This window comes from Vibrio cyclitrophicus (genome assembly GCA_023206055.1).
Classification (GTDB): Bacteria; Pseudomonadota; Gammaproteobacteria; order Enterobacterales; family Vibrionaceae; genus Vibrio; species Vibrio cyclitrophicus_A.
Map to the genome: position 1 here is coordinate 692,057 of CP065366.1, position 115,343 is coordinate 807,399.

General features: G+C 44.2%; 97 protein-coding genes, 3 tRNA genes, 3 rRNA genes and 1 other annotated feature (2 of these 104 running past the window's edge). Of the genes, 71 read left to right on the plus strand and 32 right to left on the minus strand.

What is annotated here, in order from left to right:
• From lysS to ITG09_03075, 4 genes are all read left to right on the plus strand, one after another.
• On the plus strand, positions 1 to 305 hold the end of the coding sequence (lysS, locus tag ITG09_03060) for a lysine--tRNA ligase (protein UPR52645.1). It extends 1,228 nt beyond the left edge of the window; 305 of the gene's 1,533 nt are visible here — the last part of the coding sequence; its start codon lies off the left edge, out of view; it ends in the stop codon at positions 303 to 305.
• A gap of 273 nt (positions 306 to 578) precedes the next feature.
• Entirely contained in the window at positions 579 to 1,919 is a 1,341-nt protein-coding gene (locus ITG09_03065; GenBank protein UPR52646.1) for a sigma-54-dependent Fis family transcriptional regulator, read from the plus strand.
• Between the two features lie 568 nt (positions 1,920 to 2,487).
• Positions 2,488 to 2,739, plus strand: a complete 252-nt coding sequence (locus tag ITG09_03070; GenBank protein ID UPR52647.1) for a DUF1127 domain-containing protein — start codon at positions 2,488 to 2,490, stop codon at positions 2,737 to 2,739.
• A gap of 192 nt (positions 2,740 to 2,931) precedes the next feature.
• A complete protein-coding gene (locus tag ITG09_03075; protein ID UPR52648.1) occupies positions 2,932 to 3,243 on the plus strand; it encodes a hypothetical protein in 312 nt (103 codons plus the stop codon).
• An 89-nt stretch (positions 3,244 to 3,332) separates the two neighbouring features.
• Here the strand turns inward: ITG09_03075 and mutH are convergent, their stop codons facing one another.
• Positions 3,333 to 4,046: a DNA mismatch repair endonuclease MutH gene (gene mutH, locus ITG09_03080; GenBank protein ID UPR52649.1), complete on the minus strand. Its 714-nt coding sequence runs from the start codon at positions 4,044 to 4,046 to the stop codon at positions 3,333 to 3,335.
• A gap of 567 nt (positions 4,047 to 4,613) precedes the next feature.
• Here mutH and rppH point away from each other — a divergent pair.
• The 5 genes from rppH to ITG09_03105 are packed head-to-tail and all read left to right on the plus strand — an operon-like array spanning position 4,614 to position 9,924.
• On the plus strand, positions 4,614 to 5,132 hold the full coding sequence (gene rppH / locus ITG09_03085) for an RNA pyrophosphohydrolase (protein UPR52650.1): 519 nt from the start codon (positions 4,614 to 4,616) through the stop codon (positions 5,130 to 5,132).
• Positions 5,133 to 5,134: 2 nt separating this feature from the next.
• Complete coding sequence (gene ptsP, locus ITG09_03090; protein UPR52651.1) at positions 5,135 to 7,384, plus strand: phosphoenolpyruvate--protein phosphotransferase; 2,250 nt, start codon at positions 5,135 to 5,137, stop codon at positions 7,382 to 7,384.
• An 8-nt stretch (positions 7,385 to 7,392) separates the two neighbouring features.
• Positions 7,393 to 8,184 carry a sulfite exporter TauE/SafE family protein gene (locus ITG09_03095; protein UPR52652.1) on the plus strand — a complete coding sequence of 264 codons (792 nt, stop codon included), beginning with the start codon at positions 7,393 to 7,395 and terminating at the stop codon, positions 8,182 to 8,184.
• 57 nt (positions 8,185 to 8,241) lie between these two features.
• Positions 8,242 to 9,063: a prolipoprotein diacylglyceryl transferase gene (gene lgt, locus ITG09_03100; GenBank protein UPR52653.1), complete on the plus strand. Its 822-nt coding sequence runs from the start codon at positions 8,242 to 8,244 to the stop codon at positions 9,061 to 9,063.
• Between the two features lie 9 nt (positions 9,064 to 9,072).
• Positions 9,073 to 9,924 carry a thymidylate synthase gene (locus ITG09_03105; GenBank protein UPR52654.1) on the plus strand — a complete coding sequence of 284 codons (852 nt, stop codon included), beginning with the start codon at positions 9,073 to 9,075 and terminating at the stop codon, positions 9,922 to 9,924.
• Between the two features lie 586 nt (positions 9,925 to 10,510).
• Here ITG09_03105 and ITG09_03110 read toward each other — a convergent pair.
• A complete protein-coding gene (locus ITG09_03110; protein ID UPR52655.1) occupies positions 10,511 to 11,656 on the minus strand; it encodes a Na/Pi cotransporter family protein in 1,146 nt (381 codons plus the stop codon).
• Between the two features lie 389 nt (positions 11,657 to 12,045).
• On the opposite strand from ITG09_03110, the gene nhaR reads away from it, so the two are divergent.
• Together nhaR and ITG09_03120 are read left to right on the plus strand one after the other, a co-directional pair.
• On the plus strand, positions 12,046 to 12,936 hold the full coding sequence (gene nhaR, locus ITG09_03115) for a transcriptional activator NhaR (protein ID UPR52656.1): 891 nt from the start codon (positions 12,046 to 12,048) through the stop codon (positions 12,934 to 12,936).
• 100 nt (positions 12,937 to 13,036) lie between these two features.
• Positions 13,037 to 13,330, plus strand: coding sequence for a winged helix-turn-helix transcriptional regulator (locus tag ITG09_03120; GenBank protein UPR52657.1), 294 nt, complete (start codon positions 13,037 to 13,039; stop codon positions 13,328 to 13,330).
• A 264-nt stretch (positions 13,331 to 13,594) separates the two neighbouring features.
• Here ITG09_03120 and rpsT read toward each other — a convergent pair whose 3' ends face one another.
• A complete protein-coding gene (rpsT, locus tag ITG09_03125) occupies positions 13,595 to 13,855 on the minus strand; it encodes a 30S ribosomal protein S20 (protein UPR52658.1) in 261 nt (86 codons plus the stop codon).
• 236 nt (positions 13,856 to 14,091) lie between these two features.
• On the opposite strand from rpsT, the gene murJ reads away from it, so the two are divergent.
• The 6 genes from murJ to ispH all read left to right on the plus strand — a co-directional run bounded on the left by murJ (position 14,092) and on the right by ispH (position 21,997).
• A complete protein-coding gene (gene murJ / locus ITG09_03130) occupies positions 14,092 to 15,669 on the plus strand; it encodes a murein biosynthesis integral membrane protein MurJ (protein ID UPR52659.1) in 1,578 nt (525 codons plus the stop codon).
• A gap of 70 nt (positions 15,670 to 15,739) precedes the next feature.
• A complete protein-coding gene (gene ribF / locus ITG09_03135; protein ID UPR52660.1) occupies positions 15,740 to 16,675 on the plus strand; it encodes a bifunctional riboflavin kinase/FAD synthetase in 936 nt (311 codons plus the stop codon).
• Between the two features lie 63 nt (positions 16,676 to 16,738).
• The gene (gene ileS, locus ITG09_03140) at positions 16,739 to 19,597 is read left to right on the plus strand and encodes an isoleucine--tRNA ligase (protein UPR52661.1); all 2,859 of its coding nucleotides are present in this window, start codon (positions 16,739 to 16,741) and stop codon (positions 19,595 to 19,597) included.
• Positions 19,598 to 19,758: 161 nt separating this feature from the next.
• Entirely contained in the window at positions 19,759 to 20,259 is a 501-nt protein-coding gene (gene lspA, locus ITG09_03145; GenBank protein UPR52662.1) for a signal peptidase II, read from the plus strand.
• Positions 20,260 to 20,453: 194 nt separating this feature from the next.
• Positions 20,454 to 20,885: an FKBP-type peptidyl-prolyl cis-trans isomerase gene (gene fkpB / locus ITG09_03150; protein ID UPR52663.1), complete on the plus strand. Its 432-nt coding sequence runs from the start codon at positions 20,454 to 20,456 to the stop codon at positions 20,883 to 20,885.
• A 155-nt stretch (positions 20,886 to 21,040) separates the two neighbouring features.
• Positions 21,041 to 21,997: a 4-hydroxy-3-methylbut-2-enyl diphosphate reductase gene (ispH, locus tag ITG09_03155; GenBank protein UPR53576.1), complete on the plus strand. Its 957-nt coding sequence runs from the start codon at positions 21,041 to 21,043 to the stop codon at positions 21,995 to 21,997.
• 118 nt (positions 21,998 to 22,115) lie between these two features.
• Here ispH and yehT read toward each other — a convergent pair whose 3' ends face one another.
• From yehT to ITG09_03175, 4 genes are all read right to left on the minus strand, one after another.
• Positions 22,116 to 22,847 carry a two-component system response regulator BtsR gene (gene yehT, locus ITG09_03160; GenBank protein ID UPR52664.1) on the minus strand — a complete coding sequence of 244 codons (732 nt, stop codon included), beginning with the start codon at positions 22,845 to 22,847 and terminating at the stop codon, positions 22,116 to 22,118.
• 105 nt (positions 22,848 to 22,952) lie between these two features.
• On the minus strand, positions 22,953 to 24,623 hold the full coding sequence (locus ITG09_03165) for a sensor histidine kinase (GenBank protein UPR52665.1): 1,671 nt from the start codon (positions 24,621 to 24,623) through the stop codon (positions 22,953 to 22,955).
• A 199-nt stretch (positions 24,624 to 24,822) separates the two neighbouring features.
• Positions 24,823 to 26,145, minus strand: coding sequence for an IS4 family transposase (locus tag ITG09_03170; GenBank protein UPR52666.1), 1,323 nt, complete (start codon positions 26,143 to 26,145; stop codon positions 24,823 to 24,825).
• 212 nt (positions 26,146 to 26,357) lie between these two features.
• On the minus strand, positions 26,358 to 27,851 hold the full coding sequence (locus ITG09_03175; protein ID UPR52667.1) for a carbon starvation protein A: 1,494 nt from the start codon (positions 27,849 to 27,851) through the stop codon (positions 26,358 to 26,360).
• Positions 27,852 to 28,101: 250 nt separating this feature from the next.
• Here ITG09_03175 and ITG09_03180 point away from each other — a divergent pair, with 250 nt between their 5' ends.
• Positions 28,102 to 28,452, plus strand: a complete 351-nt coding sequence (locus ITG09_03180) for a DUF2799 domain-containing protein (protein ID UPR52668.1) — start codon at positions 28,102 to 28,104, stop codon at positions 28,450 to 28,452.
• A gap of 156 nt (positions 28,453 to 28,608) precedes the next feature.
• Here ITG09_03180 and murQ read toward each other — a convergent pair whose 3' ends face one another.
• Positions 28,609 to 29,529, minus strand: coding sequence for an N-acetylmuramic acid 6-phosphate etherase (gene murQ / locus ITG09_03185; GenBank protein ID UPR52669.1), 921 nt, complete (start codon positions 29,527 to 29,529; stop codon positions 28,609 to 28,611).
• 45 nt (positions 29,530 to 29,574) lie between these two features.
• A complete protein-coding gene (locus ITG09_03190) occupies positions 29,575 to 30,690 on the minus strand; it encodes an anhydro-N-acetylmuramic acid kinase (protein ID UPR52670.1) in 1,116 nt (371 codons plus the stop codon).
• A 121-nt stretch (positions 30,691 to 30,811) separates the two neighbouring features.
• On the opposite strand from ITG09_03190, the gene nagZ reads away from it, so the two are divergent.
• From nagZ to tyrA, 3 genes are all read left to right on the plus strand, one after another.
• Positions 30,812 to 31,801, plus strand: a complete 990-nt coding sequence (gene nagZ / locus ITG09_03195; protein ID UPR52671.1) for a beta-N-acetylhexosaminidase — start codon at positions 30,812 to 30,814, stop codon at positions 31,799 to 31,801.
• A gap of 246 nt (positions 31,802 to 32,047) precedes the next feature.
• On the plus strand, positions 32,048 to 33,121 hold the full coding sequence (locus tag ITG09_03200) for a 3-deoxy-7-phosphoheptulonate synthase (GenBank protein UPR52672.1): 1,074 nt from the start codon (positions 32,048 to 32,050) through the stop codon (positions 33,119 to 33,121).
• Positions 33,122 to 33,222: 101 nt separating this feature from the next.
• Positions 33,223 to 34,350 carry a bifunctional chorismate mutase/prephenate dehydrogenase gene (tyrA, locus tag ITG09_03205; GenBank protein ID UPR52673.1) on the plus strand — a complete coding sequence of 376 codons (1,128 nt, stop codon included), beginning with the start codon at positions 33,223 to 33,225 and terminating at the stop codon, positions 34,348 to 34,350.
• A gap of 147 nt (positions 34,351 to 34,497) precedes the next feature.
• Here tyrA and ITG09_03210 read toward each other — a convergent pair whose 3' ends face one another.
• The 3 genes from ITG09_03210 to ettA all read right to left on the minus strand — a co-directional run bounded on the left by ITG09_03210 (position 34,498) and on the right by ettA (position 37,685).
• Positions 34,498 to 35,508, minus strand: coding sequence for a M23 family metallopeptidase (locus ITG09_03210; GenBank protein ID UPR52674.1), 1,011 nt, complete (start codon positions 35,506 to 35,508; stop codon positions 34,498 to 34,500).
• A 50-nt stretch (positions 35,509 to 35,558) separates the two neighbouring features.
• On the minus strand, positions 35,559 to 35,927 hold the full coding sequence (locus tag ITG09_03215) for a PilZ domain-containing protein (GenBank protein ID UPR52675.1): 369 nt from the start codon (positions 35,925 to 35,927) through the stop codon (positions 35,559 to 35,561).
• Between the two features lie 90 nt (positions 35,928 to 36,017).
• On the minus strand, positions 36,018 to 37,685 hold the full coding sequence (gene ettA, locus ITG09_03220; GenBank protein UPR52676.1) for an energy-dependent translational throttle protein EttA: 1,668 nt from the start codon (positions 37,683 to 37,685) through the stop codon (positions 36,018 to 36,020).
• A gap of 263 nt (positions 37,686 to 37,948) precedes the next feature.
• Here ettA and ITG09_03225 point away from each other — a divergent pair, with 263 nt between their 5' ends.
• Both ITG09_03225 and trpR read left to right on the plus strand, forming a co-directional pair.
• Entirely contained in the window at positions 37,949 to 39,898 is a 1,950-nt protein-coding gene (locus ITG09_03225) for a transglycosylase SLT domain-containing protein (protein UPR52677.1), read from the plus strand.
• Positions 39,899 to 40,070: 172 nt separating this feature from the next.
• Entirely contained in the window at positions 40,071 to 40,364 is a 294-nt protein-coding gene (gene trpR, locus ITG09_03230) for a trp operon repressor (GenBank protein ID UPR52678.1), read from the plus strand.
• Positions 40,365 to 40,448: 84 nt separating this feature from the next.
• Here the strand turns inward: trpR and ITG09_03235 are convergent, their stop codons facing one another.
• The 5 genes from ITG09_03235 to raiA all read right to left on the minus strand — a co-directional run bounded on the left by ITG09_03235 (position 40,449) and on the right by raiA (position 46,881).
• Positions 40,449 to 41,771 (minus strand): IS4 family transposase, encoded by a 1,323-nt coding sequence (locus ITG09_03235; GenBank protein ID UPR52679.1) that lies wholly within the window; start codon positions 41,769 to 41,771, stop codon positions 40,449 to 40,451.
• A gap of 149 nt (positions 41,772 to 41,920) precedes the next feature.
• Complete coding sequence (yjjX, locus tag ITG09_03240; protein ID UPR52680.1) at positions 41,921 to 42,442, minus strand: inosine/xanthosine triphosphatase; 522 nt, start codon at positions 42,440 to 42,442, stop codon at positions 41,921 to 41,923.
• Positions 42,405 to 44,783 carry an EAL domain-containing protein gene (locus ITG09_03245; GenBank protein UPR52681.1) on the minus strand — a complete coding sequence of 793 codons (2,379 nt, stop codon included), beginning with the start codon at positions 44,781 to 44,783 and terminating at the stop codon, positions 42,405 to 42,407. The genes yjjX and ITG09_03245 overlap by 38 nt, the downstream gene beginning before the upstream one ends.
• A gap of 342 nt (positions 44,784 to 45,125) precedes the next feature.
• Positions 45,126 to 46,301, minus strand: a complete 1,176-nt coding sequence (pheA, locus tag ITG09_03250) for a prephenate dehydratase (GenBank protein UPR52682.1) — start codon at positions 46,299 to 46,301, stop codon at positions 45,126 to 45,128.
• Positions 46,302 to 46,313: 12 nt separating this feature from the next.
• Positions 46,314 to 46,435, minus strand: a sequence feature (Phe leader region).
• Positions 46,436 to 46,545: 110 nt separating this feature from the next.
• Positions 46,546 to 46,881 (minus strand): ribosome-associated translation inhibitor RaiA, encoded by a 336-nt coding sequence (raiA, locus tag ITG09_03255; GenBank protein UPR52683.1) that lies wholly within the window; start codon positions 46,879 to 46,881, stop codon positions 46,546 to 46,548.
• A 431-nt stretch (positions 46,882 to 47,312) separates the two neighbouring features.
• Between raiA and ITG09_03260 the strand changes: the two genes are divergently transcribed.
• Positions 47,313 to 48,487 (plus strand): IS3 family transposase gene (locus ITG09_03260; protein UPR52684.1). Its coding sequence is split into 2 segments (ribosomal slippage): positions 47,313 to 47,598 and positions 47,598 to 48,487, totalling 1,176 coding nucleotides; the frame shifts between segments, so codons are not numbered across the junction.
• Between the two features lie 139 nt (positions 48,488 to 48,626).
• On the opposite strand, the gene ITG09_03265 is transcribed toward ITG09_03260, so the two are convergent.
• Together ITG09_03265 and ITG09_03270 are read right to left on the minus strand one after the other, a co-directional pair.
• Positions 48,627 to 49,955, minus strand: a complete 1,329-nt coding sequence (locus ITG09_03265) for a lytic transglycosylase F (GenBank protein UPR53577.1) — start codon at positions 49,953 to 49,955, stop codon at positions 48,627 to 48,629.
• Positions 49,956 to 50,190: 235 nt separating this feature from the next.
• Positions 50,191 to 50,919, minus strand: coding sequence for an outer membrane protein assembly factor BamD (locus tag ITG09_03270; protein ID UPR52685.1), 729 nt, complete (start codon positions 50,917 to 50,919; stop codon positions 50,191 to 50,193).
• A 137-nt stretch (positions 50,920 to 51,056) separates the two neighbouring features.
• On the opposite strand from ITG09_03270, the gene rluD reads away from it, so the two are divergent.
• The 11 genes from rluD to ITG09_03325 all read left to right on the plus strand — a co-directional run bounded on the left by rluD (position 51,057) and on the right by ITG09_03325 (position 63,117).
• Positions 51,057 to 52,031 carry a 23S rRNA pseudouridine(1911/1915/1917) synthase RluD gene (rluD, locus tag ITG09_03275; protein ID UPR52686.1) on the plus strand — a complete coding sequence of 325 codons (975 nt, stop codon included), beginning with the start codon at positions 51,057 to 51,059 and terminating at the stop codon, positions 52,029 to 52,031.
• A gap of 8 nt (positions 52,032 to 52,039) precedes the next feature.
• Entirely contained in the window at positions 52,040 to 52,774 is a 735-nt protein-coding gene (gene pgeF, locus ITG09_03280; protein UPR53578.1) for a peptidoglycan editing factor PgeF, read from the plus strand.
• A 142-nt stretch (positions 52,775 to 52,916) separates the two neighbouring features.
• On the plus strand, positions 52,917 to 55,490 hold the full coding sequence (gene clpB, locus ITG09_03285; GenBank protein ID UPR52687.1) for an ATP-dependent chaperone ClpB: 2,574 nt from the start codon (positions 52,917 to 52,919) through the stop codon (positions 55,488 to 55,490).
• Between the two features lie 599 nt (positions 55,491 to 56,089).
• A 16S ribosomal RNA gene (locus tag ITG09_03290) occupies positions 56,090 to 57,641 on the plus strand.
• 78 nt (positions 57,642 to 57,719) lie between these two features.
• Positions 57,720 to 57,795 (plus strand) — tRNA-Ala (locus ITG09_03295).
• A gap of 300 nt (positions 57,796 to 58,095) precedes the next feature.
• A 23S ribosomal RNA gene (locus tag ITG09_03300) occupies positions 58,096 to 60,990 on the plus strand.
• A 133-nt stretch (positions 60,991 to 61,123) separates the two neighbouring features.
• A 5S ribosomal RNA gene (gene rrf, locus ITG09_03305) occupies positions 61,124 to 61,239 on the plus strand.
• Together the 16S, 23S and 5S rRNA genes with 3 tRNA genes alongside form the textbook arrangement of a ribosomal RNA operon.
• Before the next feature lie 81 nt (positions 61,240 to 61,320).
• Positions 61,321 to 61,397, plus strand: a tRNA-Asp gene (locus ITG09_03310).
• 34 nt (positions 61,398 to 61,431) lie between these two features.
• Positions 61,432 to 61,508: transfer RNA gene (locus tag ITG09_03315), tRNA-Trp, on the plus strand.
• Between the two features lie 186 nt (positions 61,509 to 61,694).
• Entirely contained in the window at positions 61,695 to 62,534 is an 840-nt protein-coding gene (gene mepA, locus ITG09_03320) for a penicillin-insensitive murein endopeptidase (GenBank protein UPR53579.1), read from the plus strand.
• A gap of 274 nt (positions 62,535 to 62,808) precedes the next feature.
• Positions 62,809 to 63,117: a hypothetical protein gene (locus ITG09_03325; protein ID UPR52688.1), complete on the plus strand. Its 309-nt coding sequence runs from the start codon at positions 62,809 to 62,811 to the stop codon at positions 63,115 to 63,117.
• 40 nt (positions 63,118 to 63,157) lie between these two features.
• Here ITG09_03325 and ITG09_03330 read toward each other — a convergent pair whose 3' ends face one another.
• The 3 genes from ITG09_03330 to rdgC form a co-directional block, all read right to left on the minus strand.
• The gene (locus ITG09_03330; GenBank protein ID UPR52689.1) at positions 63,158 to 63,412 is read right to left on the minus strand and encodes a YfhL family 4Fe-4S dicluster ferredoxin; all 255 of its coding nucleotides are present in this window, start codon (positions 63,410 to 63,412) and stop codon (positions 63,158 to 63,160) included.
• Between the two features lie 32 nt (positions 63,413 to 63,444).
• Complete coding sequence (locus tag ITG09_03335; protein ID UPR52690.1) at positions 63,445 to 64,863, minus strand: tRNA 5-hydroxyuridine modification protein YegQ; 1,419 nt, start codon at positions 64,861 to 64,863, stop codon at positions 63,445 to 63,447.
• A 206-nt stretch (positions 64,864 to 65,069) separates the two neighbouring features.
• Entirely contained in the window at positions 65,070 to 65,984 is a 915-nt protein-coding gene (rdgC, locus tag ITG09_03340; protein ID UPR52691.1) for a recombination-associated protein RdgC, read from the minus strand.
• 194 nt (positions 65,985 to 66,178) lie between these two features.
• Here rdgC and phoB point away from each other — a divergent pair, with 194 nt between their 5' ends.
• Genes phoB through pstS form a run of 3 tightly spaced genes read left to right on the plus strand, consistent with a single transcriptional unit; the run spans position 66,179 to position 69,174 of the window.
• Positions 66,179 to 66,868, plus strand: coding sequence for a phosphate regulon transcriptional regulator PhoB (phoB, locus tag ITG09_03345; protein UPR52692.1), 690 nt, complete (start codon positions 66,179 to 66,181; stop codon positions 66,866 to 66,868).
• 33 nt (positions 66,869 to 66,901) lie between these two features.
• On the plus strand, positions 66,902 to 68,200 hold the full coding sequence (gene phoR / locus ITG09_03350) for a phosphate regulon sensor histidine kinase PhoR (GenBank protein ID UPR52693.1): 1,299 nt from the start codon (positions 66,902 to 66,904) through the stop codon (positions 68,198 to 68,200).
• Entirely contained in the window at positions 68,197 to 69,174 is a 978-nt protein-coding gene (gene pstS, locus ITG09_03355; GenBank protein ID UPR52694.1) for a phosphate ABC transporter substrate-binding protein PstS family protein, read from the plus strand. Before phoR ends, pstS begins: the two co-directional genes overlap by 4 nt.
• Before the next feature lie 78 nt (positions 69,175 to 69,252).
• On the opposite strand, the gene ppx is transcribed toward pstS, so the two are convergent.
• Both ppx and ppk1 read right to left on the minus strand, forming a co-directional pair.
• Positions 69,253 to 70,764, minus strand: coding sequence for an exopolyphosphatase (gene ppx, locus ITG09_03360; protein ID UPR52695.1), 1,512 nt, complete (start codon positions 70,762 to 70,764; stop codon positions 69,253 to 69,255).
• Positions 70,755 to 72,851, minus strand: a complete 2,097-nt coding sequence (ppk1, locus tag ITG09_03365) for a polyphosphate kinase 1 (GenBank protein UPR52696.1) — start codon at positions 72,849 to 72,851, stop codon at positions 70,755 to 70,757. The genes ppx and ppk1 overlap by 10 nt, the downstream gene beginning before the upstream one ends.
• A 200-nt stretch (positions 72,852 to 73,051) precedes the next feature.
• Between ppk1 and ITG09_03370 the strand changes: the two genes are divergently transcribed.
• The 4 genes from ITG09_03370 (at position 73,052) to phoU (ending at position 78,680) form a co-directional block, all read left to right on the plus strand.
• The gene (locus ITG09_03370) at positions 73,052 to 75,268 is read left to right on the plus strand and encodes an ABC transporter permease subunit (protein UPR52697.1); all 2,217 of its coding nucleotides are present in this window, start codon (positions 73,052 to 73,054) and stop codon (positions 75,266 to 75,268) included.
• 110 nt (positions 75,269 to 75,378) lie between these two features.
• Positions 75,379 to 77,088, plus strand: a complete 1,710-nt coding sequence (pstA, locus tag ITG09_03375) for a phosphate ABC transporter permease PstA (GenBank protein UPR53580.1) — start codon at positions 75,379 to 75,381, stop codon at positions 77,086 to 77,088.
• A complete protein-coding gene (locus ITG09_03380; GenBank protein UPR52698.1) occupies positions 77,089 to 77,907 on the plus strand; it encodes a phosphate ABC transporter ATP-binding protein in 819 nt (272 codons plus the stop codon).
• Between the two features lie 74 nt (positions 77,908 to 77,981).
• Positions 77,982 to 78,680, plus strand: a complete 699-nt coding sequence (gene phoU, locus ITG09_03385) for a phosphate signaling complex protein PhoU (protein UPR52699.1) — start codon at positions 77,982 to 77,984, stop codon at positions 78,678 to 78,680.
• A 9-nt stretch (positions 78,681 to 78,689) separates the two neighbouring features.
• Here the strand turns inward: phoU and ITG09_03390 are convergent, their stop codons facing one another.
• From ITG09_03390 to ITG09_03415, 6 genes are all read right to left on the minus strand, one after another.
• Positions 78,690 to 79,181, minus strand: a complete 492-nt coding sequence (locus ITG09_03390) for a hypothetical protein (GenBank protein ID UPR52700.1) — start codon at positions 79,179 to 79,181, stop codon at positions 78,690 to 78,692.
• A 150-nt stretch (positions 79,182 to 79,331) separates the two neighbouring features.
• Complete coding sequence (locus tag ITG09_03395; GenBank protein ID UPR52701.1) at positions 79,332 to 80,654, minus strand: IS4 family transposase; 1,323 nt, start codon at positions 80,652 to 80,654, stop codon at positions 79,332 to 79,334.
• Between the two features lie 110 nt (positions 80,655 to 80,764).
• The gene (locus tag ITG09_03400; GenBank protein ID UPR52702.1) at positions 80,765 to 81,316 is read right to left on the minus strand and encodes a porin family protein; all 552 of its coding nucleotides are present in this window, start codon (positions 81,314 to 81,316) and stop codon (positions 80,765 to 80,767) included.
• 128 nt (positions 81,317 to 81,444) lie between these two features.
• Complete coding sequence (locus tag ITG09_03405) at positions 81,445 to 82,374, minus strand: LysR family transcriptional regulator (GenBank protein ID UPR52703.1); 930 nt, start codon at positions 82,372 to 82,374, stop codon at positions 81,445 to 81,447.
• Between the two features lie 100 nt (positions 82,375 to 82,474).
• Positions 82,475 to 83,218, minus strand: coding sequence for a copper homeostasis protein CutC (locus ITG09_03410; protein UPR53581.1), 744 nt, complete (start codon positions 83,216 to 83,218; stop codon positions 82,475 to 82,477).
• Between the two features lie 318 nt (positions 83,219 to 83,536).
• Complete coding sequence (locus tag ITG09_03415) at positions 83,537 to 84,145, minus strand: peroxiredoxin C (GenBank protein UPR52704.1); 609 nt, start codon at positions 84,143 to 84,145, stop codon at positions 83,537 to 83,539.
• Between the two features lie 209 nt (positions 84,146 to 84,354).
• Here ITG09_03415 and ITG09_03420 point away from each other — a divergent pair, with 209 nt between their 5' ends.
• Positions 84,355 to 85,260, plus strand: coding sequence for a hydrogen peroxide-inducible genes activator (locus ITG09_03420; protein ID UPR52705.1), 906 nt, complete (start codon positions 84,355 to 84,357; stop codon positions 85,258 to 85,260).
• A 69-nt stretch (positions 85,261 to 85,329) separates the two neighbouring features.
• On the opposite strand, the gene ITG09_03425 is transcribed toward ITG09_03420, so the two are convergent.
• Positions 85,330 to 85,776, minus strand: coding sequence for a CBS domain-containing protein (locus ITG09_03425; GenBank protein UPR52706.1), 447 nt, complete (start codon positions 85,774 to 85,776; stop codon positions 85,330 to 85,332).
• Between the two features lie 334 nt (positions 85,777 to 86,110).
• Between ITG09_03425 and queA the strand changes: the two genes are divergently transcribed.
• The 5 genes from queA to secF all read left to right on the plus strand — a co-directional run bounded on the left by queA (position 86,111) and on the right by secF (position 91,774).
• Positions 86,111 to 87,163 carry a tRNA preQ1(34) S-adenosylmethionine ribosyltransferase-isomerase QueA gene (gene queA, locus ITG09_03430; protein UPR52707.1) on the plus strand — a complete coding sequence of 351 codons (1,053 nt, stop codon included), beginning with the start codon at positions 86,111 to 86,113 and terminating at the stop codon, positions 87,161 to 87,163.
• 195 nt (positions 87,164 to 87,358) lie between these two features.
• On the plus strand, positions 87,359 to 88,495 hold the full coding sequence (gene tgt / locus ITG09_03435; GenBank protein UPR52708.1) for a tRNA guanosine(34) transglycosylase Tgt: 1,137 nt from the start codon (positions 87,359 to 87,361) through the stop codon (positions 88,493 to 88,495).
• A gap of 110 nt (positions 88,496 to 88,605) precedes the next feature.
• Positions 88,606 to 88,935 carry a preprotein translocase subunit YajC gene (gene yajC, locus ITG09_03440; GenBank protein ID UPR52709.1) on the plus strand — a complete coding sequence of 110 codons (330 nt, stop codon included), beginning with the start codon at positions 88,606 to 88,608 and terminating at the stop codon, positions 88,933 to 88,935.
• A gap of 20 nt (positions 88,936 to 88,955) precedes the next feature.
• On the plus strand, positions 88,956 to 90,812 hold the full coding sequence (gene secD / locus ITG09_03445) for a protein translocase subunit SecD (GenBank protein UPR52710.1): 1,857 nt from the start codon (positions 88,956 to 88,958) through the stop codon (positions 90,810 to 90,812).
• A gap of 14 nt (positions 90,813 to 90,826) precedes the next feature.
• Positions 90,827 to 91,774 carry a protein translocase subunit SecF gene (gene secF, locus ITG09_03450; protein ID UPR52711.1) on the plus strand — a complete coding sequence of 316 codons (948 nt, stop codon included), beginning with the start codon at positions 90,827 to 90,829 and terminating at the stop codon, positions 91,772 to 91,774.
• 234 nt (positions 91,775 to 92,008) lie between these two features.
• Here secF and suhB read toward each other — a convergent pair whose 3' ends face one another.
• Positions 92,009 to 92,812, minus strand: coding sequence for an inositol-1-monophosphatase (gene suhB / locus ITG09_03455; protein ID UPR52712.1), 804 nt, complete (start codon positions 92,810 to 92,812; stop codon positions 92,009 to 92,011).
• Between the two features lie 181 nt (positions 92,813 to 92,993).
• On the opposite strand from suhB, the gene trmJ reads away from it, so the two are divergent.
• The 23 genes from trmJ to urtB form a co-directional block, all read left to right on the plus strand.
• Entirely contained in the window at positions 92,994 to 93,722 is a 729-nt protein-coding gene (gene trmJ, locus ITG09_03460; GenBank protein ID UPR52713.1) for a tRNA (cytosine(32)/uridine(32)-2'-O)-methyltransferase TrmJ, read from the plus strand.
• A 116-nt stretch (positions 93,723 to 93,838) separates the two neighbouring features.
• Positions 93,839 to 94,360 carry a Fe-S cluster assembly transcriptional regulator IscR gene (iscR, locus tag ITG09_03465; GenBank protein UPR52714.1) on the plus strand — a complete coding sequence of 174 codons (522 nt, stop codon included), beginning with the start codon at positions 93,839 to 93,841 and terminating at the stop codon, positions 94,358 to 94,360.
• Between the two features lie 27 nt (positions 94,361 to 94,387).
• Positions 94,388 to 95,602, plus strand: a complete 1,215-nt coding sequence (locus tag ITG09_03470) for an IscS subfamily cysteine desulfurase (protein ID UPR52715.1) — start codon at positions 94,388 to 94,390, stop codon at positions 95,600 to 95,602.
• A 33-nt stretch (positions 95,603 to 95,635) separates the two neighbouring features.
• On the plus strand, positions 95,636 to 96,013 hold the full coding sequence (gene iscU, locus ITG09_03475; protein ID UPR52716.1) for a Fe-S cluster assembly scaffold IscU: 378 nt from the start codon (positions 95,636 to 95,638) through the stop codon (positions 96,011 to 96,013).
• A gap of 98 nt (positions 96,014 to 96,111) precedes the next feature.
• Complete coding sequence (iscA, locus tag ITG09_03480) at positions 96,112 to 96,435, plus strand: iron-sulfur cluster assembly protein IscA (protein UPR52717.1); 324 nt, start codon at positions 96,112 to 96,114, stop codon at positions 96,433 to 96,435.
• 80 nt (positions 96,436 to 96,515) lie between these two features.
• Complete coding sequence (hscB, locus tag ITG09_03485; GenBank protein ID UPR52718.1) at positions 96,516 to 97,031, plus strand: co-chaperone HscB; 516 nt, start codon at positions 96,516 to 96,518, stop codon at positions 97,029 to 97,031.
• A gap of 22 nt (positions 97,032 to 97,053) precedes the next feature.
• The gene (gene hscA / locus ITG09_03490; protein ID UPR52719.1) at positions 97,054 to 98,904 is read left to right on the plus strand and encodes a Fe-S protein assembly chaperone HscA; all 1,851 of its coding nucleotides are present in this window, start codon (positions 97,054 to 97,056) and stop codon (positions 98,902 to 98,904) included.
• A gap of 20 nt (positions 98,905 to 98,924) precedes the next feature.
• Positions 98,925 to 99,263 carry an ISC system 2Fe-2S type ferredoxin gene (gene fdx / locus ITG09_03495; GenBank protein ID UPR52720.1) on the plus strand — a complete coding sequence of 113 codons (339 nt, stop codon included), beginning with the start codon at positions 98,925 to 98,927 and terminating at the stop codon, positions 99,261 to 99,263.
• A gap of 134 nt (positions 99,264 to 99,397) precedes the next feature.
• A complete protein-coding gene (gene iscX, locus ITG09_03500) occupies positions 99,398 to 99,598 on the plus strand; it encodes a Fe-S cluster assembly protein IscX (protein UPR52721.1) in 201 nt (66 codons plus the stop codon).
• A 206-nt stretch (positions 99,599 to 99,804) separates the two neighbouring features.
• Positions 99,805 to 101,100 (plus strand): aminopeptidase PepB, encoded by a 1,296-nt coding sequence (gene pepB / locus ITG09_03505; GenBank protein ID UPR52722.1) that lies wholly within the window; start codon positions 99,805 to 99,807, stop codon positions 101,098 to 101,100.
• 107 nt (positions 101,101 to 101,207) lie between these two features.
• Positions 101,208 to 101,642, plus strand: a complete 435-nt coding sequence (gene ndk, locus ITG09_03510; GenBank protein UPR52723.1) for a nucleoside-diphosphate kinase — start codon at positions 101,208 to 101,210, stop codon at positions 101,640 to 101,642.
• 605 nt (positions 101,643 to 102,247) lie between these two features.
• A complete protein-coding gene (gene trmG/rlmN, locus ITG09_03515; GenBank protein ID UPR52724.1) occupies positions 102,248 to 103,390 on the plus strand; it encodes a bifunctional tRNA (adenosine(37)-C2)-methyltransferase TrmG/ribosomal RNA large subunit methyltransferase RlmN in 1,143 nt (380 codons plus the stop codon).
• A 440-nt stretch (positions 103,391 to 103,830) separates the two neighbouring features.
• Positions 103,831 to 104,757 carry a DUF4115 domain-containing protein gene (locus ITG09_03520; protein UPR52725.1) on the plus strand — a complete coding sequence of 309 codons (927 nt, stop codon included), beginning with the start codon at positions 103,831 to 103,833 and terminating at the stop codon, positions 104,755 to 104,757.
• A gap of 7 nt (positions 104,758 to 104,764) precedes the next feature.
• Positions 104,765 to 105,886, plus strand: coding sequence for a flavodoxin-dependent (E)-4-hydroxy-3-methylbut-2-enyl-diphosphate synthase (ispG, locus tag ITG09_03525; protein UPR52726.1), 1,122 nt, complete (start codon positions 104,765 to 104,767; stop codon positions 105,884 to 105,886).
• Positions 105,887 to 105,956: 70 nt separating this feature from the next.
• Positions 105,957 to 107,225 (plus strand): histidine--tRNA ligase, encoded by a 1,269-nt coding sequence (gene hisS, locus ITG09_03530; GenBank protein ID UPR52727.1) that lies wholly within the window; start codon positions 105,957 to 105,959, stop codon positions 107,223 to 107,225.
• 79 nt (positions 107,226 to 107,304) lie between these two features.
• Entirely contained in the window at positions 107,305 to 107,919 is a 615-nt protein-coding gene (locus ITG09_03535; GenBank protein ID UPR52728.1) for a YfgM family protein, read from the plus strand.
• A 10-nt stretch (positions 107,920 to 107,929) separates the two neighbouring features.
• Complete coding sequence (gene bamB / locus ITG09_03540; protein UPR52729.1) at positions 107,930 to 109,090, plus strand: outer membrane protein assembly factor BamB; 1,161 nt, start codon at positions 107,930 to 107,932, stop codon at positions 109,088 to 109,090.
• A 158-nt stretch (positions 109,091 to 109,248) separates the two neighbouring features.
• Complete coding sequence (gene der, locus ITG09_03545) at positions 109,249 to 110,730, plus strand: ribosome biogenesis GTPase Der (protein UPR52730.1); 1,482 nt, start codon at positions 109,249 to 109,251, stop codon at positions 110,728 to 110,730.
• 131 nt (positions 110,731 to 110,861) lie between these two features.
• The gene (locus tag ITG09_03550) at positions 110,862 to 111,764 is read left to right on the plus strand and encodes an alanyl-tRNA editing protein (protein UPR52731.1); all 903 of its coding nucleotides are present in this window, start codon (positions 110,862 to 110,864) and stop codon (positions 111,762 to 111,764) included.
• Positions 111,765 to 112,053: 289 nt separating this feature from the next.
• A complete protein-coding gene (locus ITG09_03555; protein UPR52732.1) occupies positions 112,054 to 113,055 on the plus strand; it encodes a sensor domain-containing diguanylate cyclase in 1,002 nt (333 codons plus the stop codon).
• A 36-nt stretch (positions 113,056 to 113,091) separates the two neighbouring features.
• Positions 113,092 to 113,319, plus strand: coding sequence for a zinc ribbon domain-containing protein (locus tag ITG09_03560; GenBank protein UPR52733.1), 228 nt, complete (start codon positions 113,092 to 113,094; stop codon positions 113,317 to 113,319).
• Between the two features lie 295 nt (positions 113,320 to 113,614).
• A complete protein-coding gene (gene urtA, locus ITG09_03565) occupies positions 113,615 to 114,901 on the plus strand; it encodes an urea ABC transporter substrate-binding protein (GenBank protein ID UPR52734.1) in 1,287 nt (428 codons plus the stop codon).
• A 160-nt stretch (positions 114,902 to 115,061) separates the two neighbouring features.
• Positions 115,062 to 115,343, plus strand: partial view of an urea ABC transporter permease subunit UrtB gene (gene urtB / locus ITG09_03570; GenBank protein ID UPR52735.1) — the 5' portion only. Its footprint extends 1,347 nt past the window's final position; the window shows 282 of its 1,629 coding nt (coding positions 1-282); its start codon is at positions 115,062 to 115,064; the stop codon falls past the right edge of the window.

Genomic DNA, 115,343 nt, shown 5'->3' on the forward strand with positions numbered 1-115,343 from the left:
ACAGCAACCCATTCTTCACAGACCGCTTTGAGTTCTTCATCGGCGGCCGTGAAGTAGCGAACGGTTTCTCTGAGCTTAACGATGCACAAGACCAAGATGAGCGTTTCAAAGCACAAGTTAACGCAAAAGACGCGGGTGATGACGAAGCGATGTACTACGATGCAGACTACATTACTGCACTAGAGCACGGCCTACCGCCAACAGCGGGTCAAGGTATTGGTATCGATCGCCTAGCGATGCTATTTACTAACACGCACACAATCCGTGACGTGATCTTGTTTCCGGCGATGCGTCCTCAAGCGTAATTTTCGCTGACAGGTTGTAACAGTCGATTCAATTTAAAAGCCACCTTAGGGTGGCTTTTTCTGTTTCTAAGTGTCCAAAACCTTGCCTGTACCGCACTCTTGATTCGAAAAATCATTATTTCTGGCATAGTCTTACTATTGAGACAAAAAATCTAAGATAGTCTCACTACTATACGTCTCTGCGCTGAATACGATCTCGCGGCATTTTTGTCGAACGATGAAGCAGTGACTCGTATTAGCCTGATTTAAATAAAAATAGAATAAGGAAGAAGGATGGGAACTCAATTTAAGATGGATTCCTTACCAGGTTCTCTTATCGTCGTTGGTGGTGCGTACGAACCCTGGTTATCTGTATTAGAACAAGTGGGTTGGCAGTGTACCCAGTGTGCAGATTTACGAAAAGCCGATGCATTGATTGCCGACATAGGCCCATGCATTGGTATTGTGGACCTTAGCCATGATGAGTTCAGTCTAAATGGCATTGCAAACTTGGTGAGCAACAATAAGCAGGTTAGATGGCTCGCCTTTATCCGTGAATCGCAATTAAGCTCTGATACGATCTGCCAGTTTATCGTTAACTTCTGTATCGACTTTTTCACGGCGCCAATCCCTGACGCTCAGCTATTGAGTACCATTGGTCACCAGTTGGGTATGCTTAAGCTTGAGCAGAAGGTATGGCCAAACTACGGTATTAACAACAATATGGGCCTGCTGGGCGACTCTGTGGCTGTAAAGCGCTTGAGAGACCAAGTGAAGCGTATTGGTCCGACTGACGTCAGTATCTTAATTTACGGCGAGAGTGGGGCAGGCAAAGAGACGATTGCACGTTCAATTCATCAAAACTCTTCGCGAGCACAGAAACCATTTCTCACGGTGAATTGCCGCGCCTTGTCAGAAATGAGAATTGAAGCCGAAGTGTTTGGTATCTCAGCATCAGCACAACAAGCGACAGCACCATGTATGTTGGAAGAAGCCGATGGCGGAACCATCCTACTCAATGATGTGCTGGCGATGCCACGCAATCAACAATTGAACCTGCTGCGCTTTTTGCAGGAAGGAAAAATTGAAACTGCGAACGGACCAAAATCTGTCGATGTACGTATTCTTGCTGCGAACTCTTCTGATATCGAAAAAGCACTGATTGAAGGTGACTTTAATGAAGAGCTTTATCATTACATTAATGTTCTACGTATTCATGTTCCGAGCCTGAAAGAGCGTGTGAGTGATATTTCGGTACTGGCGAATCATTTTCTGCGTGAGTACTCGAAAGAGTTTAATGCTCAAGCTAAGAGCTTCTCTGACGAAGCGCTTCGATCGATGAATCGTTATCACTGGCCGGGCAATGTCCGTGAACTGATGAACCAAATCAAACGCGTTGTGTTGATGTCGGATTCGGTGATCATTGAGGATCACCAATTGGATTTACCAAAACAGAATGATGAACGCCGAAGCTTGAAGAGTATTAGAGAGCGTTCAGAGCGCGATGCGTTGCTGATTGTTTTGGAATCTTATGGTGGACAGGTTTCGCTGGCAGCTAAAGAGCTCGGCGTATCACGAGCGACGATGTACCGCTTGCTTAATAAACACAGCCTAATCTCTGAGGGCGTGGTTTAGATTCTTTTCGACATGACTTTATTCAGTCACCGTAAATTAAATGCCACGTATCTACGTGGCTTTTTTGTTTCTGAAGGGGTGTCCGTTGTTTTCTAGCTCAGCCCTAAGAGAGATATGCTGTGATTTTATATAATCATAGTGAATATGTTATATGTAAATGAATATGCAACTGACATTTTAGGCGAATGCATTGTTTTAAAAATGTTAACCAATTAGCGGTTGAATAATATACTCACTTGGTTAGACTTTAACCGTGAAAGCAATGGTTTAACAAAGACTTATTTGCTTTTATTATCTCATTTCTTTTTGGATTTTTTAGTTAGTTTGGAGGCGCAAATGAAAGATTTCGATTTTATACAGCATATTTGCGCGTCGTTTGATCCGTGTACTGACATTGCGACTGTTATGTCACAAGCATCAGCCATGGCCGATCGAAACACCCAAGATAAACCTAACTAATAGATCCGTACCCTTATTTGGCTGCGGAAAAATAGCAGCTAAGTGAGAAGCCCTCATACTATCTAACACGCTATTTTTCCTCAGTTGATTCAACAACTGGAGAGTTATTATGCGTCACTCAGTATATTTAAAATTAGCAACAGTCCTTATCCGTGCCGATCTTCGTCGTGAAGAGCGAGAATGGCAAAGAAAAGTTCGTCGTAGTTCATATGATCTACCATGGAACAATCCCCACTTATTGAGAGATATTGGCCTTGAAGCCGATGGTCGACCAATTGGTTTTTCTGAACCTGAAGTCGTCACGATTGAGCGTCGAGTGCGTCACCTTCGTCGTGTCTTAAGTGCGCGAATACCGACGTAATCTGCGGGGTTGATAGCACCTTTCAACCCCTAAGATAAGTCACAGTGATAGTTATGGCGTCGAAAGTGCAAACTTTTGAACTAGAACTGGCCAAAAAAGAGAAGCTTTTGCTTCTCTTTTTTGCTTTTTTAAGCCGTTATCTAGTAAAGGAAAAGAGTTCTACTAAGCTTTATAGAGCAAGGGAGGCCGGCTATGCAAAAGCATCAATTAGACATGTGGTTACATGGAGAGCACAAAGACTCTTATCAAACCCCTAAAGTGTACGTTATTGGTTGTTCTGACATCTCAGAATATCTACTGGCGGTGGAGTACAAACACAAGCTAGAACCGGTAAAGCAAGACGGAGAGCCACTTCACTTTGGATCCTTGGATCAAGTGAAAGAGGAGTTACTCCGGCTCGGCTTTGAAAAGGCGTATCTTCGCTTACACAACGCCTATGATGAGTTTGGTAATGAGCCAAGCCAAAGCTACTGTGATATTGAACTGGCGCTCAAACCTCATTAAAAGAGCGTTTATCGTTAGAGATTGCTTCTAACTACAGACTGCTCTGTAACACACTGATAGTTTTGGCTATCGAGGCTCGATTAAGCGATCTATGCGTAATGTGTTGTCAGCAATTTGTGGGTGAATTGAGTTCGTAGATAGAAACCACGTGGTTTGGTCTTGATAGGTTTTCCACTTGCACCGTAAGCTTCAGTTAACACGCGACTGTTGGCAGCTTTTGGACGTAAATGCAGTGCTTCACCGTGTCTTGCTGTTATCTGTTCAACATTGCCTAACACGATCAACTCCATGAGCTCTTCCCAATCTCTTTTCAAGAGTTCGTCTTCAGCTTGGCTAGGTGTCCATAATAATGGGGATCCTACATGCCTCTCAGCTAGCGGGATCTCTCTTTCTCCCTCGACAGGGATCCACAATACCTTAGACAGCTTGTTTCGAACGTGGCTAGTTTCCCAAGTTATGCCTTGCACGCCCATCAACGGCGCAACACACACAAAGGTGGTCTCAAGTGGCTTGCCAGAATAGCCAATCGGAATGCTTTTTAGCTCGATCCCGAGCTTGGCAAAATCTTGTTCTGGCTTACTACCTGCAGGTGCACCCAAGTGCCATTCCAATAGCTGCCCAACCCAGCCTTTATCACGCTTAAGGTCGTTTGGCATTACCATCTCGGCTTCGTCGGCGAGCTCTTTAAAGGTCATTCCGGCGATAGCATATGCACGCTCTAACAGCTCTTGTTGTGTTTGTGGTTCTGGTTTCATAATAAAAGGCATGATCAAAAAAATGATTTTATCAGAAGTTATCACCAAATGACGACTGGTTAAGAAATGATCTCCTTGCGAGAGAAGGGATCAAACTCAGGGTTATCCACAGGACATAAAGGTAATTAATTGAAATATTAATTTAGTGGATAAATAAACAGGGGTTTATGGTGGATAAAATGCTTGCCAAATGGGGTTCAAAATGAATCTTTCACTTAGTAGTGTGGATAAACATCGGAGTGGTTGATCTTTGACCACGTCAGGTTTCTGAAAGATCTTTTACATTTCCAATGTTATTTAAAACCAAAATGTTATTTTAATTAATTGATTTATATGGATATAAAATTAATCTGATTAATTTGTCGTTTTTGGTGTTGATGAATCTATGGATTAAAAAAACGATTGCGGGTAATTCTTCACATAGTTATTCACAGAAAAGGTGAATAAATGTGGTCTATGTCTCACTATTGTGTGGGTAACTAGAATTTGAGCAAAACTTATCCATATTCCTAGTTATTATTCATAAATATAGCGCTTATCACGTCACTAAGTTTGCTCCGATTGGGGATATGTGGAAAAATCAGAGTAATTAAAAATTTAGATAGAGGTTGGCCAGTGATAGATGGCGATGGTTACCGATTAAATGTTGGTATTGTAATCTGTAACAACCATGGTCAGGTCTTCTGGGCTAAACGATACGGGCAACATTCATGGCAATTCCCTCAAGGGGGAATAGATGAAGGTGAGACTCCGGAACAGGCAATGTACCGCGAGTTGTATGAAGAGGTTGGCCTTACTAAAAAGGATGTAAAGATCGTCGCGACAAGTCGTCATTGGTTACGCTACAAGCTACCCAAACGACTGGTTCGGTGGGATTCTAAACCTGTCTGTATTGGACAAAAACAGAAGTGGTTCCTTTTACGCTTAGATTGCGATGAATCGCATATCAACATGCAGCGTGGAAGTACACCTGAGTTTGATGGTTGGCGTTGGGTGAGTTACTGGTACCCAGTTCGACAAGTTGTTTCTTTCAAGCGAGATGTTTACCGTCGAGCGATGAAAGAGTTCGCATCTTTAGCAATGCCGTTTAAAGAGCGAAAAATAAAAGGAAAGCGCAAATTGCGTAGAGGTTAAGCATGCTCAGTCAACTAAGGGAAATAGTTGAACACGTATCAAGAGTTGAAGATGTGTCGACGGCTCTTGATATTTTGGTTAAAGAGACATGCAGTGCGATGCAGACGGAATGTTGCACCGTGTATTTGGCAAATAATGATATGCAGCGCCTTGAGTTGATGGCAACTCAAGGCCTGATCTTCAAAGGCAACAGCATTCACATTGGTTTTGACGAAGGTTTGGTTGGCCTTGTTAAAAGAAGTGCTGAACCTATCAACCTTGCACAAGCGTCTGCTCACCCTGCTTATAAGTTTTTTCCGGAGTTAGGAGAAAAGGTTTATCACTCTTTTCTCGGTACTCCGATTATCCATCGCAAGCAAGTGCTTGGCGTTTTGGTTATTCAACAGAAGTCCCCGCGTTTATTCAGTGAGATGGAAGAATCCTTCCTTGTCACGCTCTCAGCACAGCTTGCAGTTATTGTGGCGCACGCCCAAACTCAAGGCCATTGGCTGTTAGAACAACAGAAGCTGCCTGCGACTAAAGGTATTGCAGCTTCATCGGGTGTGGCGATTGGTGATTTATGGTGGGATAACACTCAGCCTGAACTCACCGATGTTTATCCGGCTTCGACGCTCAATGTAGAGAGAGAGCATGAGTTGTTGGCGGTTGCTGTTGAAAAGGCTCTCAATGACTTTAAGCGCATGCGCAAGCGCTTAGATAGCGAAATAAACAAAGATGCGTTGGCGATCTTTGATCTGTTTACTCACTTACTCAACGATCCTATGTTGCGTAAGGATCTGAAAAGTCAAATCCAGAAAGGCGATAAAGCTGATTGGGCACTAAGACAAGTTGTTGAAAGTTACTCGAATCGCTTTGCTCGTATGTCTGATGTCTATCTTCGCGAGAGAGCACAAGACATTCGAGAGCTCGGACAAAGGCTGCTGTATTTCCTTCATAACTCCGAGCATGAACTCCGAACATTAGATAAGCCGATTATTCTAGTAGTTCGTGAGTTAACCGCTTCGGTATTAGCGTCGATTCCGAAAGAAAAGCTCTTGGCGGTTATTTCTTTGGAAGGGGCGGCGAACTCGCACGCGGCTATTTTATCTCGTGCGTTAGGCATTCCCTCGGTGATGGGGGTCAATCTCAACCTTGCCCAAGCTAATGGTAAGCAAGCGATTGTCGATGGGTATAGTGGTGAAATCTTTATTGAGCCGACTCAGAGCCTACTGAGCGAATACCAAGGGCTAATTCTAGAAGAGAGTGAACTCTCCTCTATGGTTAACCGAGAATTATACTTACCTGCAAAAACCCAAGATGACCGACAAGTCGAGATCTTGCTTAATGCGGGCTTAAGTGCCGACACCAATATTGCGATCAACCAAGGGGTGGATGGCGTAGGCCTGTATCGAACAGAAATCTCTTTCTTGTTACAACAAAGGTTCCCGTCAGAAGACGAACAGTTCAAGCAGTATCGTTCTGTGTTGGCAAGTTACCCTGAGAAACAAGTGGTGATGCGTACGCTGGATATTGGTGGCGATAAGGCGTTACCTTACTTCCCAATAGAAGAAGACAATCCATTCCTTGGCTGGCGTGGTATTCGTTTTACGCTCGATCATCCCGACATCTTTATTATCCAATTGCGTGCGATGTTACGTGCGAGTTGTGATAGCCAGAACTTGAGTATCTTGTTGCCGATGATCTCTAGCACTCAAGAACTGGATGATACTGTTCAACTCATCGAGCAAGCCTACGATGAAGTGCATCAACTCGACAGTCGAGTTCGTATGCCGCGTATCGGTATCATGATTGAAGTGCCATCAATGCTTTACCTTCTTCCGCTGATTGCGGATAAAGTTGATTTCGTTTCGGTGGGCACCAATGACTTAACTCAATATTTATTGGCGGTTGACCGGAACAATTCCCGCGTCTCTGATGTCTATGAATCCATGCACCCTGCGGTGATCATGGCATTGAAACACATCCATGATACTTGTAAGCAATATCAATTGCCTGTGTGTATATGTGGAGAGCTAGCCGGTGATCCTATGGGCGCATTACTGTTGATTGGGCTAGGGTACGAAACGTTAAGTATGAATACCTCAAATGTCGCTAGAACCAAATATTTGATTCGCCAATCTAACCTGAGCGAATTACAGGATTTAGCAAATAAGGCACTTTCAAAACCGTATGGTCGTGACATCTATAGTATGATGCTCAACTATTTCGAAGAGCGTGAATTTACAGGCTTCATTCGAGCAGGTAAAAAATAGGATTTAACGTGTCATACGAACTCATTGGCTTGTTGGCAGGCCTTGGTGCTGTTGTTGGTGTTTTAGCGGGTTTGCTGGGCATTGGTGGTGGTTTGCTGGTGGTTCCAGCCTTACTTTTTTTGCTTCCTAAAGCGGGTATTCCTCAAGAATTTGCGATGCAGATGGCATTGGCGACTTCGTTATCAACCATTATAGTTACGTCAGGATCGTCTGCGATTAACCACTTAAAATTGGGTAACGTAGAGATATTTGTCGTTAAATGGTTGATGCCAGGTGTAGTGATCGGTGGCTTCCTCGGTTCTTTCGTGGCCGATGTAATTCCAGCTCAATACTTACCAAAAGTCTTTGGTGTGATTGTTTTGGTGTTGGCGTTGCAAATGCTGTTGTCGATTCGCTCCAAGAGCCAAAAATCGATGCCGGGTTCAGCTAAAACCGTATTGTGTGGCGGTGGGATTGGTTTGGTATCAAGCTTAGCGGGCATTGGCGGTGGGTCTTTATCGGTACCTTTCCTTAACCATCACGGTGTGGAAATGCGTAAAGCCGTCGGCTCATCTTCGGTATGCGGTTGTGTTATCGCGATTTCGGGAATGCTAGGTTTCATTTGGCATGGATCGTCTGTCGATGATCTCCCTGTGTATAGCTTAGGTTATGTTTATCTGCCGGCTTTGATCGCAATATCTTGTACTTCAGTCCTAACTACTCGAGTGGGGGCGAAACTGGCCACTCAACTGCCTACCCCTGTGCTGAAGAAATTTTTTGCGGTATTTTTAATGTTTATAGCAGCGACAATGCTGCTGTAGTGTCTTGTCTGTCAGCTGCTGAGCTGACCGTTATTCAATTTAGATAGAGAGCCAAGTATGTCTCAGGGTTTTATCGAATTCCCAAATATCGATCCTGTTCTTATTGAACTAGGACCAATCTCAGTTCGTTGGTACGGTCTAATGTACCTCGTCGGTTTTATGTTTGCTCTTTGGTTGGCAAATCGCCGAGCTGATCAGCCAGGTAGTGGTTGGACTCGTGAGCAAGTATCAGACTTACTGTTCGCTGGCTTTCTAGGTGTGGTTCTTGGTGGTCGTATTGGCTACGTACTGTTCTATAACTTTGACCTTTTCCTAGCAGACCCACTGTACCTATTTAAGGTATGGACTGGCGGTATGTCTTTCCACGGTGGCTTGCTTGGTGTTATTACTGCCATGTTTTGGTATGCCAAAAAGAACGGTCGAACCTTCTTTGGTGTGGCAGACATGATTGCACCATTGGTGCCATTTGGTTTAGGTATGGGACGCTTAGGTAACTTCATGAACAGCGAGCTTTGGGGCCGTGTGACTGATGTGCCATGGGCGATTGTGTTCCCTAACGGTGGTCCACTTCCTCGTCACCCATCTCAGCTTTACGAGATGGCGCTTGAAGGTATCGTGCTGTTCTTCATCTTGAACTGGTTTATCAAAAAGCCGCGTCCTCTTGGTTCTGTATCAGGGTTATTCCTAGCTGGATATGGTACATTCCGCTTCTTAGTAGAATACGTACGTGAACCTGATGCTCACCTAGGTTTGTTCGGTGGATTTATCTCGATGGGACAAATCCTGTCACTGCCAATGGTTATCATCGGTGTGCTGATGATGGTTTGGGCATACAAGCGTGGTCACTACAAAGACGAATTACCACAACAAACGAAGTAAGGAATTGGTGTGAAACAGTATTTAGACCTCTGTCAGCGTATCGTTGATGACGGTATTTGGATTGAAAATGAACGCACGGGCAAGCGCTGCCTAACTGTTATCAATGCTGACCTGAAATATGATGTTGGTAATAACCAGTTCCCTCTAGTAACAACACGCAAGAGCTTCTGGAAAGCGGCGGTTGCTGAACTGCTTGGCTACATCCGTGGTTACGATAATGCTGAAGACTTCCGCAAACTAGGCACTAAAACTTGGGATGCAAACTCTAACCTGAACGAAGCATGGCTGAATAACCCTCACCGCAAGGGTGAAGACGACATGGGCCGTGTTTACGGCGTTCAAGGACGTGCATGGATGAAACCTGATGGCGGTCATATCGACCAACTGAAGAAGATTGTTGATGATCTAACGAACGGTATTGATGACCGTGGCGAGATCTTAAACTTCTACAACCCAGGCGAGTTCCACATGGGTTGTTTGCGTCCGTGTATGTACAGCCACCACTTCTCTCTGCTTGGTGACACTTTGTACCTAAACAGTACTCAGCGCTCTTGTGATGTACCTTTAGGTTTGAACTTCAACATGGTTCAAGTGTATGTGTTCCTCGCTATCATGGCGCAGATCACCGGCAAGAAAGCAGGTGTGGCTTACCACAAGCTTGTTAACGCTCATATCTATGAAGATCAGCTTGCACCAATGCGCGATGTTCAGTTGAAGCGTGAGCCTCTAGCTGGCCCTACATTTCATATCAACCCTGAAATTAAGTCTCTAGAAGATTTAGAAACGTGGGTAACGATGGATGACTTCTGGGTTGAAGGTTACGAATGCCACGAAGCGATTAAGTACCCATTCTCGGTTTAATCTAATTCGCTTTGTTTGATTGAAAGGCTGCCTCTGTGCAGCCTTTTTTGTATCTAAGTTACAGTAACGAGTAATTGAGATTCGAGATACGAAGAGCAGAGAAATCATATGCTGTGTGATGCTTTATGTTACTCGTATACTCTCAACCCATATTGGCTCTTTCTCTTCGATACTCGCTTACTCTCATCTCGGATCTTCTTTCAATTCGTCATTCCCTAGACTGACGAAGGTAGGAGTAGGGAATCTCTGGGTGTTGTGTGTTAGGTAGATTCCCTATCGTGCTTGTTCCTCACTGAAAGGAATGACGGATTTTTAGATGCGAGTAAACGGGATTCGAGATGCGAAGAGCTAAGAGTAGAAGCGAGTAAATGAAATTAGGAATACGAAAAACATATCTAGATTTGAGTCGGCGATATACCAAATACGACTATCACAGTTTGTGTTTTTCGTTATTCGCTTACCATATCTCTAATCTGCTTCTGGCTCTTCGCTACTCGTTCACTCGCATCCCGTATCTGCTGTACAGAAAAGAAAAAGCCCGCAACCTAGGTTGCGGGCTTTGCTATAAGCGATGTTTGTTTTGCTATTAAGCAGTCAGTGCTAACACGCTACCCGGCAGTACAAGGAATACCGCAACAAGGTAACCAGCTACTACAGCTTTGTTCTTCACAGCCATGTCAGAAATGATGTCAGAAGCTTTAACTGGTAGTTCACGTAGGAACGGAATACCAAAGATGAATACCGTTGCCATGATGTTGAACACCAAGTGTACTAGAGCAATCTGTAGTGCGAATACTGCAAACTCACCAGATACTGCTGTAGCTGCAAGTAGAGCGGTAATACATGTACCGATGTTTGCACCCAAAGTGAATGGGTAAACGTCACGTACTTTAAGAACACCTGAACCTACTAGCGGAACCATCAAGCTTGTTGTCGTAGAAGAAGACTGAACAAGGATAGTCACGATAGAGCCAGAAGCGATACCGTGGATAGGGCCACGACCAATTGCGTTCTTTAGAATCTCACGAGCACGACCAACCATTAGGCTCTTCATCAGCTTACCCATTACGGTGATAGCTACGAAGATAGTTGCGATACCTAGAGCGATAAGCATGATGCCGCCTACAGTGTCGCCAAATGTTGATAGAGGTTCTTTAATCGCACTTACTACTGGTTTAGTGATTGGCTTGATGAAGTTAAGACCACCCATGCTCATATCACCTGTTGCTAGCATCGGAGATACCAACCAGTGAGAAATCTTCTCTAGAATACCAAACGCCATCTCTAATGGTAGGAAGATAGCAACGGCTAATAGGTTGAAGAAGTCGTGGATTGTCGCACTTGCGAATGCACGTTTGAATTCTTCTTTACAACGAACGTGACCAAGGCTAACTAGCGTATTAGTTACCGTAGTACCAATGTTAGCACCCATGATCATAGGAATTGCTAGCTCAACAGGTAAACCACCTGCCACAAGGCCAACGATAATTGAAGTAACTGTACTTGATGATTGAATAAGTGCTGTAGCCACTAAACCAATCATTAAGCCTGCAACTGGGTGTGAAGCAAATTCGAAAAGAACCTTTGCTTGCTCGCCTGTTGCCCATTTGAAGCCTGTACCAACCATTGAAACTGAAAGTAATAGTAGGTAAAGCATGAATGCCAAGTTAGCCCAGCGTAGCCAACGAGTTGTGCTCGAGATAGGCGCTGCTGCAGTAGTAGCTTGGTTCATAATGTTTTCTCCATTGGACCGTTTAAGTCTGTGTTTGGTCTGTTTGTTTAATCTGAGCGTGATGTTAGAGAACAAATATTTCAGTAATATTACATTTTGGTTGAGGTAAGACTTTTTTGTGATGATTTGCTCTTTAAATATTAACCCTTGAAATAAAGTGTTATTAAGTGCCTGTTTTTATTGATTTTAAACTTGATTTAGGAACGGTGATATAGATCTTAAAAGTTAGAAAAAAATTGAAAATAATCGCTGAAATATTACATTATGAAATCAGACACTTCGAAAAAACAAGTTGTAAGGATGATCTTTGTTAGGTTTTTCCGAGTTTATTGAGTGGAGGTGTCATATTTGATATAAAAGGGTATCTACTCTTTTATTACGGCACATCTATGTCGCACCTCAACTACAACCATCTGTATTACTTCTGGATGGTTTGCAAGCAAGGCTCTGTTACTAAAGCTGCAGAAGCCCTATTTCTAACACCACAAACGGTAACGGGTCAGATAAAAGCTTTAGAAGAGCGTATGGATGGCAAGTTGACCAAGCGTAATGGCCGCAGTGTTGAGCCTACAGAGCTTGGGCAGCTGGTATTTAAATATGCCGATCGTATGTTTGGCCTGAGTTACGAGATGTTGGATATCGTGAATTACAGCCAGCACTCCAATATTCTGTTTGATGTTGGTGTCGCGGATGCGTTGTCTAAAAGGCTTGTCAGTAAGATACTGATGTCGACGATCCCTGAAGATAACAGTATCCACCTTCGCTGTTTTGAATCGACCCATGAAATGTTACTTGAGCAACTATCTCAACATAAGCTCGATATGATCTTGTCTGACTGTCCGGTGGACTCTAGTCAAAGCCCTGGCTTGTTTAGTAAGAAGCTGGGTGAGAGTGGCATGAGCTTTTTCAGTTCAGGCAAGGTTGAGGGCGTTAACTTTCCTGCAGTATTAGAGCAAAGGAAGCTTTTGATCCCTGGTAGCCGAACCTCAATGGGGCGTAAAGTACTGCAGTGGTTTGATAGACAAGGACTTAAGACAGATATTTTAGGTGAGTTTGATGATGCCGCATTGATGAAGGCTTTTGCTCGTTATCATCATGACGCAATATTCTTAGCTCCTACGCTTTATATGTCTGAAGTTGAAGAAGATACATCACTGCAACTATTAGGCGGTATTGAGGAGTTAAAAGAGGAGTACTACGTCATATTTGCTGAGAGGATGATCCAACATCCAGCAGTAAAAAATGTATGTGACGCAGATTTTAGCAAATTGTTCGAATGAGTTAGTTTGTTAATGAATTGATATCGATTATCATAGCTCCACCGTATGCCGAAAATATTGATAGCCCGTAGTTGGCGTGAAGGTTGTAGGGAGCCAAACTATGAACTTAAAAGAGATGGAGAAGAACTCAGCACAAGCTGTGATTCTACTCAAAGCTATGGCTAACGAGCGTCGCTTACAGATTTTGTGCCTATTACATGGTACTGAACTGTCGGTTGGGGAGTTGTGTGGCAAGTTGGAACTGAGTCAGTCTGCTTTATCTCAACATCTTGCTTGGTTGAGAAGAGATGGTTTGGTCGAAACTCGCAAAGAAGCTCAAACTGTGTATTACACATTGAGTAGTGAAGAAGTAAAAGCGATGATTAACCTACTACATGGTATTTACTGCAAGTAGCTTATTGCTGGTGGGAGGGGAATTTCTTATCAGCGATAGAATGACACAAGGAAGTGTTAGTATTTCACGTTGAACGTTAATGTTTATCTACCTACGCACCAATTTTCTTCTCTATTTGTTTCCCTGATTTATTTATCTGCTTAGCTGTTTATCGGTAAGAAAAATAGGCGGTTAGCACGTAAAATAAAGCGTTACTCAAAATTTAGATATAAAAAAACCGGCCAAGGCCGGTTTTTTTCGTTTTGCGTTGTAATCAAATTTCTATTAAAGAGCTTTGATTGCAGCAGCGAAACGAGACTTATGACGTGCAGCTTTATTCTTATGAATAAGGCCTTTAGTCGCCATACGGTCTAGAAGTGGTGTAACTTCTACAAGAGCAGCAGTTGCAGCTTCTTTATCACCAGCTGCGATAGCTGCGATAGTCTTTTTCATGTAAGTGCGCATCATAGAACGACGGCTAGCATTGTGCTGGCGACGTTTCTCAGCTTGGATAGCGCGCTTCTTAGCAGATTTACTGTTTGCCAAGGGTCTAACTCCCAAAAACTTAGTTCGGTGACAATTTAAGGGCGAGGACTATCCCTCATTAGCGCTTAATTGTCAAATGATTTGTGCAAAAACCAATCGTAGCCAAACAAACTTTGGTATGGAAAGGTCATCGCGGTTAAGATGGCGGGGATTCTAACAGCATTTTTAGACCAATGCTAATAAATATGCTTCTTAGGACAGGATAGTATTTATCCTCGCTTGAAAGTAATCAACCAGTGTCAGAGGTTTGTGTGAGTAAAAGACTATTAAAGTCAGGCCTGATTGTCAGTGCAATGACTTTTGTTTCCCGTGTATTGGGGCTAGTACGTGATGTAGTAGTAGCAAATTTAATGGGAGCAGGAGCGAGTGCCGACGTATTTTTCTTCGCTAATAAAATTCCTAATTTTTTACGTCGACTTTTTGCAGAAGGTGCTTTTTCTCAAGCGTTTGTACCGGTACTAACGGAATATCACGCTGCAGGTGACAAAGATAAGACACGAGATTTAATTGCTAAGGTGTCGGGTACGCTCGGGGTTTTAGTGTCTATAGTGACCGTTATTGGGGTATTGGGCTCCGGTGTGATCACTGCGATGTTTGGTGCCGGTTGGTTTATCGACTGGCTGAATGACGGACCAGCAGCTCCAAAATTTGAACTTGCGAGCTTTATGCTCAAGATTACTTTCCCTTATTTATGGTTTATCACCTTTGTTGCTTTATCTGGTGCGATTCTCAATACATTAGGTAAGTTTGCCGTCTCTTCTTTTACACCTGTGTTCTTGAATGTGATGATCATTGGCGCAGCATGGTTTATCTCTCCTAATTTAGAGCAACCGGAAATTGGATTAGCTATCGGTGTGTTTCTCGGTGGATTAGTCCAATTCCTTTTCCAAATGCCGTTCTTAATAAAAGCGGGTGTGTTGGTTAAACCTAAGTGGGGCTGGAGAGATCCGGGTGTCGTTAAGATCCGCACACTAATGATCCCTGCTCTTTTTGGTGTATCGGTCAGCCAAATCAACTTACTGTTTGATACCTTCATTGCCAGTTTCCTCGCGACAGGCTCTATCAGTTGGTTGTACTACTCAGATCGATTGCTTGAATTTCCACTAGGGTTATTCGGTATCGCGATTGCGACGGTTATTCTTCCGGCTTTATCTCGTAAACACGTAGACGCTCAAGGAGAAGGGTTCGCGCATACCATGGATTGGGGCGTACGCATGGTTTTACTGCTTGGTATTCCTGCTATGTTGGGTCTGATTGTTTTAGCTAAACCAATGTTGATGGTGCTGTTTATGCGTGGTGAGTTTTCTCCCCACGATGTACAACAGGCGTCGATGTCGCTAGTGGCTTATGCATCAGGTCTGCTTAACTTCATGTTGATTAAAGTATTAGCTCCGGGTTATTACTCTCGCCAAGATACCAAAACACCCGTTAAGTACGGCATTATCGCTATGGTTACCAACATGGTGTTCAACGCGATCTTTGCTTACTTCTATGGTTATGTTGGTTTGGCGATTGCGACGGCCTTGTCTGCCTTTGTGAATATGGCCTTACTATATCGAGGTTTACATCTTGCGGGTGTCTATCAATTAACTAAGACAACCTTGTTGTTTAGTGCCAAGTTGTTTGTCTCTGGTGTAGTGATGGTTGCAGCCATTTTATGGCAGTTGGATAATATGCAACAGTGGCTGGAGTGGGGCTTCAGTCAAAGAGCACTGACATTAACAGGCTTGATCGGACTTGGTGGCTTTGTTTATATTGTTTCGGTACTGATTTTAGGTATCCGAGTAAAACATTTAAAAGCAGCGACAGATTAATGCTGATTAGTATATAATCCGTCGGTTTCACACAATAAATGATGCAAATTACAGGTTTTAGCTGATCATAATGGAACTGATCCGAGGTATACATAATATTAAAGCGCAGCATCATGGCTGTGTATTAACCATAGGTAACTTCGATGGTGTTCATTTAGGGCATCAAGAAGTTCTGAGTCAGGTTTCTAATCAAGCTGCAGCATTAGGGCTCCCTTCTGTTGTTATGACGTTTGAGCCGCAACCTATGGAGTTGTTTGCTAAAGGTCGAGCGCCAGCGCGTTTAACTCGTTTACGAGATAAATATGTGCAATTGAGTAAGCTAGATATCAGTCGTTTATTGTGTGTTAATTTTAATCAGTACTTTGCTAGTTTATCCGCGGAAGCATTCATTAAGGATCTTTTGGTTGATAAGCTTGGTGTGAAGTTCTTGGTGGTTGGTGACGATTTTTGCTTTGGTAAAGGTCGCACTGGTAATTTCGCTATGCTCAAAGAGGCAGGCGAGAAGTACGGTTTTGAGGTGGTAAGCACCCAAAGCTATTGCTTAAACCAATTACGAGTAAGCAGTACTGAAATAAGAAACGCATTAGCGGTCGATGACCTGGCTGCAAGTGCTACCATGTTAGGACGTGATTACAGTATTAGTGGTCGAGTGTCCCATGGTCGAAAACTAGGGAGAACTATCGGTTTCCCTACCGCTAATATTCCATTAAAGCGTTGTGTTTCTCCTGTATCGGGAGTGTATGTTGTTGAAGCATTGGATATCGACGGTGTTCCTGTCGGTGGCGTTGCTAATATTGGACAACGACCAACAGTTAATGGGGTAAGGCAGCAATTAGAAGTGCACTTTTTTGACTTTAAAGCCAATTTATATGGTAAACAGTTAGAAGTACGACTTTTGCACAAACTGCGCGACGAGATAAAATTTGAATCGTTCGACGCTTTAAAAAATCAAATAGAATTGGATGCTGAAGCCGCAAGGGTGTGGCTGCTTCAGCTAAAGAATTAGTCGGATGATTCCACCGATTAACATAATGTCTAACTTCGCCCAATATAACGGAATTAAGAATCGATGAGTGATTATAAAGATACCCTGAACTTACCAGAAACAGGGTTCCCAATGCGCGGCAATCTGGCAAATCGTGAACCAGAAATGCTTAAGCGTTGGTACAAAGAAGACCTTTACGGTGAAATCCGTAAGGCAAAGAAAGGCAAAAAATCTTTCGTGCTGCATGACGGCCCTCCATACGCGAACGGCGACATTCACATTGGCCACGCGCTGAACAAGATTCTTAAAGACATTATTATTAAATCTAAGACCCTTTCTGGTTTTGATGCACCGTACATCCCTGGTTGGGACTGTCACGGTCTTCCAATCGAGTTGATGGTTGAGAAGAAGAAAGGTAAGCCTGGTCAGAAGATTTCGGCTGCTGAATTCCGCGAAGAGTGTCGTAAGTACGCTGCGGGCCAAGTTGAAGGTCAGAAAGAGAGCTTCAAACGTCTTGGTATCATGGGCGAGTGGGACAAACCTTACCGCACTATGGATTTCGGCACAGAAGCGAACATCATTCGTTCTCTAGGTAAAATCGCAGACAAAGGTCACCTACTTAAAGGTTTCAAACCTGTTCACTGGTGTACTGACTGTGGTTCTGCTCTGGCTGAAGCTGAAGTTGAATACAAAGATAAAGTTTCTCCATCTATCGATGTGAAATTTTCTGCAGCTGACGAAGCGGCTCTACTAGAGAAGTTTACTCTAGCGGAAGGCCACGCTGGTCAAGGCGAAATCTCTATCGTTATCTGGACCACAACACCATGGACTCTGCCTGCTAACCGCGCAGTTTGTCTACGTGATGATCTTGAATACGTATTGATCCAAGTTGAAGCGAATGGCGAACAGCCTGCTCAACGTATTATTGTTGCTTCTGAACTAGCAAAAGACGTAATGGATCGTGCGGGTATCGAGCGTTTCCATAACCTTGGTTTTGCGACTGGTGCTGATCTTGAGCTTTCTCAGTTCAACCACCCGTTCTACAACTTTACGGTTCCTGCTGTTCTTGGCGATCACGTAACAACTGACTCTGGTACTGGTGTGGTTCATACCGCTCCTGGTCACGGCCAAGAGGATTTCGTGGTTGGTAAGAAGTACAACCTAGAAATCGCTAACCCAGTAGGCTCTAACGGCGTTTACCTGCCAGACACTGAGCTTTTTGCTGGTCAGCATGTATTCAAAGCAAACGATTCTGTTTTAGAAGTTCTAAAAGAGAAAGGTGCATTACTGCATCACCACGCTTACGAGCACAGCTACCCACATTGTTGGAGACACAAAACTCCAATCATCTTCCGTGCAACACCACAATGGTTCATCTCTATGGATCAAGCTGGCCTACGTGCAAAAGCACTAGAGTCAACGAAGAGTGTTGAGTGGATGCCAGAATGGGGTCAAAGCCGTATCGAAGGTATGATCGAAGGTCGCCCTGAGTGGTGTATCTCTCGTCAACGTACTTGGGGTGTGCCAATTGCTCTGTTCGTTCATAAAGAAACATCAGAACTTCACCCAGATAGCCCAGCGCTTATTGAAAAAGTAGCGAAGCTTGTGGAAGAAAAAGGCATTCAAGCTTGGTGGGATGTCGATGCTGCTGAACTGATGGGTGCTGAAGACGCTGACAAGTACGAGAAAGTACTTGATACGCTAGACGTATGGTTCGATTCAGGTGTAACGCACTTCTCTGTTGTGGATTCTCGTGAAGAGTACAACTTCCCGAATGAAGAAAGAACGCACAGTGCTGATCTTTACCTTGAAGGTTCTGACCAACACCGTGGCTGGTTCCAGTCATCTTTGATTTCATCTATCGCGATGAAAGACGAAGCACCATACAAGCAAGTGCTAACGCACGGTTTCGTGGTTGATGGTAACGGCCGTAAGATGTCTAAATCTATCGGTAACGTTGTTGCTCCTAAAGATGTAACGAACAAGCTAGGTGCAGATATTCTACGTCTATGGGTTGCTTCTACGGATTACACTAACGAAGTTGCGGTTTCTGACGAGATCCTTAAGCGTTCTGCTGATGCTTACCGTCGTATTCGTAACACGGCTCGTTTCTTCCTAGCGAACTTGAACGGTTTCAACCCTGAAACGGATCTAGTTCCAGCTGAAGAAATGGTAGCACTTGATCGCTGGGCTGTTGGCCGTGCTCAAGCTGCACAAGAAGAGATCGTTAAAGCATACGGTGAGTACAACACTCACGGTGTAACTCAACGTCTAATGCAGTTCTGTTCTATCGAAATGGGTTCTTTCTACCTAGACGTAATTAAAGACCGTCAGTACACAGCGAAACAGGGCAGCCATGCTCAACGTAGCTGTCAAACGGCGCTTTACTACATCGTAGAAGCTCTAGTTCGTTGGATGGCTCCTATCATGTCGTTCACTGCAGATGAAATCTGGAACGAGATGCCTGGCGAGCGCGACACGTTTGTATTCACTGGCGAGTGGTTCGAAGGCCTATTTGGTCTTGCTGACGACGAAGAGCTAAGCAACGAATTCTGGACTGAAATCCAGTCAGTTCGTGGTGCAGTGAACAAGCTTCTTGAAGATGCTCGTAAAGAGAAAACAATCGGTGGTGCACTGCAGGCTGAAGTGACTCTATACGCTGACGACGCACTAGCGGCTAAAATCAACAAACTAGAAGATGAGCTACGTTTCGTACTTATCACTTCTGCTGCTGTTGTTAAGCCACTTAGCGATAAGTCTGATACAGCTCAAGCAACAGACGTTGAAGGTCTATACGTTGAAGTTGCAGCAACTGAAGCTGAGAAGTGTGACCGTTGCTGGCACCACACTCCAGATGTAGGCACAATTGAAGGTCACGAGAAAATTTGTGGTCGTTGTGTGTCGAACATCGACGGTGAAGGCGAAGTGCGTAAGTTCGCATAACGACTCAGAGAAAGACTGAACTTTTTGTAAAAATCATAGCCCCAGTATCAACTGGGGTTATTTTTAATTATAGGAAATGTGTTTAACCAAGCTGACTTCTCGTATTCATTTTTGATAGTGGATAATGAGATGATTTGAGTGAGTAGATACTAGGAATAGAAATGAGTGAAGTTTCGTTAAAACAATCTGGTGTTCGTTGGTTATGGCTGGCTTTGCTGGTGTTCCTTGCTGATATCGGCATCAAACTCTTTGTCATGGACAACATGGGTTATGGCTGGGCAAACCGTATTGAGGTGTTGCCATTCTTTAACTTTTTGTATGTTCATAACTATGGTGCGGCATTTAGCTTTCTGAGCGATCAGAGCGGCTGGCAGCGTTGGTTGTTTACGGGTATCGCATTTGCGGTAACGGGGATGCTGACATACTGGATGAGCAAACTACCAGCGACAGAAAAGTGGAACAACATCGCTTATGCGATCATCATTGGTGGTGCAGTAGGTAATGTATTTGACCGTGTAGTACACGGCTTTGTTGTAGATTACTTAGATTTCTACTGGGGTACTTACCATTGGCCTGCATTCAACTTGGCTGATATGGGAATCTGTATCGGTGCTGCGATGATCATCTTGGATGGCTTCCGCAAGAAAGATGAAAGCAAATAAGCGACTCAAGCATTAATGAGTATTAAGCAAATCGCTTTGAAATAGATTGCCCTAAAGTCAGTCTATGACTCACAGAATAGAATAGCCCTAAGCGCTGTCGGTTGATTCCGACGGCGCTTTTTTTTATGCTGCAAGTAATATGAGATCGAAGTAAATTGCGTTCTCAAATAATAAAGAAATCTAAGGAAAGTAACGTGGCAGCAATTAAAAATGATTCGGCAGTAACCCTACATTTTACGATTAAAATGAAGGATGGTTCAGTTGCCGATAGTACCGAAAATATGGGTAAACCCGCTAAGTTTGTTATGGGTGATGGTAGTCTAAGCGAAAACTTCGAAGCGTGTTTGCTTGGGCTTGAAGCGGGTACAGAAAAGTCTATTGAACTGAAAGCACAAGATGCGTTTGGTATGCCAAACCCTGATCATATTCACTATATGGATCGTGCTAAGTTTGTTGGCGATTCTGAAGTTGAAGTGGGTACTATCATGGCTTTCTCTGGTCCTGACGGTATGGAAATTCCAGGTATTATTACTGAGATCGCGGGTGATTCAGTGACGGTTGATTTTAATCACCCGTTAGCAGGCCAAGACGTTACGTTTGACGTCAATATCTTAGCGGTGGAATAACTATCTTAGCTGTTAATCACTATATTAACAGTAGAATAACATCGCCTTACAGCTGTGATGTCACCCAGAGCTTCACTGTCTAGGCGCTTCACTGTAGAATGCGAACCTCGCTGACGGCGAACTCTATAGAAACAACCTTAGTACCGCGGTAAATGATGAGCAATGAAATGAAAATAATGTTAGCTAACCCTCGTGGCTTTTGTGCCGGTGTCGACCGTGCGATCAGCATCGTAGAACGCGCACTGGAAATGTATCAGCCACCGATCTATGTTCGCCATGAAGTGGTACACAACCGCTTTGTTGTTGAGGGGCTCAAGCAGCGTGGTGCTATTTTTGTCGAAGAACTGAGTGAAGTGCCAGACGACAACATTGTGATCTTCTCTGCTCACGGTGTCTCTCAAGCGGTTCGTAAAGAAGCGAAAGAGCGTGAACTAACGGTATTTGATGCGACATGCCCATTGGTAACCAAAGTACATATGGAAGTTGCTCGTGCGAGCCGCAAACATATGGAAGTGGTACTGATTGGTCACGCAGGTCACCCTGAAGTGGAAGGCACTATGGGTCAGTACGCTAGCCAAACTGGTGGTATGTACTTGGTTGAAAGACCTGAGGACGTGCAAAACCTAGTGGTGAATGATCCGAGTAACCTGCACTACGTTAGCCAAACTACTCTATCAGTTGATGAAACAGCTGATGTGATTGAAGAGCTACGTCGAGTGTTCCCTGAGATTCAAGGCCCACGCAAAGACGACATCTGTTACGCAACTCAAAACCGTCAAGACGCAGTGCGTGAGATGGCGAATGACGTTGATGTAGTGATTGTTGTTGGTTCTAAGAACTCATCTAACTCGACTCGTCTAAAAGAGCTGGCTGAGAAGCTAGGCACGCCAGGCTACCTAACAGACTGTCCTGAAGACATTCAAACAGAGTGGGTTGAAGGTAAAAAGAAAATCGGTGTAACAGCCGGTGCTTCTGCTCCTGAAGAGCTAGTAAACCAAATCTTAGATCGTATTCGTGAGCTAGGTGCAACCGAAGTTGAAGAGATTCAAGGTCGTGAAGAGAACATGTTCTTCGAAGTACCGAAAGAGCTGCAGATTAAGCAAGTCGACTGATCTCTAGTTATTCATGACAAGATCGATTCGTAAACACTATCGATTTGTAAACAGTAGAAAGCCAACGTTGATACGTTGGCTTTTTTGATCGCGCTTTATGTCCCGTCCTAAAATATGTTTACTGAAGGCCGAGTTGCTCTTTTAAAGTCTTTAAGTAACGACGACTGACAGGCACTTCAAAGCCTGTCAGGGTAATGATCTCCGCTAATCCATTCTCTAGCAGTTTGATCTCTTGGATCGATTTTATGTTGATCAAATATTGTCGATGACAGCGGATCAGATCGGTTTTTTCTTCCAAGATCTTCAGCGTTAACTGTGAGGTCGCGGTTTGCGATGAGCTACGAACATGCACACCACTGATATCTGAATAAGCACATTCGACCGTTTGGCTCGCCATGATCACAATGCGGTTATGACCAATACACGGGATTTGCTCTAAGTGACAGGGAGCAATCGCTGAGATGTTCTGTTCTGGTGCTTTCTGATTTTGTTTGATGACCTTATTCAGGCGACAAACGCTCTTGTTTAATCGACAAGGTTCAACTGGCTTGAGTAGGTAATCAAAAGCATTGTCTTCAAATGCTTGAATCGCATATTGGTCGTAGGCAGTGACGAATACCACGTAAGGCATGGTGTCTGGATCAAGCATGCTTAACAGTTCAATCCCGGTAACCTGCGGCATTTGGATATCCAAATACACCACATCAGGCTTGAGTAGGTTGATTTGTTTTAGCCCTTCAATTGCGTTACTCGCTTGGCCAATGATTTCCACTTCTCCGGTTTCGGTCAGCAGCTCAATCAGCTCTTCGCGAGCAAAAAGCTCATCATCGACAACTAATGCCTTTAACATCCTACAATCTTCATCTTGATTCTATCCCTGCTTGATTCGCGCTTTTCTTTTAAATGTCTGCTTCTAAATTTTTCGAGTTGGAGCTATTCGTCTTCGAAAAAAACATTATTTTAGTATCGGTATGATAAAGCTCATTCGAGTAAATTGCTGTGGTTGAGATTCTATTTTTAGTGCTGAATCTTGTCCAAAGAAATTAGTGAGTCGTTTATCAACAATTTCCATGCCTAATCCAACATGATCTTGAGAAGGCTTCTGATAATTACCTGCGTTGTCTTCAACGGTTAACTTGAATCCACCCTCGAAAGCCTCGCTAGAAATCTTCACCTTACCACCTTCCAACATATTAGATATCCCATGCTTGATGGCGTTTTCTACCAGCGGTTGCAGGGTAAAGCTCGGCAATTGAGATTCATATAACTGCGGGTCGATATCCCATTCCACTTCTAGTCGATCAGTAAAGCGTGCTTTCTCTATAGTCAGGTAAGCGTTGACGTGTGCCAGTTCGTCTTTGAGCTTCACGGTGTTGATGTTCTGCTTTAGGTTGCTTCTAAAGAAGTGAGACAGGTGCTGAATCAATTCTCGAGCTTTATCTGGGTCACGACGAGTTACTGCGCTGATGGTGTTGAGCGCATTGAACAAGAAGTGCGGATTCACTTGAGCGTGCAGCAGTTTGATTTCTGCTTGGGTGAGCAGCGTTTGCTGTTGCTGATAGTTGCTAAATAGGATCTGGCTCGATAATAGCTGAGCGATACCTTCACCCATCGACATGTTGATGGTCGAGAATAGTTTCAATTTTGGCTCATAGAGTTTGATGGTACCGACCACTTCGTTACCCGCGCGGAGTGGAATAATCAGAGCCGAGCCCAATTTACAATCCTGCGACAAGGAGCATTGGTACGGGTTCTCTTTGCCATCAAGGTAGATTATGTCGTTCTGTTCCATCGAAGTGAGCGTGCTTTGTGATGAAATCGGAGTATTTGGAATATGGTGTTCATCACCAATGCCAACGAACGCGAGGATTTTTTCTCGGTCGGTAATCGCTACCGCCCCAACATTGGTTTCTTCGTAAACGATACGCACGATTTTTTGTGCATTATCGGAATTGAACCCGCCATGCAAAATACCTACCGAACGTTCGGCGATGGTTAATGCGCGGCGTGAGAAGGTAGCTGAGTATTTTTCGAAGATGGTTTTCCTGTCTTGGATGATGCTCATGAACAGCGCAGCACCGACTGAGTTAGCAATGATCATTGGCGCCGCAATATCGGAAACCAGAGCATAGGATTGCTCAAATGGTTTCGCGACAGCAAGCAGAATCAGCATCTGAATAATCTCTGCAAACAGGGTTATCGAGAAAACCACCATCGGATTAAACAACTGGCTGGCTTTGTTTTTTCTCACTAAGTAAACGTGTAATAGGCCGCCAATCAAGCCTTCTGCCGTAGTGGAGATAGCACAAGCTAGATCGGTGAATCCACCTAATGAGTAACGATGGATACCGCCAGTAAAACCGACCGCAAAGCCGACAACCGGACCACCAAACAGGCCACCCATGACCGCTCCCATCGCACGTGTGTTAGCAATGGCATCATTGATCTGCAATCCAAAATAGGTGCCCATAATACAGAACAGGGAAAACAGAACGTAGCAGCTTATTTTATGACTTAAGCGCGAAGAGATGCTCAACAAAGGGAGAATCAGTGGAGTCTTACTGAGCATGTAAGCAATCACTAAGTAGACACAGGTTTGTTGCAGCAGAGAGAGAATGAGTTCCATATTTTCACCTATTGAGACGCGTGTTAAGTGTAAAGCTCATTGCGTGGTAACGGTAGCTTTGCTTGCGTTTTCGTTGGTTATATTGCTTGGTTATTGCTTCAGAAAGCTGGAGTATCAAAATTGATGTACGAATGTTGATGTAACTAGGTTGAGATACAGTAAAGCCCATCACGGTGGATTAATGCCGTTCGGATAAGCATTACTGCTTGAACCTAAACGGATATTTGGCTGGAACAAAGAGGACTGAACGTGGAAACGTTCGGTCCTTTCTTTTATCTGGAAGAATGAAGTGACTCAGACTTTCTCTCATCCTTTTAAGTTTGACTGGTAGGGTTCCGTCTGGACTTAAAGCTAACCAACGTAACTGAGCATCTATAAGGTTAATTGCAGCAGTAAAGCTTACCCTAGTTGCTCGAACCCCGGCTTCTGAAGCTATCTTAACCATCTCTAATCGCACTAAGTTATAGGCGAGTAATACGCCCCAAAGCTCTTGCTTCACACCGGCAGAAAAACGACTTCGTAAAGTGACGTGGCTTTGCAGTTGAGTCTGTTTTATTTCACCATAACCCTCTTCAATCTCCCAGCGTTGCCAATAAATACGCAGCAAGCTTTCTAGCGAGTATTTACTAGGGTCTGTAAGTGAAGTAATAAAACCTTTTATCTCACCTTTTGGCTCTTGATATAAGACTAATCTGGCCTCCCAACGTGCGGGTAAATTTGGGTTCTGCCGTTGAGCTTGAGGAGAGATAGGCATTGAAATGAGCATATCGTTCTCAGCATATTTCTCCAACACTTCATAGCGTAGCTTACGTTTTGCAGGCATTAACCAGTGAGCATTTTCCGCACTCTCTTGCCACGACAACAAAAGGTCTGCCGAGAAATAACAACGATCAAATAAGGTCAATGAGTGTGCGGGGATATCATTGAATAGGCGCTTGGCTAGGGTCGTTTCACCGACATGACAACCATCAAAAGCTGCCCCCATAATCATTCGTGTTTCTGTTGACATCAAAGCGACTAAACGAAGTTGAGGGTAAGGTTTCAATTTTTTAGAGATGAACCCAAATTCTTCAGCGTTCTCTGTGGAATCTTGACACCTAAATGTTGTCCCATCGACAGCAAGAACATTAAGCCCTAAGTCTTTGTCTTGTTGAAGGATATCTTCGCGCCAAGCCTTTACCGTTGTGTGAAACAGAGCCGCTAACGGACTCTCATCTAGACGTCGGCGTGAATCAGTTAGGACACTGGGTGCAACACGAGACCAACTATCTTCAGGTTTAGGCTGAAGTGCGATGTCTAATGAACTGCATACCTCTTTGATAGACATGTTGCGTTGCAGTCCCATCCAAATAACTAACCAGACAGCTTGCTGAGCGGGAAGTCGGCGTCGTCTTATGCTCGCTTTATTGGTTTCAAGAAGAGCTTGTTCTATCCACTCAATCTGAATGGCGTCGACGACAGATTCATAATTGTCGGCATCTTCAATGGTCTCGTGTGCCATTGCTAATTCTTGTTCAAGCATAAAAAATCCCCATCAACATTGTTGATGAGGATTATCTTCTAACTGCAGGATCGTTCAAGTCTTCTTAAACGATCGGCATTAATCACGGTGGATGGGCTTTAGTCTTATTTTCCACGAATCACCGAGTGATTACGGGAGCAAGCGAAGTGTGTTTGGCTTGTTCTTTTGTCTTTCTATGAAGACTTGTCTCTTCTTAAAAGAGCTTTCAAGAACTAGGCGGTTTTAGTCACGCCCTTTGCTTCTTTCTCTTCTTGTTCATCAGCTAGGTCGATATCGCCTTTGCCTTTCGAAATTTTGATAACGTAAGCCGCAACACCGAATGCACTCACCACACCAATGATGGTTGAAAGCTGCATTGGTAGACCAAAACCTAGTTGGCTGTTGTTCAGGATGAATGTGATACATACAGACGTCATGAAGATAGCTGGAACCGTTGTTACCCAGTGCAGTTTGTTGTGACGAAGTAGGTAAGCTGAAGCTGTCCATAACATCATTACTGCCGTTGATTGGTTAGCAAAACCGAAGTAGCGCCAGATGATACCGAAATCTACTTGAGTCAGGATGCCACCAAGAACGAACAATGGTAGAGCCATTAGTAGGCGGTTACGCAGAGTTTTCTGTTCCATGTTGAAGTATTCAGCAAGGATAAGACGGCTTGAACGGAACGCAGTGTCACCAGAAGTGATAGGTAGGATAACCACGCCAAGGAAAGCAAGGATACCGCCAAATACACCCAGTAGGCCAAATGAAGCGCTGTATACCACGTTACCTGGGCCGCCGTTTGCAATCGCGTCAGACAAAGACTCAACTGAACCGAAGAATGATAGAGCAAGTGCACACCAGATTAGAGCGATGATGCCTTCACCAATCATTGCACCGTAGAATACGAAGCGACCGTTCTTCTCGTTTTCCATACAACGCGCCATCAAAGGGGACTGAGTTGCGTGGAAGCCAGAAATCGCACCACAAGCGATAGTGATGAATAGAGCTGGCCAAAGTGGTAGGTCATTCGGGTTCATGTTGGTGAACATGTCTTTGATCTCGAAGCCACCCATAATTTGGTGCTCGTCAGATAGACCAATCGCAGTGATTAGGCCAACAGACATAAAGATAAGCAGTGCACCGAACAGTGGGTAGAAGCGGCCAATGATTTTATCGACAGGGACAATCGTTGCGATGATGTAGTAAGCAAAGATGATAACAACCATAGTGCTTGTAGACATTACAAAATCAGTTTGGTCGTTTACTAGGTTGGTGATCATGCCTGCTGGAGCAGAAACGAATACCACACCAACAAGAAGCAGTAGAACAATGGCAAAGATGTTCATAAAGTGTTTTGCGCCATTGCCTAGGTAACGTCCAGTGATGGTTGGAACCGAAGCACCGCCATTACGGATAGATAACATACCTGAGAAGTAGTCGTGTACTGCTCCTGCGAAGATACAACCTAGTACAATCCAAAGCATTGCTGCTGGGCCGTAAAGGGCACCCATGATAGGGCCGAAGATTGGACCGACACCTGCAATGTTAAGCAGCTGAACTAGGTAAACCTTTGGGGTCGACATTGGAACGTAGTCCACGCCGTCTTGCTTGGTATGAGCAGGTGTTTGACGCTTTTCATTGATACCGAAAATTTTCTCGATAAAGGCACCGTAAATAAAGTAGCCACCAATGAGTGCTGCAACACAGGTAAGAAACCACATCATAATTTGTTATCCCTGAATGTATTAATTAAGTCAGGGTGTATATTAAATAAGTCGAAGAGAAGAAACTTCCGCTTCCTGAGTGAGTGGTCGAATAGCAAATTTAGTGGTGCTATGACTGATTGAATGGTTTGTTATTGGACGAAAGTGGCGAAGATTAGACAATGAGTGGACATCGACTGGTGTTCAGCGGAGAATCACAAACAAAGCAATGCTTCGTCAGGAAGTGGCTCTGTAAAAATAAAGGATTGAAATGAAAAAAATAATCGCACTATTCACTGTGGCATTTAGCCTTGCAGGATGCAGCGCTAATGTTCAAGATTTAGCCGCTGAAGGCAATTGGCAAGAGATCGGCTACCGTGATGGCATCAAAGGCCACACTCAGCGTTCGTATTCAGATATGACTGCGCTTGGTGCTGTTGATCAAGCGAGTTACACAGAAGGTTACCACCTAGGTGTGACTGAATATTGTAATCCGAACCATGCTTATCAGATTGGTTTGTCTGGTCAGGTGTATGAAGGCGTGTGTTCTGGTACGGAAGACGCTCAACGTTTCCGTATGGAATGGCAACGCGGCTGGGATGAGTTCTCAAACGACTATTAATCCGGTCTGCGGTTAATTATTGATTTCGTTAAATAAAAAACTCGTTAGCTAAAAAGCATCTAGCTAAATAAAAAACCAGTACCTCGTGTGTACTGGTTTTTTTTGTATAACGTCGAATCAAGAACGCTTAATCAATATGAGAGCCTACCTGTCGGTTTATTGATTATTCTCTACCGCTTTTCTTAGGAAGCCGTCTTGTTGATCAAGCTGAGCCTTGGCCGATTCTAAATCTAGCCCTGTTAGAATCATCAAAATAGATAACTTCACATCGTAATCGGTGGTTTTCAGCGTCGATACTGCCAGTGCTTTATCGCATTCTGTTGCTTGGATAACGATACGAGCAGCACGGGCAACCAACTTTTCATTGGTCGCTTTTACGTCGACCATCAGGTTTTGATAGCTTTTACCGATACGAATCATGCTGGCAGTCGTTAGCATATTAAGTACCAGTTTTTGTGCCGTACCTGACTTGAGTCGTGTTGATCCCGTTAAGGCTTCAGGGCCAACCACTGGGCTTATCGCGATTTGAGCAATTTCGGCAATTGGAGAGCCAGGATTACAAGACAGCGCAACCGTCACTGCGCCAAGTTGATTGGCATAGTTGAGTGCACCAATGACGTAAGGTGTACGGCCACTGGCTGCAATGCCTACCACGACATCATTTTCTGTAAATTGAATCGCTTTTAGGTCTTCAATACCGAGAGTCAGCGAATCTTCCGCTCCCTCTTTGGCTTTTAAAATCGCTTCTGGTCCGCCAGCAATTAAGCCGATAACCATTTTGTCTGAAACACCGAAAGTCGGAGGGCACTCTGAGGCATCTAAAACACCTAGTCGGCCACTTGTGCCAGCGCCCATATAGATCAGTCGGCCACCGTTTTGAAAGGCGTGAGCGATCTTATCAACCGCTTTCGCGATCTGTGGTAATTCGGCTTCGATCGCCAGTGGGACTTGTTTGTCTTGTTGGTTAATCTTTTCAACCACTTCGAGAGAGGTGAGTAGATCAATATCCATAGTGTCAGGGTTTCTCCCCTCCGAAACGAGGTGCGAGAGCGCTGATATGAGAGCGTCGTTACTCATAATGATCCTTAAATGGTGATTCTAAAATGATGGTTCTAAAGTTGTTTAGTCAGCACGATAGAGAACGCCTAGAGAGGCAGCTCTGCTCGCGCCAGTCACTTCCGGTAAATTGCTTGGCAGTTGATGAACATGACGTTGAGCAAGCCACGCAAAGGCCATGGCTTCCATGTAATCGGCGTCAACGCCTTTACTGGTCGTCGACTCAACCTCCCAGCTAGGAAGCAGTTCAGACAGTCTCTTCATCAGCAATGGATTTCTCGTACCACCGCCACACACATACACTGCAGCTTGGTTACCCAAACGATAAGTCTCCACTTCATTGGCTATCGTTAATGCGGTGTATTCACAAAGCGTGCGCTGAACATCTTCTGCTGCAAGGCCTTTAAATTCTGTTAATTGTTGCTCTAGCCACGGTAGATTAAACAGCTCTCTGCCGGTGCTTTTCGGTGGTATTTGAGATAGATAAGATTCGTTCAACAGCTGTTCGAGTAAGGCTTGATTGAGTTGGCCTTTGAGCGCGAACAGTGCATCACGGTCAAATTTCTCGCCCGTGTGTTTATCTACCCAGGCGTCCATCAACATATTGCCCGGGCCAGTATCATAACCAAGCGTTGGCTGATTCGGGCGCAGCACTGAAATATTAGAGATACCACCAATATTCAACACTACTACCGAGCTGTCTTGCGGGTGGAAAATCGTATGGTGGAAGGCAGGGACTAATGGCGCACCTTGTCCGCCTAATGCCATGTCTTTACGCCTGAAATCGGCAACCGTTTGAATCTGTGTTTTAGCGGCAATGATATTGGCGTCACCCAACTGCATAGTAAATGGTGAATCACCGGTTGGCTGGTGGAATACTGTTTGGCCATGGTTACCAATCGCAGTCACGGATGATGCAGGCATATCTGACTTGTTGAGAAGTTGTAGAACCGCATCAGCAAATAGATGACCAAGCTGGTGGTCGAGTTCGCCAATGGCAATCAAATCCGTTTTCTGACCAATACAAACTTCAAGCAGACGGGCTTTGATATCCTTTGGCATAGGGAACTCATCATGAGCGAGTAATGTGATACCAGTGTCTTCTATCGAAACTAAGGCCGTATCAACTCCGTCCATACTCGTTCCCGACATCACACCGATATACAGTTCTTTATGATCCATTCTTAAGCTCTTGCCCTGCATTCTTAAAGTCTTCCACAGATTGTTTTAAAAACATTGTAAAGCAAATTTAAAGAGAATAATCTCGGGAAGTTTATGAAATTAGGTTTAATAAGGAATAAATATGGGACCGTTATGGGTTGATGTTGCAGGCTACGAACTGACAGCTGAAGACAGAGAAATTTTAGAGCACCCAACCGTTGGTGGTCTCATCTTATTTGCTCGAAACTACCACGATAGCAAGCAGTTATCGGCGTTAAACAAAGAGATCCGCAAAGTTGCAAAACGTCCTATTTTAATCGGTGTCGACCAAGAAGGTGGTCGAGTTCAGCGTTTTCGCGACGGTTTTTCAATTATCCCGGCAGCTCAGGAATTTGCGACCAAGAATAATGGCGAACAATTAGCAGAACAAGCGGGTTGGTTGATGGCGGCAGAGTTGATTGCTCATGATATCGATCTGAGCTTTGCGCCTGTTTTAGACAAAGGCCACGACTGTAAAGCGATTGGTAGCCGAGCGTTTGGTGAAAATATTGATACCATCGTTCGCCACAGCAGTGCTTTTATTAAGGGCATGAAATCGGTTGGCATGGCGACAACTGGAAAGCACTTTCCCGGACATGGCGGTGTGATTGCTGATTCACACCTTGAAACACCTTATGACCCAAGAGACGACATCTTTGAAACCGACATGGCGATCTTCAAGGCGCAAATTGAAGCGGGAATTTTGGATGCGATGATGCCAGCACACGTGGTTTTCTCTCATTATGATGATCAGCCAGCAAGCGGCTCTCAGTATTGGTTGCAGAAAGTATTAAGACAGCAACTTGGGTTTAAAGGCTTGGTGTTCTCTGACGATTTAACCATGGAAGGCGCTGCGATTATGGGCGGTCCTGCCGACAGAGCAAAGGCTGCTTTGAATGCAGGGTGCGACATGGTGTTAATGTGTAATAAACGAGATGCACAAATAGAGGCTCTCGATCACTTAGCTACCCAAGAGGTTCCTTTAGCCAACTCATTGCTTAAAAAACACAGCTTTGATTTATCGACTATTCACTCAGACAGCCTATGGAAAGAGGCTTCAGAGCAAATTAAGCGAATGCTAAGCAATGAGTGATAAATAAACACATAATAATTTTAGATAGGGCGATATGACAAATATCGCCTTTTTTGTATGTGTAGAATGAGGTTTAGATCTATTTGATACCCAGGGCGAGCTAAAGTGACAGTGTAAATTAAGATTTACAGTAAATGTTTTTCAATGTTTACACTTGCAATCGTTTTTGTAGCTGTTATTGTGTTTTTAAAGATTGTTAGCCCAAATGGAAATGTTGGGTGTAAAAATAAATATACAGGTTGAGTTATGCAGAAAAGTGAATTAAGCAATGTCAATATCATCGACGAACAGGTACTGATTACTCCTGAGGAGTTAAAAGCAAAACTGCCTTTGAGTGATAATGCTCGTCGTTTCATTCAAGAGTCTCGTCAAACTATCGCAAACATCATTCATAAGAAAGATCATCGCATGCTTGTTGTATGTGGCCCATGCTCTATCCATGATATTGAAGCTGCTAAAGAGTACGCGAAACGTCTAAAAGCACTTTCTGAAGAACTGAGCGATCAACTGTATATTGTAATGCGTGTTTACTTTGAAAAGCCTCGTACTACTGTTGGTTGGAAAGGTTTGATTAATGACCCTCATCTAGATGGTACGTTCGATATTGAGCATGGTCTGCATGTTGGTCGTGAGCTATTGGTTGAACTTGCTGAGATGGAAATTCCACTCGCAACAGAAGCACTAGACCCAATCAGCCCACAATACCTGGCTGACACCTTCAGCTGGGCAGCAATCGGCGCTCGTACGACTGAGTCGCAAACTCACCGTGAGATGGCAAGTGGCCTTTCAATGCCAATCGGCTTCAAAAACGGTACCGATGGCAACCTAGGCACAGCTATTAATGCGATGCAGGCTGCTTCTTCTAGCCACCGCTTCATGGGTATTAGCCGCGAAGGTCAAGTTGCGTTACTTACGACTCAAGGTAACCCAAATGGTCACGTTATTTTACGTGGCGGTAAGCAAACGAACTACGATTCAGTATCAGTACACGAATGTGAACAAGAGCTTGGCAAGTCAGGCCTAGAAGCGGCACTGATGGTTGACTGTAGCCACGCGAACTCTCGCAAAGATTTCCGCCGCCAACCTCTAGTTGCAGAAGATGTGATTCACCAAATTCGTGAAGGCAACAAGTCGATTATCGGCCTTATGATTGAAAGCCATATTAACGAAGGAAACCAATCTTCTGATATACCTCTCAATGAGATGAAATACGGCGTATCTATTACCGACGCGTGTATCAATTGGGAGTCAACTGAGGCACTATTGAAACATGCACATACGGAATTAGTCCCGTTCTTAGAGAACCGCTTGAAAGGTTAGTCAGAGTTTTAAATTTAAGTGCCTCATTTAATGGGGCATTTTAAGATCTGTTACTAGCGAAATCAGCGTTAGTACGGGCTTATAGATTAGTAAGGAATAAAATGGCCGTTGAACTGAACGAATTACGCGACCAAATCGATGCTGTCGATAAACAAATGCTGGATTTACTTGCTCAGCGATTGGCTCTAGTAGAGAAAGTCGGTGAAGTAAAAAGTGAACATGGTTTACCTATTTATGTGCCGGAGCGCGAAGCGGCAATGTTGGCATCTCGTCGTCAAGAAGCCGAAAAGATAGGGGTTCCACCACAGCTAATCGAAGATATTTTGCGTCGTACTATGCGTGAGTCTTATGCCAGTGAAAAAGATTCTGGTTTTAAGTGTCTTAACCCAGAGTTACGTTCAGTGGTTATCGTTGGTGGTAATGGTCAACTTGGCGGTCTGTTCGGCCGTATGTTTAAGCTTTCTGGTTACGAAGTGAAAATCCTTGGCAGCCAAGATTGGGATAGAGCCGATGAGCTCTTAGATAACGCAGGGCTTGTGGTTGTTACTGTTCCAATTCACCTAACAGAAGGTGTGATTGCGAAGCTAGGTAACCTACCAAGCGATTGTATTCTTTGTGATTTAACATCGATTAAGTCAAAACCGCTACAAGCAATGATGAACATGCACCAAGGCCCGGTAGTTGGTTTACACCCAATGTTTGGCCCTGATGTACCAAGCCTAGCGAAACAAGTGATTGTTTACAGTGATGGACGTGGTTCTGAAAACTACCAATGGCTACTGAATCAATTTGGTATCTGGGGTGCGAGCCTATGTCAGATGGATGCTGCTGAGCACGACCACGGTATGACTTTGATTCAAGCACTGCGCCACTTCACCTCGTTTGCTTACGGTTTGCACCTAAGTAAAGAGAATCCAAACATTGACCAGCTTCTTAAGCTAAGCTCGCCAATCTACCGACTTGAGATTGCGATGGTTGGTCGTCTATTTGCTCAAGACCCGAACTTGTACGGTGATATCATTCTTTCTTCGGATGAGAACATTGAGATGATTAGACGTTTCCATAGTCGTTTCGGTGAAGCATTAGAAATCTTGGATGGGAAAGATAAAGCCAAGTTTGTTGATAGCTTTAATCAAGTCAGTGATTGGTTTGGTGATTACTCGCAGCAGTTTTTGCAAGAGAGCCAAAACCTTTTAAAACAAGCACATGACTCGATTCATCGTGGTTAATGCGATTTGAAATCATAAAAAGAGCGACCGATGGTCGCTCTTTTTGTTTGTGCTTAACGCTATGAAAGCATTTGGCCTACAGTAGTCTAAAAGCATTTAGATCATCATAGGCCAAACCAATTGGTCCTAATAACTAATGATTAATAACTAGTTAGTCGTGATGGGCTTTTTGCTCTCTTCACTCGATACCGTGTCGATGGTTGAACTGATATAAGGCACGTTAGTTAGGTTGATCTGCAAGCGAACCACATTATCAATCAGTTGAACCAGAGGGCCCCACTTAACCTTTTTCTCTTTCTCGAACACGTAGTTGAAGTTTTCCGGTGTCCAATCCATCAAGTACTGAGGATTTAGTGATCGACCAAGGAAGCGTACTTCATAATGCAGGTGTGGCCCGGTTGAGTTACCTGAGTTACCACAATTCGCAATAACGTCGCCTTTACTGACGAATTGACCGCTGCGTACTTTGAATTTTTGTAGGTGCGCGTAAGAACTCATGAAGCCGAATGAGTGACGCATGGTTAGGAAGTTACCAAAACCTTTGTTACTCGGACGAACGGTTTCAATAACACCATCTGCAGGTGCTAGGATCTCTTCACCTCGCTTACACGTTAAATCGATACCGGTATGGTTATGGCGTTTACCTGAAATAGGGTTAGTGCGACGACCATAAGACGAAGAGATTCGTTGATAAGTCATTGGGCTGTCGTTTGGAATCAAACGGAACATTGTCGCTCTTACTGCTGAATCGACTGCAGCAGCATCAATGCGATCTTCTAAAGAGACATCGTCTGTAAGCAGTTCTTCATCTGCAAGGCCAAGCACGGATTCAACATCGAAAACACGCTTACCAAGTAATTGAATCGCGCCTTCTTTCTCAGTCAATGTTTGTGACAGCGAGTGGTTTGTTTCTACCTGTTCAGCGTAAAGAAACTCAGTTTGCTCTTTTTCAACAATCAGCGTTTCGATCAACTGCTGTGCATCACCAGCTTGTGATGCCAGCTCTTGCTGACTTTCAAAGTGCATGTAGGTTGCTCCGCCGATCAAGGCTGGAACAGAGAAAAGAGCAGTGGTGCATAAGAGCACGGCTTTTCGGCCGAAGTAAAATGTTTGTTCCCCTTGGCTTGAGGGAATCGTAATGGCAATTTTTTTAGACATGGTTCTGTATTAAGTAAATGCTTCTAATAGAAAAAAGGGTCATGGAGATATTATTCGTCACCTAAATCGGTAAGGTGCTCAATCTCTCTATAAAGCAGTTCATCGTCGCCAACGTTAAGTTCTATAAGACGCTTAAGGTGGCTGATACTATCAATATCTAAATGCTCTATGCGTAAACGCATTGAGGTATTGATGGTAGAGACTATCGTTGCTTCTAACTGAATGTTGATATCGCTGTTTGCGAGCGTAAAGCTGACTTGAACAGGAATATCATGGCTGAGTTGCTGAAATCCATCGCACTGAATGAGTAAACCATGAAGAGATAAGTCTTGTACCGAGCCGGACACATTTACTGGTCCTTGTGATAATTCAGTTGGTACTTGATAAACAACTCGTGAAAATTGACGTCTTTCAATCATAATTTATCTCTCTATATCGATGCGTAACGTGTAAGCCAGATATATCAAAGGCCGCTATTATTGCGGCCTTTGTTCAAAATGCAAGCGAATTTACTTAGCGATACGCTTGTACTTGATACGGTGCGGTTCTGCTGCCTGTGCGCCCAGAGTTTTCTTCAGCCACTCAGTGTACTCAGTATAGTTACCTTCGTAGAAGTTAACTTGACCTTCATCACGGTAGTCTAAGATATGGGTCGCAATACGGTCAAGGAACCAACGGTCATGCGAGATAACCATCGCACAGCCAGGGAACTCAAGCAGTGCTTCTTCAAGTGCACGTAGAGTTTCAACGTCAAGGTCATTGGTCGGTTCATCGAGTAACAATACGTTACCGCCCGCTTTTAGCAGTTTAGCTAGGTGAACACGGTTGCGTTCACCACCAGAAAGCTGACCGATGATTTTCTGTTGGTCGTTGCCTTTGAAGTTGAAGCGAGAGCAGTATGCACGAGCAGGGATTTCGAAGTTGTTGATCTTAATGATATCAGCGCCTTCAGAGATCTCTTGGAATACTGTTTTGGTGTCATCCATGCTGTCACGGAACTGATCAACAGAAGCAAGCTTAACGGTTTCGCCAAGTTCAACTGTGCCAGAGTCTGGCTGTTCTGCGCCGCTTAGCATCTTGAATAGTGTTGATTTACCTGCACCATTGGCACCAACGATACCAACGATAGCGCCTTTAGGCATGCTGAACGATAGGTCGTCGATAAGAACACGATCACCAAATGACTTAGTTAGGTTCTTAACTTCAAGTACCTTGTCACCTAAACGTTCACCTGGTGGGATGAATAGTTCGTTGGTTTCGTTACGCTTCTGGTATTGGCCAGTCGTCATTTCTTCAAAACGAGCCATACGAGCTTTAGATTTAGCCTGACGTCCTTTAGGGTTTTGACGAACCCATTCAAGTTCTTTCTCGATTGTCTTTTGACGTGCGCTTTCGCCTGCTTTTTCTTGCTTAAGACGCTCGTCTTTTTGCTCTAGCCAAGACGTGTAGTTACCTTCCCATGGGATACCTTCACCACGGTCAAGTTCTAGAATCCAGCCAGCAGCGTTGTCTAGGAAGTAACGGTCGTGGGTAATTGCCACAACTGTACCGCTGTAATCAACAAGGAAGTGCTCAAGCCAAGCCACTGATTCTGCATCCAAGTGGTTGGTTGGTTCATCAAGAAGCAGCATGTCTGGCTTCTCTAGAAGTAGACGACAGATCGCAACACGACGACGTTCACCACCTGATAGGAATTCGATTTTCGCATCCCACTCAGGAAGACGAAGTGCATCAGCAGCACGCTCTAGAGCTGTCTCTAGGTTGTGGCCGTCTTTCGCTTGGATAAGTGCTTCAAGCTCGCCTTGCTCTTTAGCAAGAGCATCGAAATCTGCATCTGGTTCAGCGTAAGCTGCGTAAACCGCATCGATACGCTTCAGTGCATCTGCAACATCAGAAACCGCTTCTTCTACGATTTCACGAACCGTTTTTGATTCGTCTAGTACAGGTTCTTGCGGTAGGTAACCGACTTTAAGGCCTTGCTGTGCACGAGCTTCACCATCAATATCAGTATCAATACCAGCCATGATACGTAGTAGGGTAGATTTACCTGAACCATTTAGACCCAAAACACCGATTTTAGCGCCAGGAAAAAAGCTAAGAGAAATGTCTTTAAGAATTTGACGCTTAGGTGGAACAGTTTTGCTCACCCGAGACATGGTATATACGTATTCAGCCATTGCCGATCGATCCTAATTATTGTTCAAAATTGTCTGCTATTTTATACCAATATCCCTAAAGATGTTACTCCTAGGTCAGAAAAGCCATTCTTGAACCAATCCTTACCTATTATTGTCACATTGGTCATTAAAACTATATTTAATGAGCTTCTGAGGCGAAGTGTTAAATATTAATAATATTTACACTCAAACTCTTTACATTTGATGTGATGTCGGGCGTAAATAGACTTCACGTATTCATACACGCACTAAGGAAAGAGCGAATGTTTTTCCGCATTGGTAATACGAAAATTGCTGTGGCTGCATCAGCAATTTTGTCTTCATTTTCACTGGCTCCGATGGCTATGGCTAGCAACGCCTCCGAGCTTGAAATGCAGCGTGATGTTTATGATAAAGCGCAAGAGGTTTTAGACAACCGAGATCTAAAAGCTTACTCGGCGCTACGTAATAAAATTCAAACATACCCTTTAACTCCATACACAGATTATCGCGCCTTTCTAATTGGTTTAGGTGATCGCACTCCTGCTGAGGTCGATGCTTTTATTGAAAAGAACAAGGCACTGCCATTTTCTAATCGAATGCGCGCGCCTTATTTGGATTCATTAGCTTCTCAAAAGCAGTGGCAAACGATCCTTGAATTTCAAACCAAAGAGCCAGTTGGTGAAAAATACCAATGTATCTATTATCGAGCACATTACGAGCAAGGTAATCAAGAACTCGCGTTTAAAGGGGCGAAACAGCTTTGGTTGAGTGGCAGTGGTGTTGATGATGCCTGTGACCCTCTGTTTAAAAGCTGGGATCAAGCTGGTTTAAGAACGGATGAACTCATCCTAGATAGAATGTTATTGGCGTTTGAAGGCCGTAACGGCAAGCTGATGAGTTATCTGATCAAGCAATTGGATCATGATGAATCAATTGCTCAAGCTAAGCAGATGAAGGCGTTGTACAACAAGCCTGAAAACGTACTCGCGTTTGCTAAGAAACACCCTGCGAATGAATTCTATCAAGCTCAAACCGAGTTTGGTTTCGAGAAGTTGGCAAGGAAGTCATCAAGCAGTGCACAAGAGGTGTTTGATGATGTCATCAAAGCTCAGAAATTTTCGAAAGAGAAATCTCAAGAACTTGCTGATTATTTGACGTTCCGTTTGATTAACACCGATTCTGAAGAGTTGATGGCGTGGCGAGACAAAATGCTCGCGAGTTCATCAAAGCAAGTTCTGCTGGAACGACGCGCTCGTTTAGCGATTCAACATGCCGATTGGACGGGGCTGAAAGAGTGGATAGCGCGCTTGGATGACAAACATCAGGCTTCACTCCGTTGGCAATATTGGCAGGGCAGAGCTGAAATCGCGACGGGCGATACTGACAAAGGCAATAAGCGACTATCAGATATCTTGGGTCAGCGTAATTTCTACAGTGTGGCTGCAGCTAAACAGTTAGATGAGCCGGTTCAATACCCAACGTCGACACTTAAATACAATGCTGAAATAGTGAAGCCATTCGATACCTCTTTGGTGCGTATTAGCGAGTTGATTGACCGAGATAAAATTGCGGCAGCAAAGAGTGAATGGCGTTGGTTGTTAACCAATGCTGATAAAAATCAGAAATCAATGCTTGCCGCTCATGCTGCGACACAACGATGGAATCACTTTACCGTAACAGCGAGCATCTCGGCGAAGATGTGGGATAACATAGCCTTACGCTTCCCTGTTGCTCATAAATGGTGGTTCAACTTCTATGCCGAGAAGCACGATATCGATCCTATCACCTTGATATCTTTAGCAAGACAAGAGAGTGCGATGGATTCAGAGGCTCGCTCTCCAGTTGGCGCTCGTGGCATAATGCAAATTATGCCAAAGACGGCGCAATACACGGCGAACAAACATAAGATTAAGTATCAGGGTAGCGATGATCTTTATGATGTCGGCAAGAACATTGAGATTGGTAGCCACTATTTAGATGGTTTGCTTGCTCAATATGACAACAACCGTATTTTTGCTTTTGCCGCTTATAACGCAGGGCCTAGCAGAGTAAAACAGTGGCGTTCACGCAGTGATGAAAAGCTCGATGCCTTTGCATTTATCGAAATGATCCCATTCAAAGAGACTCGCGGTTACGTTCAGAATATCTTGATGTTTGAGACCTACTATCGAGATATCTTGGGTGAGAAAGGGACGTTTTTAGCGCCCTATGAGGCAAAAGCGAAATACTAAGCCTTCGGCATTTGATCCGAAACTAAGTGAGAATAAAGGCTGTGAGTGCGAACCATTTCCACTTACGGCCTTTTTAAATTGGATCGCATCAAGTGTTTCGGTATAAAGTGTTAAACGCTTTCAATCGTTAAGCGACTCTTTAAAGTCAGAATTTAAAAGTAAGTGTAGAGATATGGCATCACAACCTGAATATGATAATTGGCAACAACTGATGGACTTGGTAAAGACGGCTGTCGAAAAAGATCAGCACGAGCTGTTGTTGACCATGATGATGACACCAGACGAGCGAGATGCTCTGGTTGCTCGAATTAATATCTTCTGTGAGCTAATGAAAGGCGATATGTCTCAACGACAGGTGAGTCAAATGCTGGGAGTAGGTGTCGCGACGATAACCAGAGGCTCAAATGAGCTAAAGGCCAAATCTGAACAAGAGAAAGCCGTGATCGCCGACCTATTGCTAAAGTAATAACGGAATTCAGCTATCCTTGGATAGTGAGAATACGAATTCGAAAAAACGCTAACTGAATGTTTAATGCCGTTCGGATAAGCATTACTGCTTGAACCTAAACGGATATTTGGCTGGAACAAAGAGGACTGAACGTGGAAACGTTCGGTCCTTTCTTTTATCCGGAAGAATGAAGTGACTCAGACTTTCTCTCATCCTTTTAAGTTTGACTGGTAGGGTTCCGTCTGGGCTTAAAGCTAGCCAACGTAATTGCGCATCAATAAGGTTAATTGCGGCGGTAAAACTTACCCTAGTTGCTCGAACCCCGGCTTCTGAAGCTATCTTAACCATCTCTAATCGCACTAAGTTATAGGCAAGTAATACGCCCCAAAGCTCTTGCTTCACTCCGGCAGAAAAACGACTTCGTAAAGTGACGTGACTTTGCAGTTGAGTCTGTTTAATTTCACCATAACCTTCTTCTATCTCCCAGCGTTGCCAATAAATACGCAGCAGGCTTTCTAGCGAGTATCTACTAGGGTCTGTAAGTGAAGTAATAAAACCTTTTATCTCACCTTTTGGCTCTTGATATAGGACTAATCTGGCTTCCCAACGTGCGGGTAAATTCGGATTCTGCCGTTGAGCTTGAGGAGAGATAGGCATTGAGATGAGCATGTCGTTCTCAGCATATTTCTCCAACACTTCATAGCGTAGCTTACGTTTTGCAGGCATTAACCAGTGAGCATTTTCCGCACTCTCTTGCCACGACAACAAAAGGTCTGCCGAGAAATAACAACGATCAAATAAGGTCAATGAGTGTGCGGGGATATCATTGAATAGGCGCTTGGCTAGGGTCGTTTCACCGACATGACAACCATCAAAAGCTGCCCCCATAATCATTCGTGTTTCTGTTGACATCAAAGCGACTAAACGAAGTTGAGGGTAAGGTTTCAATTTTTTAGAGATGAACCCAAATTCTTCAGCGTTCTCTGTGGAATCTTGACACCTAAATGTTGTCCCATCGACAGCAAGAACATTAAGCCCTAAGTCTTTGTCTTGTTGAAGGATATCTTCGCGCCAAGCCTTTACCGTTGTGTGAAACAGAGCCGCTAACGGACTCTCATCTAGACGTCGGCGTGAATCAGTTAGGACACTGGGTGCAACACGAGACCAACTATCTTCAGGTTTAGGCTGAAGTGCGATGTCTAATGAACTGCATACCTCTTTGATAGACATGTTGCGTTGCAGTCCCATCCAAATAACTAACCAGACAGCTTGCTGAGCGGGAAGTCGGCGTCGTCTTATGCTCGCTTTATTGGTTTCAAGAAGAGCTTGTTCTATCCACTCAATCTGAATGGCGTCGACGACAGATTCATAATTGTCGGCATCTTCAATGGTCTCGTGTGCCATTGCTAATTCTTGTTCAAGCATAAAAAAAATCCCCATCAACGTTGTTGATGGGGATTATCTGCTAACTGCAAGATCGTTCAAGTCTTCTTAAACGATCGGCATTAAACTGAATGTTAGCGTTTTTTATTTCTGAAGATTGTTCTCTGAACCTTTCTAAGTTTAACGAAGCACTAAATAGGAAAGTGTTCAGGATTCACAAATGGAATCAGCGCTAAGATTAATGCTTGGTGATAGACCGAACTGCGTGACAGTTGGTTATGCGTCAGTAGGCTAATCGCGCCACCTTTCTGCTTGATATTATCGGTACCAAACACTTCGTCCATTACATCCCCTAACTCGTTTGCATGCTCTAACTTTTCAAGCACAGCTGGTGGCAGCATCAGGCTTGCTGAACGAGACTCTCCACGTTGACCATTTGCTTCGATCACCATCCAAGCAAAAGTGACGTTTGTTTCTATTCCCGCTTCTAGACCAACATAGAAGTCGGCATCAGGCTGAGCTTGAGTTGCGTGTTGAACACGATTCACGGCGCCCTGATAGGTTTCATCATTGCTCATCGGTTGATCGGCGACACCACTAGGGACGCTGATGCCTTTGAAATCAAATTCAGTATCAGGAAAAGCAGATAAGAACGCACTTTTAACGGCGTTAATTTTAGCTGGGTTCAGCGATGCGATGATTACAGATTTCATGTGTCGGATTCTTTTTGTTGTCGATTAGATTGAGTTTATGTTGTCGGTACCATTCACTCAACTCTTCTAGTGGCATAGGTTTACCAAAGTAATAGCCTTGCAGCATATCGCACTGTGCCTCCTGTAACCACTGGTGCATACCTTGAGTTTCAATCCCTTCGGCGGTGACTTTTTTCCCCTGAGCATGGCACAATCCGATGACCGGTTTTACGATGTTCTGGTTATTAGTCTCAATTAAGGTATCTAAAAACGCTTTATCCAATTTAATTTTCTGAGTCGGATACTGCACCAGTTGAGTGATCGAGGTGTAACCGGAACCAAAATCATCAATTGCCAGCCGATAACCCATGCATGACAGCTCATTCAGCAATGGAAAGCCTTCTGAATTTGAGTAAAAGGTTTCAGTGATTTCAAAATCGATCAGGCTTGGTGGGATTCGATTTAACTCCTCGTGTTCTTTAATGAAAACCGCAAGGTGAGTAGTTTCAATACCAGCCGAAGATAAGTTGATCGACAATTGAATTGAGTGATCAAATTGAGCCTGAAGTCGATGGAATGAAGCAAACGCATTCTGTATTACCCAGCGGTCGACATGTTCGAATAGCCCGGTTTGTTCGGCAATTGGGATGAACTCATCGGGTGGAACCAAACCAAGTTGCTTCGAATTCCAACGTAATAAAACCTCAACGCCAATTACATCAGTCCCGGTTGAATCCATATAGGGCATGTAAACGAGCCTGAATTCATCATCAAAATTCTTACCTCTAAGCGCCCGTTCAATGTCTGCTTGGCGTTGAATGGCTTTGTCTAAATCCCGTGAATAGTCAGCAAATTGGTTTTTACCTGCACGCTTGGCTTGGTACATCGCGGTATCTGCGTTCGACAGTAGCTTCTCGATTGAGTCACCATCATTAGGGTAGGTCGCAATACCAATACTGACCGTAATCGGAAAGCTTCCTGATTCGGTGACAAAGCCTTTTTGTAGGGGAGTGAGTAAATCATTCGAGAATCGATGCGCGACATTGCCTCGCTGGCTAGGAGCGTTAATGTAGACAACGAACTCGTCACCAGAAAGTCGGGCTGGCATGCAGTGAGCGTCGAACTCCGCTTTATAGTGGCGACAAATATCTGAAATACGCTGAGCAAAAGAGACCAGAATCGAGTCGCCGATTTGATGCCCGTATTTGTCATTCACAAACTTGAAGTTGTCCAAGTCAAAATAGAGAACCCAGGTTTCGGTATTGGAACTCGGTTTTGGCAACGATTGCTGAACGAAGGTTTGAAACTGATGCCTATTGGCTATTTGGGTTAACTGATCATTTTCGGCCAAGAGTTTGGTTTGTTGGTAAGTGTTGTCTAGTTCCTGGTACATGTCATAGAAGCGCTGTGATAGGCGGCCAAGTTCATCACGAGAGCCTAAGCGTTCAATGTTCTTTCGTTGTTTTTTTTCGACTTGCTGTAGCTGTCGATCGAGCCGTGTTATTGGACTAATCACGGTGCGAGACAGAAGCATGAGTAACAGAGCGACAGTCACAAACGCAGATAGTGCAAACGACAAACTCAGCTTGTTCCAAATCGAATCGAGCTTGTTTTCCAATAAGAACTGCGCAGGATCGACCGTGGCGTACAGTTCTGGTGCAAGCTTGACTGAGTGAGTAACATCATTTTCCAAAGAAACTGCTTTGGATGTGAAGAACAAACTGGTTTGGTAGTCGAACTCTATTTGCTTTCTCAGTGCATTAAACTTGTCGAGAGAGACAGATACAACAACAAAGAACACATCATCGAGTTGATTGCTTGGGGTTGGGAAAATCGCTTTTCTATCTACCTTGTCATAGTGAACCAACATCCCTTCGCCTTGGGAGTTTTGAATATAGTTAGTACTCGATGTTGCTAGGGTGTCTTGATAGTGCTGGTCAACGTACTCCAATATCTTACTGTCAATCTGAGTGCGTGAGTTGTTGGTATTATCCGCGTAATAACGCAGTTTTCGATCACCATTAAGAAGTGCTAAACCTGTATAGCTTTCATCGTCATCTTGCAGGAAATGTATGGCTTCTTGAAGGTTACTGACCAGTTCAAGATCGCGAGAAAGATTTTGAACAGTGAGAAAATAACGCTTCACCATATCACTCTGGGTCAAGGTGTAAGAGTAGCTATTGAGAAACGAACGAGATTGGCGAAAGTATCCGGCTAGTTTTTCCATGTTTAGCTGCAGTGCATTATCTTCGCGTTTGATGAAGCTGCTTTTTTGCGTCGAATAAATAATATAGCTAGAAGCCGCGGTACTGATCAGTATCACAGGGGCTATCAGTAGTAAGATTTTAGTACTTAGCTTCATAGTTAATGACAACACTATTTATAAATTAAGCGCATAATTTTATGTTACTTAATGCTTACTCGCTATTAATTACACGTAGTTCGATGATTTCCTGTGAAGGGGGTAAGGTTTTGTCTTTATTGATAAAAAAAGCCACTAATGAGTTTTTGTTAGAAAGGATCAAACAGTGGAGAGAGTAAGCGTGCAGAATGTGCGAAACAAGTGAGTTGTGTTTCAGGCATGCTAGGGTGAGTTTTCTTAGCGAGAGTAGTACTCGACTAGAGGGTGATTTAAGTATTTGGCCTACGGTAGACCAAATACTTATGTTAGCTAAAAGCTGATACTTGAGCTCTTAGCTATTAGCTATGATAACTTAACTTGAGTCGCTTTGATGTTCTCACTTGGGTAGCAACCCAACACTTTAAGGTGGCGAGTAATAGAGGTTAGTTCCGTTATCGCTTGCTGCATATTATCTGAATCCAGATGCGCCTCTAAATCGACATAGAACATCTCTTCCCAAGGGTTACCCATGATAGGACGAGATTCCAGCTTGGTCATGTTGATGCCTAAGCGTTGCAGGATTAGTAGTGTCTCTACCAAAGAACCCGCCTCTTGAGATGTCGACATGATGAGCGTCGTTTTCGCTGGTATTTGAGTCGATACTTCAACAGGCTTACGAGCCACAACGATGAAACGAGTGTGGTTCTCTGTTTGGTTTGCAATGTTGCCTTGGATTGGCTGAAGCCCATAAAGCTTGCCGCTCGAAGCATTACCAATAGCCGCTACGTCATTGCCACCCAACTCTTTAACCTTTTTCATTGCATCAGCGGTGCTTGCGCAAGACTCTAGGCTGACACCTTTAAGGCGGCTCAAGAACTCACTGCATTGTTGATGAGGTTGTGGGTGTGAATAGAGTGTTTTGATGTCTTCTAAACGGATATCACTCTTAGCAACGAGGCAGTGCTCAATCGGTTGAGAAAGTTCGCCAACAATGTATAGAGTCGTATGCTGTAGCAGGTCGTAGACCTCGTTAATTGACCCTGAACTTGTGTTCTCAATAGGTAGGACACCGTAGTCGGCATGGCCAGACTCTACTGTTGATGCGACTTCTTTGAAGTGATTACAGTTCAGCTCAATCAATTCCATATTCTTGCGGCTGAAGTATTCGCGGCTCGCAAGGTGAGAATACGATCCCTTAGAACCTAAGAATGCAACGCGAGCCAATGGTTTACGGCTTTGCGGGTTCGCTAGGTTTTGTAAGTATGACTGCTGTAGTAAAACGGAATCTTCGATGATGGTGTGGAACAGCTTGGTAATGTACTGCGCATCAAGTTCGTATTTATCTTTGCCGTTGTTGATCAGCTTAACTAATAGTTGTTGCTCTCGTACTGCATCACGAACTGGTTTTGATGTCTCTACTTTGCTTTTAGCGACTTCGATACTTAGCTTGCGACGCTCTGAAAGTAACTTCAGGAGTTCGTCGTCTAAATCATTAAGACGAAGGCGGATATCATCCAGTGAAATTGAGCGGTCAGTCATAAATGTGTCCTTATAAAAAAGCCTCCCTAGTGTGGGAGGCTTCTTGTTCGTTTTTGACTTGTTTTTCTAAAACGACTTAGCCTCCGATTTACGGAAGAAAAAAGAAGTCAAAAATAAACAAAGATTGAGTGTGCATAAAAAGTGATTGTTTTATGAATGTTTAAACACAATAAGCAAGCGAGCTACGAGCGTCAAGCAAAAAAATAGCGCCCTGAGGCGCTATTTTTTAATCTGTTCTCTTTCCTTATTCTACTTCAGCTTCTAGCTCTTCGATTTCAGGCTTTTCAGCGCGGCGCGCTTCTGGTTTATGGCGTAGCTTGTTGAGTTGACGCTCTAGTTTTTGTTCTACTTCGTTGATCGCTACGTAGAGGTCGTCATGGATTGATGAAGCAACAAGTTGGCCTTTTGGTACTGTTAGAACCGCTTCAAACTTCTTCTTTTTGTTTGGTTCTTCGCTAAAGCTCGCTTGGCAGCCTATGATGTCTACTTGCCATTTATCCAGCTTTTTAAATTTGCTTTCTATGTGATCACGGATTGCAGAGGTAATGTCGATGTTTTTACCAGTGATGTTCATTTTCATAGAAGTTTTCCTCTGTTGTATCCCTCATGGGTTAACTTCAGATTACGACTTTTAGGAATGAATAATGTGATCTGGATCTTGTTTTGGTCGGGTGGGGTAAGCATTAAAATCAAATGTGATGTTACGCAAGTCTTGATATGTTTTTGGCGGAAAATGCTTGTTATCCTTATGAAAAACGATAACTTGTAGGCAAGGCTTCGCTAAAAATTAAACCAGTTTTTAGGGGCGTCTTACAGCTTATAGAAAGTACTTGATTGAAATACACTCAATAGTGTTTTGTGATAAAGGTCTCGTGATATAGATCACTACGTAAGCTTCTTCAGAATTAGATAAACAAAAGCCGCATAAGTTTGTTATGCGGCTTTTGTGTTTTTAGCCTTACCTGATGTGACCCCATAAAAGTAGACACTTAATACAGAGCATTGAGTGTCATGAAAGTAAAATCACAAAGGCAATATACAGACGAATTTAAACGAGAAGCTGTTCAGCGATCTCTCGATTCTTCTGACACCGTTAAGTCAGTAGCACTATCCTTAGGAATATCGCCGGTGCTACTTTCTAAATGGAGATGCCAAATGACGTCGAAGAAGACTAATAACTCCCTCCCAATACCTAACCACGGTCCCGAAAAATCCGTTGCACAACTGGAGAAAGAGATCCGTCAATTGAAAAAGAAGCTTGAGATGGCAGAGCTGGAGAATGATTTCTTAAAGGAAGCGAAGGCTTTCTTCGACAGCCAAAAAGAATAAGGTTCGAGTATATCCTTAAGAAGGCCAGTGTGAAGTTTCCTGTCATTCGACTATGCAAATGGTTAGGCGTTTCTAAAGCGGGTTATTACAAGTGGCTAACAAGGAAACCATCGAAGCGAGAGACAGACAATGAGTCTTTAAGTCACTACTTGAGGAGAGAAAGCAAAGCTCAGTATTGTATTCCAGGCTATCGAAAGCTTTGGGAAGCAGCAGTCGCTAACGGCTTTATTTGCAATAAGAAGCGAGTACAGAGGCTTCTACAGAATATGGGCTATCGCTCTTGCGCGAGTAAGAGGCGATATGGACGAGCGCCAAGACAAAATGCTCTTATACCAGCCTATAACATTCTTGCCCGTCAATTTAAGGTGGATAAACCCGATCGAGTTTGGGTGTCTGATATAACTCAGGTGCGCTGTACGGATGGCTGGCAATACCTGTGCGTCGTCTTAGATTTGTTTTCACGCAAAGTGATTGGTTGGTCAACAAGTCGCATTAATAACGCAAAGTTAGTGCTAAGAAGCCTGGATAAGGCTTGGGAACAAAGGCAGCCCTTAGGTCACAAGCTTTTGTTTCACTCCGATCAAGGTATACAGTATCGAGCGTTGGAGACGATCCGTTGGCACCGTAAACGAAAGATTAAAGTCAGTATGTCGAGAAAAGGAAACTGTTGGGATAACGCTTGTTCCGAAAGCTTCTTTGCGCAATATAAGAAAGAGTGGGTGAATAACTTAGATCAGCTTTCACGACAAGAAATGACGATGCAGAGTCGCATTTATATCGATACCTATTATAATCCAGTAAGAAGACATGGGACTCTAGGTGGAGTGAGTCCCATGGACTTTGAACTAATCAACTAAACCCCTGTGTCTACTTTTTAGGGGCCATATCAACCTAATACCTAATACCTAATACCTAATACCTAATACCTAATACCTAATACCTAATACCTTTAGCTCTACAGCTCTACAGCTCTACAGCTCTGGAGTTGAGGCGATCCTAATCGTTAGTGTTAAGTAATCTCGTGGTACCGTCCTCTCGGGTGGCATTGATAGTTTGTAATTGTTTATAGATTACGAAGTAACGATTAATGTTGGCAACATAGGTTACGGGTTCTTTACTCACGTATTTGCGAGTGATGATTTCTACGTTTTTAAACCAAATGTTTGGGTTGTAGCCTTTTTGCTTGGCAAGGTGTCTCATCTTTCTGATTTTAGCGGGGCCCGCGTTGTAAGAAGCCAAAGTGAAGTAGATTTTATTGTCCGGTGATATTGCTGGGTCGTCAAAATACCGGTCTTTGATAAAGCGCATATATTTCACACCTGCATGGATGTTGTTATCCACTTTATGGATGTTCTTGATGTTGACGTTTTTATCTTTTGCAGTACTCGGTAGTATCTGCATCACACCAATAGCCCCTCGATGAGAAACTCGGCTCTGATCCAGCCCTGATTCTTGGAAACCTTGAGCTGACATCATCAAAGGATCAAATTCATACTTGCTCGAATACTTTTCAAAGACATCTGAGAGTTTAGCCACTCGGTCTACTTTATTCGGGTCGAGTGCTCGGCCCAACCAGCGAGTATTGTCGATGTATTTCTGGTAGATGACGTTTCCAAGCAGGGTGCCTGTTCGTGCGGTTTTGACGTATTTGTTTATCTCTTTCTTCAGTTGAGGGCTGTCTTTTCTTAAAGCCCAAGCAATACGACCATTTTCTCGCAAAGGTAAGTCGTTATGGACTTGAATATTTTCCATTACATCGGTCCACAGTTTCGCTTTATGGTTATCTAGAATTGTGCCTTGTATGTAGCCTTGGTTAACCAGCTCTATCAGCTCATAGTCCTGTAATGATTCCTCGATAAAGTGGACATGCACTGGTGGTAAACCTAGTTCGTTAAGTTCTTTATTGACTCTTTGTACACTCTCGAAGTAACTCGAACTTGCTCGGATCCACACCTCTTTACCGCTCAATTGCTTGATCTCGGTGAGAGGTTTGGCCTTTTTCCCTGTGATAATGAGTTCTTTACCATCTTTAATCATCGGATCTGAAAAATCGATGGTTCGTAATCGTTTGTCGGTGATCGTTAGGTTAGCGACAGCGACATCACCATAGCCAGATTCCAAAGAGGGAATTAGATCATCTCGTTGCACGGGGATGATTTGAACGTTGAGGTAGGGATGTTTCTTACGAAGACTTTTTTCAAAGTGGTAGAGCATTTCTGCCACAATGCCTTTTGGCTTGCCATCCTCGATGTAATAGAAACCAAGATCGGCAGACACGAGCACTCTAACTGTCCCTTTGGTTTTGAGCGCATCCAAGTCGCCCATGTAAGGCTTATTGCTTAATGGGGACAGTTCTAATGCGTAGGATAATTGGTTAAATAGCGATATCCAGATAAATAATAACAACCTACTCACATCCACACTCCATGTTGATGTTTTGTTAAAAGTTATCTTTTGAAGATACCGTGTATTGTGCGATTCATCAAGTTTACGATATGTGGATAAAAAAACGCGCTAGTAAATTAGCGCGCTTTTTGGATTGAGATGACAAGAAGTTTAATTAAGGTAGTGGGTTTAACTCAATCAACTTTTCTGTTCTTAACACAGCATCTTCTAGTCCGAGCTGCTCGTAGGCTTCTAACTGTATTTTCAGAGATTTACGCGCAGCAATGGTGTCTGGGTAAGTTTTTTGTAGCTCTTGCGTTCTGTTGATCGCAGCAATCCAAGCTTCACGACGCAGATAGAAATCAGCGGTTGCTAGATCGTAATCAGCCAAACGGTTTTTAAGTGCGAACATGCGTTTTTGTGCATCTTCAGCATATGGGCTTGCAGGGAAACGTTCTAAAAGTCGTTTGAAATCAGCAAACGCTAGTTTCACTGGTTCTGGATCTCGGTCGCTGCGATCGATATTAAAAATATCGTGCATGAAGTTTCGATCTTGAGCCATGTGTGTCAGGCCACGCATGTAAAGAACCCAATCCTGTTTTTCATGAGTTGGGTTTAAGCGTAGGAATCGTGAAATGGTGGCAAGGCCTAACGCCAAGTCATCATTTTTGTAATACGCGTAAATCAGATCCAGTTGTACTTGTTCAGAATAGGCGCCGAATGGGTAACGAGAGTCTAAGGCTTCTAGCTTTTCGATTGCAGAAAGCCAGCTACCACTCTGAAGTGATTCTTGGGCGTCAGAGTAAAGAACCGATGGCGGTACATCCGGTACTATTTCTTCACTACTTGAACAACCAACTAAGAGTGATACGGCTAATAGACCCGATAAAGTAAGGTGTTTCATGTCAGGCGTCGATTCCTTGAATTAAATATTTCGTAAGCTTCCGTTACTTTCTAACCAGTAACAGATACAATGATGCAATTATTCTATTTTATCCATACTAATGGGTATTAGTCTCACGGTTTTTAAAAAAGTTCGATATGGCTCAGCAGATAACATTAACAGACACAGTAAAAAGCAGCCAGTTAGGTCAACGTTTAGACCAAGCTGTCGCTGAACTATTTACCGATTTTTCTCGCTCTCGTATTAAAGAGTGGCTTCTTGACGGCAAAATCCAAGTGGATGGCGAAGTTATCACTAAACCGCGCACCATAGTTTTGGGCGGTGAAGCGATCATCTTACAAGCGGAGCTTGCGGATGAAGAGCGCTGGGAAGCACAAGATATTCCGTTAGACATTGTCTATGAAGATGATGATTTATTGGTTATCAATAAACCTCGCGATCTGGTTGTACACCCAGGCGCAGGTACGCCGGATGGAACCATACTAAACGCATTGCTTTTCCATTACCCTCAGATTGCTGAAGTACCTCGTGCGGGTATTGTGCACCGTCTTGATAAAGACACAACAGGTCTTATGGTTGTGGCTAAAACGGTTCCAGCTCAAACTCGTCTTGTGCGTGCTCTTGCTAAACGTCGTATTACTCGTGAATATGAAGCAATTGCAATTGGCAAAATGACTGCGGGTGGTGTTGTTGAGAAAGGCATTAGCCGTCATGCAACGAAGCGTACGTTAATGGACGTTAATGAATTGGGTAAGCCTGCGGTAACTCACTACCGTGTTGCGGAGCACTTCCGCGAACATACTCGTATTCGTTTGCGCCTAGAAACGGGTCGTACTCACCAAATCCGTGTTCACATGTCATATCTTCAGCATCCGCTGTTAGGTGATATTGCGTACGGTGGTCGTGCACGTATTCCTAAAGGTGCATCTGAAGAGCTGACGACAATGATTCGTTCTTTTGATCGCCAAGCGCTACACGCTGTAATGCTCAAATTTGTTCACCCTATTACTGGTGAAGAAGTTGAGTTCCACGCACCTGTGCCGAATGACATGGTTGTGATGGCTGAAGCGTTGCGTGTTGATGCTCGCGAAAACATAGAAGACGACATTTAATCGTGTCAATGATCATCCCTGACTGGAATGCACCTCAAAACGTGAAGGCATTTGCTTCGACTCGTTTTGATGGCTTTTCTACAGGAGCTTATCAAGGGTTAAACCTCGGTATGCACGTTGGGGATGATGCTTCGCTTGTTGAAAGCAATCGAGCGTGGCTAAAGCAACAATCTAAGATGCCCACTGCTCCGGTATGGCTAAATCAGACTCACTCAACAGATGTCGTTACGGTTTTAGAACCTGTGGCGAATGTGCTTGATGCGGATGGTGCATTTACCACTGCAACGGGTGTTGTTTGTTCTGCGATGACAGCCGATTGCTTACCGGTCATCCTTACCGATACCAAAGGCACTCAAGTTGCTGCAGTTCATGCCGGTTGGCGTGGTCTTGCTGGTGGTATTCTTGAAAATGCCGTCGCAAAGTTCTCAAACCTAGATTCAGATAACTCGATCATTGCTTGGCTTGGCCCTGCAATTGGTAAAGATGCATTTGAAGTTGGCGACGATGTATTGGACGCTTTTGTTCGTTTTGACCCTCAGGCGAAATTAGCATTTCAAGCCAAAGCTGAACCGGGCAAGTGGCTAGCAAACATGTCTCAACTTGCGACTCAACGATTAATGAAAGTTGGCGTGACTTCGGTGACAGATTCAAATCTATGTACATACGCAGATTCAGATGCTTTCTATTCTTATCGTCGTGATGGTATTACTGGGCGTCAGGCGACATTTATTTGGCTAGAGTAATCTCTGACTAGCGCAACCACTCATCCAGCTCATTTATATTTTCATATAAGCTCTATTCTTCATTCTTATCCCTTGAAAATCCGCGTTACCGTATCCATCTTCTAACCATAAGATAAACATATCTAAGAGTAGGAAGGTTGGCATGCGTCTCGATCGATTCACTAGTAAATTCCAAATTGCGATATCTGATGCTCAGTCGCTCGCATTAGGTCGTGATCACCAATATATAGAACCTGTACACCTAATGGTGTCTTTGCTAAATCAAGATGGCAGTGCGATTCGTCCATTGCTCACCATGCTGAATATTGACGTGGTTCAATTGCGTTCTAAATTAAGCGAAATATTAGACCGAGTGCCAAAAGTTAGTGGTATCGGTGGTGATGTTCAGCTCTCTAACGCAATGGGAACGCTATTCAATCTATGTGACAAGGTCGCGCAAAAGCGTCAAGACAGTTACATATCTTCAGAAGTATTCCTACTCGCTGCAATTGAAGACAAAGGTCCTTTAGGAAACTTACTTAAAGAGCTAGGTCTCAGTGAGCAAAAACTATCTCAAGCTATCGAGCAAGTTCGCGGTGGTCAAAAAGTTGATGACCCGAATGCGGAAGATAGACGCCAAGCATTAGAGAAGTTCACCATTGATCTGACTGAAAGAGCAGAGCAAGGCAAACTCGATCCTGTGATCGGTCGTGATGATGAAATTCGTCGCACGATTCAAGTCCTTCAACGTCGAACTAAGAACAACCCTGTCATTATCGGTCAACCCGGCGTGGGTAAAACCGCGATTGTCGAAGGTTTGGCTCAGCGCATTATCAATAATGAAGTTCCTGAAGGCTTAAGAGGCCGACGAGTGCTTTCATTAGACATGGGCTCATTGGTAGCGGGTGCTAAGTATCGTGGTGAATTCGAAGAGCGTCTAAAATCGGTGCTTAATGAATTATCTAAAGAAGAAGGCAATGTCATTCTCTTTATCGATGAAATTCATACGATGGTCGGTGCAGGTAAAGGCGAAGGCTCTATGGATGCGGGCAACATGCTGAAACCAGCATTAGCTCGTGGTGAACTGCATTGTGTCGGCGCAACAACGCTCGATGAATACCGACAATATATAGAGAAAGACCCTGCTTTAGAGCGTCGATTCCAAAAAGTGATCGTGGACGAACCAACCGTTGAAGACACAGTTGCGATTCTTCGAGGTTTGAAAGAGCGTTATGAACTTCACCATCATGTAGAAATTACCGACCCTGCTATCGTAGCGGCGGCAACGTTATCTCACCGATACGTTTCAGACCGTCAGTTACCAGATAAGGCGATTGATCTGATTGATGAAGCGGCTTCGAGTATTCGAATGCAGATCGACTCAAAACCAGAGTCACTGGATAAGCTCGAGCGAAAAATCATTCAACTGAAGATCGAGCAGCAAGCTCTTACTAATGAAAATGACGAAGCCAGTGAAAAGAGGCTTCGCACGCTGCAAAGTGAACTTTCTGAGAAAGAACGCGATTTTGCTGAACTTGAAGAAGTTTGGAACGCTGAAAAAGCGGCGTTGTCTGGCACACAACATATCAAGTCAGAGCTAGAACAAGCTCGGATGGATATGGATTTTGCACGACGTGCTGGTGACCTTAACCGTATGTCTGAATTGCAATATGGCCGAATCCCAGAATTGGAGAAGCAGTTAGATCTCGCGACTCAAGCTGAAATGCAAGAAATGACCCTGTTACGTAACAAGGTGACTGACGCTGAGATTGCCGATGTCCTTTCTAAGCAAACCGGCATCCCGGTTTCTAAAATGCTAGAAGCAGAGAAAGAGAAGCTTCTGAAAATGGAAGGTGTTCTGCATAAGCGGGTTATCGGTCAAGCGGAAGCGGTTGAAGTTGTGTCGAATGCAATTCGTCGTAGCCGTGCTGGTTTGTCTGATCCGAATAAGCCGATTGGTTCGTTCTTATTTTTAGGGCCAACTGGTGTCGGTAAAACGGAACTGTGTAAAACATTGGCGAACTTTATGTTCGATAGTGAAGATGCCATGGTGCGTATCGATATGTCTGAGTTTATGGAGAAACACTCTGTTGCTCGTTTAGTTGGTGCTCCTCCGGGTTATGTGGGTTATGAAGAAGGTGGGTACTTAACCGAAGCCGTTCGTCGAAAACCTTATTCTGTGATTCTGCTTGATGAGGTAGAGAAAGCTCACCCAGATGTTTTCAATATTCTATTGCAGGTTTTAGATGATGGGCGATTAACTGACGGACAAGGTCGCACCGTCGATTTTAGAAATACCGTGGTAATCATGACATCGAATCTAGGTTCAACCCGTATTCAAGAGAACTTCAATACATTGGATTACCAAGGGATTAAAAATGAGGTTATGGAAGTGGTGGGTAAACATTTCCGACCTGAGTTTTTGAACCGTGTTGATGAAAGTGTCGTGTTCCATCCATTAGGCCAAGAGCACATCGAATCAATTGCTGCTATTCAGCTTGAGCATTTGAAAAAGCGAATGGAAGACAATGGGTATGAACTCGAAGTTTCAGAAAAAGCGCTCAAGCTAATCTCTCAAGTTGGTTTTGACCCTGTATATGGTGCAAGGCCTCTTAAAAGAGCAATTCAACAAACTGTAGAAAACCCATTAGCGAAAGCGATACTGGCTGGAAAAATAAATCCAGATAAGAAAGTGCAGCTATTAGTGAATAACGACCGAATTATTGCTCACCAATAATCAGACTATTAACAATAGGTACGATTAGCCGAAATTAAGGCTTAATCGTACCTATTTTGAACGCTTTGTGTGAATAGTGTCCGAACGATCGCCTGCGGCGGTTTTTTTTCGTTTTTGGTCTTGTGCAAAGGGAGATTCTCTCTATAATGCGCCTCCGTTGCCAGGGATAACCAAGCGGTTTGAACTAAGTAATGAGACGACATTAAGCATTTAAGATGCTTTGAAAAATTAGCTGGAAAAAGTGTTTGACACTGGAACCCAATTCGCTAGAATGGCCGTCCACTTAGAGAGGCTCCTTACTAAAAGGAACGCTCAATAAGTAAAGCTCTTTAACAATTTAAACCTATCAATCTGTGTGGGCACTCGTTGATGAATATCAAAACGTTTTATCTTCCCTTTTTATTAAGAGAAGTAAAACAGATTCCTCGGAATCAACTTTGGTTTCAATGAACTGAGTGACCAATACGAATAACTACTTTCTCTTGTAGAAAGAAAGTATTTGGCACAGTCAATTCATTATCTTTCTGTTGGAAAGATAATAGCTTTAGAATTACTTTTTGTAGTTTTGAAGTCAGTATTCATTGAGCCGACAAAATCTTAAATTGAAGAGTTTGATCATGGCTCAGATTGAACGCTGGCGGCAGGCCTAACACATGCAAGTCGAGCGGAAACGACATTATTGAATCTTCGGAGGATTTAATGGGCGTCGAGCGGCGGACGGGTGAGTAATGCCTAGGAAATTGCCTTGATGTGGGGGATAACCATTGGAAACGATGGCTAATACCGCATAATGCCTACGGGCCAAAGAGGGGGACCTTCGGGCCTCTCGCGTCAAGATATGCCTAGGTGGGATTAGCTAGTTGGTGAGGTAATGGCTCACCAAGGCGACATCCCTAGCTGGTCTGAGAGGATGATCAGCCACACTGGAACTGAGACACGGTCCAGACTCCTACGGGAGGCAGCAGTGGGGAATATTGCACAATGGGCGAAAGCCTGATGCAGCCATGCCGCGTGTATGAAGAAGGCCTTCGGGTTGTAAAGTACTTTCAGTTGTGAGGAAGGGTGTGTAGTTAATAGCTGCATATCTTGACGTTAGCAACAGAAGAAGCACCGGCTAACTCCGTGCCAGCAGCCGCGGTAATACGGAGGGTGCGAGCGTTAATCGGAATTACTGGGCGTAAAGCGCATGCAGGTGGTTCATTAAGTCAGATGTGAAAGCCCGGGGCTCAACCTCGGAACTGCATTTGAAACTGGTGAACTAGAGTGCTGTAGAGGGGGTAGAATTTCAGGTGTAGCGGTGAAATGCGTAGAGATCTGAAGGAATACCAGTGGCGAAGGCGGCCCCCTGGACAGACACTGACACTCAGATGCGAAAGCGTGGGGAGCAAACAGGATTAGATACCCTGGTAGTCCACGCCGTAAACGATGTCTACTTGGAGGTTGTGGCCTTGAGCCGTGGCTTTCGGAGCTAACGCGTTAAGTAGACCGCCTGGGGAGTACGGTCGCAAGATTAAAACTCAAATGAATTGACGGGGGCCCGCACAAGCGGTGGAGCATGTGGTTTAATTCGATGCAACGCGAAGAACCTTACCTACTCTTGACATCCAGAGAAGCCAGCGGAGACGCAGGTGTGCCTTCGGGAACTCTGAGACAGGTGCTGCATGGCTGTCGTCAGCTCGTGTTGTGAAATGTTGGGTTAAGTCCCGCAACGAGCGCAACCCTTATCCTTGTTTGCCAGCGAGTAATGTCGGGAACTCCAGGGAGACTGCCGGTGATAAACCGGAGGAAGGTGGGGACGACGTCAAGTCATCATGGCCCTTACGAGTAGGGCTACACACGTGCTACAATGGCGCATACAGAGGGCAGCAAGCTAGCGATAGTGAGCGAATCCCAAAAAGTGCGTCGTAGTCCGGATTGAGTCTGCAACTCGACTCCATGAAGTCGGAATCGCTAGTAATCGTGAATCAGAATGTCACGGTGAATACGTTCCCGGGCCTTGTACACACCGCCCGTCACACCATGGGAGTGGGCTGCAAAAGAAGTGGGTAGTTTAACCTTTCGGGGAGGACGCTCACCACTTTGTGGTTCATGACTGGGGTGAAGTCGTAACAAGGTAGCCCTAGGGGAACCTGGGGCTGGATCACCTCCTTATACGAAGATACTTACGATGAGTGTCCACACAGATTGATTAGGTTTAGAAAAGTTAAGAGTAGAAATACTTTTCCAGATGGGGCTATAGCTCAGCTGGGAGAGCGCCTCGCTGGCAGCGAGGAGGTCTGCGGTTCGATCCCGCATAGCTCCACCATCTTTAAGTGTTTTTATCTGAAAATATTTAAAAATGGTTTCGAAAGAAATCTAGCTCTTTAACAATTTGGAAAGCTGACTGATTTGATTACTTACGAGTAATTCAAATCAAATTTAAAAGTTCTCAATGTTTATCTTTCATTAGATAAACACAACAAACACATTCAAGTGTCTTGTATTCGAATCAAATTTATTTGATTCACAATTGAGTCCGGCAAACAGTTATCAAGAATTAACCCTTCTTGATGACAACCAAAAACCTTGGTTAGTTGCCATACGCTAAGACCCTTTCGGGTTGTATGGTTAAGTGACTAAGCGTACACGGTGGATGCCTTGGCAGTCAGAGGCGATGAAAGGCGTAATAACTTGCGATAAGCCCAGATTAGGTAGTAATAACCTTTTGAGTCTGGGATTCCTGAATGGGGAAACCCACTTACATAAGTAAGTATCCTGTTGTGAATACATAGCAACAGGAGGCAAACCGGGGGAACTGAAACATCTAAGTACCCCGAGGAAGAGAAATCAACCGAGATTCCGAAAGTAGCGGCGAGCGAAATTGGATTAGCCCTTAAGCTTTTAATGAGACAGACGAAGGCTCTGGAAAGTGCCGCAGTAAAGGGTGATAGCCCCGTAGTCGACATCTCATAATCAGTGAAAACGAGTAGGGCGGGACACGTGATATCCTGTCTGAATATGGGGGGACCATCCTCCAAGGCTAAATACTACTGACTGACCGATAGTGAACCAGTACCGTGAGGGAAAGGCGAAAAGAACCCCTGTGAGGGGAGTGAAATAGAACCTGAAACCGTGTACGTACAAGCAGTAGGAGCACCTTCGTGGTGTGACTGCGTACCTTTTGTATAATGGGTCAGCGACTTAATTTTAGTAGCAAGGTTAACCGTTTAGGGGAGCCGTAGGGAAACCGAGTCTTAACTGGGCGTACAGTTGCTAGGATTAGACCCGAAACCAGGTGATCTAGCCATGGGCAGGTTGAAGGTTGAGTAACATCAACTGGAGGACCGAACCGACTAATGTTGAAAAATTAGCGGATGACTTGTGGCTAGGGGTGAAAGGCCAATCAAACCTGGAGATAGCTGGTTCTCCCCGAAAGCTATTTAGGTAGCGCCTCGGACGAATACTACTGGGGGTAGAGCACTGTTAAGGCTAGGGGGTCATCCCGACTTACCAACCCTTTGCAAACTCCGAATACCAGTAAGTACTATCCGGGAGACACACGGCGGGTGCTAACGTCCGTCGTGGAGAGGGAAACAACCCAGACCGCCAGCTAAGGTCCCAAAGTATAGCTAAGTGGGAAACGATGTGGGAAGGCTCAGACAGCCAGGATGTTGGCTTAGAAGCAGCCATCATTTAAAGAAAGCGTAATAGCTCACTGGTCGAGTCGGCCTGCGCGGAAGATGTAACGGGGCTAAGCTATACACCGAAGCTGCGGCTACGTACCTTAGGGTATGTGGGGTAGGGGAGCGTTCTGTAAGCCGTTGAAGGTGGTCTGTAAGGGCTGCTGGAGGTATCAGAAGTGCGAATGCTGACATGAGTAACGATAAAGGGAGTGAAAAACTCCCTCGCCGGAAGACCAAGGGTTCCTGTCCAACGTTAATCGGGGCAGGGTAAGTCGACTCCTAAGGCGAGGCCGAAAGGCGTAGTCGATGGGAAACGGGTTAATATTCCCGTACTTCTTACAATTGCGATGAGGGGACGGAGAAGGCTAGGTGGGCCTGGCGACGGTTGTCCAGGTTCAAGTATGTAGGCGGAAAGTTTAGGTAAATCCGGACTTTCTTAACGCTGAGATACGATGTCGAGCTACTACGGTAGTGAAGTCATTGATGCCATGCTTCCAGGAAAAGCCTCTAAGCTTCAGATTGTAAGGAATCGTACCCCAAACCGACACAGGTGGTCGGGTAGAGAATACCAAGGCGCTTGAGAGAACTCGGGTGAAGGAACTAGGCAAAATGGTACCGTAACTTCGGGAGAAGGTACGCTCTTATCAGTGAAGTCCCTTGCGGATGGAGCAGACGAGAGTCGCAGATACCAGGTGGCTGCAACTGTTTATTAAAAACACAGCACTGTGCAAAATCGTAAGATGACGTATACGGTGTGACGCCTGCCCGGTGCCGGAAGGTTAATTGATGGGGTTAGACTTCGGTCGAAGCTCTTGATCGAAGCCCCGGTAAACGGCGGCCGTAACTATAACGGTCCTAAGGTAGCGAAATTCCTTGTCGGGTAAGTTCCGACCTGCACGAATGGCGTAATGATGGCCACGCTGTCTCCACCCGAGACTCAGTGAAATTGAAATCGCTGTGAAGATGCAGTGTACCCGCGGCTAGACGGAAAGACCCCGTGAACCTTTACTACAGCTTGGCACTGAACATTGAACCTACATGTGTAGGATAGGTGGGAGACTTTGAAACCGCGTCGCTAGATGTGGTGGAGTCGTCCTTGAAATACCACCCTTGTAGTTTTGATGTTCTAACGTTGGTCCCTGAATCGGGATTACGGACAGTGCCTGGTGGGTAGTTTGACTGGGGCGGTCTCCTCCCAAAGAGTAACGGAGGAGCACGAAGGTGGGCTAAACACGGTTGGACATCGTGTGGTTAGTGCAATGGCATAAGCCCGCTTGACTGCGAGAATGACAATTCGAGCAGGTGCGAAAGCAGGTCATAGTGATCCGGTGGTTCTGAATGGAAGGGCCATCGCTCAACGGATAAAAGGTACTCCGGGGATAACAGGCTGATACCGCCCAAGAGTTCATATCGACGGCGGTGTTTGGCACCTCGATGTCGGCTCATCACATCCTGGGGCTGAAGTCGGTCCCAAGGGTATGGCTGTTCGCCATTTAAAGTGGTACGCGAGCTGGGTTTAGAACGTCGTGAGACAGTTCGGTCCCTATCTGCCGTGGGCGTTGGAAAATTGAAAGGGGCTGCTCCTAGTACGAGAGGACCGGAGTGGACGAACCTCTGGTGTTCGGGTTGTCATGCCAATGGCATTGCCCGGTAGCTAAGTTCGGAATCGATAACCGCTGAAAGCATCTAAGCGGGAAGCGAGCCTTGAGATGAGTTTTCCCTGGCACTATAATAGTGTCCTAAAGGGTTGTCGTAGACTACGACGTTGATAGGCAGGGTGTGTAAGTGCTGCGAGGCATTGAGCTAACCTGTACTAATTGCCCGTGAGGCTTAACCATACAACACCCAAGGGGTTTTGTGGACTCAGATGTACCAGACCTTGAATGAGTTTGAAGAGAAATACTTTTAAATACAGTTTTCCAGATTATTTTGCCTTCAGTTTTTAAAAACTGAAAGTAAAAGCAAAATTTGCTTGGCGACCATAGCATTGTGGACCCACCTGATTCCATGCCGAACTCAGAAGTGAAACACAATAGCGCCGATGGTAGTGTGGGGCTTCCCCATGTGAGAGTAGGACATCGCCAGGCTCCAAATTTATTTTCACTTTTCAAAAGTGAAGACAAAAAGTGTTATGAACGACTTGTCAGCGACGACAAGTAGTCCACTGCGGAGTGGTAGTTCAGTTGGTTAGAATACCGGCCTGTCACGCCGGGGGTCGCGGGTTCGAGTCCCGTCCACTCCGCCACTTATTCAGAGTTTCAGCTCTTTAAAACTGAAATAGGGGTGTAGCTCCAATTGGCAGAGCAGCGGATTCCAAATCCGCGTGTTGGGAGTTCGAATCTCTCCACCCCTGCCATATTTAAGGCTCTAGTCGAAAGACTAGAGCCTTTTTGCTTTCTGGCGTCGAAATACTTCACAACCCCTTTCAGATTCTTCCATCTCAAATACCTCTTTGTTTATTCCCGAAAAGTTACCAATAATCGTCAACTATTCTCTAATCACGACTAGTATAAATAATATGCATTGCTCACTTGGAATTGGTATGAGGTTATTTTGTGTATTAGTTGGGACTTTTTGTTCTTTTTTAGTGTCTGCAACTACTTGGGAAAAAGAGAAGACCCCCACGGTAAACTCAACCTCATCAATAGGAAGCTATGCCAACGGTTGTCTTGATGGCGCACAGGCCTTGCCAATCGATGGGGTCGGCTATCAAATTATTCGCCCCCAAAGAGGACGTTATTATGGTCATACAGAGGCAATTCAGTTCATTGAAAGGCTAGGCATAACTACAAGTGAGCAACTCGATACCAACTTACTGGTAGGAGATATTTCTTTGCCTCGTGGCGGGCGCTTTTCATCTGGTCATTCAAGTCATCAAACAGGGCTAGATATCGATATATGGTTAAGACTCACAAGCAATAGGCTTTCGGTGAATGAGCTTGCTGTTCCTAAGCCAGTGAGTGTCGTTGATCTTACTAACTACAAGCTTCGCAAATCAAATTGGACAGATGATCATTTTCAAGTGATCCGTTATGCCGCGAAAGATGAAAAAGTAGTGCGAATTTTTGTTCATCCCGTGATTAAGCAAGCTCTTTGTGACCGAGAAATCCCTGATGCAGATGATAGAGCTTGGCTCGGAAAAATCAGGCCTTGGTGGGGACATCATTCTCACTTCCACGTTCGTCTAAAGTGTCCTGAAGGCAGTTCAAACTGCATAGCTCAAGCAAGCCCTCCTAAGGGGGATGGCTGTGGGGATGAACTTGCAAGTTGGGCTCCAAAGACTGTTCCAGTTTCACCTCCCAAAAAAGTAGCGAAAAATAAGAAAAAGAAAAAAGTTAAAGTGATGCCAAGTCAGTGTTTGGCCTTGATATCGAATAAGTAATCCTGTTCATCTAGGCTTCTTACAGTGGTAATGCCACTGGTTTTCTTGACTCTAAAACTGGAGAAATATCACACTTTTGTCTAGAGTTTATAAACACGAGATTAAGAACATCGTTTGATATTAATAAAACCTATAATGATATCAGTAAGGGCGATGGCGAATTTGACAAGGTTTGGTCAGGGATTGAGTGTTTTTGGGGTGAAAGATGCGGCTTATATGCAGTATGCGAAATCAGAGTCTGATGCCCGTCGATAGATAATTCAAGGATAAGACTATGACTATGATTTGTGCAAAGGAATTTTCAGAATGGTTAAGACATAGATTCAGTGCAGAAAATTCAGGTATTTCTATTTCAAGAGACGACATTAATCACCTGACTGGTAGACAACGCTTAGACCCTAGTTTTGTTAATGATGTCCATTATGAGTTGATGCAGTATGGAATGGCATTTGTGACAGATACCAGTAGGGAAAATTTCTATCTTATTCCCATCGCGCAATCGATAAATTGGCGAGAGAGACTTGAATATCAATTTGAAAAGGAGCTCTTTTGCAATATTTATCCAATCGGAAAATCAGGTTAAAAAAAAGGTTCAGCTTATAATAAGTTGAACCTTTTCTTTATTAGGTCAAGCCTTGAATAATGACAAATTTTTCTAGTAGCTCGTCATCAGATTCAATATGGTTTGGGTCAGTGATTATGCATTTTGTAATGGGGCACACTGACTGACATGTTGGCTTCTCATAGTGACCTTTACACTCAGTACATAAATCAGGATCGATTTCAAAGATACTGTCGCCCATCGTGATTGCGCCATTTGGGCATTCTGGGTCACACATATCGCAGTTTATGCACTTGTCAGTTATTAACAGAGCCATTGCTTTATTCTCAGTAGAGTTTCTAAGTAAAGTTACTTACCTGAAGCGTTACGTGTATCTTGGCCTGCGCTCAAGTTACGCATTAACAAACCAAATTCTAGGTCAAGATCAGCAGGTACTGGAATAAAGACAAAGTGACCGTTACCTTTTGCGTCTTCTACTGGCTGAGATTTACGGTTCTCCATAACTTCTAATTTGAAAACGATGTTACCTTTTGGTGTCATCATTTCTAAGCTATCACCAACTAGGAATTTGTTCTTAACTTCGACTTCTGCTAAGTCGCCACGGCGATTACCAGTGAACTCACCAACAAACTGTTGAGTATCAGAAATAGAGTAACCGTACTCGTAGTTTTGGTATGAGTCATGAGTATGACGACGAAGGAAGCCTTCAGTGTAGCCTCGGTGAGCTAGGCTCTCTAGCGTACCCATTAGGCTCTCATCAAATGGCTTACCTGCAACAGCATCATCGATAGCTTTACGGTAAACCTGTGCTGTACGTGCACAGTAGTAGAAAGACTTAGTACGACCTTCAATTTTCAGAGAGTGAACACCCATCTTCGTTAGGCGCTCAACGTGTTGGATTGCACGAAGGTCTTTTGAGTTCATGATGTAAGTACCATGCTCATCTTCAAACGCTGCCATTTTCTCTTCAGGTTTGTGTGATTCAGAAAGTAGAACGACTTCATCAGTTGGTTTACCAAGACCTAATGTGTTGTCTGGACGTTCGTCTTGAACTTCAATACCCTGAGTTTCGACTTCTTGAATAGCGACACCTGTAGGGTTTGCTTCCACGATCTGACCGTTTTCGTCTTCTTTCGCAGCTTCGGTTTTGTATTCCCAGCGACAAGCGTTAGTACAAGTACCTTGGTTTGGATCGCGTTTGTTCATGTAACCAGAAAGTAGGCAACGACCTGAGTAAGCCATGCATAGTGCACCGTGAACAAAGATCTCTAGCTCTGTTTCTGGGCAGTGTTCGCGAATCTCTTCAATCTCTTCAAGTGATAGCTCACGAGATAGGATCACACGCTCAACGCCTTGAGTAGACCAGAATTTTACGGTCGCCCAGTTTACAGCATTGGCTTGAACGGAAAGGTGAATTGGCATTTCAGGGAATGATTCACGTACCATCATGATAAGACCTGGGTCTGACATGATAAGAGCATCTGGGCCCATCTCAACAACAGGCTTAAGGTCGCGAATGAATGTTTTTAATTTAGAGTTGTGCGGCTGAATGTTACATACAACATATAACTTTTTGCCTTGAGCATGAGCTTCATCGATACCGATTTGTAGGTTTTCGTGATTGAACTCGTTGTTACGAACACGAAGGCTGTAACGTGGCTGGCCTGCATATACTGCATCTGCGCCGTAGGCGAATGCGTAACGCATGTTTTTAAGGCTTCCTGCCGGTGATAATAGTTCAGGTACAAATGGTTTTTGTGTAGTCATTGCTTTGTTCTCTAATCTGATCTCAAGTCAGGTTGATACCACCAAGTGATATCAAAGGGGCGCAAATTTTACGCTAAAACGAGTTTGGTTGATAGCCCTAAAGATAACAATGATATTAAGAAGCGAGTTGATAGGTATTGATAAGGGAGAGTAGGAAAGAAAATAAGCTCAGATATCGTCGATACCTGAGCTTCAAATCGGAACAATTAAGCGTTAGGTTGAGTTAACCCGCCTAATGATTCAAATAGGTTTGGTAGGAAAACACTGAATTCACCACATAGCAGTGAGAAATCTGCATCAAAACGCGCAGCTTGATCTTCACGAGGAATATCGTCGTTTTCGTCTTTTAGTTCATCACTAAATTTCAGGCGCTTGATGCTGCCATCTTCAGCAAGGATGAACTCAATGCGATCTTGCCAGTTGATCAGAAGCTTAGTTACAACTTTGTTGGCTTCGATGTGGTTTTTAATCTCATCAGCTTCTAGTTCTTGTTTCTTAACTCGGACAATACCGCCGTCTTCTTGGATTGATTTAAGCTCGGCTTCATCAAGCATCGTAATACCTTGAGGCGTATCACCTGATTTCACCCACTCTGTCAGAGTTGTCTCAATTGCTTGCTCTGGAATAGCAGGCACTACTGGCAAGCTACCCATTGTTTTACGTAGTAATGCCAATACGTCTTCTGCTTTTTTGTAGCTGCTAGCGTCAACCACAATAAAGCCTTCTTTCGGCATGATCAGCGCGTAAGTGAAGTTACTACGGCTGAAAGCTCTAGGAAGAAGATCAATGATGATGTCTTCTTTTAGGCTATCTTTCTCTTTCTTTTTCAGAGGAGTACCAGACTCCGCTTCAAGTGTTTCTACTTTTGCATTCAATGAATCTTTGATCACAGAAGCTGGAAGCATTTTTTCTTCTTTCTTTGCACAGATTAGAATGCGGTTTTCTGATACGTGCGTCATCATATCGCCGTGTCTACCCATCGCATTTACCCAGCCAAACTTCTGTTTGTCTTGGCTACCACAAGGGGTAAAACGGAACTCTTCAAGTTGTTTCTCTAGCTGATCTGCATTGAAATCAATATCACGGTTGAAGCGATAGACTAGGCAATTTTTAAACCACATAAATTTTTCTCATACCTTTTTAGAAGTGCCTCATGATATGAGATCTAAGTTGATTTGTCCCTAGCTCTGTATCAAAAGTTATAAAGTGAATTGTTTGAGACAGTTATATGAAAATTTGTTTTCAAAGGTCACAAAAGTGTCATAATTAACTCAGATAATGCAATGCGTTGATTAAATACAAAGGCTATTCAATTATGTCGAGAAGGATTCTGGTCGTTGAAGATGAAGCACCTATTCGTGAGATGCTGTGTTTTGTCCTTGAACAAAAAGGCTACCAAGCAGTAGAGGCTGAAGATTACGATACAGCGGTAAACAAGCTATGTGAACCTTTCCCAGATCTAGTATTACTAGATTGGATGCTACCTGGCGGTAGCGGGATAAACTTTATCAAGCACATGAAGCGTGAAGAGTTAACTCGCAACATCCCAGTGGTGATGCTGACGGCTCGTGGCGAAGAAGAAGATAAGGTTCGTGGTTTAGAAGTGGGCGCTGATGACTACATCACCAAGCCATTTTCACCAAAAGAGCTTGTCGCTCGCTTAAAAGCGGTTATTCGCCGTGTAACGCCTACTGCACTGGAAGACGTGATTGATGTGCAAGGTCTTAAGTTAGACCCTGTATCTCACCGCGTTACCGCTAGTGAAGGTCCAGTTGATATGGGACCAACAGAGTTCAAAATGTTGCACTTCTTTATGACGCACCAAGAGCGTGTGTACAGCCGTGAGCAGCTACTGAATAACGTTTGGGGCACTAACGTTTACGTTGAAGACCGTACCGTTGACGTACATATTCGACGCCTGCGTAAAGCACTTGAATCTGCAGGTCACGACAAGCTAATCCAAACGGTTCGCGGCGCGGGCTACCGTTTTTCTACAAAGGCTTAGTGTGGCTTCGCTACTCAGTTTACGGAGTCCTGAATGGTTGAAAAGTTAACCTGGAAAAAGCTGGCTTGGGAGCTGGCTTTTTTTTACGCACCTTGGGTTTTAGTCGGTTGGATATTCGGCTACCTACCTTGGTTACTGCTGGCTGCTACGGTATTGCAGCTCGGCTGGCATTTACATAATCAAATGCGTTTGTCCGCATGGTTGTGGGATGAGAAGCGTCTAACGCCACCATCAGGTTCTGGGAATTGGGAGTCTCTGTTCAACGGTATTTATCGAATGCAACAGAGACAGCGTCGCAAACGTAAAGAGCTGACCAACCTAATCCGTCGTTTCAGAAATGGTGCAGAATCTCTTCCCGATGCCGTTGTGGTATTTCGTGGTGAAGGCAATATCGTTTGGTGTAACAAGCTAGCTCAGTACTTACTTGGGTTTCGCTGGCCAGACGATTCAGGTCAACCGATTTCTAACTTGATCCGCACGCCGGACTTCATCAAGTATCTTAATAAACAAGACTTTTCAGAACCGTTAGAGATGCCTTCGCCACTTAACGTGGAGCGCATGCTTGAGCTTCGTATCGTGCCGTATACCGAGGGTGAACACCTAATGGTGGTACGTGATGTTACTCAGTTAAAACAGCTAGAAGGCATGCGTCGTAACTTCTTTGCTAACGTTTCTCACGAGCTACGTACTCCAATGACCGTACTTCAGGGCTACCTTGAAATGACGGAAGATCCAGACATGATCGTTGGGCCTATGTGGCCTAAGGCTCATGGTGTGATGACCGAGCAATTGAATCGCATGAACAGTCTGGTGAACCAGCTATTAACACTTTCAAAAATTGAAGCGGCGCCAATGCATGAATTGGATGAAGTGGTTAACGTTCCGTCGATGTTGGAGGTTCTTGAAAAAGAAGCCGCTAGCCTCAGTGGAGAGCGAGAACACAAGCTGGAATTTGATATTGATAAGAGCTTACGCGTATTAGCGGATGAAGATCAGTTAAGAAGTGCGATATCGAACCTGGTTTACAATGCAGTGAAATACACGCCGCCTGGTGCGACCGTAAAGGTTCGTTGGTATCAAACCAGTCAAGGCGCGTGTTTGGATGTGTCAGACACCGGAGACGGTATCGAGCCACAACACTTACATCGACTCACAGAGCGTTTCTATCGTGTCGATAAAGCACGCTCACGTGATACAGGTGGTAGTGGTCTTGGATTGGCAATTGTGAAACATGCGCTTAGTCACCATGACTCACATTTAGAAATTCAAAGTGAGGTAGGTGTCGGTAGTCGATTCCATTTCACATTACCAAATCGACTGACAGTGTCATGAGTTGTTTGACACGCAGGATGCGTTTGCCAATCAGCTCATTATTAGCGTTTGCTTTGGTTACCCCTGTTCATGCCGAACAGAGTGTCGATTCTCTTCCTGATTATTCTAAGGTCCCGGGGATTTCTGGGAGCTTATTATCGGTAGGTTCGGATACCTTAGCGGGCATGACGACGTTATGGGTGGAAGAGTTTAAATCTTACTATCCAAATGTTAACGCTCAGGTTCAAGCATCCGGTTCTTCTACTGCGCCTCCAGCCTTAACCGAAGGCACAGCTCATCTAGGACCAATGAGTCGCCCGATGCGCTTGCGAGAAGTAGAGGCGTTTGAAAGAGAACATGGTTATAAACCGACAGCACTGCGAGTGGCGATCGATGCGATTGGACTTTTTGTGCACCGAGATAACCCTATTGAGGGGCTCAACTTTCGTCAGATTGATGGCATCTTTTCAGAGACATTACGCTGTGGTGCGACGAAGCCGCTCAACGATTGGCAAGATCTAGGCGTCGACCAACCTTGGGCGAAGCATCGATTCCAATTGTTTGGACGTAATTCCGTTTCGGGAACCTATGGCTATTTCAAACAAAACGCATTGTGCGGTGGTGACTTTAAGAACCGAGTTAATGAGCAGCCAGGTTCTGCATCGGTTGTACAGTCGGTCGCATCATCAATCAGTGGGATAGGTTACTCAGGTATTGGTTATCGTGTCGCTGGCGTTAAGCTAATTCCTATTGCTGAGTATGGTTCTGATTATGTAGAACCGACTCGAGCGAATATCTTGAGTGGTGATTACCCTCTATCACGCTTTCTTTATGTGTACGTGAACAAACACCCAGATAAACCGCTTTCTCCTGTTGAGAGAGAGTTCCTCACTTTTGTATTCTCAAAGCAAGGGCAAGAACTGGTAGAGAAGGATGGCTACTTAGCGATACCGTCTGAGTTCGCAGAGCAAGAGTTGGCGAAAGTCGGGCTCTGATTGAGGTCACTGCGAACGTAGAAAAGAAACCTATGAACAGCTTGCGATCTCGCAGGCTGTCATTATTTTGATTGTTCGTTATTTTAGTTTCAACGACCATCCAGCGTTGTTCCAACGTTGTTGCTCTTCTCTGAGTTCATACTCAAGCAGTTGGTTTTGGGTCAACCAGTCGCTGTTAGATCCTTTCAATGCCCAGTTATTCTGTTGTTGAATCGTTAGAGTCACGTCTGGGACAGGTGCTTGATTTCGTTGACGGTTGAGTAAGATAGCGAGTCTCAATATACGAATCAGCAGGGTGACTTGTTGCTGAGTAAACAGAGAAAGTTCCGGTAAGTCTTGTAGCTTGAGCGCTTTTCTTTGATAGCGAACCAATGTCGAGATCAGACGTTGTTGCTCAGTATTGAAGCCTGGCATTGTCGTATGCTTAAGCAGATAAGCCGAATGGCGGTGATAGCCTTGGAATGCAATGCTTTGTCCTACTTCATGAAGCAACGCAGCCCAACTAAGCAGATCATACAGCTCATTAGTGACCGCAGTTGTCACTTGAGGCTGCACTTGTTTCAGCAATGCAAGAGCGAGTACTTTCACTTTCTTGCCATGAGTTACGTCTACATGGTATCGAGAGACGAGCGTTTCGGCAGTTCTTGTTCGAATATCAATATCTTTAAACCTATCCTCCATGTCATAAAGAACGCCTTCTCTCAGGGCACCATCAGAAAAATGTAACTCTTTGATGTCTAGCGTATCCATGGCTGCTGAAAGAATGGTGACGCCTGCAGCAAACACAGGCTTTCTCTCATCACTTAAGCCTGAAAGATTTAAGGTGTTGGATGATGAAAACTCACACAAGTGATTCTTTAAATAGGACAGGCGTTGGGGGGTAATGAGACCATCGGTGAACCCTAAGCCAATGAGTACCTCTTTTATTGATTTCGTGGTCCCAGATGAGCCAAAGGCTATTTCCCAAGGGGTCTTTTTATATTCTTCAATCAATGGCATCAAAAGACGAGTAGCCGCGGTACAAGCATCTGAAAAGTGTTGTGAGGTTAGCTCTCTTTCAGCAAAGAAACGTTGAGTGAAGCTGACGCATCCCATCGGTAAACTGCGCATAATTAGGGGGATAAAGCCTTGTCCTGCGACGAGCTCGGTACTCCCTCCGCCGATATCAATAACCAATTTAGATTCAGAAGCGGTTTGAGTGTGTTCTACGCCGTTATAGATTATTCGAGCTTCCTCTTGACCAGAAATGATCTCGATTGGAAAAGGAAACAATGGTTTAGCTTGTTCTAAGAAGTCTTTAGCGTTTTTGGCCTTTCTTAGAGTATGAGTAGCAACAACTCTGACATCATCAAGCTCAAAATCCGCTAGTCGTTCTGCGAACACCTTGAGACATTCTAGGCCCCGATCGATAGCGCTTTCGGATAGGAAGTTACGTTCATCCAATCCATCACCTAATCTGACTTTCTGTTTGTGTCTGCTGACTAATTGCAGGTGTTGATCGAATACCCGGGCAACCACCATGTGAAAGCTGTTCGAACCCAAGTCGATAGCGGCAATACATCGAGAATGTTTGTTATCAATTAGCGGCATGATTTCTTCTCTTGTTTGTACTTCTTGCGAGCAAGTTTCTCCATACGTTTAATATAGTGGTAAGTGGAGAGTTGTGACGTCGGGTAATCAAGTGGGTTTGCTGGTGGTTGTATGTAAGGGTTGCTCATCGCTTGGTCTAGCACTCGAGCTTTGTTGCTGTCATCGAAATGAAACTCGGTGATATCGATAATGGTTTGCTTGATCTTTGGATCTAAAATTGGAGCTGCAACTTCGATGCGGTGATCAAAGTTTCGTGTCATCCAGTCAGCAGAAGAGATATAGACTTTCGGCTTTCCAGCGTTACCAAATATCATCACTCTCGGATGTTCGAGGAAACGATCGACCACACTGACTATCTCAATATGATCACTGATGTTGAGTATGCCAGGGACAAGAGAGCACATGCCGCGAATGACCATTCTCACTTTTACATTGGCTTGGCTAGCCTGATAGAGCTTTTCAATGATCTCTCGATCGACCAAGTTGTTGAGTTTTAGAGTGATGCTTGCAGGTTTACCTTCTATCGCGTTTTGTATTTCATTATCTATCAATTGGTACAGACGTTTTCTAGTATTCTTTGGTGACACAATCAGTTGTTTGAACTGGGACTTTTGATAAGGGTTTTCAATATACTTAAAGACTTGTCTCACCTCTTGAGTCAAATCTTCATTCGCAGTGAGCAGAGAGAAATCGGTATACACGCGCGCTGTCACTTCATGGAAGTTGCCAGTGCCAATATGGGCATAATGCTCTGTATGCTTGCCTTCTTTTCGTTTGATGAGCAGCAGCTTGGAATGGATCTTCAAACTAGGGATGCCGTGGATGACTTTTACACCCGCTTCTTGAAGTTTCTTGGTCCATTGAATATTGGCTTGCTCATCGAAGCGGGCTTGCAGCTCGACAACCACAGTGACCTTTTTGCCATTGTGCGCCGCATCGATGATCGAGCTGAGGAGTTTTGAGCCTTCCGCAACACGGTAAACGTTTATTTTGATGGAGGTTACCTTGGGATCAAAGGAAGCCTGCCTAACCAGTTCAGTGATGTGATTAAAAGTGTGATAAGGGTAATGCAGTAAGATGTCACGAGCTTTGATCGCTTCGAAATAGTTTGGGTAATGATTGAAATGCGCGCACTTAATCGCGGGTAGCGGGCGATTAATTAAATCACGTCGATTAAGGCTTGGGAACTCAGAGAAATGTTTGAAGTTATGATAACGCCCACCTGCGATGACACTGTCATAGTCAGACAGTTTAAGTCTGACTTGTAAGAAGTTGAGCATTTCAGCTGGCATTTCTGACTCATAGATCAGACGTATCGGCAGTGCCGTTAAGCGCTGTTCTAAACCTAAAGACATCGATTCTAATAGGTTATTTTCATTGTCTTCTTGAAGATCATAATCGGCATCACGTGTCATTTTTATCGCAAAACAACGTAATGAGTCATACTCAAAGAATCCTTTAAGTAAGTCATCCAAACAAAATCGAACTATATTATCTAACAAGATCAAAGTCGTACGCTGCGAACCCGAAGCTTCCGGTAACTTAACAAATCGAGGGAGTGTCTCTGATGGGATTTCGAGTAAGACATATTGAGATGATGCATCACGCTCGATGTCGATGGCTAAGTAACTTTGTTCATCTTTGAGAATATTGAGTAGCTGGCTATCTTCGTTCAAGAGTAGCGGAGTTAAGTGTGGCAGCACTTTTTTCTTAAAGTACTTTTTTATCCAGCCACTTTGTTCTTCGCTGATTTGCTGTTCGTTGACCAGAAAAATACGATTGCGTGCCAATTCCAATAGCAAGTCGTTATACAGTTCATGGAATTGAGTATCGAGCTTGCTCGCTTCACTCTGCATTTGAGTCAGCAAGGTTTTCAGTGAGTTGGAGGTTAGCGGTGGATCTTTGAGTAAGATCTTTCGCTTCACATCAGCAAATCGGACTTTGTAAAACTCATCGAGGTTTTTCGAGTAAATACCTAAAAAACGAACTCTTTCGATTAAGGGGACTGACTTGTCTGCTGCTTCTTGAAGCACTCTTTCGTTGAAGGATAACCAGCTAAGTTCTTTTGTAACATAGTCTTTTTCCATCGAGATGAGAATCCTTGAGTACTGGCTATAGAGCTGATTACTTTAAATTAGAATGGCAAAATGCACAAAATCTATGATCTTACTTTAAGAAATATGGCCAACAAACTTGTTATTAGTTTCAGTTGTTTAACGTAACTTGTAATATAATTGTCATCTAACGTACATATTATGTCAGTAGCTAAAAAAAGGTAGATAAACAGATGGCTTCAGCTCAATTTTCATTGAAAGAACGCGACAAAAAAAGATGGTTAAAAGATCGTCTCGTCCGTTTTTCGGTGACATGTGGTGCGGTCAGTGTTCTAGCTGCTCTGGTGTTGATCTTTGTTTACTTGGCAATGGTCATTTTACCGGTATTTTCTGATACTGGTTTAGAGACAGACCAAGCCGTGAAGACCGTTGCTGTAGAAAAGCCTATCGTCTTATCTGTTGATGAATATGGTCAACATGCATTTACTATCGAAAAATCCGGTTTGGTACAGTTTTGGGATCTAGAGTCTCAAAATACACAATCTTACTTTGAGCGTGATGTTGTAGCTAACCCAATCGCCTTTTCTCGAAATACCCCATCTGAAAACTGGTTTGCCTTTGTTGACAGCGCAAGTAATCTCACTTTTTTCTATCCTGAGTATAGTGCGCCTGTGTTGAAAAAGGGTATCGAAGCCGAGCCTAAAATTGAGAAAATCACTCTCCCTGAATCGTTTTTAAATGATGAATCATCAAATGGGGCGACGATCGACAAATTCGCGTTCTCAAAAAATGGTCGTGGGATTACAGTTGCTGCTCAGTTAAGTGACCAGCGAGTCTTGGTTAAGTGGTATCAGAGTGACCTTACTGGTCAGTATATTTTTCAAAAGAGCCAATGGCTATCGGACAAGTTGGGCTTGCAGCAGCAACTGATCGTCACACCTGATGGGCAGACTTTGTATCTCCGAGCACAGTCGGATTTGGTTGTTTTGAAGCTATCAGATAACGGTTTTGATGTTCGTGAAGTGATCGATCTTAGCTTAAATGATGCGAAGCATTCCGTTAAAAGCATCGATTTATTGTCTGGCGCATACTCGTTGTTGGTTACACATGAGGACGGACAAGTTTCCCAATGGTTTGATGTACTCAAAGATGAACAGCGTAGTCTGACTCACATCCGCGATTTTCAACTAGCTGAAGAAGTGCAATTTATTTTGCCTGATACTTACCGAAAAGGTTTCTACAGCTTTTATAAGAATGGCACATTACAAAGCCATTATACGACCAGTGAGAAGCTTTCTCTATTTGAACGAGCATTCGATAAATCACCTACATTAGCAGCCATGTCTGCTAATGAATTACATCTGGCAACGCTAATTGATGACAAAATAAGCGTGGCTAAAGTCGACAATGAATACCCACAAATTTCGTTTTCATCGCTATGGCAAAAAGTCTGGTATGAAAGCTATCCTGAGCCACAATACGTTTGGCAATCAACGTCGGCGAACGATGACTTTGAAGAGAAATTCAGTTTAGTTCCGATAACGTTCGGTACTATCAAAGCCGCTCTATTTGCGATGATGTTTGCCGTGCCGGTTGCCGTGCTCGGAGCTATTTATACCGCATACTTCATGTCTCCACGTATGCGAAGAGTAGTGAAGCCTTCGATAGAGCTGATGGAAGCGCTTCCAACCGTGATCATCGGGTTCTTGGCTGGGCTTTGGTTTGCTCCAATCGTCGAGACGCATTTAACGGCCGTCTTCTCATTAATGGTGTTATTACCACTGAGCACACTGTTGACTGGACTTGTTTGGTTCTGTTTACCGAAGATAGTAACGAGTCGCTTCTCTAATGGTTGGCACGCACTGATATTGATTCCGGTATTAGTGATTACAGTGGTTTCTGTGTTTGCTGGTGGAAACAGCATTGAAACCTTGTTATTTGACGGTGATATTCGTACTTTCTTGGCTAGCTATGGCATCGACTTTGACCAACGCAATGCGCTGGTGGTTGGTTTTGCTATGGGCTTTGCAGTCATCCCAACGATTTTTACTATTGCGGAAGACGCTATTTTCTCTGTACCTAAACACTTATCTGATGGCTCATTAGCGTTGGGTGCGACGGCGTGGCAGACACTTATTTATGTGGTGTTATTGACGGCGAGTCCAGGTATCTTTTCTGCGGTTATGATGGGTCTTGGACGAGCGGTTGGTGAAACTATGATCGTGTTGATGGCGACAGGTAATACTCCAATTCTTGACTGGAATATTTTAGAAGGGATGAGAACGTTATCGGCAACGATTGCTGTTGAACTGCCAGAATCTGAGGTGGGAGGTTCTCATTTCCGCTTGCTGTTCTTGGCTGCACTCTTACTGTTTATCTTTACATTTGCGGTGAACTCAGTCGCTGAGTGGGTTAGACAAAGATTGAGAGATAAATATCGTGCGCTGTAGTTTTAAAGGTTTTCCTCAATGTGTATCAATGGCTTTTAGTAGCTTGGCTAGTGTATCCCGAGATCTTTGCAGCTCCTTGAGTTCAGCTCGTCAGAGCAAGGTCGATCATGATGAATAAGTTGAAGTCATTATTATCTTGGGTTAAATCGGGCTCTCCTTGGATATGGCTAACGGGTGGGGCGGTGAGCATCAGTATGCTTTCTGTTCTCGGCCTAATGCTGTTGATTGGTTGGAAGGGCTTGACCTATTTTTGGCCAGCACCTTTGTACCAATGGCAAGTTGATTCCAAAGACTTATCGTTAGTGGTCGATCTTGACGAAACCGTATCAAAACAAGATCTATTGATTGGTCAGCTATATGAACGCAAGTACATCCCGATAGAGCAAGTTCCACAAGTCCATGACCTTTTGTCGCCTCAAAATTTGTCGACAGGGCTAATACAGCGCTTAAGTATCAAAGTAGCGAACAGAGAGCTTTACCCAGCCGATTTTGTTGCAATTTTGGATGTTAACTTACGTGAACCAACAATGCCGGTCGATTGGGTTGTGATTGAGCGAAGTCGAGGTGGTTATTTCTTTGGTAAGCCGGTGGGTTTTAAATCCGCTTCTGGCACATTTGATTCGAATATAGACCAAAAGCTTGAACAAGGTTTAGCGTTCGCCGATACGTTACGTAAAGAAACCTCGCGCGTTGTGAACCAAGAAATCCGCAATATCAGTTGGCAATTGGAAAACTTGCGTTTAGAAAAACGTAAGCTTGAACTCAATGAGTCAGTGAGTGATGAATACCTTAAAACCTATACTCAAACTAAACTGGAATTAAATCGCCAGTTGGGTGAAGCCGAAGTTAAGCTTGAGCACCTTAGAACGCAGCTTAATGTCGAAAGTTTACTCGTTGAGGATATGACAGGCGAGTTGGTCGAAATCTCGCTCAGTCACATTCTCGATTATTGGTACCCGAATAATATGTCTTATCTTGAAAAGGTTGGGCATTGGGGTAAACAAGTCTGGAAGTTCTTATCAGAGAACCCAAGAGACTCAAACTCTGAAGGCGGTGTGTTTCCTGCGATTTTCGGCACAGTATTGTTGGTTATTCTTATGTCGATCGTCGTGATGCCTCTTGGTGTGGTCGCTGCGATATATCTTCATGAATACGCAAAAAACAATGCACTAACACGTTTGATTCGTATCGCCGTGATTAACTTGGCGGGTGTACCGTCGATTGTGTATGGCGTTTTTGGTTTAGGCTTCTTCGTCTATACCATTGGTGGTTCAATTGATACGTTGTTTTATGCAGAGCGATTACCCGCTCCGACATTTGGCACGCCGGGTCTACTTTGGTCAGCACTAACCTTAGCGGTATTGACGCTTCCAGTCGTTATCGTAACCACTGAAGAGGGCTTAACGCGTATTCCTAGCTCTGTGAGGCACGGTTCATTAGCGCTTGGTGCGACTCAATTTGAGACGCTTTGGCGTATTGTTCTACCGATGGCAAGCCCTGCGATTATCACTGGTTTGATTTTGGCAATTGCGAGAGCTGCGGGGGAAGTTGCACCATTAATGCTGGTGGGTGTTGTGAAATTAGCATCAAGCTTGCCAGTCGATGGTCAGTTCCCGTATCTACACTTAGACAGAAAGTTCATGCATTTAGGCTTTCATATCTACGATGTTGGTTTTCAAACCTCTAATATCGAAGCGGCACGGCCTTTAGTGTATGCGACTTCATTTTTATTGGTTACGGTGATTGTTGGGTTGAATTTAACCGCTATCAATATCCGTAATAACTTGCGTGAAAAATACCGAACCTTAGGACAAGATTAGATGTTCTCGATTAATGAAACCTTGGGTTACCAAGCACCACTTGATGTTCACAACTTGAAGGATGAGCAAATTGCTATCTCGATTGAAGGGCTAAATCTTTATTATAAAGAGAGCCAAGCACTTGATGATATCTCGATGCAGATCCCTAAAGGGCAGGTGACAGCTTTTATCGGTCCTTCTGGTTGTGGTAAGTCGACTCTTCTGCGTTGTATTAATCGCATGAACGATCTTGTTGAAGGCTGTAAGGTTTCTGGGAAAGTGAAGCTTCATGGTAAGAACGTGTATCACCCTAAGGTTGATGTCGCGACTCTACGACGTCGTGTTGGCATGGTATTCCAACGCCCGAATCCTTTTCCTAAATCTATCTATGAAAACGTAGTTTATGGATTGAGGTTGCAGGGTGTGAGTAATAGCCGAGATCTTGATGACGCCGTCGAGCGTTCTCTGCGTGCGGCTGCGTTATGGGATGAAGTTAAAGACCGACTGCATGAAAATGCCTTTGGTTTATCTGGTGGTCAACAGCAGCGCTTGGTGATTGCTCGTGCGGTTGCCATCGAACCTGAAGTGTTGTTATTAGATGAGCCAACATCGGCACTCGATCCGATTTCGACATTGACGATTGAAGAGTTGATCAACGATCTCAAAACACAATACACAGTGGTGATTGTTACCCACAACATGCAACAAGCCGCGCGTGTCAGTGACCATACTGCCTTTATTCATATGGGAAAATTGATCGAGTACTCAGATACGGACTCAATTTTTACGTCTCCATTGAAAAACCAGACGGAAGACTACATTACTGGTAGATATGGCTAACCTCTACAGAGGTGTCATCTAGAGCTAAGTCACTCTACAAAAATGGCTTTCTTCATTTCTTTCAAGGAGCAAGTATGCATTTCGGTCGCCACATTTCAGGGCAATTCAATGTCGAGTTAGAATCGATCCGTACTCATGTATTGACCATGGGTGGGTTAGTGGAGCAGCAACTCTCGTTTGCAATGCAGGCGCTTCATAAAGACGATGTTGAATTGGCTAAAAAAGTGATTCGTGATGACCACAAAGTGAATGCGATGGAAGTATCGATTGATGAGGCTTGTACTCGAATCATTGCAAAGCGTCAGCCGACAGCGAAAGATCTGCGTTTGATTATGGCGATCATCAAAACCATTACTGATCTAGAACGTATTGGTGACGTTGCCTCTAAAATCGCTCAAGGTGCGATAGAGATCCCTTCGACCAAAGAGCAGAAATTCCATGTTTCGTTAGAGCCTCTTTGCCGTCAGGCTATTACTATGCTTCATCAAGTATTAGATGCATTTGCACGAATGGATGTAGATGCCGCAGCAGAAGTTCACAAACTTGATGATAAGTTGGATGCGGAGTACGAGGCCGTGATTCGTCAGTTGATGACGTACATGATGGAAGACCCTAAGAACATTCCTAACATTTTACAAGTGATGTGGTCTGCAAGGGCGATTGAGCGAGTAGGCGATCGTTGTCAGAATATTTGTGAATACATCATCTATTTCGTGAAAGGCAAAGATGTCCGTCACCTAGGCGATCAAAGCTTAGATGACGCACTGAAGTAGGTATTAACTTTAGAATCGAATAATTGCACCAAGGTTAAGGTTGATTGTTGTGTCGTAAGGCACAAAGGTCTTATTGTGATCAAAAATATTCATATCAACACCAGCTCGTAGCCCAAGCACTGGTGTTGCTTGGTAAACGTAGGCTCCACCAAGACTTAATCCATGCGCTGTCTTCTCTTCAATTTCGCCGTTGCGCGTTTTTGTACCGTCATAACTTGCCACACCAATCTCAGCCTGAAAGCCGTGGGTTTGGTTTCTTCCAAACATATTTTGGATACCAACACGATACGCATCAACCGTTTCGTCATACCGATCGCTGTCATACCAAAGGTGCGAATAGCTAAGATAAAGGGCACCTAAATTTGCCACATCAGTGATGCCAGCCTGAACACCGAAGCCATGATAAGAGCCAATTTTTAGTTCTGGGGATAAATGAAGAGCACTTGCTGAAACGGAAGTAGAAAAGGCAGAAAGTAAAAGCAGGGAAGTTTTTATCTTCATAAAAATACCTGAAGCAATTAGCCGTCCGTGGCTGCAATGAATTTTGATTCGAATTGTTCGAAAGTGGGTCAACTTTGATTAGATGTTAAAACCCAACAATTGAATGATCGTAAAAAGCCAGCTTAGAAGCTAATGCCGTTCGGATAAGCATTACTGCTTGAACCTAAACGGATATTTGGCTGGAACAAAGAGGACTGAACGTGGAAACGTTCGGTCCTTTCTTTTATCCGGAAGAATGAAGTGACTCAGACTTTCTCTCATCCTTTTAAGTTTGACTGGTAGGGTTCCGTCTGGGCTTAAAGCTAGCCAACGTAATTGCGCATCAATAAGGTTAATTGCGGCGGTAAAACTTACCCTAGTTGCTCGAACCCCGGCTTCTGAAGCTATCTTAACCATCTCTAATCGCACTAAGTTATAGGCAAGTAATACGCCCCAAAGCTCTTGCTTCACTCCGGCAGAAAAACGACTTCGTAAAGTGACGTGACTTTGCAGTTGAGTCTGTTTAATTTCACCATAACCTTCTTCTATCTCCCAGCGTTGCCAATAAATACGCAGCAGGCTTTCTAGCGAGTATCTACTAGGGTCTGTAAGTGAAGTAATAAAACCTTTTATCTCACCTTTTGGCTCTTGATATAGGACTAATCTGGCTTCCCAACGTGCGGGTAAATTCGGATTCTGCCGTTGAGCTTGAGGAGAGATAGGCATTGAGATGAGCATGTCGTTCTCAGCATATTTCTCCAACACTTCATAGCGTAGCTTACGTTTTGCAGGCATTAACCAGTGAGCATTTTCCGCACTCTCTTGCCACGACAACAAAAGGTCTGCCGAGAAATAACAACGATCAAATAAGGTCAATGAGTGTGCGGGGATATCATTGAATAGGCGCTTGGCTAGGGTCGTTTCACCGACATGACAACCATCAAAAGCTGCCCCCATAATCATTCGTGTTTCTGTTGACATCAAAGCGACTAAACGAAGTTGAGGGTAAGGTTTCAATTTTTTAGAGATGAACCCAAATTCTTCAGCGTTCTCTGTGGAATCTTGACACCTAAATGTTGTCCCATCGACAGCAAGAACATTAAGCCCTAAGTCTTTGTCTTGTTGAAGGATATCTTCGCGCCAAGCCTTTACCGTTGTGTGAAACAGAGCCGCTAACGGACTCTCATCTAGACGTCGGCGTGAATCAGTTAGGACACTGGGTGCAACACGAGACCAACTATCTTCAGGTTTAGGCTGAAGTGCGATGTCTAATGAACTGCATACCTCTTTGATAGACATGTTGCGTTGCAGTCCCATCCAAATAACTAACCAGACAGCTTGCTGAGCGGGAAGTCGGCGTCGTCTTATGCTCGCTTTATTGGTTTCAAGAAGAGCTTGTTCTATCCACTCAATCTGAATGGCGTCGACGACAGATTCATAATTGTCGGCATCTTCAATGGTCTCGTGTGCCATTGCTAATTCTTGTTCAAGCATAAAAAAAATCCCCATCAACGTTGTTGATGGGGATTATCTGCTAACTGCAAGATCGTTCAAGTCTTCTTAAACGATCGGCATTAAGCTTAGAAGCTGGCTTTTTCAATTTATTAGAAGCGGTAACCGACAGTCCATGAGAATGTATCGTAATCTACGTCATCGTAGCTCGCGAATTCAAAGCGCATATCAGTGTAAAGGTGTTGTCCGAATTCAGCTCGACCACCTAGGCCAACAACGAAGCTTGTATCGTTGTATGATTCAGTCCACGTTGTATCTGAATAGCTAATAGAATTATCTTCGCTTTGACGCGCTAGGCCAAGGACACCGTAAGGTTTCAAAGAGAAACCATCCAATTCAAATTTATAACCGATGTCAGCATCAACTTGGAACTTGTAACCATCGATCTCAGCTTTTATGCCTCCAACATTTTCGTCGTCACTATTCGTTGCGTAAGAAACGTTGATACCTACGATACGGTTAAATTCATAACCATATTCAAGTTTGATACCGTTACCCCAATCAACTGTGTCATCAGCTAGCCAATCGTCTACTTGAGTTTGGTTGTAACCGATACCCACACGGTGTTGGCTGTCAAAGTTGTTTGCAAGAACAGGAACAGAAAGTAGTGAAGCTGAAATCAGGGTAGTAAGTGCAATTTTCATATTGGTCTCTATCTAGGGTTAACTTAACTGCACGATCCTTCGTAGTTCAGTATCCGTTTTGACAGGGATAATATTAAACAGTGTTTTATTTTTAGGCTAAGTAGTATTTTTCATAATAGCAATAAGCCTCACTTATTGATCTGTTCGTTTAACGCTTCTTTAATGACATTGCTGAGCCACATATGAAGAGGGTTATTACGATTTTTTTTATGGATATGGCTATAAACCCCCATCATTTTTAAGTCGTTCGTGATGTCTACATCAATAGATCTCAGGTTGGGATAGTTGTTGATAGGGAAGAGGTTGGAATGGGGCATGTACATATCTGAATGAAGTAGAACATCTACTATTGCGAGTACCATTTCAGAACGAAACCCAATGCTATGAGGAACTGAGTGAGCGTCTAATACTAAGGAAGCTTGACTAAAGTTATCGTTCCAGCCCGGAGATATCAGTGAAGCGATTTCGTACCCCGCAAGATCTTGCAGTGTGGCAGTTGATTTCTGAAGCGGATGCTCTTTTCGTACAAATAGTCGCCCTGTAATATCAACGAGCTTTTGAACATAAATCTCTTTCGAAGTGTGTGGAAGCTGATAAGCAACGCCCAATAGGACATCGCCTTTTTGAATATCTTCTGAGGATGATGTCGTCCAGCTTATTAGCTCTAGCTTACAGTTTGGTGCTTGCTGTTTGATATTCTGGTACAGGGAACCCGATAAGCAAGCAAGTACGATTGGAGATAATGCTATTTTTATGGGGTAATCAATGGCTTTTGGATCGAATTCTGTTGAGGAGTTAACGGCTGTCATTAAACCGTCTAAATGAGGGGTGATCTCATTGGCTAGCTGATCGCTAAAGGTCGTTGATTGCAAACCACCATGTACTTTAACGAATAGATCATCGGAGAAATGATAACGTAGCTTTTGCAGAGCTTGGCTAACCGCTGGCTGAGAAACGAATAAACGCTCCGCAGCCTTCCTAGTGTTTTTTTCTTGATAAACAATCAGAAAGGTACGTAACAAGTTTAAATCGAGAGAGCTGAATAAGTCTTTAGCCATATCTGTCCATGAAAGGTTTACTGCTTTATTAAATATAATATACGTCAGTCAGTTAGATTAGTCAGCGAGGTTCTCGGGATTTGTGTTAGCGACTATTATTCTAAGCGTCGAGAGCAGCTCTCACACTGGATATCTTGCTCGCATCAGTTACTGGTATCTGATAATCATCAATATCATCACTGCCCATTTGAGCGCTTGAGTTGCTTTCCATTAGGCTAGGTCTTGTCGATTTACCTGAAAGGTGAAGTGCAGGTACTTGGGTGATGCATTGAATTATCTTAGCATTCGTTGCATTGACGCCAGCGCCAGCCATGATATCGATTCTGCCATCGGCTTGTTTGACCATATCTGCGAGCACATTGATGCCTTGCTCAGCATTAACAGCAAGCCCTGACGTTAGGATTCTTTCGCATCCAAGTGTAATGATTTGTTCTAATGCTACTTGGTAGTCAGAACTTTGATCAATGGCTCTGTGGAACGTAATTCCAAGCTTTAATGAGTGCGCTTTGTTAGCCAGTTGCTGCATTTTAGGCATATCAATACTTCCATTAGGTGCTAACACGCCAAGTACAACCCCATTCAATCCTGCACTTGCACAAGCTTCAATATCTTCAAGCATACAGATCATATCGTCATTATCGAAAATGAAGTCGCCCTGTCTTGGTCGTATCATAGCGTAGACAGGAACGGACGAAATTTTTGCCGCTTGCTTCATCATACCGAAGCTAGGAGTTAATCCGCCAAGTGCTAGTGAGGAGCAAAGCTCAATTCGATTTGCGCCGCCAGACAGCGCGTTGTGTAGAGATTCTAAGTTATCGATACAGACTTCAATTTCGATGTTCATCATGTTTATCCGTTTAAAAAGATACTGATGAAATCATAGCAACCTAGATACGGATATGAATAGGTGGTAGCAGAGGAAAATAGGGGTAAAGTTTGTTTTTGTAACTGCCTCTATTAAATGTTGAAGAGGGAGTTTAGGGGAAATGAAAGGCCGTCGAATAGATATGAAAAAAGCCCGAAGCGTTAACTTCGGGCTTTTAATAGGACTTTACTTCTTAACTGATTGGCGGTGCGCTTTGCGCTATTAGCTTATGCTTTATGTCTCTTTTAGAGAGTCTTCCAACCATTAACCCGCGTTGAGTTCGGGCTTAAGAGGTAATTACTTGCTTAGGTCGTCAGCGTGTTCAGATAGGAATGCTGCAACACCTTTTGGAGATGCGTCCATACCTGATTTACCTTCTTCCCATTGTGCAGGACAAACTTCACCGTTCTTCTCGTGGAAGTTTAGTGCGTCTACCATGCGTAGCATTTCGTCGATGTTACGGCCTAGTGGAAGATCGTTAACTACTTGGTGACGTACAAGGCCGTCAGCATCGATTAGGAAAGAACCACGGAAAGCAACGCCTGCTTCTGGGTGCTCAACATCGTATGCTTTGCAGATCTCGTGCTTAACGTCAGCAATTAGAGGGTATTTAACTTGACCGATACCGCCATCAGCGATAGCAGTGTTACGCCATGCGTTGTGAGAGAATTGTGAATCGATAGAAACACCGATTACTTCAACGCCTTTAGCTTGGAAATCTTCTAGACGGTTGTCGAAAGCGATTAGCTCTGAAGGACAAACGAAAGTGAAGTCTAGTGGGTAGAAGAAAACTACAGCTTTCTTACCTTTAGTGAATTCTGCGAAGTTGAAGTTATCAACGATCTCACCGTTACCTAGAACAGCTGCTGCAGTAAAGTCAGGGGCTTGACGACCTACTAGTACCATTTGGAATCTCCTAAAAAATTAGTTGGCCCAAAACATCTTTGTTTGGGCTCCGTTTCTACGGGACAAACTATAGTACAATCGGTACTATAGAAAAAAGCGAATTAAATAGATTAAGTTAATCGAAAAAAGCGATGAGCTTAATCTTTGCCCAGTCCTTAGGTCTGCTGACCTTTACTTAACTTATCCTACTCATATTACAAAGTAATTTCATGAATAAATGGCCAAGTCTTAAGCAGCTTCACTATCTTGTTACCCTTCACGAAACTCGTCACTTTAGTGATGCAGCAGATCGCTGTTTCGTGAGTCAATCGACACTAAGTAAAGGTATTCAAAACCTAGAAGAGCTGATCGGTTGCCCTCTCTATGAGAAGAAAGATAAAAAGAGCCCATTGGTTTTCACTCAAGCAGGTGAGCTGGTGGTTAAGCATGGTCGAGAATTATTGGCGAAAGGACAAGATCTTGTTGAACTTGGAAACTTATGTAACGGGGATGCGATGCAAGGGCAGTTGCGAGTGGGATGTATCCCTACCATAGCGCCGTTCCTTTTGTGTGATTTGGTCCAAGAAGCCAACCATCGTTTCCCGCAATTGAACTTACTGTTACGTGAAGACACGACGACTAACTTATTGGCTGCACTGCGCCATGGTGAGTTAGATGTGTTGATTCTGGCTCTGCCTGTCGATATCGATAACATGGAGAGTAAAGTTGTTGGGCAAGACCCTTTCAGAATGGTGATCAGTCGTAATCAAGCTGATGGTATTCGCGTTCCTATTAAATACGATGACTTGCCAGACGAATCTGTATTCTTGTTGGAGAACGAGCACTGCTTAACCGAGCACGCGGTATCAGCTTGTAAGCTAACCGACAAAGAGAAGATAAACCCGTTCACCGCGACAAGCCTCCATACATTGGTGCAAATGGTAGCAAATGGTTTAGGTACCACCTTTATTCCGCAGATGGCAATTGATCATGGTTTATTGGAAAACCAAAACCTAGTGGTTATTGATCCTCCAGGTCAGCAAGCGTACCGGGATATTGGTCTGGTGTGGCGACCAAGTTCTTCGCGTCGTGAGACATTCCATCAATTAGCGGATGTGGTGTCTGAGCTTTTATAATAATCCGCTTCGACAACAATCCCTCTGAGCGGCTGCATTGGCCGCTCTTCTTTATATCAGTTCTGAGAGTTACTCTACTTCCGCTTCTTCTGGCTCGACTTCTTCTTGCAGCTCCAGCAAATTGATCGCTATCGTGACAAAATCGCTATCTGTAATAATACCTACTAGTTTGTGGTTTTCTACGACAGGTAAACAACCCACTTTATGTTTCTGCATATAGATAGCCGATTCTTTTAATCCTGCATGCGGTTCTACTGACATAACATTTTTGTGCATGATGTCGTTGAGGGGAGTCGCAAGAGTAAAAGATTGAGCTTGTGGAATGTTTTGTAGGCTGGATTCTTGAGCGGCGAGAACGTCTCGTTGTGTGACGACACCGAGTAGTTGCCTGTCGGAATCAACGACTGGAATATGGCGGATATCAAGCGCTTCCATCATGTGCTTAGCATCGGCCAGTGAGTGTGAGCGCAATAGGGTATGAGGGTTGCGAGTCATCATATCTTCAACCTTGATCATACGAACCTCCTTCTTTTTTATTTGTTGCTATTACTATAGTTTTTTATCCAAAAAATAACTGAGATCTGACGCATTCTTGGGTGAGTTTTATGCAACTAATTCTTTCGTTTGAGGAGGTGAATCGGTAGCATTATTTTACGCCTCTTTACAATAATCCAGTGCTGTAAACCTTGCTATTGCGGCTCGTGTGCCTATACTAGCCCACTGCGAAATTTTTAGTCGTGTTTGCGATGTGTTTCTGGTAACGATTTACTTACCGTAACGATTATCCAGCAACTACGATTTATGATTCGCCAATGGCACAAATCTCATCAACTAAAACAAGACTAGACACATGCAAGTTTCAGATTTTCACTTTGATCTACCCGATGAACTCATTGCTCGCTACCCTCAAGAGGAGCGTACAGCAAGCCGCCTGCTTAAATTAGATGGCAACAGCGGTAACCTAGCTGATGGTTCGTTTAAAGACGTTTTAGACTTGGTTGAGCCTGGTGATCTTGTTGTTTTCAATAACACTCGAGTGATTCCAGCTCGTGTATTCGGTCGTAAGGCATCAGGCGGTAAGCTTGAAGTGCTAGTTGAACGCATGCTTGATGAGAAAAGCATTCTTGCACATGTTCGTTGTTCTAAATCACCGAAGCCGGGCACTAAGTTGTTCCTTGGTGAGAACGACGAGTATGAAGCTGAAATGGTGGCGCGTCACGATGCGTTATTTGAAATCCATTTCACCTCCGACCAAAGCGTATTAGAAATTCTTAACAGTGTGGGTCATATGCCGCTGCCTCCTTACATCGACCGCCCTGATGAAGATGCAGATAAAGAGCGCTACCAGACTGTCTATAATGAAAAGCCGGGCGCAGTTGCAGCACCAACAGCAGGCCTTCACTTTGATGACAAGCTAATGGCTGACATGAAAGAAAAAGGTGTTGAGTTTGCTTACGTGACGCTTCACGTTGGTGCTGGTACGTTCCAGCCAGTAAAAGTCGATAATATCAATGATCACCACATGCATGCTGAGTACGTTGAAGTACCGCAAGAAGTGGTTGATGCCGTTGCAGCAGCAAAAGCTCGTGGCGGCCGAATCATTGCTGTTGGTACAACATCAGTACGCTCACTAGAAAGTGCAGCTCAAGATGCATTGAAGAAAGGCACCGAACTCGTTCCTTTCTTTGGTGATACAGAAATCTTCATCTTCCCTGGTTATGAATATCAGTTAGTGGATTGCTTGATTACCAACTTTCACTTACCAGAATCAACGCTGATTATGTTGGTGAGTGCATTTGCAGGTTATGACAATGTGATGGGCGCATACGATCACGCAGTGAAGAGCGAATATCGTTTCTTTAGCTACGGTGATGCAATGTTCATCAATAAGAAAACGAGCTAATTTAAGCTGGTTATAAGTGATATAAATAAGAATTTACGGGTGCTAGCAGTAAGCTAGGAGTCGGGCAGGATATCTGTCTAATCTCTCGCAAGGAATACGCGACCGCTCCTCATAGAACCCACTAGTCTGAACGGTTGTTTGGCCTAAGGTTCTGAATTATCAGTCAGATTGTTTCTCTGGCATATTGGAGGCTTCGTGAAATTAAAATACGAACTTAAAAAAACAAACAGCGGCGCACGTCGTGGTCAACTTCAGTTTGAACGTGGTACCGTTGAAACACCAGCATTCATGCCAGTAGGTACTTACGGTACGGTGAAAGGTATGACGCCTGAAGAAGTGAAAGACACCGGTGCAGAAATCCTACTAGGTAATACTTTCCACCTATGGTTACGCCCTGGTCAAGAAATCATGAAACTGCACGGTGACTTGCACGATTTCATGAACTGGAAAGGCCCTATTCTGACTGATTCAGGTGGCTTCCAAGTATTCAGCCTAGGTGCTACGCGTAAAATCACTGAAGAGGGTGTTCACTTCCGTAACCCTGTAAACGGTGACAAGATCTTCATGGACGCTGAAAAGTCGATGGAAATCCAAAAGGATTTAGGTTCAGACATCGTAATGATCTTTGACGAATGTACGCCTTATCCTGCGACGCATAAAGAAGCAAAAGACTCAATGGAGATGTCTCTTCGTTGGGCTCAGCGTTCTCGCGATCACTTTGATAAGCAAGAAAACCCGAACTCACTATTCGGTATCGTTCAAGGTGGCGTATACGAAGACCTTCGTGACGTATCCGTTAAAGGCCTAACAGAAATTGGTTTTGATGGTTACGCTGTTGGCGGCCTAGCAGTAGGCGAACCAAAAGAAGATATGCACCGTATTCTTGAGCACACATGTCCTCAACTACCTGAAGATAAGCCACGTTACCTAATGGGCGTAGGCAAACCTGAAGACTTGGTTGAAGGTGTTCGTCGCGGTATCGACATGTTTGACTGTGTAATGCCAACGCGAAATGCACGTAACGGCCACCTGTTTGTGACTGAAGGTGTGATCAAGATCCGTAATGCGAAGCATAAAACCGATACAACACCACTAGATTCAGAGTGTGACTGTTACACTTGTAAGAACTACAGCAAGTCGTACTTACACCATTTGGATCGTTGTAACGAAATCCTAGGTGCTCGACTGAACACGATTCATAACCTGCGTTTCTACCAACGAGTAATGTCAGACATTCGTCAGTCTATCGATGAAGACCGTTTTGAAGAGTTCGTTGCAGAGTTCTACGCAAGAATGGGGCGTGAAGTGCCACCACTAGGTAAAGAATCTTAGTATTTCTTTTTTGCGAGCCCTATCTCTCTTCCGAGTGATGGGGCTTGAAAATAAAAGGATGCGACCCAATTAGACAAACAATTACGAAAATATAATAGAGGATGTTTTAAATGTTTATTTCTCAAGCTCACGCAGCAGCAGAAGGTGCACCAGCAGGCGGCGGTTTCGAAATGCTAATCATGCTAGGTATGTTCGCTGTGATCTTCTACTTCATGATCTACCGTCCACAAGCTAAGCGTGTTAAAGAGCACAAGAACCTTATGTCTTCTATGGGCAAAGGCGATGAAGTTCTTACTAGCGGCGGCCTAATTGGCAAGATCACTAAGATTGCTGAAGACAGCGACTACGTTGCTATCGAACTGAACGCAAACAACGAAGTAGTTATCAAGAAAGACTTCGTTACAGCAGTGCTACCAAAAGGTACTCTGAAATCTCTATAAACAGCTAGAGGATCCTCGCTGTGCTAAACCGTTACCCGTTATGGAAGTATTTGATGGTGGTGTTTGCCATCGCTATCGCTGCGTTGTACGCACTTCCAAATATATACGGTGAAGATCCGGCAGTTCAAGTTACAGGGGCGCGCGGCGCCTCTGTAGATATGTCTACGCTGGATGCTGTCACCAATGCTCTTGAAGCAGAAAACCTTTCTACTAAATCCGTTGCTCTCGAAAACGGTTCCATTCTTGTTCGCTTTAACGACACAGATACGCAAATTAGTGCCCGTGATATCATCACAGAAGCACTAGGCGATGACGTTATCGTTGCTTTAAACCTAGCGGCTTCAACTCCTGATTGGCTTGAATCTATTGGTGCTGCTCCAATGAAACTGGGTCTTGACCTACGTGGTGGTGTTCACTTCTTGATGGAAGTGGATATGGACGCTGCAATGGAAAAGCTCGTTGGCCAACAAGAAGAAGCGTTCCGCAGCGAACTTCGTGAAGAAAAAATCCGTTACCGTGCGATCCGCCCATCTGGTAAAGATGCGGTTGAAGTGATTCTGCGCAACGAAGAGCAGCTTGCTGAAGCGAAATCGCTACTGCAATCTAAGCACCAAGATATGACGTTTGTAGACTCTGCATCTAACGGTCGTTTTTCTTTGGTTGCAAGCTTTACAGAGACTCGTCTTCAAGAAATCCGCAACTATGCGGTAGAGCAGAACATTACCATTCTACGTAACCGTGTGAACGAACTTGGTGTTGCTGAGCCTTTGGTTCAACGTCAAGGTTCTAGCCGTATCGTAGTGGAATTGCCGGGTGTTCAAGACACGGCTCGCGCTAAAGAGATTCTTGGTGCGACGGCGACACTTGAGTTCCGTGAAGTAGATAGCAGTGCTGATTTAGCCGCTGCCGCTTCTGGTCGTGCCCCTGCAGGTAGTGAAATTAAGCAAGATCGTGATGGTCGTCCTGTGGTACTTAAGAAGCGCGTTATTCTAGGCGGTTCAAGTATTACTGATGCAAGCTCAAGTGTTGATGAATATGGTCGTCCTCAAGTTAACATCTCGCTAGACAGCGAAGGTGGTAGCAAGATGTCAGCGTTCTCTCGTCAGAATATCGGTAAGCTAATGGCTACGGTATTTGCAGAGTACAAAGACAGCGGTCGTAAAACACCGGAAGGTCGAGTTATCTTAAGTAAGCACGAAGAAGTGATTAACCAAGCGACGATTCAGTCTGCGCTAGGCCGTAACTTCCGTATTACTGGTATCGACTCAACGGCTGAAGCTCATAACTTGGCACTTCTACTTCGTGCTGGTGCTCTGATTGCACCTATCTCGATTGTAGAAGAACGTACGATTGGTCCATCTATGGGTCAACAAAACATCGATATGGGTATCATGGCGATGGTTTGGGGTATGGCTGCAGTTATGCTATTTACGCTGCTTTACTACCGTAGCTTTGGTCTGATTGCGAACGTTGCACTAATGGCGAACTTGGTGTTAATTATCGGTGTGATGTCGATGATTCCTGGCGCAACCATGACCCTGCCCGGTATTGCCGGTATTGTATTAACGGTCGGTATGGCGGTCGATGCCAACGTATTGATCTTTGAGCGTATACGTGAAGAGCTTCGAGATGGACGCAGTCCACAACAAGCGATTCACCAAGGTTACGCGAACGCATTCAGCACAATCGCCGATGCCAACATCACCACACTACTAACAGCAATCATTCTATTTGCTGTGGGTACAGGTGCGATTAAAGGCTTCGCGGTAACGCTGTCTATCGGTATCTTGACTTCAATGTTTACAGCTATTATCGGAACACGTTGTATCGTGAACCTGATGTATGGCGGCAAACGCGTTAAAAAACTGTCGATCTAAGGCTAGGAATTAATATGTTTCAGATTCTAAAAGCAGACAAAATGATCGACTTTATGCGTTGGTCAAAGGTTGCCTTTGTTTTTTCTATCTTGATGATTGGTACTGCTATCTTCACCCTAACAACGAAATCGTTGAACTGGGGTCTAGATTTTACCGGCGGTACTTTGATTGAAGTTGGTTTTGAACAACCGGCACACCTTCCTGATATTCGTAGTGCACTGGAAGCCGAAGGCTTTGGTGATGCGACGGTACAGAATTTCGGTTCAGCTCGTGATGTAATGGTTCGTCTACGTCCACGTGATGGAGTAGCGGGCGAGACACTTGGTAACCAGATCCTTTCTGCGATTGAGAGCGGTACTGGTGAGCAAGTCGAAATGCGTCGTATCGAGTTCGTTGGTCCTAACGTGGGTGACGAATTAACAGAAGCGGGTGGCCTTGCTATCCTAGTTTCTCTTATCTGTATCTTGATCTACGTATCCGTGCGATTTGAATGGCGTTTGGCAGCGGGTGCGGTATTAGCACTTGCGCACGACGTTATCATCACGCTGGGTGTATTCTCTCTAATGCAAATTGAGGTCGACCTTACCATCGTGGCAGCCTTGCTAACGGTAGTCGGTTACTCCCTCAACGATACCATCGTTGTATTCGACCGTATCCGTGAGAACTTCCGTAAGATGCGTAAGGGTGAAGCACCTGAAGTACTGAACAGCTCAATCACACAAACATTGAGCCGTACATTGATCACTTCTGGTACAACGTTATTCGTAGTTATCGCACTGTTTGTCCAGGGCGGCGCTATGATTCACGGCTTCGCAACCGCACTTCTACTGGGTATTACGGTTGGTACTTACTCTTCTATCTACGTTGCATCTGCACTGGCTATGAAGTTGGGTATTACGCGTGAACACCTAATGCCACCGCAAGTGGACAAAGAAGGTGAAGAGTTTGACGAGATGCCTTAGGCCTTGGCTTAATAAGTTTCGCTAAACAAAAAAACCGCTGCCTAGTCAGCGGTTTTTTTACGTCTGTATTTTGTCGATAAGCTCAATCCAATTAATCAGCGAAGTGCGTTGTGCTCATCGCGACTAACCGCCATCTTGCTCGTAGCTCGTATCGCAGATAAAAAAAAGCCTCGCAATAGCGAGGCTTTGAAAATCTTCTGCTCTTAACTAAAGAGCATTAACGTAAGGTCTGAATTACTTCAGCATACCTTCGTTAGAGTTCTCACGAACGTGCTTAAGAATAGACTTAACACCACGTGCGCTAGAAGCAACAACATTACCAGACGTCATGTAATCAGTACCGCCAGCAAAGTCAGTCATGATAGCGCCAGCTTCACGAGCGATTAAATCGCCAGCTGCTAGATCCCATGGCTTAAGGCCAAGTTCTAGGTAACCATCAACACGGCCAGCTGCTAGGTAACATAAGTCAAGAGCAGGAGAACCTGTACGACGGAAATCAGCACAGTCGATGAATAGACCAGAGATGATCTTCATGAAAGATTCAGAGTGTTGTTTTTGCTTGAATGGGAAACCAGTCGCTAGAACAGTACCTTGAAGGTCTTTTAGTTGAGTAACACGCATACGAGCGTTGTTAAGTTGAGCGCCAGCGCCACGTTGAGCTGTGAATAGCTCGTTTAGCATTGGGTCATAAACACAAGCAACTTCTGTACGACCGTTCATGCGAACAGCGATAGATACAGAGAAGTGAGGGAAACCTTTTACAAAGTTGTTGGTGCCATCTAGTGGGTCAACGATCCATTGTACGTCAGAGTCTTTACCTTCAGTCAGGCCTGACTCTTCAGAAATAATGCTGTGCTCTGGGTAAGATGATTTGATTGTCTCAATAATCATGTACTCAGCTTCTTGAGCAATGTTAGTAACGTAATCGTTGTTACCTTTTAGAGACGATTCGATCTTATCAGTTGTTTCTAGAGATTTAGCAATATGGTTGCCAGCTTTACGCGCAGCGCGTATCGCAATGTTTAGCATTGGATGCATATGGTTTTTCCCACAAGATGTTAAAGAACAATTTAAAGCGGCGGCGAGTATACCAAAGTTTTACCAAAAGGGAAGTGGTTATTTTTTGAACTCTTGGTTTCACATTACGCGAAGGGTCTGACCATTTTACTTTGCTATGTGTTAATATCTCGCGATTATTTTTAAAGTGGTGTCATATAGCATGTTAGACAATGTAAAAGTCGTTCTGGTTGGTACGTCTCATTCGGGAAATATCGGATCAGCAGCTCGCGCAATGAAAGTGATGGGTTTGAGTCAATTAGTTCTTGTAGACCCTCAATGTGAAGTTGACGAGCAGACCTTAGCACTGGCTGCTGGTGCAGGTGACATCGCAGAAAACGCGACGATTGTTTCTACTCTTGAAGAAGCAGTAAGAGACTGTGGTTTGGTTGTGGGTTCAAGTGCTCGTTCTCGTACGCTTGAATGGCCAATGCTTGAGCCTCGTGAGTGTGGTGAAAAGTTTGCGGTTGAAGGTCAGAAGCACCCAGTAGCATTAGTCTTTGGCCGTGAGCGTACTGGCTTAACTAACGATGAACTGCAGAAGTGTCATTATCATGTATGCATTCCAGCTAACCCAGAATACAGCTCGCTAAACCTAGCAATGGCAGTACAGACACTAAGCTACGAAGTGCGTGTTGCACATCTTGATATGGTGGCTAGCCAATATCAGCCACAGCAACAAGATGAGTACCCACGTCACGAAGAGCTAGAAATGTTCTATGAGCACCTTGAAAAAGTGATCATTGATACCCAATTTATCTCTAAGGATAAGCCGGGCCAGGTGATGAATAAGCTACGTCGTCTGTTCAGTCGAGCTCGTCCAGAACTGCAAGAAATCAACACGCTTCGCGGTATTTTGACTTCTATTGAGAAGAGCAAAAACGACAAATAAAGCCCGCACTAATCCTAAGGGTGAATACCTGACTAAAATAGTCAACTAAATACTTGACCAATTTAGTCGGGTATGGGAAGATTCCAACCACATAAACAATGTGGATACGGTGTGATATGAAACTTACATCTAAAGGAAGATATGCGGTAACAGCTATGCTAGATGTAGCACTGCATTCGCAAAAAAGCCCAGTTCCTCTGGCTGACATTTCAGAGCGACAAGGCATTTCGTTATCTTACTTAGAGCAACTTTTTTCTAAGTTACGTAAAGCTGGCTTAGTTGCTAGTGTTCGCGGCCCTGGTGGTGGTTACCGTTTAGGTGCTGAAGCGAGCGACATCGCTGTCGGAACTGTGATTGCTGCAGTCGACGAATCAGTTGATGCGACTAAGTGTCACGGTCGAGCAGATTGCCAAGGTGGTAGTCGTTGTTTAACTCACACTCTATGGCGTGATTTAAGCTCCCGAATCAGCAGCTTCTTAAACGACATTACGCTCGGTGAGCTGATGAAAGATAACGAAGTTTTAGAAATTTCTGATCGTCAAGATATCGATCTTGCGGTTAATAATGGTTTTGCACATAAAAATACGAGCACTACAACGATTAGTGCAGCACCTCACGGTGTTAATGCCCGCTCTTAGCGGTCAGTTTTTACATTGGAGTAGAAAATGAAACTGCCTATTTACTTTGACTATTCAGCTACATGCCCAGTCGATCCACGAGTTGCTGAGAAAATGGTTCAGTGCATGACGATGGACGGTAACTTCGGTAACCCTGCATCTCGTTCACACCGTTACGGCTGGCAGGCAGAAGAAGCAGTAGATAATGCTCGTGAGCAAATTGCTGACCTATTAAATGCAGACCCACGTGAAATTGTTTTCACTTCAGGTGCTACAGAGTCAGATAACCTTGCGATTAAAGGTGCAGCGCACTTTTACGAGAAGAAAGGTAAGCACGTAATCACGTGCAAAACAGAACACAAAGCGGTTCTTGATCCATGTCGCCAACTAGAGCGTGAAGGTTTTGAGGTAACTTACCTTGAGCCAGAAGCAAACGGCATCATCGATCTAGACAAGCTACAAGCTGCAATGCGTGAAGACACTGTTCTAGTTTCTATCATGCACGTTAACAACGAGATTGGTGTAATCCAAGATATCTCTGCAATCGGCGAACTATGTCGTTCACGCAAGATCATCTTCCACGTTGATGCGGCTCAGTCTGCGGGTAAAATCCCACTAGACGTACAAGAGATGAAAGTTGACCTAATCTCACTTTCAGCTCACAAAATGTATGGCCCTAAAGGTATCGGTGCACTTTACGTTCGTCGTAAGCCACGTATCCGTCTTGAAGCGCAAATGCACGGCGGCGGTCATGAGCGTGGTTTCCGTTCAGGTACGCTTGCTACTCACCAAATCGTGGGTATGGGCGAAGCATGTGCTGTTGCTAAGCAAGACATGCAGAAAGATTACGATCACGCTCTAGCACTTCGTGAGCGCCTATTGAAAGGTGTTCAAGATCTAGAAGCGGTAACCGTAAACGGTGACTTAGACCAACGTGTACCACACAACCTAAACGTGAGCTTTGCTTTCGTTGAAGGTGAATCTCTGCTTATGTCTTTAAAAGACCTAGCGGTATCATCAGGTTCTGCATGTACATCAGCAAGCCTAGAGCCTTCATACGTTCTACGTGCTCTTGGTCTTAATGATGAACTGGCACACAGCTCAGTACGTTTCTCATTCGGCCGTTTCACAACGGAAGAAGAAATCGACTACGCGATTGCACAGATCCGTGTAGCGGTAAACAAATTACGCGACATGTCTCCTCTATGGGATATGTATAAAGAAGGGATTGATTTGAACACTGTTGAGTGGGCTCATCACTAATCTCACGGAAATAGAGGATTCGAGGTAACTATCATGGCATATAGCGAAAAAGTAATTGATCACTACGAAAACCCACGTAACGTAGGTTCGTTTGATAAAGAAGACCCAAGTGTAGGTAGCGGCATGGTTGGCGCACCGGCTTGTGGTGACGTAATGAAACTGCAAATCAAAGTATCTGCAGAAGGTATTATTGAAGACGCAAAATTCAAGACTTATGGTTGCGGTAGCGCAATCGCTTCTAGCTCACTGGTTACAGAGTGGGTTAAAGGTAAAAGCATTGACGAAGCAGCGGCTATCAAAAACTCTGAAATCGCAGAAGAGCTAGAATTACCACCAGTGAAAGTTCACTGTTCAATTCTTGCTGAAGATGCAATCAAAGCAGCGGTTGCGGATTACAAAAAGAAGCACTAATCGTTTCGACAACGTAATCACTTCAAAAAAGTAATATTTGGGAGCATCCTTTGTGCTCCCCCTGAGTTCTCAATTTATATAAAACACAAGGTTGTAGTATGGCCATCACCATGACAGATACGGCAGCAAGCCGAGTTCAAGCTTTCCTAGATAACCGTGGTAAAGGTCTCGGGTTACGCTTAGCAGTAAAAACTACTGGCTGTTCGGGTATGGCGTATGTACTGGAATTCGTTGACGAGCTTAACGAAGAAGATGAAGTGTTTGAGCATTCAGGTGTTAAGGTCATCATTGATCCAAAGAGCCTAGTATACCTAGACGGTACTGAGCTTGATTATGTAAAAGAAGGCCTAAACGAAGGTTTTGAATTCAACAACCCGAACGCGAAAGGCGAATGTGGTTGTGGTGAGAGCTTCAATGTTTAAACGCTTGAATCGTTAAGCGTTGTAAGCGAAGAATAAAATTAGGCTCTGAACAAAGAGCCTAAACTTAGGACCACCTTTACATGAATCATTTCGAATTATTTGGGCTACCACTTCAGTTTCAACTGGATGGTAGCCTTCTTTCTTCTCAGTTTAGAGATCTGCAACGCCAATTCCATCCTGATAAATTTGCGATAGCTTCTGAGCGTGACCGCTTATTAGCCGTGCAAAAAGCGGCACAAATCAACGATGCGTATCAGGTATTGAAGAATCCAATCAGCCGAGCAGAATACCTGTTGGTTCAACACGGAGAAGACATTCGTGGCGAACAACAAACCATGCAAGATCCTATGTTCCTGATGGAGCAAATGGAATTGCGTGAAGAGCTGGAAGATATCGCAGACAGTTCTGAACCTGAAGATGCGCTATTTGCATTTGAAGGCAAGGTTAGCAAAATGTATAAACAACAATTAAGTGCTATCCAACAAGAACTCGAAAGCGAAGCTTGGCTAGAAGCTGCAGACCGAGTAAGAAAGCTTAAGTTTATTGCAAAATTAAAGAATGAAATCGAATTAGTTGAAGATCGTTTGATCGGCTAGTTTGTATAACAAGGACACATCCATGGCACTACTTCAGATTGCAGAACCAGGGCAAAGCGCCGCTCCTCACCAGCATAAGCTTGCAGTGGGTATTGATTTAGGTACAACAAACTCGCTGGTTGCTGCAGTACGCAGTGGCGAGGCGAGCACTCTCGTTGATCAACAAGGTCGAAGCATTTTACCTTCAGTTGTTCACTACCAGTCGGAATCTTATACGACTGGCGATGAAGCTCGTGCTAACGCGCAGACTGACCCTAAAAATACCATTATCTCAGTAAAGCGATTGATTGGTCGCTCACTGTCGGATATTCAACAGCGATACCCGTCTCTGCCATATCAGTTTGAAGAAAGTGATAATGGTCTACCTGTGATTCGCACAGAGCAAGGTAACAAGAACCCAATTCAGGTTTCTGCTGATATTCTACGAGCGCTTGGCCAACGTGCTGAGTCTACGCTAGGCGGTGAGCTATCTGGTGCTGTTATTACCGTTCCTGCTTACTTTGATGATGCACAACGTGCTGGTACGAAAGACGCAGCGCAACTTGCTGGTCTTCATGTGTTACGTCTTCTTAATGAACCCACTGCCGCTGCGATTGCTTACGGCTTGGATTCGGGTAAAGAAGGGGTAATTGCTGTTTATGACTTAGGTGGTGGTACGTTTGATATCTCTATTCTACGCCTATCTAAAGGTGTCTTCGAAGTTTTAGCAACAGGCGGTGACTCAGCGTTAGGCGGCGACGACTTTGACCATTTAGTTGCGGATCATTTCCAAGAGCAAATGGGCTTATCAGCGCTAACAGCAGAACAGAACCGTATTCTTCTTGATGCAGCGACAGAAGCAAAGATTGGTCTATCTGAAGCGGAAAGCGTTGATGTTGACGTACTAGGTTGGTCTGGTTCATTAACTCGTGAAGAGTTTGAAGAGATCATCAAACCGCTCGTTAAGAAAACGCTACTTTCGTGCCGTCGTGCACTAAAAGATGCGGAAGTTGACGCGGATGAAGTTCTCGAAGTTGTGATGGTCGGCGGTTCAACTCGCACATTGCTTGTACGTGAAATGGTTGGTGATTTCTTTGGTCGTCTGCCACTAACCAGCATTAACCCCGATGAAGTGGTTGCGATTGGTGCATCGATTCAAGCGGATATCCTAGTCGGTAATAAGCCTGACTCTGAAATGCTACTTCTGGACGTAATTCCTTTATCGCTTGGTATTGAAACTATGGGTGGCTTGGTCGAAAAGATCATCCCTCGTAATACCACGATCCCTGTAGCTCGCGCACAAGAATTTACCACGTTCAAAGACGGTCAAACGGCAATGACAGTACACACTGTTCAAGGTGAACGTGAGATGGTTGATGACTGCCGTTCATTGGCTCGATTTGCTTTGAAAGGCATCCCGCCGATGACTGCAGGTGCTGCGCATATTCGTGTAACTTACCAAGTGGATGCTGATGGCCTGCTATCGGTTACCGCGATGGAGAAGAGCACTGGCGTTCAAGCTGAAATCCAAGTTAAGCCTTCTTACGGTCTAAGTGACAACGAAGTGGCTAGCATGCTGAAAGATTCGATGACGTTTGCAAAAGAAGACATGCAAGCGCGTGCTCTTGCTGAACAACGCGTAGAGGCGGATCGTGTTATCGAAGGCCTTATTGCTGCAATGCAAGCCGATGGTGATGAGCTGCTGGATGAGCAAGGCAAGCAACAACTTGTTCAAGCGATTGAAGCACTGATTGAAGTGCGCAATGGCGACAATGCTGATGCCATTGAACTAGAAATTAAGAATACCGACAAAGCGAGCCAAGACTTTGCTTCTCGTCGTATGGATAAATCAATTCGTGCTGCACTGTCAGGTCAGTCAGTCGATAATATTTAATAGTTAGAGAATAGATAAACATGCCAAAGATTATTGTTTTACCTCACGAAGATCTATGTCCAGAAGGCGCTGTTTTAGAAGCAAAAACTGGTGAGACGGTTCTTGATGTTGCATTGAAGGCCGGTATTGGTATTGAACACGCATGTGAAAAGTCGTGTGCATGTACAACATGTCACGTTGTGATTCGTGAAGGTTTTGACTCTTTAGAAGAGAGTGATGATCTAGAAGACGACATGCTAGATAAAGCATGGGGCTTAGAGATGGAATCTCGCCTTGGTTGCCAAGCTAAAGTGGCTGATACGGATCTTGTTGTAGAGATTCCAAAGTATACGTTGAACCTGGCTTCTGAAGACCACTAAGAACCTGTTCTCAGTCATGGTTAATACAGTGATGACTGAGAGTACTATTGCTTAGACAAACATACTAAAAAAACTGGCCTAGAATATAGATCATAAATGTGACAGAGCGTCGCTGATAAATATAAGGAAGTGTTATGAGCTTGAAGTGGATTGATTCGCGAGATATCGCAATTGAGCTATGTGATTTATACCCAGATACTGATCCTAAAACGGTACGTTTTACCGATTTGCATCAATGGGTGTTAGACCTTGAAGAGTTCGACGACGAGCCTAATCACTCGAATGAGAAAATCTTAGAGGCTATTATTTTGTGCTGGATGGATGAGATGGATTAATCCTCTTGTCTGATGATTTGGCCGCGGGTTGGTATCAGTCCAATATAAAACGCAGCCAAGTTAACAATTCTTACTAAAAAAAGCGGACCTTATGGTCCGTTTTTTTATCAAAATGACATTTTCCTCCTACATAATGCTAACATCAGTGCGCTAATAAAAAATAATCAGAATCACACACTCAAAGTGGTTCATGACAAGGAGAAATCATGTCTACACAGATGTCAGTATTTTTAAGTCAAGAAGCTGCCCAGCCTCAGTGGGGAGTAAGAGCTATTTTATCGTTCTCAGAAGCGGGAGCGACAATTCACATTGGTGAAGGCCACGATCTAGGCGCGGTTCAACGTGCGGGTCGTACGCTTGACGGACAAGGTATCGCATTCGTTTCACTGCGTGGTGAAGGTTGGGATCTAGAAAGCGTTTGGGCTTTTTACCAAGGCTACCGTGGACCAAAGAAAAAGAATGCATTGGAATGGGATGCACTTTCAGAAGCCGATCAAACAGAGCTTGAAGCTCGTATTCGCGCAACTGACTGGACGCGTGACATTATCAATAAAACCGCTGAAGAAGTGGCACCTCGTCAACTTGCAACAATGGCTGCTGAATACATCAAGTCAGTGGCGCCAGCAGGCACTGTTAAAGCGAAGATCGTTAAAGATAAAGATCTCCTAACTGAAGGTTGGGAAGGCATCTACGCGGTAGGCCGTGGCTCTGAGCGTACATCAGCAATGCTTCAACTGGACTTCAACCCGACAGGTGACGAAAACGCACCCGTGTTCGCTTGTCTAGTGGGTAAAGGTATTACTTTTGACTCAGGCGGTTACAGCATCAAGCCTGGCCAATTCATGACAGCAATGAAGGCTGACATGGGTGGCGCTGCAACGATTACTGGCGGTTTAGGTCTTGCGATTGAACGCGGCCTGAACAAGCGCATCAAGCTTATCTTATGTTGTGCTGAAAACATGATCTCAGGTCGTGCATTGAAGCTTGGCGACATCATTACTTACAAAAATGGTAAGACTGTCGAGATCATGAATACCGATGCAGAAGGTCGTTTAGTTTTGGCTGATGGCCTGATGTTCGCAAGCGCTCAGAATCCAGAGTTGATCATCGACTGTGCAACGCTAACTGGCGCGGCTAAAAATGCATTAGGTAATGACTACCACGCACTATTGAGCTTTGATGATGAGTTATCTCACCAAGCACTAACGGCTGCAAACCAAGAGAAAGAAGGCCTATGGCCATTGCCTCTTGCTGATTTCCACCGTGGTATGCTGCCTTCAAACTTTGCTGATCTTTCTAATATCAGTACGGGTGATTACACACCGGGCGCTAGTACAGCAGCGGCATTCCTTTCTTACTTTGTAGATGACTACAAAAAAGGTTGGATTCATATGGACTGCGCGGGTACTTACCGTAAGTCAGCTAGTGACAAGTGGGCGGCAGGCGCAACGGGTATGGGTGTTCGCACACTGGCTCGTCTTCTTGTTGACCAAGCAAAATAATAATAAGAGTGAGCGGTGTTTCGGTACCGCTCATTCATAAAGCTAAGGTCGAAAGATCTCAGTAATTTCAGTATTTAATAACAAAAAAATGAAGTGAAGGAATCCCTATGGCTCTAGAAAGAACGTTCTCAATTGTTAAGCCAGATGCAGTTAAGCGTAACCTTGTTGGTGAAATCTACCACCGTATCGAAAAAGCAGGCCTAGAAATTATTGCTGCTAAGATGGTTCGTCTTACTGAAGAGCAAGCGAGTGGCTTCTACGCTGAACACGAAGGCAAAGAGTTCTTCCCAGCTCTTAAAGAGTTTATGACTTCTGGTCCTATCATGGTTCAAGTGCTTGAAGGCGAAAACGCTATCGCTCGTTACCGTGAACTTATGGGCAAAACAAACCCAGAAGAAGCGGCATGCGGCACTATCCGTGCTGACTACGCAATCAGCATGCGTTACAACTCAGTACATGGTAGCGACAGCCCTGAGTCTGCAGATCGCGAAATCGAATTCTTCTTCCCAGAATCTGAAATTTGCCCGCGTCCAGCTGAATAAGCAGATAACAGCAAGTATCAATAAAGGCTTCACTTCGGTGAAGCCTTTTTCGTTTCTGGTGAGTTCTAGTGTCATTTCGGTAGTGACGAGGAAAGTGGTTGGGAGTCTCCGTGTGCTGTTGGAGATTCCAGATACCTCGTTCCTCCGTTCTGGAATGACGAGGTTTGAGGAACTCGTGACCTGATGACTATGAATGGAAAGTTACTGAGTAAGTTTTTACGTTATTCCCGGTAGCGATGAAGGAGCGTAGTCGGGAATCTGAGTGTGTTATTGGAGATTCCAGATACCTCGTCCCTCGATTCTGGAATGACGGGCTTTGAGGAATTCATGGCCTGATGACGATGAATGGCGGGGGCCACAATTTCGTGGTAAATCTTACCGAACTGTTGGTGATTATCTACGTCATTCCCGAAAGCGACGGAGGAGCGTAATCGGGAATCTCGCTTTGAATTGGCCAAACGTAAGCAGGTAAATTTGGCTGTGTGAATTTTAATCACTTAAGTTTGAATGTCTTAGTAAACACAAGGTTTTACAGTACTTGTTGAAGTTGCGTAAAGCCTGTACAATTCGCGCCCTTAATTATTGTTCCGTCATTGAGAGGCATCATGACCACAGCTAAAGTCAATCTACTCGATTTTGATCGTAAAGGTCTTCGTAAATTTTTCACAGAAGAACTGAATGAGAAAGCGTTTCGAGCAGAGCAAGTGATGAAGTGGATTTATCACTTCGGTGTCGATGACTTCGAACAAATGAACAACATCAACAAAAAATTACGTGAGAAACTGCTGCATCGCTGTGAGATTGTTGCACCTATTGTTTCTGAAGCTCAGCACTCTGCGGATGGCACTATTAAATGGGCGATGAGCGTTGGTGACCAAGACGTTGAAACGGTATACATCCCAGATGGTGACCGTGCGACGCTATGTGTATCTTCGCAAGTAGGTTGTGCGCTTGAATGTAAATTCTGCTCTACGGCTCAACAAGGTTTCAACCGTAACCTGAAAGTTTCAGAGATCGTTGGCCAAATCTGGCGTGCTGCACGTGAAATCGGTTTAGAGAAAGAAACGGGTCGTCGTCCAATTACTAACGTCGTAATGATGGGTATGGGTGAGCCTCTGCTAAACATGAAGAACCTAATTCCATCATTGGAGCTGATGCTTGATGATCTAGGTTTCTCACTGTCTAAGCGTCGTGTAACCGTATCAACATCTGGTGTTGTTTCTGGTCTTGATCAGATGACAGACAACATCGATGTGGCTCTGGCGATTTCTCTACACGCACCAAACGATGCACTACGTAGCCAAATCATGCCAATCAACGACCGTTGGGATATCCAAGACTTCCTAGCATCGGTTCGTCGTTACATTGCTTCTTCAAATGCTAACCGCGGTAAAGTAACGGTTGAGTACGTTCTGTTGGATCATGTGAATGATGATATGGACCACGCTCGTGAACTTGCTGAGTTAATGAAAGATACGCCTTGTAAGATCAACTTGATTCCATTTAACCCTTACCCGGGTTCGCCTTACAAGAAGCCAAGCAACTCTCGTATTGATCGCTTCCAAAAAACGCTGATGGAATACAATTACACAGTAACGGTTCGTAAAACACGTGGTGATGATATTGATGCCGCATGTGGTCAGTTAGTTGGTGATGTTATTGATAGAACCAAGCGTACTAAAATGCTGAAAGCCGCCTCTGAAGCTAACTTAATCGCAGGTGATGTGATTCAAGTAAAAGCGGTTTAAATACCATTCAGAACTAAACAAGCCAGAAGGATTCCTTCTGGCTTGTTGCTTTTCTGGAAGGTGAATTTCCAAGAATTGGATTTTTTCCCCACGCTTTCTTACATTTTTCGTTAAATTTTGGACAAAACCATGAGCTGACGGTAAATTTTGTCGAAAGTGTTTTTGCCTTGTAATGGCATTAGCTTATGATTAAATAATCTTAAATTAATTTAAGTGCTCGCTTGTTACCCGATAATCGTCAATATGTCTATTTAGGTTGGCTACTTGATAAACTAGCTTCCTGAGAAAATCGCTCACCAACAGCGTGTGATTTTCTACTTTAAGGGTTGATGAACTGGGTTGCAGGAAAAATTCCACATAGTAGGTTGTAAGATTGAGCTTAAACGAAAATAAAAAATGCTCTCATCAACCTGCGATAATTATTTAGAAGTTCACTCTCTATGAACACAGAACACGAAACACAAACTAAAGAAACTGTCGCTCCAGCAATTGAAGCGGGAACGCTGCTCAAAAATAAACGAGAATCTCTGGGTTTAACACAAAAGCAGATCTCTGATCGTTTGAAGCTGCGCGTTACGTTGATCCAACAAATTGAAGAAAACCAATTTGAGTCCGATCAAGTCGCCACCTTTATGCGTGGTTACATTCGTTCATACGCGAAATACGTTAATCTTGATGAAAAAGTTGTGTTGAACGCGCTTCATCATTCTGGTGATGCTCAACATCAAGAACAAGAAATGCTGAGCTTTTCTCGTAAGACTAAAACCGAAAAGCACAATAGCCGTATTATGTTCCTAACTTGGAGCATCTTTGCGGTGATTGTAGGTATGTCGTCATTGTGGTGGTGGCAGAACCAGCAACAAGACACCTTGTCTCAATCTCTGGTGAATACCGAAAGCTCAGAAGAGCTAATGGTAGAAGAGTCGCTAGACCCTGAATTGACGTCATTAGAAGTGATTGAAGCTGAGCAGAATACTGCGGAACATTCAGCGACTGAAAGTTCGGGTGAACTTGCAGTGGTTAGCGCGGCTGAGGCTTCAGAGAATATCGAGCAAGCAGAACAGACACAAGACGTTGCAGAGGTTATCCCTGTAGCTGCTGAAGCAGAGACAGTTACGCCTGAACCTGTAGCCAACGAGCTAGTGATGCAATTCTCTGCCGATTGCTGGATCCAAGTGAAAGATGCAACGGGTAAAACCTTGTCGACTGGCATCAAAAAAGCAGGTCAGTCGTTGAATCTATCAGGAACTGCGCCATATAAAGTGATTCTAGGTGCGCCAGAAGGCGTATCAATGACATTTGCAAGTGAACCTGTCGACCTTTCTGGGTATACTTCAGGCAAAGTAGCTAGAATAACCTTACCTTAGAGTTAATATGCAACACGAATCTCCTATTATTCGTCGCAAATCAACCCGTATTTATGTGGGTGATGTGCCGATCGGTGATGGTGCACCAATTGCTGTGCAATCCATGACCAACACAAGAACAACAGATGTAGCCGCGACCGTTGCTCAAATTAGAGCTTTGGAAAAAGTTGGCGCTGATATCGTTCGCGTATCTGTACCGACTATGGATGCCGCTGAAGCCTTTAAGCTAATCAAGCAGCAGGTCTCAGTTCCTTTGGTTGCTGATATTCACTTTGATTACCGTATCGCACTTAAAGTGGCTGAATACGGCGTTGACTGTCTGCGTATCAACCCAGGTAACATCGGTAACGAAAGCCGTATCCGCTCAGTTGTTGATTGTGCACGTGATATGAATATTCCGATTCGTATTGGTGTTAACGGCGGCTCTCTTGAGAAAGAGATCCAAGAGAAATACACAGAACCTACAGCAGAAGCGCTTGTTGAATCAGCAATGCGTCACGTAGATATCCTAGACCGTCTGAATTTTGATCAATTCAAAGTCAGCGTTAAGGCGTCTGATGTATTTCTTGCTGTCGGCTCTTACCGTTTGCTTGCTAAGCAGATTGATCAGCCTCTGCACCTTGGCATTACCGAAGCGGGTGGTGCGCGTGCAGGCTCTGTGAAGTCAGCGGTAGGTTTAGGTATGCTTCTTTCTGAAGGTATCGGCGATACGCTGCGTATTTCGCTAGCGGCTGATCCTGTTGAAGAGATCAAAGTTGGCTTTGATATTCTTAAATCTCTGCGCATTCGTTCGCGTGGCATCAACTTCATTGCGTGCCCGAGCTGTTCTCGTCAAGAATTCGATGTTATTAACACCGTTAATGCCCTTGAAGAACGCCTAGAAGACGTGATTACTCCAATGGATGTCTCAATTATCGGTTGTGTGGTTAACGGACCTGGTGAAGCTGAAGTGTCTCACTTAGGCTTAGCCGGTAGTGCACGTAAAAGTGCTTTCTATGAAGACGGTAAGCGTCAGAAAGAGCGCTTCGACAACGATGATCTTGTCGACAAACTTGAAGCTAAGATTCGTGCAAAAGCGTCAGTGCTTGATAAAGCAAATCGCATTGATGTAGAAAACTTAGAAGATTAATACAACGCGATGGGGTGTGATTGTCTATTCGCACTAACACCTGGTCGTGAGAAATTACGGAATAAATACTGTGGCTAAAAATATCCAAGCAATTCGAGGCATGAACGACTGCCTTCCAACTCAATCACCACTGTGGCAGAAAGTAGAAAGCGCAGTTAAAAATGTGGTGAGAGCATACGGTTACAACGAAGTACGTATGCCTATCGTTGAAGAAACAAACCTATTTAGCCGTGCAGTTGGTGAAGAGACAGACGTTGTTTCTAAAGAGATGTACACCTTTGATGACCGCAATGGTGATAGCCTAACGCTGCGTCCAGAAGGCACAGCAGGTTGTGTACGTTCATGTATTCAAAACAGCCTTATCAACCGTGATGAACAGCGCCTATGGTACATGGGCCCGATGTTCCGTCACGAGCGTCCTCAAAAAGGTCGTTACCGTCAATTCCACCAATGTGGCGTTGAGGTGTTTGGCCTAGACGGTCCAGACGTTGACGCAGAACTTATCATGATGACAGCTCGCCTATGGCGTGAGCTAGGTATCGATAAGCACGTTCGCCTAGAGCTGAACTCAATCGGTTCTCAAGAGGATCGCGTAAGCTACCGCACTGCGTTAGTGGCTTTCCTTGAGCAACACATTGATGTGCTAGATGAAGACTGCAAACGCCGTATGCACACTAACCCTTTACGTGTACTTGATACTAAGAACCCTGATGTTCAAGCTATCTTAGGTGACGCACCTCGACTATCTGAATATCTAGGTGAAGAATCGAAGCAACATTTTGCTGGTTTGTGTGAACTTCTTGACGCAGTTGGTATCGAATACCAAGTTAATGAGCGTCTAGTGCGCGGCCTAGATTACTACAACCGCACTGTATTTGAGTGGATCACTGATAGTCTTGGTGCTCAAGGTACAGTATGTGGCGGCGGCCGTTACGATGGTCTTGTTGAGCAACTGGGCGGCAAAGCAACCAATGCAGTTGGCTTCGCAATGGGTCTAGAGCGTCTGGTTCTGATGATGGAAACGCTAGAGCTAACAGAAGTTCGTCGTAGCGTTGATGTATACGTAGTTGCTGCTGGCGAAGGTACTATGATCGCGGGCATGCAGTTAGCGAATCAATTACGCGACACCGTTGAAGGCGTGCGTGTAATGAACCACTTCGGTGGTGGTAACTTCAAGAAGCAATTCAAACGTGCTGACAAAGTAGGTGCCGTTGTGGCGCTGGTACTTGGTGAGAACGAAGTTGCTGACAATACAGTTGTGCTAAAAGATCTGGTTGGCGGCGAGCAAGAAACCGTGTCTCAAACGGAAGTTGCAGAGAAAGTTGCTGCGCTAATCTAATTAGCCATTGAGCAAACGCTCATCATGAATACTAACGTCAGCACTATGCTGGCGTTTAAAGAATTAAAGAGGACAGGAAGTGGAACTTTACGATAGCGAAGAGCAACAAGTTGAAGCCATTAAAGATTGGTGGAAAGAGAACGGTAAAGCCGTAATCTTTGGTGCGGTTATTGGTTTAGGTGGTCTATTTGGCTGGCGTTATTACCAAGATTCAGTCGTTGAAGCGCGTGAAGCAGCTTCAGAAAGCTACACCTCTGTAATTTCAACTCTTGATACTAAAGGCGTTGATGCTCAATCTGATATTCAAGCTTTCATCGACGCAAACAAAGACGCTGAGTACTCAGTACTTGCTGCTATGCAACTAGCAAAAGTACAAGTACAAGCGGGTGAGTTAGCGGCAGCACTTGAACAACTAGAGTGGGCAAAATCGGCCACTAAGGACGCGGCACTTGCGCCACTACTTGCTTACCGTGTTGCACGCATCAAAGCTGAGCAAGGTGAATTTGACGCGGCACTGACAGATCTTGCTGCTATGACAGATGAATCTTGGAAAGGCCGTGTTGCTGAACTGCGTGGTGATATCTCACTTCGTAAAGGTGACACTGACGCAGCATACAGCGCTTACACAGAAGCACAGCAAGCTGTTGACGCTAGCCAAACGCTTCAAATCAAACTTGACGACCTAGCTAAATAAGGCGCTTTGAATGAAGAAGATGTTTCCAAAAGCGGCGTTGTGTGCGATTGCTCTTGGCCTACTAGCTGGCTGTGCGGGTGAAGAAGACACCGTAATCATGGCGCCAGTACCAACGGTAAACAGCGAGTTCACTCCTAGTCAGGAATGGTCTACGTCGGTTGGTGATGGGGTTGGTCACTACTTTTCAAAACTAACGCCAGAATTGGCTTACGACAAAGTGTTTGTTGCAAGCCGTGAAGGTATGGTTAAAGCGCTTGATCCTGATACAGGTAAAGAGCTCTGGAAAGTCGATCTTGAGAAAGACGTACTGGCTCGTTTGTCGGGTGGCTTAACGGCGGCTTACGGTAAAGTATTTGTGGGTTCTGAAAATGGCGAAGTGATCGCACTGGAAGAATCGACCGGTGAAGAGCTGTGGCGTGTACCAGTGAATGGCGAGGTGCTTGCATCCCCAGCAACTGATAGCAACATGGTCATTGTTCATACCAGTCGCGGTATGTTGATCGCGCTAGATCAAGCAAGCGGCGAACAAAAATGGACCATCAGTACTGAAGTACCAAGCCTAACACTTCGTGGCGATAGCTCGCCTGTTGCGGTTTCTGGTGGTGTCTTCTGGGGTACAGCAAATGGTCGTCTAGCTGCGGCTATCGTTGACCGTGGTCAGCTTATTTGGCAACAGCCAGTAGGCACGCCAAAAGGCGCAACGGAAATTGATCGCTTGGTTGATGTTGATGCATCTCCAATTGTTCTTGGCGGCACCCTGTATACCGTCGGTATCAATGGTCAGCTAATCGCTATCGATCTTCGTTCTGGTAAGCCAATTTGGAAGCGTAACTATTCGTCAGCGATTGACTTAGCGAGTGATGGTAGCCGTTTGTTTGTCGTTACCGACAAAGATCATGTGGTTGCGGTTGATGCGCGTAGTGGTACTGAACTTTGGAGCACTCCATTGTTAGAAAACCGCTTACTGACAGCACCTGCTATTATTAATGGTTATGTAGTCGTGGGTGATACAGAAGGTTATCTGCACTGGTTAGATCGTTCTTCGGGTGAGTTTGTTGCTCAACAGTTGGTCGATGATAGCGGCTTTGCAGTTGCGCCAATTGAAATGCCTGAAGGCTACTTAGTGACGACTCGCAATGGCGATGTAAAGAAACTGACGATTAGCCAATAAAAGCGTGATATAATTCACAGTCGGCTCCTGGTTGGTAACAGCCAGGAGCCGTTTTGTTGTTAAAAATTAATAAACCGTGTGGTTATAGGTAAGAGTTTATACTTGTGAACAAGTGCTTACCTATAACTACATTTAGAGAAGAAATTGTAGAGGTTGTTATGGTACCTGTTGTTGCTCTAGTAGGGCGTCCGAATGTAGGTAAATCTACGTTATTTAACCGATTGACTCGAACTCGTGATGCATTGGTTGCGGATTTCCCTGGCTTAACGCGTGACCGTAAATACGGTCATGCTCATTTTAGCGAGCATGACTTTATTGTTATTGACACTGGTGGTATCGACGGTACTGAAGAAGGTGTTGAAACTAAAATGGCTGAACAGTCGCTAGCGGCGATTGATGAAGCTGATGTCGTTCTATTTATGGTAGATGGCCGTGCTGGTCTAACACCTTCAGACGTGGCGATTGCTAAGCACCTACGTCAACTAGAAAAGCCTTCAATGCTAGTAGTAAACAAGGTTGACGGTATCGACCCTGATGCAGCAAGTGCTGACTTCTGGCAACTAGGTGTAGAAGACATGTACCAAATCGCTGCAGCGCACGGTCGTGGTGTTACTGCACTTATTGATCTTGCTCTTAACCCATTCGCAGAAGCGCTAAAAGCGGAAAATGGCGAAGTAAGCGATTTAACTGAGTTTGAAGACGAAGAAGAAGAGCAGGTTGAATTTACAGAAGAAGAAGCCGAAGCAGAGTTCAAGCGTCTTCAAGATCAACCGATCAAGCTAGCGATCATTGGTCGTCCTAACGTAGGTAAATCAACACTAACTAACCGTATTCTTGGTGAAGAGCGTGTGGTTGTTTACGATATGCCTGGTACAACTCGTGACTCTATTTACATCCCAATGCAGCGTGATGAGCGTGAATACGTTCTAATCGATACTGCGGGTGTTCGTCGTCGTAAGAACATCAACGAAACAGTAGAGAAGTTCTCAGTAGTTAAAACACTGAAAGCGATTGAAGATGCTAACGTTGTACTGTTGCTTATCGATGCTCGCGAAAACATCTCTGATCAAGATCTAAGCTTGTTAGGCTTTGCATTGAACGCTGGTCGCTCAATTGTTATTGCAGTAAACAAGTGGGATGGCCTAGATAACGACGTTAAAGAACGCGTTAAGAAAGAGCTAGACCGCCGTTTAGGTTTCGTTGATTTCGCACGTATTCACTTTATTTCTGCACTTCACGGTACTGGTGTTGGTCACTTGTTTGAGTCTGTTCAAGAAGCTTACAAGTCAGCAACGACTCGTGTTGGTACTTCTGTGCTAACTCGTATCATGAAGATGGCGACTGATGATCACCAACCGCCTATGGTTCGTGGCCGTCGTGTGAAACTGAAGTACGCGCACGCTGGTGGCTACAACCCACCTATTATCGTTATCCACGGTAACCAAGTTCGTAACTTGCCAGATTCATACAAACGATTCTTGATGAACTACTACCGTCGTTCATTAGAAATTATGGGTACACCTATTCGCATTCAATTCCAGAACAGCGAGAACCCATTTGAAGCTAAGACAAACAAGCTGACAATTTCTCAAGAACGTAAACGTAAACGTATGATGAGCATGGTTAAAGGTCGTAAGTAAACCTTTCCAATAGATTTGATACCCGAGCCTGTCTCGGGTATTTTTTTAAGCAAAATTCACGTTAAGCCATAACAATATGTTGGTATCATCATGGTTTAACGAATCAGACTCGATTCCAAAAGAAGAACGATATGACCACTAGCGATTTGATTACACAAGCTGAAGCAATCACGCCAACCATTACTCAATTCTGTCACCAGGCTTGGCAGCTCAATGCAAAAGCGCTGCACGTTGAAAGTAACGACAGCAAAACCTACCTGATCACCGACGTGACGCCTTTTCACCCAGTGAGTCATATTTGGCCAGACCACCCAGCAGACCAAGGCTTTGTGAATGTTGGTGACGTGCAATATCCCGTTGAAGACTGCCTTGTTGGTGCAATAGAACAATCTACTGGCAAGCTTCATATCGCAGCAGATATCCCTGTTAAGCGTGATACGGAAGGGTGGGCGTTTGTGGTTGTCCACCAGCTACCTGCTTCTGCTTCTATGATTAATGTTAACGACGAAGTGGTGTTGTCGGTAGATAAAGAGTATCAAGCAAGCTTGAGTCGTGGTCACAGTGCGGGTCACATTGCTTTCTTAGCGTTGAATAAAGTATTGGCTGAGAGCTACTGGCGCAAAGATGCCGACAGAAAAGATCCACTTGGCAGCTACGATTTCAATAGTTATGCGCAGGTGACCAGCTTTGTGACTCCTGAACTGTGTACTGATAAGTATCGTTTAGGTAAAACTCTGAAGAAGCGCGGTTTGAACGTTGCAGATATGCTAGCAAACCTTGATGACATTGAAGCCGACATCAACCAGATGATTGCGGGCTGGCTTGCTGAGCCGACGCCAGTTGCGATGCGACTAGAAGGCGAGGCATTAACAGACTCTCGCTATTGGGAATGGCAGTTGGATGCCGACACTTTAGTGTCTATTCCGTGTGGTGGTACTCACATTGAGAACACCTCAGAGCTTAAGGCATTGTCCGTTAAGTTAGCCCAGTTAGATGACCAGCATATTGAAATGCTGACGCATGTAATTCGATGATTTAGACTACATAACAAAATAGCTTGTGCTGTTTATTTTGTCTTAACATGTAACCTTTGATATAAATGACTATTTAAAATTGAAATGCAGCACATGTAACTTATGCTTTCGGTGTGTGGTGATATAAATATTCTTTTTGGGGTAGATCGCTGATCAAAATAGATAAAGCGAAAGATCAACCTATGATCTTCGATTGTGTGTCGTACTAATTTAGTGTGTTATTATTAACCAATAACAAGCTTGCATAAGTACAAGCTGTACCCGATTACACAATTGAAAGCCTTAGTGAATGGAACAACAATTTTTATTAGAAGGTCATCGAGCCGTCAATAGTTTGCTGCGAAAGCTTGCGCTTGGGATGGATCGCAAAGATTTAAATCACAAGATTATTCAGCTTACCGAGCAGCTTTTTGGGCAGCGCATGGCTTCAATTCTACTGCTCAACTCAGAGTCTAAAACTTTACACCTTGAATATGCCCCAAACCTGCCTGATTTTTACAATCAACAGATAGAAGGGGTAGAAATTGGTGCGGGGATAGGTTCATGTGGCGAGGCAGCTGCGCTTAAGAAAGCAGTGATGGTCTCCAACATAAATGCACACCCAAACTGGGCACCTTTTTTAGCCTTAACCAATCAAGCGAATTTACATGCCTGCTGGTCGGTGCCCATTATCTCTTCGCATGGCCACGTGCTAGGTACATTTGCGATTTACAGCCGATGCATTTCAGAACCTCATGAATTTGAACTCGAGATCTTGGAGCTGCTTGCTTCTTTGTATTCAGTAGCGCTCGAGAAATACGAGCTAGAGAATCAACTCAACTTTTTTGCCAGTCATGACTCCCTGACACATTGCTTGAACCGCCGAGCGTTGTTAAGTGAAGCTAAGAAGGTTTTAGTTAAACGATGTTTTGCGGACAAAGTGATGGCTTGTCTATTTGTTGATGTCGATAAATTCAAGTCAATCAACGATACGTATGGCCATAGCTTTGGCGATGATGTTCTGTTAGCGGTTGCCAAAGTACTGGATGAAGCGACCACAGCCTGTGCCAAGGTAGGTCGTTACGGCGGTGACGAGTTTGTGGTGTTTTCTTGCTTTGATACTGAACAAAAAGTGTCAGACTTTTATCACAGCTTAGAAAAAGCGTTGGATAAAGCCCTCTATATTAATGGCGTTCAGTTTTCTGTGAGTGTAGGGCTTTCTTGCGAGAAAGATCCTCAAGGATTAGACCAGTTGATCGCACAAGCTGATAAGAACATGTATCAAATCAAGCAAGCTAAGTCTCAGCAGTAGTAGATTGTAAAAATAGTAGTAAATTAGGAAATACTAATGAGTGAAAATATCTGCCCTAAGTGCCAATCTGAGCTAACTTGGGATGGCAAGTATCACTGTGAAAGTTGTCAGGCTCACTTTACTAAAATAGGGTTTTGTCCTGAATGCAGCTGCCAATTAGAGAAGCTTCAAGCTTGTGGGGCTGCGAGCTATTTCTGTAATGGTGATTGCAACGAGCTTAAATCTAAGTCGAGAGTGAAATTCAAGTTTCAACAAGCCGAATAGTCTTATCCCTCAATGGTAAGACGACAATCTGCGATGTTTTTTGGAGGTCTAATATGAAGATATTGGGCCTTTTTTGTATTTAGCGAATATGCGTGTGTCATCTTGGTTCATTCTTATCGTCACTGCACCAGCATGAAACATAGTAACCTTGTCGCAATGCACTACATTGGTGTTAAATTAGTTAAAATGACATTAAATACAAGTACTTAAAACTTTGTTGGTTATGTTTTAAGTTTGGCACTCTTCTTGTAACTCTGTAATTGAATAACAAAAATACAATTATGGAGTAACAATCATGAACAAGGTGTTCAATTTATCGCTAGCTGCACTGTGTACAACACTTTCTTTTTCTTCTGCAACAGTGCTTGCCGCTGACGATACTATTAAAGTCGGCGTTCTACATTCATTGTCAGGCACTATGGCGATCAGTGAAACAACGCTAAAAGATACCGTTCTTATGCTCATCGACGAGCAAAACAAAAAAGGTGGCTTACTTGGTAAGAAGCTTGAGCCTGTGGTTGTTGACCCTGCGTCAAACTGGCCGCTGTTTGCTGAGAAAGCACGTGAGCTTATCGAGAAAGAAAAAGTGGATGTGGTATTTGGTGGTTGGACATCGGTATCACGTAAATCCATGCTGCCAGTTTTTGAAGAGCTAAACAGCATCCTTTTCTACCCAGTACAGTATGAAGGTGAAGAGTCTTCTAAAAACGTTTTCTATACGGGTGCTGCGCCAAACCAACAAGCGATCCCTGCTGTTGATTACTTAATGGATGAACTTGAAGTGGAACGTTGGGTACTTGCAGGTACCGATTACGTTTATCCACGTACCACCAATAAGATCTTAGAGGCCTACCTAAAAAGTAAAGGTGTCGCAGAAGAAGACATCATGATCAACTACACACCGTTTGGTCATTCTGATTGGCAATCTATTGTTTCAGACATCAAGAAGTTTGGTGAAGCTGGTAAGAAAACCGCCGTTGTGTCTACTGTGAATGGCGATGCAAACGTACCTTTCTATAAAGAGCTTGGTGCTCAAGGTGTTTCATCTGAAGACATTCCAGTGATTGCATTCTCGGTTGGCGAAGAAGAGCTATCGGGTATGGATACTGAACCTCTAGTGGGTCATTTAGCGGCATGGAACTATTTCATGAGCGTCGATACCGAAGTCAATGAAGAGTTCGTTGAAACATGGCAGTCATTCATTAAGAGTGACAAACGTGTAACGAATGACCCGATGGAAGCACACTATATTGGTTTCAATATGTGGGCTCAAGCTGTAACTAATGCGGGCACAACCGATGCTGAAGCGGTGCAAGATGCATTGATTGGTGTTTCTGTTCCAAACCTATCTGGTGGCTACTCAACCATGCTACCAAACCACCACATAACTAAACCTGTATTGATTGGTGAGATTCAAGATGATGGCCAGTTTGACATCGTTTGGGAAACCACAGGCCTTGTTGCAGGTGATGCTTGGTCTAACTACTTACCTGAATCAGCAAAACTATTCTCTAGTTGGTCTAAGCCATTCTCATGTGGTGCGTTTAACGTCGAAACTAAGAAGTGTTCTGGCGGTAACTAGAGCGTTAATTTAGGAATATTGAGCCTTCTTGTTTGGGAAGTTCACCTCTGTTTAAGAGGTGAAGCAAGCGGGAGGCTCATCGTTTCAACTCACCATAATTCTCCACATGTCCACCGAGCAAAAATAACAATATCTAACTTGGTTGGTTAAGGAAGCAGGGATGAAAAACGTATTGAACGTATTTAAGGCGCTATTGCTTATGGCAGTCAGTGCTCAGTTGGCTTTTGCTGGAATAACGGATGAAGCTAGCTTTACCAAGGCGCTAGTTGGTAAGAAAACATCGGATAAAGAATTGGCTATCGATTGGGTTATTGAGTCACAAACGGAAGACGTGTCGAAACCTATTTTGGATGGCTGGTTAAACGGTAATCTCTATTACTTTAATGACAAACAAAGCGAGCAGTACAAACAACTCTACCTGATTCAAAGCATTAAAACGGCA

Excerpts from the sequence above, each read along its gene's own strand:
- ITG09_03180 (UPR52668.1), top strand. The coding sequence starts at position 28,102 with ATGAAAAAAATAATCGCACTATTCACTGTGGCATTTAGCCTTGCAGGA.
- ITG09_03210 (UPR52674.1), bottom strand. The coding sequence starts at position 35,508 with ATGTCTAAAAAAATTGCCATTACGATTCCCTCAAGCCAAGGGGAACAA.
- pstA (UPR53580.1), top strand. The coding sequence starts at position 75,379 with ATGAATAAGTTGAAGTCATTATTATCTTGGGTTAAATCGGGCTCTCCT.
- ITG09_03420 (UPR52705.1), top strand. The coding sequence starts at position 84,355 with ATGAATAAATGGCCAAGTCTTAAGCAGCTTCACTATCTTGTTACCCTT.
- ITG09_03225 (UPR52677.1), top strand. The coding sequence starts at position 37,949 with ATGTTTTTCCGCATTGGTAATACGAAAATTGCTGTGGCTGCATCAGCA.
- ITG09_03470 (UPR52715.1), top strand. The coding sequence starts at position 94,388 with ATGAAACTGCCTATTTACTTTGACTATTCAGCTACATGCCCAGTCGAT.
- ITG09_03165 (UPR52665.1), bottom strand. The coding sequence starts at position 24,623 with ATGGAACTCATTCTCTCTCTGCTGCAACAAACCTGTGTCTACTTAGTG.
- ettA (UPR52676.1), bottom strand. The coding sequence starts at position 37,685 with ATGGCTGAATACGTATATACCATGTCTCGGGTGAGCAAAACTGTTCCA.
- tyrA (UPR52673.1), top strand. The coding sequence starts at position 33,223 with ATGGCCGTTGAACTGAACGAATTACGCGACCAAATCGATGCTGTCGAT.
- hscA (UPR52719.1), top strand. The coding sequence starts at position 97,054 with ATGGCACTACTTCAGATTGCAGAACCAGGGCAAAGCGCCGCTCCTCAC.
- pstS (UPR52694.1), top strand. The coding sequence starts at position 68,197 with ATGAGTTGTTTGACACGCAGGATGCGTTTGCCAATCAGCTCATTATTA.
- iscA (UPR52717.1), top strand. The coding sequence starts at position 96,112 with ATGGCCATCACCATGACAGATACGGCAGCAAGCCGAGTTCAAGCTTTC.
- queA (UPR52707.1), top strand. The coding sequence starts at position 86,111 with ATGCAAGTTTCAGATTTTCACTTTGATCTACCCGATGAACTCATTGCT.
- ITG09_03380 (UPR52698.1), top strand. The coding sequence starts at position 77,089 with ATGTTCTCGATTAATGAAACCTTGGGTTACCAAGCACCACTTGATGTT.
- secF (UPR52711.1), top strand. The coding sequence starts at position 90,827 with ATGTTTCAGATTCTAAAAGCAGACAAAATGATCGACTTTATGCGTTGG.
- ITG09_03075 (UPR52648.1), top strand. The coding sequence starts at position 2,932 with ATGCAAAAGCATCAATTAGACATGTGGTTACATGGAGAGCACAAAGAC.
- ITG09_03560 (UPR52733.1), top strand. The coding sequence starts at position 113,092 with ATGAGTGAAAATATCTGCCCTAAGTGCCAATCTGAGCTAACTTGGGAT.
- lgt (UPR52653.1), top strand. The coding sequence starts at position 8,242 with ATGTCTCAGGGTTTTATCGAATTCCCAAATATCGATCCTGTTCTTATT.
- ITG09_03550 (UPR52731.1), top strand. The coding sequence starts at position 110,862 with ATGACCACTAGCGATTTGATTACACAAGCTGAAGCAATCACGCCAACC.
- trmG/rlmN (UPR52724.1), top strand. The coding sequence starts at position 102,248 with ATGACCACAGCTAAAGTCAATCTACTCGATTTTGATCGTAAAGGTCTT.
- murQ (UPR52669.1), bottom strand. The coding sequence starts at position 29,529 with ATGAGTAACGACGCTCTCATATCAGCGCTCTCGCACCTCGTTTCGGAG.
- iscR (UPR52714.1), top strand. The coding sequence starts at position 93,839 with ATGAAACTTACATCTAAAGGAAGATATGCGGTAACAGCTATGCTAGAT.
- yjjX (UPR52680.1), bottom strand. The coding sequence starts at position 42,442 with ATGAAATCTGTAATCATCGCATCGCTGAACCCAGCTAAAATTAACGCC.
- ITG09_03370 (UPR52697.1), top strand. The coding sequence starts at position 73,052 with ATGGCTTCAGCTCAATTTTCATTGAAAGAACGCGACAAAAAAAGATGG.
- ispG (UPR52726.1), top strand. The coding sequence starts at position 104,765 with ATGCAACACGAATCTCCTATTATTCGTCGCAAATCAACCCGTATTTAT.
- ITG09_03425 (UPR52706.1), bottom strand. The coding sequence starts at position 85,776 with ATGATCAAGGTTGAAGATATGATGACTCGCAACCCTCATACCCTATTG.
- ispH (UPR53576.1), top strand. The coding sequence starts at position 21,041 with ATGAGCAATGAAATGAAAATAATGTTAGCTAACCCTCGTGGCTTTTGT.
- der (UPR52730.1), top strand. The coding sequence starts at position 109,249 with ATGGTACCTGTTGTTGCTCTAGTAGGGCGTCCGAATGTAGGTAAATCT.
- ITG09_03190 (UPR52670.1), bottom strand. The coding sequence starts at position 30,690 with ATGGATCATAAAGAACTGTATATCGGTGTGATGTCGGGAACGAGTATG.
- ppk1 (UPR52696.1), bottom strand. The coding sequence starts at position 72,851 with ATGGAAAAAGACTATGTTACAAAAGAACTTAGCTGGTTATCCTTCAAC.
- ITG09_03405 (UPR52703.1), bottom strand. The coding sequence starts at position 82,374 with ATGGCTAAAGACTTATTCAGCTCTCTCGATTTAAACTTGTTACGTACC.
- ITG09_03330 (UPR52689.1), bottom strand. The coding sequence starts at position 63,412 with ATGGCTCTGTTAATAACTGACAAGTGCATAAACTGCGATATGTGTGAC.
- ITG09_03065 (UPR52646.1), top strand. The coding sequence starts at position 579 with ATGGGAACTCAATTTAAGATGGATTCCTTACCAGGTTCTCTTATCGTC.
- yehT (UPR52664.1), bottom strand. The coding sequence starts at position 22,847 with ATGTTAAAGGCATTAGTTGTCGATGATGAGCTTTTTGCTCGCGAAGAG.
- ITG09_03215 (UPR52675.1), bottom strand. The coding sequence starts at position 35,927 with ATGATTGAAAGACGTCAATTTTCACGAGTTGTTTATCAAGTACCAACT.
- rluD (UPR52686.1), top strand. The coding sequence starts at position 51,057 with ATGGCTCAGCAGATAACATTAACAGACACAGTAAAAAGCAGCCAGTTA.
- ITG09_03120 (UPR52657.1), top strand. The coding sequence starts at position 13,037 with ATGAACTTAAAAGAGATGGAGAAGAACTCAGCACAAGCTGTGATTCTA.
- ileS (UPR52661.1), top strand. The coding sequence starts at position 16,739 with ATGAGTGATTATAAAGATACCCTGAACTTACCAGAAACAGGGTTCCCA.
- ITG09_03070 (UPR52647.1), top strand. The coding sequence starts at position 2,488 with ATGCGTCACTCAGTATATTTAAAATTAGCAACAGTCCTTATCCGTGCC.
- urtA (UPR52734.1), top strand. The coding sequence starts at position 113,615 with ATGAACAAGGTGTTCAATTTATCGCTAGCTGCACTGTGTACAACACTT.
- ITG09_03400 (UPR52702.1), bottom strand. The coding sequence starts at position 81,316 with ATGAAAATTGCACTTACTACCCTGATTTCAGCTTCACTACTTTCTGTT.
- phoU (UPR52699.1), top strand. The coding sequence starts at position 77,982 with ATGCATTTCGGTCGCCACATTTCAGGGCAATTCAATGTCGAGTTAGAA.
- raiA (UPR52683.1), bottom strand. The coding sequence starts at position 46,881 with ATGAAAATGAACATCACTGGTAAAAACATCGACATTACCTCTGCAATC.
- ITG09_03335 (UPR52690.1), bottom strand. The coding sequence starts at position 64,863 with ATGACTACACAAAAACCATTTGTACCTGAACTATTATCACCGGCAGGA.
- ndk (UPR52723.1), top strand. The coding sequence starts at position 101,208 with ATGGCTCTAGAAAGAACGTTCTCAATTGTTAAGCCAGATGCAGTTAAG.
- hscB (UPR52718.1), top strand. The coding sequence starts at position 96,516 with ATGAATCATTTCGAATTATTTGGGCTACCACTTCAGTTTCAACTGGAT.
- bamB (UPR52729.1), top strand. The coding sequence starts at position 107,930 with ATGAAGAAGATGTTTCCAAAAGCGGCGTTGTGTGCGATTGCTCTTGGC.
- nhaR (UPR52656.1), top strand. The coding sequence starts at position 12,046 with ATGTCGCACCTCAACTACAACCATCTGTATTACTTCTGGATGGTTTGC.
- ptsP (UPR52651.1), top strand. The coding sequence starts at position 5,135 with ATGCTCAGTCAACTAAGGGAAATAGTTGAACACGTATCAAGAGTTGAA.
- trpR (UPR52678.1), top strand. The coding sequence starts at position 40,071 with ATGGCATCACAACCTGAATATGATAATTGGCAACAACTGATGGACTTG.
- ITG09_03110 (UPR52655.1), bottom strand. The coding sequence starts at position 11,656 with ATGAACCAAGCTACTACTGCAGCAGCGCCTATCTCGAGCACAACTCGT.
- ITG09_03245 (UPR52681.1), bottom strand. The coding sequence starts at position 44,783 with ATGAAGCTAAGTACTAAAATCTTACTACTGATAGCCCCTGTGATACTG.
- phoR (UPR52693.1), top strand. The coding sequence starts at position 66,902 with ATGGTTGAAAAGTTAACCTGGAAAAAGCTGGCTTGGGAGCTGGCTTTT.
- ITG09_03390 (UPR52700.1), bottom strand. The coding sequence starts at position 79,181 with ATGAAGATAAAAACTTCCCTGCTTTTACTTTCTGCCTTTTCTACTTCC.
- ITG09_03555 (UPR52732.1), top strand. The coding sequence starts at position 112,054 with ATGGAACAACAATTTTTATTAGAAGGTCATCGAGCCGTCAATAGTTTG.
- ITG09_03200 (UPR52672.1), top strand. The coding sequence starts at position 32,048 with ATGCAGAAAAGTGAATTAAGCAATGTCAATATCATCGACGAACAGGTA.
- ITG09_03235 (UPR52679.1), bottom strand. The coding sequence starts at position 41,771 with ATGCTTGAACAAGAATTAGCAATGGCACACGAGACCATTGAAGATGCC.
- clpB (UPR52687.1), top strand. The coding sequence starts at position 52,917 with ATGCGTCTCGATCGATTCACTAGTAAATTCCAAATTGCGATATCTGAT.
- ITG09_03265 (UPR53577.1), bottom strand. The coding sequence starts at position 49,955 with ATGGGCGACTTGGATGCGCTCAAAACCAAAGGGACAGTTAGAGTGCTC.
- iscX (UPR52721.1), top strand. The coding sequence starts at position 99,398 with ATGAGCTTGAAGTGGATTGATTCGCGAGATATCGCAATTGAGCTATGT.
- ITG09_03270 (UPR52685.1), bottom strand. The coding sequence starts at position 50,919 with ATGAAACACCTTACTTTATCGGGTCTATTAGCCGTATCACTCTTAGTT.
- ITG09_03395 (UPR52701.1), bottom strand. The coding sequence starts at position 80,654 with ATGCTTGAACAAGAATTAGCAATGGCACACGAGACCATTGAAGATGCC.
- ITG09_03170 (UPR52666.1), bottom strand. The coding sequence starts at position 26,145 with ATGCTTGAACAAGAATTAGCAATGGCACACGAGACCATTGAAGATGCC.
- ITG09_03325 (UPR52688.1), top strand. The coding sequence starts at position 62,809 with ATGACTATGATTTGTGCAAAGGAATTTTCAGAATGGTTAAGACATAGA.
- ppx (UPR52695.1), bottom strand. The coding sequence starts at position 70,764 with ATGCCGCTAATTGATAACAAACATTCTCGATGTATTGCCGCTATCGAC.
- ribF (UPR52660.1), top strand. The coding sequence starts at position 15,740 with ATGGAACTGATCCGAGGTATACATAATATTAAAGCGCAGCATCATGGC.
- rdgC (UPR52691.1), bottom strand. The coding sequence starts at position 65,984 with ATGTGGTTTAAAAATTGCCTAGTCTATCGCTTCAACCGTGATATTGAT.
- trmJ (UPR52713.1), top strand. The coding sequence starts at position 92,994 with ATGTTAGACAATGTAAAAGTCGTTCTGGTTGGTACGTCTCATTCGGGA.
- yajC (UPR52709.1), top strand. The coding sequence starts at position 88,606 with ATGTTTATTTCTCAAGCTCACGCAGCAGCAGAAGGTGCACCAGCAGGC.
- ITG09_03175 (UPR52667.1), bottom strand. The coding sequence starts at position 27,851 with ATGATGTGGTTTCTTACCTGTGTTGCAGCACTCATTGGTGGCTACTTT.
- phoB (UPR52692.1), top strand. The coding sequence starts at position 66,179 with ATGTCGAGAAGGATTCTGGTCGTTGAAGATGAAGCACCTATTCGTGAG.
- ITG09_03520 (UPR52725.1), top strand. The coding sequence starts at position 103,831 with ATGAACACAGAACACGAAACACAAACTAAAGAAACTGTCGCTCCAGCA.
- ITG09_03415 (UPR52704.1), bottom strand. The coding sequence starts at position 84,145 with ATGGTACTAGTAGGTCGTCAAGCCCCTGACTTTACTGCAGCAGCTGTT.
- nagZ (UPR52671.1), top strand. The coding sequence starts at position 30,812 with ATGGGACCGTTATGGGTTGATGTTGCAGGCTACGAACTGACAGCTGAA.
- iscU (UPR52716.1), top strand. The coding sequence starts at position 95,636 with ATGGCATATAGCGAAAAAGTAATTGATCACTACGAAAACCCACGTAAC.
- ITG09_03410 (UPR53581.1), bottom strand. The coding sequence starts at position 83,218 with ATGAACATCGAAATTGAAGTCTGTATCGATAACTTAGAATCTCTACAC.
- suhB (UPR52712.1), bottom strand. The coding sequence starts at position 92,812 with ATGCATCCAATGCTAAACATTGCGATACGCGCTGCGCGTAAAGCTGGC.
- mepA (UPR53579.1), top strand. The coding sequence starts at position 61,695 with ATGAGGTTATTTTGTGTATTAGTTGGGACTTTTTGTTCTTTTTTAGTG.
- pgeF (UPR53578.1), top strand. The coding sequence starts at position 52,040 with ATGATCATCCCTGACTGGAATGCACCTCAAAACGTGAAGGCATTTGCT.
- fdx (UPR52720.1), top strand. The coding sequence starts at position 98,925 with ATGCCAAAGATTATTGTTTTACCTCACGAAGATCTATGTCCAGAAGGC.
- pepB (UPR52722.1), top strand. The coding sequence starts at position 99,805 with ATGTCTACACAGATGTCAGTATTTTTAAGTCAAGAAGCTGCCCAGCCT.
- lspA (UPR52662.1), top strand. The coding sequence starts at position 19,759 with ATGAGTGAAGTTTCGTTAAAACAATCTGGTGTTCGTTGGTTATGGCTG.
- pheA (UPR52682.1), bottom strand. The coding sequence starts at position 46,301 with ATGACTGACCGCTCAATTTCACTGGATGATATCCGCCTTCGTCTTAAT.